The sequence below is a fragment of the Burkholderia sp. Ac-20365 genome (genome assembly GCF_017104715.1).
Taxonomy (GTDB): Bacteria; Pseudomonadota; Gammaproteobacteria; order Burkholderiales; family Burkholderiaceae; genus Paraburkholderia.
The window spans coordinates 1-109,244 of the sequence record NZ_JAAGPI010000031.1; the positions used below are offsets into that span (position 1 = coordinate 1).

The window sequence follows — 109,244 nt, forward strand, 5'->3', positions numbered from 1 at the left end:
TCGCCAGCAGCGCCCGCGCTTGCGCTCGCGCCGCCGCTCCCGCGGCCGCCGTTGGGCGCGCAGTTGCCGGCGTTACCTATGCATGTCCTGAGGAGAAAGACGGATGCCGCATCGTCGGCGGCTGTCGTCGTCGCGCCCGATGCCGCGCCCGTCGACGCTGCGTCGTCCGTTGCGAGCTGCGTCGCTGCCGACGCGCCGCTGGCAGGCAGCGGTGCATCGGCTGTGACGATCCACTTCGGAATTACATCGTCCGTGGACGCGGCCTGAACGAGCTGGGCCGCCATCAAACTCCCCGCGCCAACCATCAAGGTTGCCGTACCCCGTATTACTTTGTAGTAGTACGTATTAAATTTTCTGGTTTTCATCGCACCTCTCCCGAGGAAACGACGACCCCCGCAAGCCGTCATTCCTTTTTCAATGCTTCCCGACTGTGTGCCGTTGTTCGTTATGGCACGCGCTGAGCCGTTGGGCGGCGAGTCGAGCGGTTTCGCTCTTCAGGATCGCGACGCGTGCCGTTATCGCCGACATGTCGCGCGACCGTCCCTGCCTGCCATCCCGCTGCCTGCGGCTTCTGGTTTGTGCCAGGCGCCTGTTGTAATTGCCTGTCGGCGCCGGGCCGCGTGCGAGCCCCACATGGCCGGGCGAATGCGATGCTGCTTCATCCGTCCGATAAGGGATCGACTGTCCTTTCTGCGCGCCGTTGCGTCGTTCGTGATGACGGCGCGAAGCAGCGTTGCCCGAGGATTTGCCGATCCCGACGCAACCCCATGCGTGACTGTCATTTAGCGATAACCATGCCATTGCGCGCAGACGCCCGTCGCGCGTGGCATTCGCGTGACGGCTCCGTTGTGCGCGCATCGAAACGCATGAAAAACGTTTCGCACCTGAAACGCAGGCCTCGAATCGTGCAGTTTTTCGTTTCAGCGCACGGCGGCGCGGTGTGGAAGACGATCAGTTGCGCCGCTGAAGCACGCGCAATTCGTCGACGGGAATATGGCACCGGATGCGATGACCGTCGCCGGCATCGGACCACGACGGATCTTGCTGCTCGCAGATCGCGCCCAGTTTGCGTGGACAGCGCGTTTGAAACACGCAGCCGGAAGGCGGCGCGGCGGGGCTCGGCAGTTCGCCGTCAAGACGGATGCGCTGGCGTTTCGCGTCGCCGCTCTGTTCGCTGTCGTGCAGGTCGAGCGCGGGCACGGACGACAGCAGCGCTTCCGTATAAGGATGATGCGGGCCGTCGAACACGGCCGCAGCAGGCCCGATCTCGAGCAGGCGGCCCACGTACAGCACCGCGATGCGATCGGACAGATAGCGCACGACGTTCAGATCGTGCGAGATGAACACATAGCTCACGCCGCGATCGCGCTGCAGATCGGCGAGCAGATTGAGGATCGCGGCCTGCACGGAGACGTCGAGCGCCGAAGTCGGCTCATCGCACACGACGATGCGCGGATCGCCCGCGAACGCGCGCGCAATCGCGACGCGCTGCTTCAGGCCGCCTGAGAGTTGCCGCGTACGCGAAGTCAGATAGCGGTCGGGCAGACGCACAGCTTGTGCAAGCGACGCGAGCCGTGCCTCGCGCGCGTCGCCGTGCAGCGCGGACAGTCGCGACAGCGCGCGCCCGATCAGCCGCCTCACCGAATGCGCGCGATTGAGCGCCGAGTCCGGGTTCTGAAAGACGATCTGCAGCGACTTCACCTGATCGTCGTTGCGGCTGGTGACGCGCGGCGGCAGTGGCGTGCCATCGAGTTCGATCACGCTGCCCGCATCGGGCGACACGAGGCCGAGCAGCAGCTTTGCGAGCGTGGTCTTGCCGCTGCCCGATTCGCCGACGAGGCCGAGCGTCTCGCCCGTCGCGAGTTCGAGCGATACATCGTCCACGGCACGCAGCGCAGCGCCCGCAACGTGAAATGTCTTCGATACGTTTTCCGCGCGCAGCACGGGTGAGGTGTCGCGTGCGTTGTCGTAAGCGTGTACGACGGGCGCATCGACGGGCGCATCGACGGGCGTCGCGCGCGGCAGTTCCATGGCGCGCTCGTGATAATGGCAGCGCGCCATTTGATCGCCATGCCGCGAACTCACGCGATAAGGCGGCGGCGCTTCGCGCCGGCAGCGTTCGTCGGCGAGACGGCAGCGCTCCGCATAGATGCAGCCCTGCGTGATGGAACCCGGCTGCGGCAGGCTGCCTGCAATCGTGTCGAGCCGGTCGGTGTCCTTGCTGCGTCCGATCGTGGGCAGACAGCGCAGCAGGCCGACCGTGTACGGATGGCGCGGTCGCGCAAACACGTCCTGCGTCGCGCCTTCTTCGACGAGCTTGCCCGCGTACAGCACGCCGACGCGCTCGCACATCCTGCCGATCACCGCGAGGTTGTGGCTGATGAACAGCACCGCCGTGTGAAACTCCTCGCGCAATTGCGAGACGAGATCGAGCACTTCGGCTTCGACGGTGGCGTCGAGACCCGTGGTCGGTTCATCGAGTATCAGCAACGCGGGCTTTGAAGCGAGCGCCATCGCGATCACTACGCGCTGCTGCATGCCGCCCGACAACTGATGCGGATAACTCTCCATCACACGTTCAGGCTCGGCGATACGCACCTTGCGCAGCATGTCGGCCGTCTGCTTCAGCGCGTCTTCATACGTCGCGCCCGATGCCTCGAACGCTTCGGCGACCTGACGCGCGATCGTCAGCGACGGATTGAGTGCGCGCGACGGATCCTGATAGACCATCGATATCCTGTTCGCGCGCAACTCACGCAACGCGGCGGCATCGAGCGAATGCACTTCCTTGCCGGCAATCGAAATCCGGCCTGCTTTTACGCGTCCGTTGCGCGCGAGATAGCGCAGCGTCGCCATCGCCACCGTCGACTTGCCGCAGCCCGATTCGCCGACGAGACCATACGACTCGCCACGCCGGATGCGAAACGATACGTCCTGCAACACCTCGCGCTCGCGTCCGCGCGTGCGGTACGCAACAGTGAGGCCGACGATCGTGAGCGCGTCGGACTGCTCGCTCTTCGACACATCGAAGGCGGGAAACGACGCGGGCGGCGGCGGAGGAGAGGGGCCGTTCATGCGTCGACGGCTCCTTGCACGGCATCGGCGATCAGGTTCACGCCGACCACCAGCGACGCGATCGCGGCCGCGTCGAACACGACCGTCCACCACGCGCCGCCTGCCATCAACGTGTACGACTCGGAGAGCGCGAGGCCCCAGTCGGCCGAAGGCGGCTGGATGCCGAAGCCGAGGAACGACAGGGTGGCGACGGTGAAGATCGCGTAGCCCAGGCGCACCGTCGCTTCGACGATGATAGGCGGCAGCACGTTCGGCAGGATCTCCGCGAACATGATGTAGAACGCGTTCTCACCGCGCAGCTGGGCCGCGGAAACATAGTCGAGATGCCGTTCGGCGAACACGGCGGCACGCACCGTGCGGGCGGTGATCGGTGTGAACGTGATGCCGATCACGAGTATCACCGTGAGATTCGACGCGCCCACGGCAGCGAGCGCAAGCAGGGCGACGATGACGAGCGGCAGGGCGAGCACGGCATCGATGGCGCGGCCGATCACGTTGTCGACCCAGCCGTCGAAGTACCCGACCACGAGGCCGAGCGCCGTGCCTGCGAGCGTGCCGAGCAGCGTCGCGAGCGGCGCGATGGTGAGGATGTCGCGTGCGCCGACGATCACGCGCGACAGCACGTCGCGGCCCAGTTGATCGGTGCCGAACCAGTGGCCGTGTGCGGGCGGCGTGAGCGAGTTGAGCGGATCGGATGCGTACGGATCGAGCGGCGCGATCCACGTGCCGGCAATCGCGCACACGACCCACCACAGCAGGATCACCGCGCCGACGATGAAAGTCGGCGAGCGCAGCAGGATGTGCAACGTGTCGTAGCGATGCGTGCGCGGCGCGGCCGTGGCCGGTGGCGTGACAGGCGAGGTTGCGCTCATTCGGCGCTCCTCACGCGCAGACGCGGATTGAGCAGCACGTACAGCGCATCGGCGACGAGATTGGCAACGGTGTAGATCACGCCGATGGTCAGCACGCCCGCTTCGAGCATCGGAAAGTCTTTGGCCTTCGCTGCGTTGTAGATCAGCGAGCCGATGCCCTGATAGTGGAACAGCGTCTCGACGACGACGAGGCCGCCGATCATGTAGCCGAGCTGCGTCGCGGCGACGGTGATGGTCGGCAGCAAGGCGTTGCGAAGCACGTGCCGGAAGATCACGATATGCGGCGGCAAGCCCTTGAGAATCGCGGTGCGTGTGTAATCGGCATCGAGCGCTTCGACGGTGCCGGCGCGCGCCATCCGCGCGATATAGCCGAAGAACACGAGTACGAGCGGCAGCACGGGCAAGACGAGATGCTTCAGTTGCGTGAAGACACCGGCGTCGGGCGGATACGTGGCATCGATGGGCAGCCATTGCAGCCACACGCCGAACACGAGTATCAGCACGATCGACGACACGAACTCGGGCACCACCGTCGCCGAGAGACCGGCGATGCTGATCGTGCGATCGAGCCAGCGTCCCGCGTGCATCGCGGCCCACACGCCGCCTGCAATACCGAGCGGCACGACGATGATGAACGCGAGAAAACCGAGCTTCGCCGAATTCGCCAACGCACTGCCGACGAACTGCACAACCGGTTCACGATACGTGTACGACAGGCCCATGTCGCCTCGCACGAAGTGCGTGATCCACTGCGTGTACTGCGTGAGAAGCGGCCGGTCCGCGCCAAGCTGATGATTGAGCGCGGCGACCGCACGCGCATCGGCGAGCGGGCCGAGAATCGCGCGGCCGATATCACCAGGCAGCAACTGCCCGCCCGCGAACACGATCACCGACAGCAGCCACAACGTGATCAGCGACAGACCGACACGCGTGCCGACGAATCGCACGACGCGCATCGCACTGCCGCGCGGGCCGCGAGCGACGGAAGCGGAAACCGTGGTCGACATCTGTATCCCTTGCTCGCAGCGTCGCGTGCAATCAGGCCGCGAGCGTCGCGCGATCGAAATACAGCTGCGCGATCGCCGTGAAGCGCACGCCGTTCAACTGCTTGCGCGCGGCGATCAGCTGATCGTAGAAGAACGGGAAGACCACGGGCGTTTCGTCGAGCAGCAGCGTCTGGATCTGCGCGGAGACTTTCTTCTGCGCGGCGATATCGAGTGCGGCGACGTAGTCGGCCACCAGCTTGTCGTACTGCGGGTTCTTGAAGTGCGCGGCGTTCCAGGTGCCCGTGCTCGTCAACGGCGCGTTGAGGAACACGTTCGGCACGCCGCGGCTGCCGTAATCGGTGATGCCGAGCGGCGAATCGAGCCAGTCCGATTTGCCCGGCGTGCCCGAGCCGTAGTACTGCGACTGGCTCTCCACTTTCAGGTTGATGCGGATGCCCACCGCCTTCGCATAGTTCTGCACGACGACGGCGAGGTCGGGAATCTCCATGAACTTTTCGGTCGTGAGCGTCACGTCGAAACCGTTCGGCACGCCGGCTTGCGCAAGCAGTTGCTTCGCCTTCGCGACATCGATCCTGCGCTGCGGCACGCCCGCATCCGACGACGGAAACACCGGCGCGAACGGGCTGTCGTTGCCGACCTGCGCGCGGCCCTTGAAGAGACCCTTGACGATCACCTCGCGATCGAGTGACAACGCGAGCGCCTGACGCACGCGTTTGTCCTTGAACTGCGGGCTGTCGACGCGCATGTGAATCTGCCGGTGCGCGCTCGATTTCACGCCGACGACCTTGAACTCGGGGTTGTTCAGCAAACCCTGGCCGCCCTGGATGGTGAAGGTCGGCATCACGTCGGCCTGATGACCTTGCAGCGCGAGAATCTGCGCCTGCTGGTCCGCGTAGAACGTGAACTGCACGCGCTGCGGCAGCGCTTTCTCGCCCCAGTAGTCGGGATTGCGCACGAACGACACGCCCACTTTTGCCTGGTACTTTTCGAGCTTGAACGGGCCCGTGCCGATGAAGGTCTTCTCGTAGTTGCCGGCGTAGTTCGCAGGCAGGATCACCGCGTTGTAGTTGTCGGATGAAACGTAGTACGGGAAGTTGCCGTTGGGTGCGTCGAGATGAAACGCGACGGTGTGATCGTCGATGACTTTCGTGCCGCCCTTCGATAGCACGCCCTTGAGCGTCGAGAGCGCGGCCGAGCCGGCGGCGGGATCGGAGAGACGGTCGAAGGTCGCCGCGACGTCTTTCGCCGTGAACGGCTGGCCGTCATGGAACTTGACGTTCTCGCGCAGCTTGAAGGTCCACACGTCGCCCTTGTCGTTCGGCTTCCACGAGAGTGCGAGCACCGGTTTGAGCGTCTGCTTCTCGCCGTCGTCGTCGATCAGGAATTCGCCCGTCTGATTGAGCAGGCAGAGGCTGGCGGAATCGGTGACCGTCATGGGATCGACGGCGCCCGTGGGCGTGAGGTGCGCGACGCGGATCGTTGCATTCGCGCCGGCTGCGGCCTGTGCGCGGGCGCTGCGCGGCATCATCAAACCGCCGCCTGCGAGCGACATGCCGATCACGCTTGCATAGCGAAGCAGTTCACGGCGCGTGAGGCGGCCGGCGAGAAATTCGTCGATGGCGTGATTGCCGTGGGCGTCGGCGCTGCGGCGCGTCGCCTCCAGATCGAGTGCTTCGGCTGGGCGAGGCGCAAAACGCGGGCCCGCGGAATTCTTCATCGATGGTGGTCCGATCCGTTCTGTTGGGACGCCGCGCGTGGGGTCGCGGGGCGCTGCGGTGGTACTGCGGCAAAGATGCGGGTTCAGTGTAAGCGATTGCCTCCGGATTGGGAGCATTCGCTGCCGCGTGGCGTTCCCTTCAGACGAATCAGCGCGGGAGGTGTGTCGTATGCACAACGGCGCGCCGCCCACGCGGCGACTGGCGGCGTGCTGCGGCGGCCGATCCGGCGCTTCGGCGGCGCGCGCTTTTGCGCTCGCGGCGAGACGTTATCGGGCGAGCGGCGCGGGCTTGCGCCAGCGATGAAAGAGGATCGAGCCGATCCAGCACAGCATGAAGACACTGACGATGCCATAGCCGAGCACGCCGAAGTGCTCGTTGACGGACGCCACCGCATCCCATGCGCCGCCGCTCAAGCCCAGTTTGTCCGAGAGCAAGCCGAGTGCCTCGATGCCGCCGATCGCAATCGCAACGATGGCCGATACGAATGTGATGCTCGCGTTGTAGTAGAGCTTGCGCTTCGGATCGTCCATGGCCCAGCTGTAGGCGTGAACCATCAGGACGTTGTCGGTGGAATCGACGAGCGTCATGCCCGCTGTGAAGAGCGCGGGGAACACGAGGATCGAGTAGAGCGGCAGGCCTTTGCCTGCTTCCGCGGCGGCGATGGCGAGCAGGCCGATTTCGGTTGCGGTATCGAAGCCGAGGCCGAACAGCACGCCGACGGGGTACATGTGCCAGCTTTTCGTCACGAGGCGGAACAGCGGCTTGAGTGCTCGCGACAGCAGACCGGCGGGCGCACCGCGAGCGGCGTCTTCATGCGTGAGTTGACCGCCTTGCTGCACATGCCGGTAACGGCGCCACACATCGCGCAGGATCATGAGATTCACGCCCGCGAGCACCAGCAGAAAGACCGACGACACCATCGTGCCGATCGTGCCGCCGACGGCATGAAATTCTTCGAAGCGCCCGTGCAGCGAGAGCGCCGTCAACGCGATGCCGACCGTCGCGGCGACCACGATTGTCGAATGTCCGAGGGAGAACGCCAGTCCGACACCGAGTGGCCGTTTGCCTTCCTGCATCAGCTTGCGCGTGACGGCGTCGATCGCGGCGATGTGATCGGCGTCGACCGCGTGGCGCAGACCGAAGCCATAGGCGAGCAATGCGGTGCCGAGCAGGAGCGGGTAATGACGAAACGCGATCAGCGCCCACGCCCACGCGGCGAGATTGGCGGCGATCAGTCCGACGTATAGCGTGACGAGGCGAGGGCGCAGGGAGCGGGTGGGCGTCATACCTGGATTGGCGAACGGGTCAGTGGTCATGCGGGTGCTTGTGAATCGGATCGACCCAGTAGACGGTTTCGGGCTGCTCGACGGCGTCGATGTTGAGGTTCACGACGACGGCTTCGTTATCGCTGCGCACGAGCACGCATTCGAGGGGATCGTCGGTGCTTGCGTTGATTTCCTGATGCGGGACATAGGGCGGCACGAAGATGAAGTCACCGGGGCCGGCTTCAGCGGTGAATTCCAGGTGTTCGCCCCAGCGCATGCGGGCGTGGCCTCTTACCACGTAGATCACGCTTTCCAGCGCGCCGTGGTGGTGGGCGCCTGTTTTTGCATTGGGATGGATCGTTACCGTGCCGGCCCAGATTTTTTGCGCGCCAACGCGCGCGGCGTTGATTGCGGCTGCGCGGTTCATGCCTGGGGTTTGTGGTGTGTTGGTGTCGAGCTGGTCGCCTTTGATGACTTTTACGCCGTTGTCACGCCAGTCTTTTGTTGGTGCCTCCGGCGGGGTTTTGGGGTCATGGGTCATGAGGGGTCTCCTTTTGCCTGCGGCTCGGTTTTTGTATTTTGGCATGGTCAAAAAGGGTTTTGGTTTTGGTTTTGGTTTTGGGGTTTGGGTTTGGGTTTGGGTTTGGTCGGCGCTGGCATCCGCGTGATGTTTTGCCCAGTTCATGCGTTGCCCCTGTGCGGGGCGGCACTTACTTTCTTTGCCGCCGCAAAGAAAGTAAGCAAAGAAAGCGGGCTAACACCGCCCGTTCTTGACCTCCGCCTGAGGGCCCCCAACGGGTCTTCCACTTCAAACGGCGTTCTGCCATTCAATGCCCGTTGCCAACGCTTCGGCAAAGCGCCTAACCCACTTCAATCACCCGTAGCGCAGCCAGCCGCAACGAATGGTTACGGCCGCCCAGGTGGCAAACTGTGTGTAGGTCGTAGTACTGCACACGTTGGCGCTCTTACGACACCGATCGTGTTTTACAGTCCGAAGTGATGCCTGTACGCCGCGAAAGCCTACACACAGTTTGCCGCTATAGAACATGGGCGATGTGATTGCGCATGTGACGACGCGGGAGCGTGAAGCGGGTGAGGCGCCGTTTCAAGGCGCTGGCAACGGGCATTGAAAAGCAGATTGCCGTTTGAAGCGGAGGACCCGTTGGGGGCCCTCAGGCGGGAACAAGAACTGGCGGTGTTCAGCGGCTTTCTTTTGCCTACTTTTCTTTGCCGCGGCAAAGAAAAGTAGGTGCTGCCCCGCACAGGGGCGACGCGTGAAGGGGTACATCACATCGCGGATGCCAGAGAAAAGCCAGGCAAACCAAACCAAAGCAAATCAAACCAAACCAAACCGACCAACAAAAAAGGCCTGTCCAAAAAGAACAGGCCTTTCGCGCCGAGCAAAAAAACTACTTCGACTTCGAATTAATAATCGCCTCGGAAACATTATTCGGCGTCTCAGCGTAATGCTTGAACTCCATCGTATAAGTAGCACGCCCCTGCGTGAGAGACCGCAATGAAGTCGAATACCCAAACATCTCCGCTAGCGGCACTTCAGCCCGCACAAGCTTGCCGCCACCGCCGGCAATATCCTCCATGCCTTGCACAATCCCGCGCCGGCCGGAAAGATCGCCCATCACGTTACCCATGAAGTCTTCTGGCGTCTCCACCTCGACAGCCATCATCGGCTCGAGCAGCACAGGCTTGGCCTTGCGCATGCCCTCCTTGAACGCCATCGACCCAGCCATACGGAACGCGTTTTCGTTCGAGTCAACATCGTGGTACGAACCAAACGTCAACGTGACCTTCACATCGACAACGGGATAACCCGCCAGCACACCGGCCTTGAGCGTTTCCTGAATGCCTTTGTCGACAGCCGGAATGAATTCGCGTGGAATCACGCCGCCCTTGATTGCATCGACGAACTCGTAGCCCTTGCCCGGATCCGGCTCCACCGTAAGCACGGCATGGCCATACTGACCACGTCCGCCCGACTGCTTGACGAACTTGCCTTCCACGCCTTCGACCTTCGTGCGCACCGTCTCGCGATACGCAACCTGCGGCTTGCCCACCGTAGCCTCGACGCCGAACTCGCGCTTCATCCGGTCGACCAGAATCTCCAGGTGCAGCTCGCCCATGCCCGAGATGATCGTCTGGCCAGACTCTTCATCCGTCGCGACGCGGAACGACGGGTCTTCCTGCGCCAGACGGTTCAGCGCAATGCCCATCTTTTCCTGGTCGGCCTTCGTCTTCGGCTCGACAGCCTGCGAGATCACCGGCTCAGGGAAGATCATCCGTTCGAGGATGATGATGTTGTTCGGATCACATAGCGTGTCGCCCGTCGTTGCTTCCTTCAGGCCGACCGCAGCCGCGATGTCGCCCGCGCGCACTTCCTTGATTTCCTTGCGCTCGTTCGCGTGCATCTGAAGAATACGGCCGAGACGTTCCTTCTTTTCCTTCACCGGGTTGTAGACGGTGTCGCCCGAATTCACCACGCCCGAATACACGCGGAAGAAGATCAGCTGACCGACGAACGGGTCCGTCATGATCTTGAACGCGAGCGCCGAGAACGGCTCGTCGTCGCTCGGATGACGCTCCGCTTCCTTGTCGTCTTCCGTGTGGCCGAGAATCGCGGGCACGTCGACAGGCGAGGGCAGATAGTCGATCACAGCGTCGAGCATCGCCTGCACGCCCTTGTTCTTGAACGCGCTGCCGCACAGCATCGGCACGATTTCGTTGGCAATCGTGCGCTTGCGCAGACCCGTCTTGATCTCGTCTTCCGTCAGGCTCTCGTGATCGGTCAGGTACTTCTCGAGCAGCTCTTCGCTCGATTCCGCCGCTGCCTCGACCATCTTTTCGCGCCACTCGTGCGCGAGTTCCTTGAGGTTGTCGGGGATCTCTTCGTACGTGAATTTGATGCCCTGGCTCTCGTCATCCCACACGATCGCCTTCATCTTCACGAGATCGACCACGCCCTGGAAATGATCTTCCGCGCCAATTGGAATCTGGATGGGCACGGCCACGCCCTTCAGGCGATCGCCAATCTGCTTCTGCACGCGGAAGAAGTCCGCGCCGACACGGTCCATCTTGTTGACGAACGCAATGCGCGGCACCTTGTACTTATTCGCCTGACGCCACACGGTTTCGGACTGCGGCTGCACGCCGCCAACCGAGTCATAAACCATGCACGCACCGTCGAGCACGCGCATCGAGCGCTCGACTTCGATCGTGAAGTCGACGTGCCCCGGCGTGTCGATGATGTTGATGCGGTGCTCGGGATAATTGCCCGCCATGCCTTTCCAGAAGGCCGTCGTAGCTGCCGAGGTAATCGTGATGCCGCGCTCCTGCTCCTGTTCCATCCAGTCCATCGTGGCCGCGCCGTCGTGAACCTCGCCGATCTTGTGAGTCACGCCGGTGTAGAAAAGAATGCGTTCGGTGGTGGTGGTCTTGCCGGCATCGATGTGAGCACTGATACCGATGTTCCGATATCGCTCGATAGGAGTCTTGCGGGGCACGTGAACCTCCATGGAGTAGGCGCGCCGGTGAATGGCGCCGGGCTTGTGTGCTGCGGCCCGGCCGATCTCGGTGCTGCTGGTGAGACTATAAGAATAGCGTGTCGCCCCGGCTTTTGCAGGAATCCTGCCAGAAGCCGTCAGAGCAGGCGCCAGCCCTACGTTGCGGCGCGACGCAAAAAAAACAAGCCGGCGCGCCTTTCGGCTGCGCCGGCTTGTATCCGGTTCGTATGCGTTGCGGGCGGCGAGCGCGCTTATTGCTGCTTACTGCGGCGCCGGCAAGCCCTGAATCTTCATACCGGGCTTGATGCCCTTCGACGTGAACCAGCCCTTGCTCATTTCCAGCGCATAGACGCCGTTGTTCTTCGGGCAATGGTTGTTGGTGGTTTCTGCCTGCATCTCATCGATGTCGGTGATCGTGCCGTCGGCGCGCATGAATGCGATCGACAGCGGGATCAACGTGTTCTTCATCCAGAAGCAGTGCACGGCATTCTCGCCGAACACGAAGAGCATGCCTTCGTTCGGCTGGAGTTGCGTGCGGTACATCAAACCCTGTTCGCGATCGGCATCGTTCGCGGCAACGGCGGCGTCGATGACGAACATGCCTGCCGTGAGTTTGGCGCGCGGAAAATCGCCGGGCTGCTTTGCGCCCTGAGGCATCTGCTGCGCATGCGCATCTCGCACGGATATCGTCGTCATGAACGACAACACCGCGAGGGCGGCAACAGGGAATGCAATGGCAATCGCGAGACGCGCGATTAACGGGCGCAATGAAAATCGCACGAGGTAGCTCCTTGCTGAATATGAACCGCGAATGTTACGCGAGCGCGTCAAAAACAAAAAGGCAGAGAGCCTTGCGGCCATCTGCCTTTCAACGCCGTAAGAACGGCAAATCTGCTAGTTCTTGACTGCGTTATTGCAACAAACTTATTCCGATGCTGCCGAAGCTGCTGCCGGAGCTGCTGCCTTCTTGTGCGACTTCTTGTGCGAAACCTTCTTCGTTGCCTTGTGCGACGAAGCTGCTGCTGCCGGAGCTGCCGAAGCTGCTTCCGGTGCCGAAGCTTGTGCGAATGCTGCCGTTGCGAAGAGGCCAGCGACCAGAGCGGCGATCAGTTTGTTCATTTTGTGAATCCTCAGCTTTAGTTAATTAACCCAATGACCCGATCAGGTTGAGTCATGTCGTTAAACGTGCCGTCGACCTTTCGGTTGACATCCGCATTGAAGAAATTTTCGTTGCGGGTGCGAGCGTTCAGACACCTTCATACACGTCGTTGGAGCGGCTTGCATCAAGGCTCTTGAGGCTGAATGCCGGACAGCTTTAGCGGCATCTGCGTCGAGTAACGCATGAACTCGCGACGCGGTTGACGAAAATTTTCAGGAAATTTTTCGAATGTGATAACGCGTCGCAGGAGCAGACTTTCTAGCGCTTTTTGCGCGCATTTTTCTAATTGCGGATTCGAATGAAAACAACTGTCGATACAACGGCTTAGCGGAGATATCGGCATCTATTGCGGGTGCGCGATGCTCAACGTGCAAAACCTTCCCATGGTGCGCGAGCGGGCAATTCGATGCTGTCACCAGGCTGCAGACCGAGCGAAAAAATATCGAGCGCACCGACGCCGACACGCACGAGACGCAACGTCGGAAAGCCGACGGCCGCTGTCATGCGACGCACCTGCCGGTTCTTTCCTTCGGTGATCGACAGTTCGATCCACGTGGTGGGAATTGCCGCGCGATAGCGGATAGGCGGCGTGCGTGCCCAAAGCGATTCGCCTGGATCGACGAAGTTCGCGTGACAGGGCCGCGTCACGTAGTCGCCGAGATCGACGCCGCGTGCGAGCGCTTTCAGGTCTTTATCTGAAGGCGCGCCTTCCACTTGCGCCCAGTAGCGCTTCACCAGTTTGTGCCGGGGTTCGGCGATACGCGCCTGCAACGCGCCGTCGTCGGTGAGAAGAAGCAGACCTTCGCTGTCGGAGTCGAGTCGTCCCGCGGGATAGACGCCGGGCACTTTCACCCAGTCGCCCAGCGACGCGCGCGTTTCATGCGCGGAAAACTGGCAGATCGTGCCGAAGGGCTTGTTGAGTGCGAGCAGTGTCATGCGAGAACGAGGCGAAGCGGGGGCGCGCCGGATAGCAGATTAGTAAATGGCGAGATCTTAATGCATATCGCCGGACGGTCAGTCTTATGTCTTATACAAGATATAAGACATTGTCTATAACCGGGCAGCGCGCATCGGGCGTGATCGGTCTACGTGCACGTCCCGAGCGCGGTCCGGCCCCGGTGTGGGCTAGAATAACCGCCTGGCCGCTTGCTGTATCGGTTTCTGGCATCAGCACCTGCATCGGCGCGGCACCGCATCGCGCGCAAGGGGAGCGCCCCGTTTTCGCATTTCCAACCTGTTCTCACAGACCAGCTATCACTGGAGTCCGATCATGGCGTATCAGCACATCACGGTTCCGGCTGACGGTGACAAGATCACCGTCAACCCGGATTTCTCGCTCAACGTTTCCGACAAGCCGATCATCCCGTACATCGAGGGCGACGGCACGGGCGTCGACATTACGCCCGTGATGATCAAGGTCGTCGATGCCGCTGTCGAAAAAGCGTACGGCGGCAAGAAGAAGATCCACTGGATGGAAATCTTCGCCGGCGAGAAGGCGACCCGGGTCTATGGTCCCGACGTGTGGCTGCCGGAAGAAACGCTGCAGGTGGTGAAGGACTACATCGTGTCGATCAAGGGGCCGCTCACGACGCCTGTCGGCGGCGGCATCCGTTCGCTGAACGTCGCGCTGCGCCAGGAGCTGGATCTCTACGTGTGTCTGCGTCCTGTGCAGTACTTCAAGGGCGTGCCGTCGCCGCTGCGCGAACCGGAGAAGGTCAACATGGTGATCTTCCGCGAGAACTCGGAAGACATCTACGCGGGCATCGAATGGCCGGCTGGCTCGCCCGAAGCGAAGAAGGTCATCCAGTTCCTGCGCGACGAAATGGGCGTGAAGAAGATCCGCTTCCCGGACTCGTCGGGTATCGGCGTGAAGCCGGTCTCGCGCGAAGGCACAGAACGTCTGGTGCGCAAGGCGATTCAATACGCGCTCGACCACGACCGCCGCACCGTGACGCTGGTACACAAGGGCAACATCATGAAGTACACGGAAGGCGCTTTCCGTGACTATGGCTATGCGCTCGCGCAGAAAGAGTTCGGCGCGGAATTGATCGATGGCGGCCCGTGGATGAAGGTGAAGAATCCGAAGACGGGCAACGATGTCGTCGTGAAGGACGTGATCGCCGATGCGTTCCTGCAGCAGATCCTGTTGCGTCCCGCCGAGTACGACGTGATCGCGACGCTGAACCTGAACGGCGACTACATCTCCGATGCGCTGGCTGCGCAGGTCGGCGGTATCGGTATCGCGCCGGGCGCGAACATGTCGGATTCCGTCGCGATGTTCGAAGCTACGCACGGCACCGCACCGAAGTATGCGGGCAAGGATTATGTGAATCCGGGCTCGGAAATTCTGTCGGCAGAGATGATGTTGCGTCATATCGGCTGGACGGAAGCGGCGGATACGATTCTGAAGTCGATGGAAAAATCGATTCTGTCCAAGCGCGTTACGTACGACTTCGCGCGTCTGATGGAAGGCGCGACGCAGGTGTCGTGCTCGGGCTTCGGTCAGGTGATGATCGACAATATGTGAGCGCGGTTCTAGCGCCTGCTTTCTGAACAAAACCCCGGCGCGCCGGGGTTTTGTTTTGAGCTTCCGTCATCTTCACTGCAGTCCTGCTGCGTTATGATCGACGCACTTCTGTTGCCTATTGCTTTACGTGCACGCATGAAATCGTTGTGGCGCATCCTCGTCGTGTTGACGTTCGTCCTGCTCGGCATGCAGGGCGCGTCGGCGTGCGAGCATCATCACGATGCGGCGTCGCAAGCGGCGAGTGTGCATCAGTCGATGCACGCGGGCGCGGTCCATTGCGATACCAGCGATCCTTCCTGCCATCGCACGCATTCGCTTTGCTGCATGACCGCGTGCGGTGCGCATTGCAGCGCGTTGCTGTCGGGCGTTGGTGTTGCGTTGCGTATCGCTTCGTCGCAGCTGCTCGACGCCGATAGCGATCCGGCGCGCGCGAGCGTCACACGCGCACCGCCTGTGCGCCCGCCGATCGTGTGACCGTTCGATGTCAGCGCGCGTGAACTGCACGTGCGCCCGAAACCGATGCGCGTGTGAGCCCGTCATACCCGCATCCGTCACACGATCCATGCGTCGCGCGCAACCGGGTTGCCGCGCCGCATCAGCAAGGAATTGATCCATGATTCGCAGGGATTTTCTCGTACGCACGTTGAGCGCGGCCGTCGCGTCGCTGTTCACGCGCAACGTCTTCGCGCAGCATTCGATGCACGACATGAAAGGCATGTCCGGCATGAGCGATATGGACGACATGCCGGGCATGTCGTCGTCGCATGCGTCTCACGCGCACGCCACGCAGGCATCCACGAAACTCGCGCCGGAAACCGCGCTGCCCGCAGGCGCGCCGCTCGCTGCATTGCGCAAGCTTGCGAACGAAAGCAGCGAGCCGGGCATCTTCCGCGCGACGCTCGTTGCGCAACCGGTGCGCCGCCAGTTGATGCCGGGCCATTCGACGGCGCTCTGGCTGTATGGCGACGCCGCGCAGGGGCCGATCGTCGGGCCGCTGATCGACGTGAAGGAAGGTGACACCGTCGAGATCCGCTTCGTCAACCATCTGCCGCAACCGTCGACGATTCACTGGCACGGATTGCCCGTTCCGCCCGATCAGGACGGCAATCCCACGAACCCCGTCGCGCCGGGTGCGTCGCACGTGTATCGCTTCACGCTGCCGCCGGGCAGCGCTGGCACGTACTGGTATCACCCGCATCCGCACATGATGTCGGCGGAACAGGTGTTTCGCGGGCTGGCCGGGCCGATTGTCGTGCGCGCCGCCGACGATCCGCTCGCCGCGTTCCCCGAGCGTCATCTGTTCTTCTCGGACCTGAAGCTGGCTAGCGACGGGTCCGTCGCGCCGAACGACATGATGGACTGGATGAACGGCCGGGAAGGCCAGTTCGTGCTGGTGAACGGCGCGCGCCGTCCGCGCATCGATGTCGCGCAGGATGAGCGCTGGCGTCTGTGGAATGGTTGTAATGCACGCTATCTGAGCGTGTCGTTGGGCGGTAAGACTTTTACGCAGGTCGGCACGGACGGCGGCCTGCTCGACAAGCCGCGCGACGGACTCACGGTGTTGCTGCTCGCGCCGGGCGAGCGGGCGGAGATTATCGTGCGTGGCGGTGCGCAAGCGTCGACGGCAATTCTCACCGCTGCCGCGTACGACCGCCGCAAGATGACGATGACGGAAGGCCAGAGCCTGCCCGCCGATCCCGCCAAACCGCTCGCCGATGTCCATTTCGCGCCGAACGCTACGGCGCGTGCGGTGCCGCCTGCGTTGCGGCCCAACACGCCGCTGCTCGCAGCAGCGGACTCAGCCGACAAAGCACCGCACAAATCCGTCGTTTTCACGGAGGCGATGGACATGACGGCGATGCATCGTCCCGGTGCAATGATGTCGGCGCTGCCGCCCGGCATGCAGTTCATGATCAACGGCGCGAGCTTCGATCCGAAGCGCATTGCACTGACCAGCAAGCGCGGCGAAGTCGAAGTCTGGTCGATAGAAAACCGCACCGATATGGATCATCCGTTCCATCTGCACGGCACGCAGTTTCAGGTGATCGGACGGGAGCGGGGCGGCGTCAGTACGCCAGAGCCGTATCTCGCATGGCGGGATACCGTGAACGTGCAGCCGGGCGAGACGGTGCGCATCGCCACGGTGCAGCATGACGCGGGCGAGCGGATGTTCCATTGCCACATACTGGAACACGAGGATCTCGGCATGATGGCAACCCTCAAGGTTGTCTGATTGTTGCCGTAGTTATCGATAGAGACATCGCCGACGCCAGAAACGAAAAAACCCGGCATGAAGCCGGGTTTTCAAGGCTTTGGGCCCAAACGTTCAGGCTGCGGACTGAATGTTCGATGCCTGCTTGCCCTTCGGGCCTTGAACGACCTCGAAGCTAACTTTCTGGCCTTCCTTGAGGGTCTTGAAACCGTTCATCTGGATAGCCGAAAAGTGTGCAAACAGATCCTCACCGCCTTCGTCGGGCGTAATGAATCCGAAACCTTTCGCGTCGTTGAACCACTTGACCGTACCAGTTGCCATACCAACTTCCCCTGTAACTCAAAAGCTGCCACGAGCCCTCGAAAAGCTCAACGACCACGGGATGCAGTCGTCCCTCCTCACAAGCTCACCAACGGCATTTTTTCGTATAGACCGCTTATTGAAAAAAGTGCCAGCTTGATTGTTGAGTCTCTTTATTCGAGTGTCAAGAAAATTTTGAGACGCCCATTTCTTCGTTGTAAAGACCCAATTTCCAGGGTTTCTCCCGCTTTTCTTATGTGCGGTGGCGCAAGCGGCGCGTCTTGAAAAGTCGCATAATCGACTCACATGCAGTTCAACGGTGAAGCGGCCGATGGCGAGGTTGGCGTGTCATCAGCTTGCTGGCCCGGGTTGTGCGATACTCGATCCGACTGCAGTCATCAAGCTGCAATGCAGAATTACCGGAGGGCCGCCACCGCACGCGGCCCGGCGCAGAGCGCACCCGCGAGAGGCTGCTCCACAGGGCCGGAGGGAACCGATGTCCGGCCAGCCGGTCGGGTTTTGACAGGATTGCGGGCCTGTCCGAGTTGTTTAGAATGGGTGTATGGCGATTATCCCGGACAAGCAGGACAACACCGTACTGGAGCGGCAGGAACAAAAGCTGAAACCGCCTGCCATGTTCAAGGTGGTGTTGTTGAATGACGATTTCACGCCGATGGAATTCGTCGTGATGGTCGTGCAGGAATATTTCAATAAGGATCGTGAGACCGCAACGCAGATTATGTTGAAGGTCCATCGCGAAGGCAGGGGAGTTTGTGGGGTCTACACGCGGGACATCGCGTCGACCAAAGTCGAGCAAGTCGTTACCCACGCGCGGCAGGCAGGGCATCCGCTGCAGTGCGTGATGGAGGAAGCATGATTGCCCAGGAACTGGAAGTCAGTCTGCACATGGCGTTCATGGAAGCACGCCAGGCACGGCATGAGTTCATCACGGTCGAACATCTTTTGCTGGCGCTGTTGGACAACCCGACTGCGGCGGAAGTGCTACGCGCATGCGCGGCCAACATCGAAGACCTGCGTCAGAACCTGCGCAACTTCATTCACGACAACACGCCGACCGTTCCGGGCACCGACGACGTCGACACGCAGCCCACGCTGGGTTTCCAGCGTGTGATCCAGCGCGCGATCATGCACGTCCAGTCCACCTCGAACGGCAAGAAGGAAGTGACGGGCGCGAACGTGCTCGTGGCGATCTTCGGCGAGAAGGATTCGCACGCGGTCTACTACCTGCAGCAGCAGGGCGTGACGCGTCTGGACGTCGTCAATTTCATTTCGCACGGCATCGCGAAGACGAACAGCTCGGAAGCTGCGAAGTCGACGGATGCGAACGCGGAATCGGACGAAGCCGCCGCGCAGAAGGAAACGCCGCTTGCGCAGTTCACGCAGAACCTGAACCAGATGGCCAAGGACGGCCGCATCGATCCGTTGATCGGACGCGAAGCGGAAGTCGAGCGCGTCGTGCAGGTGCTGTGCCGTCGTCGCAAGAACAATCCGCTACTGGTTGGCGAGGCGGGCGTCGGCAAGACGGCCATCGCCGAAGGTCTCGCATGGCGCATCACGCGCGGCGAAGTGCCGGATATCCTGGTCGATGCGCAAGTGTTCTCGCTCGATATGGGCGCGTTGCTCGCGGGCACCAAGTATCGCGGTGATTTCGAACAGCGCCTCAAGACGGTTCTGAAGGAACTGAAAGAACGTCCGAACGCGATCCTGTTCATCGACGAAATTCATACGCTGATCGGCGCGGGCGCCGCATCGGGAGGCACGCTGGACGCATCGAATCTGCTGAAGCCGGCGCTGTCGTCGGGCACGCTCAAGTGCATCGGCGCGACGACGTTCACGGAATTCCGCGGCATCTTCGAAAAAGACGCGGCATTGTCGCGTCGTTTCCAGAAGATCGACGTGACTGAGCCGACCGTCGAGCAGACGGTGGCGATCCTGCGCGGCCTGAAGTCGCGCTTCGAAGAGCACCACGGCGTGAAGTATTCGTCGGGTGCGCTGTCGGCGGCGGCTGAGCTGTCGGCACGCTTCATCACGGATCGTCATCTGCCCGACAAGGCGATCGACGTGATCGACGAAGCGGGCGCGGCGCAACGCATCCTGCCGAAGTCGAAGCAGAAGAAGACCATCGGCAAGAGCGAGATCGAAGAGATCATCTCGAAGATTGCGCGCGTGCCGGCGCAAAGCGTCTCGCAAGACGACCGCAGCAAGCTGCAAACGCTCGACCGCGATCTGAAGGCTGTCGTGTTCGGTCAGGATCCGGCAATCGATGCGCTGTCGGCATCGATCAAGATGGCGCGCGCGGGTCTCGGCAAGACGGACAAGCCGATCGGCGCGTTCCTGTTCTCCGGTCCGACGGGCGTCGGCAAGACGGAAGTGGCGCGACAACTGGCGTTCACGCTGGGCATCGAGCTGATCCGTTTCGACATGTCGGAATACATGGAACGTCACGCGGTGAGCCGCTTGATCGGCGCGCCGCCGGGATATGTCGGTTTCGATCAGGGCGGTCTGCTGACGGAAGCCGTGACGAAGAAGCCGCATTGCGTGCTGCTGCTCGACGAAATCGAGAAGGCGCATCCGGATATCTACAACGTGCTGCTGCAGGTGATGGACCACGGCACGCTGACGGACAACAACGGACGCAAGGCGGATTTCCGCAACGTCATCATCATCATGACGACGAATGCGGGCGCCGAGTCGATGCAGAAGTCGACGATCGGTTTCACGACGCGCCGCGAAACCGGCGACGAAATGGCCGATATCAAGCGCATGTTCACGCCTGAGTTCCGCAACCGTCTGGACGCGACGATCAGCTTCCGCTCGCTCGATGAAGAAATCATCATGCGCGTGGTCGACAAGTTCCTGATGCAACTGGAAGATCAGCTGCACGAGAAGAAGGTCGACGCGCTCTTCACGGATGCGCTGCGCAAGCATCTGGCGAAGCACGGTTTCGATCCGCTGATGGGCGCACGTCCGATGCAGCGTCTGATCCAGGACACGATCCGTCGCGCACTGGCCGACGAACTGCTGTTCGGCAAGCTGATGAGCGGTGGCCGCGTGACGGTCGACGTCGATGCGGACGACAAGGTCCTGCTGACCTTCGACGAAAACTCGGCGCCGCCGCGCAATCCGAATCCGGAAGCGGTGGAAGTCGACTAAGCGTCGATCGCTCCGAAGCGAACAAAAAAACGGCGTGGGTTTCACAACCCACGCCGTTTTTATTTGCTACGCGCTGAAAGCTTCAACGAGCTTCAACGCGCGAAGCTGAGCAATGTCTCAGTGTTTGCCGGTGCTGCCGAAGCCGCCTTCGCCGCGATCGCTCGTCTCGAACTCATCGACGATATTGAACTCGGCCTGCACGACGGGCACGATCACCAGTTGCGCGAGACGCTCCATCGGATTCAGCGTGAACGTGGTCGTACCGCGATTCCACGTCGAGATCATCAACTGGCCTTGGTAATCCGAGTCGATCAGGCCGACCAGATTGCCCAGCACGATACCGTGCTTGTGACCAAGACCCGAGCGCGGCAGGATCAGCGCCGCGTAGCCGGGATCGGCCAGATGGATCGCGAGGCCCGTTGGCACGAGCGCGGTCTGGCCGGGTTCGAGCGTCATCGGCGCGTCGAGGCACGCGCGCAGATCGAGGCCCGCGCTGCCCGTCGTGGCGTAGGCGGGAAGTTGTTCGCGCATGCGCGGGTCGAGAATCTTCAGGTCGAGTTTCATGCAGTTCGGTGAGAGGTTGAAGAAGTTGTGGCGTCCACCATCGCGATGGACCGCCGTGATCGATTCATGACTTGCCGAGATCAAACGCTTCGGCAAGCAGCTGATACGAGCGCAACCGCGCGCGATAACTGCCCGCGACGGTCAGCACGATCAGTTCGTCGGCGTCGAACTGTTCCTGCAACGCGTGCAGCCGTTCCGTGACGGATTCCGGCGTGCCGATGATGCTACGCGGCTTCTCGCGGTCGATGATCAGTTGCTCGCGTTCGCCATATTCCTGTGCGAGTCCTTGCGCGACGGACGGAACGGGCGCGTTCAATCCGTAGGCCATTTGTACGCGCCGCAGATCGACGGCTTTTTCAAGCTCGATTGCTTCCTGCTCCGTGTCCGCGCAGATCACGAACACGGCAGCCGCGAGATACGGCTTCTGTTCGTTGCCAGCCTTGAAGCGCTCGCGATAAGCCTGCGCGACGGCATGCCCGAAATGCGCATTGATGAAGTGCGCGAATGAAAAACGGATGCCAAGTTGCGCCGCCAGCATGCCGCCGAAATCGCTGGAACCGAGCACCCACAATTGCGGACGCGTGTCGATCTGCGGCTGCAGCAGCACGCCGTGCGCAAGATGATCCGAAGGCAGCGTGCCGTTCATCAGCGCGACGAGATCGGCGACCTGCTGCGGGAACAGTTCGCCGCGATTGTAGGCGCCGGCGGCAACCGCCTGTGCCGTGCGCATGTCGCCGCCCGGTGCGCGCCCGACGCCCAGATCGACGCGGTTCGGAAACAGCGCCTCGAGCATCAGGAACTGCTCGGCGACCTTGAACGGGCTGTAGTACGGCAGCATGATGCCGCCCGAGCCGATGCGAATGCGCTTCGTCACACTGCCGAGCCGCGCGAGCATCACTTCCGGGCACGGGTTCGATACGCCGTAGAGCCCGTGATGTTCGGCGCACCAGTAGCGCGTATAGCCGAGGTCGTCGGCGAGTTGCGCGAGTTCGACCGTCGCGGCGATCGCGTCGGCCACCATATGCCCGTCGATAACGGGCGTCTGGTCGAGCACGGAGAGCAGGGTCATGACAGCACCTTGGCGTTAGCTGATGGATTGCGTTGGAGCGTGACGATTCGTGATGACGCGACGAGCGCGACCGCGCTCAACCGATCACGCTCGCATCCGGCAGGCGCTTCGCGATTTCCGCGATCAAGGCGCGCGCGAGCGTCTGCTTGTCCGCGCGCGGAAGCCGCGTCGAGCCAGCGGCTTCGAACAGCACGACTTCGTTGTCGTCGAGCCCGAACGTCTGCGGGCCGAGATTGCCGATCAGGAGCGGCACGTTCTTGCGTTTGCGCTTCTCTTCGCCGTGCACATCGAGATCGCCGCTTTCCGCGGCGAAGCCGACGCAGAACGGCGGATGCGGCAGCTTCGCCACGGAAGCGAGGATATCCGGATTCTCGACGAACGCGAACGAAGGAATCACGTGATCGGCGGTTTTCTTGATCTTGTGGTCGGCGACGTGATCGACGCGCCAGTCCGCGACGGCCGCGACGCCGATGAAGATGTCGTAGTCGGGCACGGCGCGCATCACGGCGTCGTGCATCTGCTGCGCGGTCTGCACATCTTCGCGGTAGACGCCCCAAGGCGTTTCCAGTCCGACAGGGCCGGCCACGAGATGCACGTCAGCGCCTGCCTGCTGCGCGGCGCGCGCGAGCGCGAAACCCATCTTGCCGCTCGAACGGTTGGTAATGCCGCGCACGGGATCGAGCGGCTCGAAGGTCGGGCCCGCCGTCAGCAGCACGCGGCGGCCGGACAGCAGCTTCGGCGTGAAGAACGCCGCGATAGCCTCGTAGACGGCTTCGGGTTCGAGCATGCGCCCGTCACCGACTTCACCGCACGCCTGCGCGCCCGAATCCGGCCCGAGCAGTTCGATGCCGTCTGCACGCAACTGCGCGACATTGCGCTGCGTCGCCGGATTCATCCACATCTGACGGTTCATCGCGGGCACGACGAGCAGCGGGCAATCGCGCGCGATGCACAGCGTCGACAGCAGGTCGTCGCACAGACCGTGCGCGAGTTTGGCGAGGAAGTCGGTGGAGGCGGGAGCGATCACGATCGCGTCGGCTTCGCGCGACAGATCGATATGCGGCATGTTGTTGTCGATGCGCGCGTCCCACTGGCTCGTGTAGACAGGGCGGCCGGAGAGCGCCTGCATCGTGACGGGCGTGATGAACTGCGTGGCCGCTTCCGTCATCGCGATCTGCACGGTGGCGCCTGCCTTGACCAGCAGACGCGTGAGTTCAGCGATCTTGTAGCAGGCGATCCCGCCTGTCATGCCGAGGACGATGTGCTTTCCGGCGAGTTCTGTGGCCAACTGATGCCTCCGACAAGACGTGATGGCCGGCGCATCGGTGAAGCGCGCCGGCTTCGTACTGCAAGACTGCCTGAGCGCGGGCAGGGCGGCTCGTGGCCGCAATCCCCGCGCGAAATGTGCGGGCCGCGAAGCGCCGCACACCGCTTGTAGTTATATCTGCGCTCAGCGCGCGCCGCGCACGCGCCGCAGCTCGTCGAAAATGAGCAGCGCCGCGCCGACGGTGATCGCGCTGTCGGCGAGATTGAACGCCGGCCAGTGCCACGTGCCGACGTGGAAATCGAGGAAGTCGATCACATGGCCGTACAGCAGACGGTCGATCACGTTGCCGATCGCGCCGCCCATGATCAGCGAGAGCGCAGCGCAGAACAGCTTCTGATTGCCATGTCGCTTGAGCAGATAGCAGATCAGCAGCGCCGCGCCGACGCCCAGCGCGGTGAACGCCCAGCGCTGCCAGCCGCCCGCCATCGCCAGAAAGCTGAACGCCGCGCCGCGGTTGTACACCAGCACGAGGTTGAAGAACGGCGTGAGGGCATGCGACGAGCCGTACGCGAACACCTTCGCGATTGCGATCTTGGTCAACTGGTCGAACAGGATCACGACGACGGCAACGCCCAGCCACGGCGCGAGCGAGCCACCCGCCGGTTTCGACATCGTTCTGGACATTATGCCGCGCTCCTCGTTTCGCCGTTGCCGAACAGATTGCTGATGCAGCGGCCGCACAGCGTGGGATGTTCAGCGTCTTCGCCGACTTCCTTGCGGTAGTGCCAGCAGCGCTCGCACTTGAGGTACTTCGACGTGATCACGTCGACGCCTTCCTCTTCGACGCTCTCCACCTTCAGGACCGTTGCGCCCGACGTGATCAGCACGAACTTGAGGTCGGCGCCGAGGCTGGCGAGCGCTTCATGACGCGCGCCGCTGGCACGGATCTCGACTTCCGCCTGCAGCGACGAGCCGATCTGGTTCGCGACACGTGCTTCTTCCAGCGCCTTCGTCACGTCGCTGCGCACCGCGCGCAGCAGCGTCCACTTGTCGAGCAGCGCGCCGGCGTCGGCGACTTCCGGATACGCGTGATACGTCTCGGTGTAGATCGTTTCGCTATTCGGCTGGAAAATCTTCCACGCTTCTTCGGCCGTGAACGACAGGAACGGCGCCATCAGACGCAGCAGACCATGCGCGATGTGATACAGCGCGGTCTGTGCCGAGCGGCGTGCGTTCGAATCGGGTGCCGTGGTGTACAGGCGGTCCTTCAGCACGTCGAGATAGAAGCCGCCGAGATCTTCCGAGCAGAACGTCTGCAGCTTCGCGACGACCGGGTGGAACTCGTACTTGTCGTAATGCGAGAGGATGTCGGCTTGCAGGTTGGCCGTCAGCGCCACAGCATAACGATCGATTTCCAGCCACTCGCCGACCGGGCGCGCGTGCTTCTCGAAGTCGAAGTCCGACAGGTTCGCGAGGAGGAAGCGCAGCGTATTGCGGATGCGTCGATAGCTTTCCGTCACGCGCTTGAGAATTTCTTCGGAGATCGCGAGTTCGCCCGAGTAATCGGTCGATGCGATCCACAGACGGATGATTTCCGCGCCAAGACGGTTCGACACTTCATGCGGATCGATACCGTTGCCGAGCGACTTCGACATCTTGCGGCCTTCGCCGTCGACGGTGAAGCCGTGCGTGAGCAGCGCGTTGTAGGGCGGGCGGCCATCGAGCATCGACGCCGTCAGCAGCGACGAGTGGAACCAGCCGCGATGCTGGTCCGAGCCTTCCAGATACAGATCGGCCGGGAACTGCAGTTCGTCCTTGTGCGAGCCGCGCAGCACGTGCCAGTGCGTCGTGCCCGAATCGAACCACACGTCGAGCGTGTCGCGGTTCTTTTCGTACATGTTCGCGTCGTCGCCGATCAGTTCGCGCGGATCGAGCGTTTGCCACGCTTCGATACCAGAGACTTCGACGCGCTTCGCGACTTCTTCGAGCAGTTCCGGCGTGCGCGGATGCAGATCGCCCGTTTCCTTGTGCACGAAGAACGCCATCGGCACGCCCCATTGACGCTGACGCGACAGCGTCCAGTCGGGACGGTTCGCGATCATCGAGAACAGGCGCTGCTTGCCCCACGACGGATAGAACGCCGTCGCTTCGATACCTTCCAGTGCCGTTTCACGCAGCGTCTTGTCGCTGTCGTTCGGCTTGATGTCCATGCCGGCGAACCACTGCGACGTCGCGCGATAGATGATCGGCGTCTTGTGGCGCCAGCAGTGCATGTAGCTATGCAGATACTTCTCGGTGCGCAGCAGCGAGCCGGCTTCGTCGAGCGCGTCGACGATCTTCGGGTTCGCGTCCCAGATCGACAGGCCGCCGAACAGCGCGAGCGACTCGATATAGCGGCCATCGCCCATCACCGGGTTGATGATGTCCGAATCGGGCATGTCGTGCGCCTTGCACGAGATAAAGTCTTCGACGCCGTATGCGGGCGCCGAGTGCACGATGCCCGTACCCGTTTCGGTCGTCACGTAATCGCCGAGATACACGGGCGACGTGCGCTTGTACGACGGATGCGCGGCCGCGAGCGGATGCGTGAAGCGCACATTCGAGAGCTTGGCGCCCGGCGCCGTTGCGATGACCGTGCCGTCGATGCCGTACGACTTCAGGCAGTCTTCGACGCGCTCTTCAGCGAAGATCAGCAGACCGCGCGGCGTATCGACGAGCGCGTACACGATCTCCGGGTGCACGTTGAGGGCCTGGTTCGCGGGGATCGTCCACGGCGTGGTCGTCCAGATCACGATACCGCCTTCGTTGCGCGGCAGCGAAGCCAGCCCGAACGCTTGCGCGGTCTTTTCCGGCTCGGCGAACGGGAAGAGGACATCGATAGTCGGATCGGTCTTGTCCTTGTACTCGACTTCCGCCTCAGCCAGCGCCGAACCGCAGTCGAAACACCAGTTCACCGGCTTCAGGCCGCGGTACACGTAGCCCTTTTCCATGATCTTTGCGAGCGCGCGGATTTCGCCGGCTTCATTCGCGAAGTTCATCGTCTTGTACGGGTTGTCCCAGTCGCCGAGCACGCCCAGACGGCGGAAGCCCACCTTCTGCTTTTCGATCTGCTCGGTCGCGTAGGCGCGCGCCTTCTGCATCACTTCGGCAGCGGGCAGCGACTTGCCGAACTGCTTTTCGATCTGGATTTCGATCGGCATGCCGTGGCAGTCCCAGCCCGGCACATAGACGGCGTCGAAGCCCGCGAGGTTGCGCGCCTTGACGATCATGTCCTTCAGGATCTTGTTCACCGCGTGGCCGAGGTGGATGTCGCCGTTCGCGTACGGCGGGCCATCGTGCAGGATGAATTTCTTGCGGCCCTTCGAGGCGGCGCGGATCTTCTCGTAGATCTTGCGTTCCTGCCAGTCCTTGACCCATTGCGGCTCGCGCTTGGGCAGGTCGCCGCGCATCGGGAACGGCGTGTCGAGCAGGTTGACGGGGTAGCGGGCCTGCGGTTTCGAATCGGCTTTCTTGTTGCTCATGGTGAGGTAGCGGTGAATACGATGTTAGGGCGCGGCTTGCGCGAAGACCTGAAGGCGCCGCGCATGATGCGGGCCGTTTGCCTATGCATCCGGCGCCCGTCGATGCGCGACGACGGGTGCGTGCTTCGCTCGAGCGATCTGCACACACCGCCAGGGGTCATCTAATTCGGTCGGTGGCCGATGTGGCAAAGCCGGTGGAACGGCTGCCCGGCACGTCGCCAACAGCTTCGAACCAGGCGCGGGCATTCGTGACGTCGCGCGCGATCGCGGCCGTCAACGTTTCGAGATCGACGAACTTTTCTTCGTCGCGCAGCTTCTTCAGAAACTCGACGCGCACGAGCTTGCCATACGCGTCGCCATGCCAGTCGAGCAGATGCACTTCGAGCAGCACGCGGCCGGAGTCGTCGACGGTAGGCCGCAAGCCGAGGCTCGCGACGCCCGGCAGCGGCTGGTCGGCGATGCCATGCACGCGCACGATGAAAATGCCCGACAGCGCGGGACGCTTGTGCGCGATGGGCAGATTCAGTGTGGGAAAACCGAGATCGCGGCCGAGCTTCAGACCATGCACGACGTGACCGCTGATCAGATAGTCGCGGCCGAGCGCGGCGCGGGCTGCGTCGAGATCACCGGCGATCAGCGAGGTACGCACGCCGGAGCTGGAAATACGCGCGCCGGACGGATCCGCGACGGTCGCCATCTGTTCGACTTCGAAGCCGTATTCCTGACCCGCCGCCTTCAGCGAATTGAAGTCGCCCGCGCGCTTCGCGCCATAGCGGAAGTCGTCGCCGATCATCACCCAGCGCGCATGCAGCCCATTGACGATGATCCGTTCGACGAACGTATCTGGCGACTGGCTGGCAAACGTATGGTTGAAATGCTCGACGACCACGCGGTCGACGCCGTTCATGCGCAGCGCTTCGAGCTTGTCGCGCAGCATCGCGATGCGCGGCGGCGCGCTGGCGGGATTGAAGAACTCGCGCGGGTGCGGTTCGAAGGTCATCACGCAGACGGGCAGGCCGCGCGCGTCTGCGGCGGCGCGGACACGGGCGAGCAACGCCTGATGCCCGCGGTGGACACCGTCGAAGTTGCCGATGGTCAGCGCGCAGGGCGCACGGCTCTCGGCATTGGGAAGACCGCGGAAGACTCTCACGATAGAGGCGAAGGATTTGAGCGGGCCAGATGCCGCAAAACAATCGATTATAAACGCACAGGGCGCCACCCGGCGCCGGTGCGCGGATCGGGCATGGCCGAATGATAAAATCCGCGGATGAAAAATCTCGTCATTCTGATTTCCGGACGGGGCAGCAACATGGAAGCCATCGTACGCGCCTGCGCAGCCGAAGGCTGGCAGGCGCGCATCGCCGCCGTGATTGCCAACCGTCCTGACGCCGCCGGGCTTGAGTTCGCGGCGTCGCAAGGCATTGCCACCGCTGTTGTCGACCACCGCCAGTTTCCTGACCGCGAAAGCTTCGACGCCGCGCTCGCGCGCGAGATCGACGGCTTCGCGCCCGATCTCGTCGTGCTCGCCGGCTTCATGCGCGTGCTGACCGACGCTTTCGTCAATTGCTATGCGGGACGCATGATCAACGTGCATCCGTCGCTGCTGCCGAGCTTTCCGGGGCTCAAGACGCATCAGCAGGCGCTCGACGCGGGCGTGCGGCTGCACGGCGCGTCGGTGCATTTCGTCACGCCGACGCTCGATCATGGGCCGATCGTGCTGCAATCGGCGGTACCTGTATTACCCGGCGACGACGCCGCGGCGCTTGCCGCGCGCGTGCTCGACACCGAACATGTGATTTACCCGCGCGCCGTACGCTGGTTCGTCGAAGGGCGGATTGCCGTCGACGGCCTGCGCGTCACCGTGACACCACCCGAGCCGCAGTGGCTCTTCCTTGACACACAAGGCCAAAACGCAAGCCAGAACGCCAAGGAGGGCGCATGAGACTGCATGGATTTTTGATCGGACAAACCGAGACATTGCTCGCCGATGTTCTTAAATTCACCGGGCCCGCGGATGCGGCGACCAGCCGCTTTTTCCGCGCCCATCCGAAGCTCGGTCATGGCGAGCGCGGCGTGATCGCGGAAGCGGTGTTCGCCGTGCTGCGTCGTAAGATGGAGTTCGCGCATCTGGCAGAAAGCGGCAGCGGTAATCCTAATCGCCGCATGGCGCTGCTCGGACTGATGCAGACGGCGGGCCGTACGGCGCTGAAGCCGTTCGTGTCGGAGGCGGAAGGCGCGTGGCTCGAACATGTGTCGAAGGTCGATCCGCAGAGCTTGCCGCTGCGCACGCGTCTGAACCTGCCCGAATGGATCTATACGGCGCTCAGCCAGCGTTTCGACGCGGAAGAACTCGCCCGTCTGGCCGCAGCGCTCAACTATCCGGCGCCGCTGGATCTGCGCGCGAACCCGATCAAGGCGAGCCGCGACGATGTGCTGGGCGTGCTGTCGAAGGTGGGCATCGAGGCAGGCGCGACGCCGTATGCGCCGTTCGGCATCCGTGTGAATGGCAAGCCGCCGCTCACCAAGCTCGACGCGTTCCAGGAAGGCTGGCTCGAAGTGCAGGACGAGGGCAGCCAGCTGCTGTGCTCGCTGGTCGCGCCCAAGCGCGGCGAAATGATCGTCGATTTCTGCGCGGGCGCGGGCGGCAAGACGCTGGCGCTCGGCGCGATGATGCGTTCGACGGGCCGTCTGTACGCGTTCGATATCTCGGATCGCCGCCTTGCGAAGCTCAAGCCGCGTCTCGCGCGCAGCGGGCTGTCGAACGTGAACCCGGTGCTGATCGACAGCGAACACGACGCGAAGATCAAGCGGCTGGCGGGCAAGATCGACCGCGTGCTGGTCGACGCGCCGTGCAGCGGCCTCGGCACGCTGCGCCGCAATCCTGATCTGAAATGGCGCCAGTCGCCGGAATCGATCGCGGAACTGACGCCGAAACAGCTGTCGATTCTCACGAGCGCCGCGCGTCTCGTGAAGAAGGGCGGCCGGCTCGTGTACGCGACCTGCAGTATTCTCGATGCCGAAAACGAAGGCGTCGTGCAGCAGTTCCTCGCCGATCATCCGGATTTCGTGCTCGTGCCCGCGCGCGACGTGCTCGCCGAGCAGCGCATCGACCTGGAAATGGGCGATTACCTGTCGCTCTGGCCGCATCGTCACGCGACGGACGGCTTCTTCGCGGCCGTGCTGGAACGCCGCGGCTAAGCTTCGCGCGCTCATGGCTGGGATTCACCCAGCCTGGCCGGCGCACGCGTCGTGAGCGCCGCGCCGGCTGCTGGAGACGCCAGCTGCTGGAAACATCATGGAAAACCATCTCTTCTTCCACACGCTGGGCGACGTCGCGCGCGACTTCGGCCAGCCCGCCAGCCTGTGGCAGGTCGGCGTGCTGCTCGGCACGCTCGCGCTCGCGTGGGTGATTGCGCGCATCGCGCGCCGCGCCCTCGATGCGCAGCGCGAAACCCGCTATGGCGCGCTGCGCTTCGGCGCCGAGGCGCTCAACCGCGCGCTCTTTCCGCTGCTGGGCGGCGTGCTCGTCTGGATCGCGCGGGCGATCGCCGGGCAGTTCATTCATACCTCGCTGCTCGATCTCGCGCTCGTGCCGCTGTTCGGCATCGGGCTGATCTACATCGTCTTCTATCTCGCGCGACGCGTGTTCGGGCGGGACGGCACCGCGCACACGTGGCTGTCGCTGGTCGAAAAGCTCGTGTCGCTGATCGTCTGGGTCGGCATGGTGCTCACCGTGCTCGGCATCCAGAACGACGTGCTCAAGTGGATGGCGAGCGTGCAGTTCCGCATCGCCAACACGCATCTGACGCTGTTGTCGCTGCTGTCCGGGCTGCTCTGGGTGTGCGTGACGATGATCGTCGCGATGTGGCTCGGCGCGGCGCTCGAAGACCGGCTGATGCGCTCGGGCTCGCTCGACGCGAATCTGAAGGTCGTACTGTCGCGCGTCGGCCGGGCGCTGCTGATTCTGGCGGCGATCCTGATCAGTCTGTCGCTGGTGGGTATCGACATTACGGTGCTCGGCGTGTTCGGCGGAGCGCTTGGTGTGGGGCTCGGTTTCGGCTTGCAGAAGATCGCGAGCAACTATGTATCGGGCTTCATCATCCTGATCGACCGGTCGCTGCGCATCGGCGACACGATCAACGTGAGCGGGCTGCAAGGCATGGTCACGCAGATCCGCACCCGTTATACGGTGGTGCGCGGGCTGGACGGCATCGAAACGCTGATTCCGAACGAAAAACTGATCACCGACGTCGTGCAGAACCAGTCGTCGTATCTGACGCGCGGCAACGCGAAGGCGGCGGTCCAGATCTCGTATTCGACCGACGTCGACAAGGCGATGGCGCTGCTCGTCGAGGCGACGCAGGGCGTCGACCGCGTATTGCAGGATCCGGCGCCGACGCCTTATCTGGCCGGCTTCGGCCCGGACGGCATCAATCTGGAGCTCGGCTACTGGATTCAGGATGCGGCGACGGGCACCTCGGGCGTGCGCTCGAACGTCAACCGTAATATCTGGCGGCTATTCTCAGAGAACGGCATCGCAATTCCGTATGCGCAGCGGGAAGTGCGGATTGTCGCGGGCAGCAGCGACATCATGTCGCAGGCGGTAACGATGACCGAACGGGCGGCCGGTGAATCCGGCAGCGCCGCCTGAAGCGGGCTTTTGCGGGCGACGCGGATTGTATTTCGACCCTTAATCGGCGGCATCGGGTTGACCCTGAACAACAAATTCCTCATTTGTTACAGATACTTGGAACCGTTCGCGTAAAATATCGTCGAAATTGTCCGCTTGCTTTCACTTTCTTGACATCCGCCGTTGTATCCTTGCGCGAATGTCTTTCCGTTCTAGGTAAATGGCCTTGTTGAATTCCCTGCTTGATTTTCTTGCCCACGGCGCACTGCGTTTCTCGTGGTGGCAAATCGTGTTGTGGGCGCTCGCCGTCACGCACGTGACCATCATCGGCGTGACCGTGTATCTGCATCGCTGCCAGGCGCATCGTGCGCTGGACCTGCATCCCATCGCGAGCCACTTCTTCCGCTTCTGGCTGTGGATGACGACGGGCATGTTGACGGGCCAATGGGCCGCGATTCACCGCAAGCACCACGCGAAGTGCGAGACCGAAGAAGATCCGCATAGCCCGCAGACGCGCGGCATCTGGAAAGTGCTGCTCGAAGGCGCCGAGCTGTATCGCACGGAAGCGAAGAACGAAGAAACGATGCGCAAGTTCAGCCACGGCACGCCGAATGACTGGATCGAGCGCAACGTCTACACGAAGTACCCGATCCTCGGCGTGAGCATCATGATGGTGATCGACGTCGCGCTGTTCGGCATCGTCGGTCTGAGCGTGTGGGCCGTACAGATGATCTGGATTCCGTTCTGGGCGGCTGGCGTCGTGAACGGTCTCGGACACTTCTGGGGTTATCGCAACTTCAACTCCGCTGATGCGAGCACGAATCTGTTCCCGTGGGGCATCATCATCGGCGGTGAAGAGCTGCACAACAATCACCACACGTACGCGACGTCCGCGAAGCTGTCGAACAAGTGGTACGAGTTCGATATCGGCTGGATGTACATCCGCATCATGTCGGCGTTCCGTCTGGCCAAGGTGAAGAAGATCGCACCGACGCCGCGTCTGACCACCGGCAAGCTGGTACTCGATCAGGACACGCTGCAAGCCGTGCTCGCGAACCGCTATGAAGTGATGGCGAGCTACGCGAAGGCGATCAAGCGTGCGTACCGTCAGGAACTCGCGCATCTGAAGGAAGTAGGCGCACGCGAGAAGTATCAGTTGATGCGCGGCGCGCGTAGCTGGTTCCACAAGGAAGAGGCGGGTCTCGACGAGCCGCAACGTCTCCAGTTGCCGCAGATTTTCGCCAACAGCCAGAAATTGCGTACTTATATCGAACTGCGCAACGAACTCGCTGCGATGTGGGAGCGTTCGAACGCATCGCGCGAACAACTGCTGGTGCAATTGCAAGATTGGTGTCACCGCGCTGAACAAAGCGGCATCAAGGCTCTGCAGGAATTTGCGATGCGCCTTCGCCGCTACGCCTGATACGCGACGAAATCTATTAAACTTTCGTTACGTCACAAAACCCCGCGTTGGCGGGGTTTTTCTTTTTGGGCCGCCGAAAAGGCAGTCGGCGGCGGAATCAGAAGGGCAGAGGAGATGATGAATCAGGCGATCAGGAGCGTCGAGTACGACCGTCCGCAAGGCGCGGCCTGCAGTGTCGGCCAGGCTTGGGCGAAAGTGCCGGACGCGCCGTCCGCGCAGGAACGGCTTGCGTTGAAAGAGCGTATTCGCGGCTTGCTCAAGCGCGAGAAGGCGGTGCTCGTCGCGCATTATTACGTCGACCCGGAGTTGCAGGAACTGGCCGACGAGACGGGCGGTTGCGTGGCCGATTCGCTTGAAATGGCGCGCTTCGGACGCGATCGCGAAGAGCAGACGCTGGTGGTTGCCGGCGTGCGCTTCATGGGCGAGACCGCAAAGATTCTTAGTCCGAACAAGCGTATTCTGATGCCGGATCTGGACGCGACGTGTTCGCTCGATCTCGGCTGTCCTGTCGACGAATTTTCTGCTTTCTGCGATCAACATCCGGACCGTACAGTCGTCGTGTACGCGAATACGAGCGCAGCGGTGAAGGCGCGTGCCGACTGGATGGTGACGTCGTCGATCGGGCTGGAAATCGTCGCGGATCTGCACGCGCGCGGCGAGAAGATCATCTGGGCGCCGGATCGTCATCTGGGTGGTTATATCCAGAAGAAAACGGGCGCCGACATGCTGTTGTGGCAGGGCTCGTGTCTCGTTCACGACGAGTTCAAAGGCGTCGAGCTCGATCTGGTGCGCGCCGAATATCCGGACGCAAAAGTGCTCGTGCATCCCGAGTCGCCGGAAAGTGTCGTTGCGCAGGCGGACGTAGTCGGTTCGACGACGCAACTGATCGACGCGGCAAAGAACAGCAGCGCAACGCACTTCATCGTCGCGACGGACCTCGGTATCCTGCACAAGATGCGGCTTGCTGCGCCAGGCAAGATCTTCATCGAAGCACCCACTGCCGGCAACAGCGCGACGTGCAAGAGCTGCGCGCATTGCCCGTGGATGGCGATGAACGGCCTGCGTAATCTTGCCGAAGTGCTTGAACGCGGCCACAACGAAATTTTCGTCGACCCGTCGATCGGCGAGCGTGCGCGTCTGCCGATCGACCGGATGCTCGATTTCGCTGCGCGTCACAAGAAGCGCGTGCAGGCGAGCGGCGATCTCGCACGCGATACGGCGCTGTTCTCGAATGTGGGAGCGGCTTGATGGGCGCGAGTGAGCAACTGGAATTGAAGGACGCCGTGTCGCCGCTGTTCGCGGAAATCGCAACCCAGTATGGCGAGGCATTTGCTGCCGCGATCGCGCGCAATGTCAGCGATGCGCTCGCGGAAGACGTCGGCAGCGGCGATTTGACGGGCCTGCTGGTTCCCGCCGATGAAATGCGCGACGCGCGCATCATCGTGCGTGAAGAAGCGGTGCTGTGCGGTGTGCCGTGGTTCAACGAGGTGATGGGTCGCGTCGATCCGCGTATCGAAGTGCAGTGGCGCTATCGCGAAGGCGACAGGATGACGGCCGACTCGGTGGTGTGTACGCTGCGTGGCCCGGCTCGCTCGCTGCTGACCGCCGAACGCAACGGTCTCAACTTCCTGCAGATGTTGTCAGGCGTCGCAAGCGCGACGCGCAAATTCGCGGACGCAATTGCGCATACGCGCGCTCGCGTGCTCGACACACGCAAGACGTTGCCCGGTTTGCGGCTCGCGCAGAAGTACGCAGTGCGCGTCGGTGGCGGTGCGAATCAGCGCCTTGCGCTCTATGACGGCATCCTGATCAAGGAGAACCACATCGCGGCAGCTGGCGGCGTCGGGCCGGCGATGCAGGCTGCGCTCGCGTTGAACGCTGGCGTGTCGATCCAGATCGAAGTCGAAACGCTCGAGCAACTGGAGTCGGCGCTGGTGCACGGCGCGAAGTCGGTGCTGCTCGACAACTTTACGTTCGACATGATGCGCGACGCTGTGCGCATCACGGCAGGGCGCGCGGTGCTCGAAGTGTCGGGCGGCGTGAATTTCGACACGATCCGGCAGATCGCGGAGACGGGTGTCGATCGCGTATCGGTCGGTTCGCTGACGAAGGACGTGCGCGCGACGGATTTTTCGATGCGCATCGTTTGATAGCGCTCCAGCGGTACACAAGCAAAAGGCCATCGCCAGTCAGACTGGCGATGGCCTTTTTTCAATGCGCAGCGCTCAACCGTTATACGTTGCGGTTCGGCACGCGCTCAGGTGAAAGCACGGTCGGCAGCGCCTTGGGCAGTGCGTTCGGCCAGTCGCGGCTATAGTGCAGCCCGCGGCTCTCACGCCGCGAACGCGCACCTTCGACGATCAGCGACGCGACATCGACCAGATTGCGCAGTTCGAGCAGATCGCGGTTCACCTTGAAGTTCGCGTAGTACTCGTGGATTTCGTCGCGCAGCAGCGTCAGCCGATGCTTCGCGCGCGCGAGACGTTTGTCCGTTCGCACGATGCCGACGTAATTCCACATCAAGCGGCGCAGCTCGTCCCAGTTGTGCGCGACGACCACTTCCTCGTCGGGATCGGAGACGCGGCTTTCGTCCCAATCCGGTAGTGGCGCATGCACGGCCGCGCCGAAGCCTTCGTCCTCGATGGCTTGCGCGGCAGAGCGGCCGATCACGAGACATTCGAGCAGCGAGTTGCTCGCCAGCCGATTCGCGCCATGCAAACCCGTGCACGACGTTTCGCCTACGGCATACAGTCCAGCCAGATCCGTGCGCCCGGCGAGATCCGTGACCACGCCGCCGCACGTGTAATGCGCCGCGGGCACGACGGGAATCGGCTCTTTCGTGATGTCGATGCCGAATTCGAGACAGCGCGCGAGGATGGTCGGGAAGTGCTCGCGCAAAAATTCAGGCGATTGATGGCTGATATCGAGATACACGCAGTCGATGCCGCGCTTCTTGATCTCGAAGTCGATCGCGCGCGCGACGATGTCGCGCGGCGCGAGTTCGGCGCGTTCATCGTGCGCCGGCATGAAGCGCGTGCCGTCAGGCAGCTTAAGAATGCCGCCTTCTCCTCGGACCGCTTCCGAGATCAGGAAGGACTTGGCGTAAGGGTGAAACAGACACGTCGGATGGAACTGGATGAACTCCATGTTCGCGACTCGGCAGCCCGCGCGCCACGCCATCGCGATGCCGTCGCCTGTCGCGGTATCCGGGTTCGTGGTGTAGAGATAGACCTTGCCTGCGCCGCCCGTTGCGAGCACGGTGTGCGGCGCCTCGATCGTGACGGTGCGGCCGCTCGCCAGATCGAGCGCGTACAGACCGTGACAGCGCCGTCCGGGCAGGCCGAGGCGGTCCGACGTGATGAGATCGATCGCGTAGTGATCTTCGAGCAGCGTGATGTTTGGATGCTGGCGCACGCGCTCGCTCAACGTGGCGACAACGGCGTGGCCCGTGGCGTCGGCCGCGTGGATGATGCGCCGATGGCTGTGCCCGCCTTCGCGCGTCAGGTGAAAGCCGAGTTCTGCCGCGTCGTCTTTCGTGAACGGCACACCCTGGTCGATCAGCCATTGGATCGCCTCACGGCCATGCTCGACGATGAAGCGCGTCGCGGCCTCATCGCACAAGCCGCCGCCGGCGACCAGCGTATCGTCGACGTGATTCTCGACGCTATCGGCCGAATCGAGCACGGCGGCGATGCCGCCTTGCGCCCAGTCGCTCGCGCCCTCGGTCAGCGAGCGCTTGGCGATCACGGCGACGCGCCGCGTCTGCGCGAGATTCAGCGCGACACTTAAACCTGCCAGCCCGCTGCCGACAATCGCTACATCGAAATTCATCTCCTCTCTCCGTCGTATTGCGCGGCCGGTGCGGCGAGCGCCGCCACAGCCGTTCGTTTGGGAAACCGAAGAGCATACGCGTTGAAACGATCGAGGAAAAGCTGACTGGACGGCGGAGTGTGTTGCGTGCGCGGTAAGAAGCGGGGAAGGCCGAGGGATGCTGGATGGCAGGCGGCCCGAAAAACAAAAAGCCCCGCATGAAGCGGGGCTTTTCGTCGTCAAACAGGCTCGGAAACCAGATTACTTGATCTTCGTTTCCTTGTACGCCACATGCTTGCGAGCGACGGGATCGAACTTCATGATCTCCATCTTTTCCGGCATGTTGCGCTTGTTCTTCGTGGTCGTGTAGAAGTGACCCGTACCAGCGGTCGATTCCAGCTTGATCTTGTCGCGTGCGCCCTTGGCCATGATTTACTCCTTAGGCTTCGCCACGTGCGCGCAGGTCTGCGAGCACGGAGTCGATACCGTTCTTGTCGATCAGGCGCAGACCGGCGTTCGAAACGCGCAGACGCACCCAACGGTTTTCGCTTTCAACCCAGAAACGGCGGTTTTGCAGATTCGGGAGAAAACGACGCTTGGTCTTGTTGTTCGCGTGGGAAACGTTGTTGCCGCTCATCGGCGCTTTCCCAGTTACTTGGCATACGCGTGCCATGAGAGCACTCCTAATACGCTAATTCTGAGTTCGGAACGCCGTGAAGTTTCCCGGGAAAAACATTAGGACCGAGCCGTAGCCGACTTGAATCACTTGCTTTCCGGAAAGGCCTTAATGGCTTCGGAACAGGGGTTGGAAAGAGGCAAACCGAAATATTAGCAGAAAAAGAGCCCAAAAATCAAACCTTATTTGCGACGGGTAGGCGGGCCCGCGACGCCGGCGGCGTTCAAGGCCAGCCGGCGCGCGCAAAAGAGAACGTGTCGTTCGCGCCAATAACCAGATGATCGATCAGCTGCACGTCGATCAGGGCGAGCGTGTCGCGCAGTACGCGTGTGAGCTGGCGGTCGCTGGCGCTCGGCTTGACGGCGCCCGACGGGTGATTGTGCGCGACGATCAGGCTCGCCGCATTGACCGACAGCGCGCGCCGCACGATCTCGCGCGGGTACACGGCCATGCGCGTCAGCGAGCCGCGCGAATTCTCCTCCGAGCGGATCAGCCGGTGCCGCGTGTCCAGAAAGAGACAAATGAACACTTCATATGGCCGCGAGCCGATGAGCAGCCGCAGATAGTCCTCGACGGCTTCGGGCGAATCGATCAACGGGCGCTCGCGCATTTTCTCCGCGAGCGCGCGCCGCGCCATCTCCATGATCGCCAGCAGTTGCGCGCGTTTTGCGGGCCCGACGCCGCGCACGCCGTCGAAGTCTTCCGGCGTGGCGTCGAGCATGGCGCGCAGCGAGCCGAAGCGCGCCAGCAGCGAGCGCGCGACATCGAAGACGTTATGGCCTGGCAGTCCCGAGCCGAGCACGAGCGCAACCAGTTCGGTGTCGGAGAGCGCCGCCGGACCGGCGTCGAGCAGCCGCTCGCGCGGCATGTCGCGCGTCGGCCAGGTGGGCGCACAGCGGCGGATTGGGGATTTTTCCGCGTCGTTTAGCGGTATCACTAACGTGTCGTTCATGGCAGCGTCCTTCGGATTTCAGATGAAGCGGCGACCACGCGCCGCGCAGCAACGTTCCAGCCGGGTCGGCATATGTGGCTTACAATAGCTCCTTTGCGCACGGCGCCCCCGGCCTCGCACGGGCCTGCCATGCGCGCGACCCGCGCCGCCGCGCTCCCGCGTGGCGCGCCACGACCGAACGAGTACCGCATGAGCATCATCGACATCTCCGAAGTGAAACCCGGTTCGCACGTCACGCTTCATTACCGGCTTTCGCTCGCCGATGGCGCCGAGATCGTCAGCACCTTCAACGACACTCCCGCTACGCTGCTGCTGGGCGCGGGCCAGTTGGCGCCGCCGCTGGAAGACATTCTGCTGGGATTGAAGGTGGGTCACCATTCGACCTTTCAGCTAGAGCCGGGTCAGGCATTCGGCCCGCGCAATCCGGAACTAGTCCAGCGCGTGTCGCTGGCCACGCTCCGTGAAAACAGCATGATCGGCGAGGATTTTTCTCCCGGCGATCTCGTCGAATTCAATGCGCCGGGCGGTGGACGCTATGCTGGCGTGCTGAAAGAGGTCGGTGAAACCTCGGCTCTCTTCGATTTCAACCATCCGCTCGCCGGCCAGGCGCTGACGTTCGAAGTCAAAATCATCGGGATCCTGTAAACATGAGCATCACGGACACGACTCTCGCCGAAACGGAAATCCTGCTCGCGCAGCCGCGCGGATTCTGCGCCGGCGTCGATCGGGCGATCGAGATCGTCGAGCGCGCCATCAAGCTGTACGGTTCGCCGATCTACGTGCGTCACGAAATCGTTCATAACGCCTACGTTGTCGAGGATTTGCGCAAGAAGGGCGCGATCTTCATCGAACAGCTGGAAGAAGTGCCCTCGGGCAGCACGGTGATCTTCAGCGCGCATGGTGTATCGAAGGCAGTGCGCGCGGAGGCCGACGAGCGCGGCCTGCGCGTGTACGACGCAACGTGTCCGCTCGTCACCAAAGTGCACATCGAAGTCGCGAAGATGCGCGCGGAAGGCTTCGACATCGTGATGATTGGCCACAAGGGTCACCCCGAAGTGGAAGGCACGATGGGCCAGACGGCCGAGGGCATGTATCTCGTCGAAGATATCGACGACGTACAGGCGCTGCAGCTCGCCGATCCCGACCGCATCGCGTACGTGACGCAGACGACGCTGTCGGTCGACGACGCCGCACAGATCATCGGTGCGCTCAAGGCGAAGTATCCGAACGTCAAGGAACCGAAGAAGCAGGACATCTGCTACGCGACGCAAAACCGCCAGGACGCCGTCAAATTCATGGCGCCGCAGTGCGACGTAGTGATCGTGGTGGGCAGCCCGAACAGCTCGAATTCGAACCGGCTGCGTGAGCTGGCCGAAAAGCTCGGCGTGCCTTCCTATATGGTCGACTCGCCGGATCAGATCAATCCCGCATGGGTTGCCGACAAGCGCCGCATCGGCGTGACGGCCGGCGCATCGGCGCCGGAAGCGCTGGCGCAGGCTGTGATCGGCCGTCTGCGTGAACTGGGCGTGCGCAACGTGCGCGCGCTCGAAGGCATCGAGGAAAACATCGCGTTTCCGCTGCCTCGCGGGCTCGGTTTGCCTGCCTGACGAACTGTCCCCGTCCGAAAAAGCGCGCTTCGAGCGCGCTTTTTTTATGCCCGCGCGCATCGCGCATCGCCGTAAAAACGGTGCCAGATCATAGAAAAACAATAAAGTGACGGTGTCGAGGCGAACATTCTTTTTGTTTTTCGGGGCGTAATTTGGGTGCATGACATCGATCGCGCCCCGTTTTTCGTCTGATGATCGACAAGATATCCAGACATGTGCACAAATACAGTGCATTCGTCGACTAACATAATATTGAGAAACATAGATGTGCTGAAGTCCGCACCATCGGGCTCGCAGCGGAAAGGCTGCAACAACTGATGTGGCAAGGCGTCAGCGTTGGTGCAACTGATGCACGGAAAACTGGCGCAACCGGGTTGCGCCATATGCTCGAAAAAGGCCTCTGGAGGCGGTTGCAATGCAGGAAAACCCTGCGCATCCAACAATATTGCCCGTCGCAAAATTGGAGTTACAATGCGCGCGTTCTCAGGGCTAAAGGCCCCGGAACGCCAGATTTTGCAAGGCGCAGGAGACCTATTTAATGCGAGTCAAGTTTGCTTGTGCCGTGTCCATCGCGGCCGCGGTTGCGATGTTGACCGCGTGCAGCAAAAAGAATGATGGCGAGGCGGGCATGGGTGCGTCGGCTGCAGTGGCAGCGTCGGCGGCGAGCGCAAGCGAAGTGACCGTCGTGAAGATCGGTCATGCGGCCCCTTTGACGGGCGGCATTGCACATCTGGGCAAGGACAATGAAAACGGGGCGCGTCTCGCTGTTGAAGAGATCAACGCGCAGGGGTTGACCATCGACGGTCGCAAGATCCAGCTGCAACTCGATGCGCAGGACGATGCGGGCGATCCGAAAACGGGCACGCAGGTCGCGCAGAAACTGGTGGACGATCACGTGGTGGCTGTTGTCGGGCACCTGAATTCGGGTGTATCGATTCCGGCCTCGAAGATATATAGCGACGCGGGCATTGTGCAGATCTCGCCATCCTCGACGAATCCGGCCTTTACGCAGCAGGGCTTCAAGACGACCTACCGGGTCGTCGCGACCGATGCGCAGCAGGGACCGGCGCTGGCGAACTACGCGACGAAGGCACTCGGCGCGAAACGGATCGCAGTCGTGGACGACGCAACTGCATATGGCAAGGGTCTTGCTGACGAATTCGCGAAGACGGCGGAAGCGGGCGGCGCAAAGATCGTTGCGCGCGAGGCGACCAATGACCGGGCCACGGATTTCCGGGCCATCCTCACAAAGATAAAGAGTGCCCAGCCGGACGCCATCATGTTCGGCGGCATGGATGCAACGGGCGGGCCGTTTACGAAACAGGCAGCGGCGCTCGGAATCAGGGCAAAAATCCTTGGCGGCGACGGCGTGTGCACCGACAAGGTAGGGGAACTGGCGGGAAGTGCCGTTCAGAACCTCGTATGTTCGGAAGCAGGTCTTGCGCTTTCGAAGATGGACAGGGGAGCGGACTTCGAAAAGAAGTACGACGCACGCTTCCACACGCCGGTGCAGATTTACGCGCCGTTCACGTATGACGCTGTGTACGTGATCGTCGATGCAATGAAGCGCGCCAATTCGATCGAGCCGCCCAAGGTGCTCGCTGCGATGCCTTCGACCGATTACACGGGTGTCATCGGTCACATCGCATTCGACGACAAGGGCGACCTGAAAGAAGGCGCGATTACGCTTTACGACTTCAAGGACGGCAAGAAAGCGGTCCTCGACGTCGTGAAGATGTAATGACGGGACGTACAGCCTGACGGCACCGGACCATCCGACGGTGCCGTTTTTGCATCCGCGTCGGACGCGCGGGCCGCTGCAACCCAGCGGCATCGGGCGGCCGATGAAGATAACCCTTACCGGTCTTTTATATCAGTACCCGCAGTGCCGTTGCGATTTGCGTAAGGCATCAACGCCAACCGGCAGATGAAGAGCGCGAATCCAGTCGCACGGGCTAAGGAGCATTAAATGGATATTTTCATCCAGCAGGTGATCAACGGACTGGTGCTTGGCAGCGTCTACGCCATCATCGCACTGGGCTACACGATGGTGTACGGCATTCTCGGCATCATCAACTTCGCGCACGGCGACGTGCTGATGGTGGGCGCGATGGTCGCGCTCTCGGCCATCGGTGTGTTGCAGAACCACTTCCCCGGTCTCGGCAATGTGCCGACGCTGTGCATCGCGCTGGTCATAGCAGCCATCGTGTGCGCGGTGGTGGGCTACACGATCGAGCGGGTGGCGTACCGGCCGCTGCGCAAGGCGCCGCGTCTCGCCCCGCTGATCACCGCGATCGGCGTGTCGATCCTGCTGCAGACGCTCGCGATGATGATCTGGTCGCGCAACCCGCTGCCGTTCCCGCAGCTGCTGCCGACCGATCCTCTGAACGTGATCAAGGCCACCGATACGACGCCTGGCGCCGTGATCTCGATGACTGAAATCGTGATCATCGTCGTTGCGTTCCTCGTGATGGCAGGCCTGCTGCTCCTCGTGCACAAGACCAAGCTTGGCCGCGCGATGCGCGCAATCGCCGAGAACCCGGGCGTCGCCTCGCTGATGGGCGTGAACCCGAACTTCGTGATCTCGGCGACCTTCATGATCGGCTCGGCGCTCGCCGCGCTGGCGGGCGTGATGATCGCGTCGGAATACGGCAACGCGCACTTCTACATGGGCTTCATCCCCGGCCTGAAGGCGTTCACGGCGGCGGTGCTGGGCGGTATCGGCAATCTCGGCGGCGCGATGGTCGGTGGCGTGATTCTCGGTCTGATCGAACAGCTGGGCGCTGGTTACATCGGCAACCTCACGGGTGGCGTGTTCGGCAGTAACTATCAGGACGTGTTCGCATTCATCGTGCTGATCATCGTGCTGGTGTTCCGTCCGTCGGGCCTGCTGGGCGAACGTGTCGCGGATCGCGCGTAAGGGAAAGGAGCAAACATAATGACCTCAATTCAACCGATCGAGCCGTCCACGACGCTCATCCCCGAACGCAACCTGACGAAGACGCTGACGGTGGGCATCATCACCGCCGTGTTCGTGATCGCAGCGCCGTTTGTCATCGGCACTGCCGGCGGCAATTACTGGGTCCGCGTGCTCGACTTCGCGATGCTGTACGTGATGCTCGCGCTGGGTCTTAACGTGGTGGTCGGCTTTGCCGGCCTGCTGGATTTGGGCTACATAGCGTTCTACGCGGTCGGCGCCTACACGGCGGCACTGCTGTCGTCGCCGCACCTGTCGTCGCAATTCGAATGGATCGCGCATCTCGCGCCGGGCGGCCTGCATGTGCCGTTCCTGATCATCATCCCGTGCGCGATGGCGATTGCGGCGCTGTGCGGCGTGATTCTCGGTGCACCGACGCTGCGTCTGCGCGGCGACTACCTCGCGATCGTGACGTTGGGCTTTGGGGAAATCGTCCGGATTTTCCTGAACAACCTCGACCGTCCGGTGAACATCACGAACGGCCCGAAGGGCATCACGGGTATCGATCCGATTCACGTCGGTGACTTCAGCCTCGCGCAGACGCACTCGTTTTTCGGTCTGTCGATTCCGTCGGTGTACTCGTACTACTACGTGTTCGTGCTGTGCGCGCTGTTCGTGATCTGGGTGTGTACGCGTCTGCAGCACTCGCGTATCGGCCGTGCATGGGCCGCGATCCGCGAAGACGAAATTGCTGCGAAGGCAATGGGCATCAACACGCGTGACGTGAAGCTGCTGGCGTTCGCGATGGGCGCGTCGTTCGGCGGCCTGTCGGGCGCGATGTTCGGCGCGTTCCAGGGCTTCGTGTCGCCGGAATCGTTCACGCTGCCGGAATCGATCGTCGTGCTGGCGTGCGTGGTGCTGGGCGGCATGGGTCACATCCCGGGCGTGATTCTCGGCGCGGTGCTGCTCGCCGTGCTGCCCGAATTCCTGCGTTCGACGATGGGTCCGCTGCAACACATGCTGTTCGGCCATGAAATCGTCGATACGGAAGTGATCCGTCAGCTCGTGTACGCACTCGCGATGGTGCTGATCATGCTTTACCGCTCGGAAGGCCTGTGGCCGTCGCCGAAGCACGAAGACAAGATCGCGAAGATTGCGAAGCGCAACGGCAAGAAGCCGGTGCGTGCCTAATCGGACAGGGGAGTATCAGATATGAGCGACAAGAAAATCCGTCTGTCCGTGAAGGGCGTGAACAAGCGCTTTGGTGGCTTGCAGGCGCTGTCGGACGTGGGCCTTCAGATCGAAGAGGGCACGATTTACGGTCTGATCGGCCCGAACGGCGCCGGCAAGACCACGTTCTTCAACGTGATCACGGGTCTGTACACGCCGGATTCGGGCGAGTTCAAGCTCGACGGCACGCCGTACACGCCGACGGCTGTGTATCAGGTGGCGAAGGCCGGTATCGCGCGTACGTTCCAGAACATTCGTCTGTTCGGCGGCATGACTGCGCTGGAAAACGTGATGGTCGGCCGTCACGTGCGGACCAAGCATGGTCTGCTGGGCGCAGTGTTCCAGACGCCGGCTGAGCGTCAGGAAGAGCGCGAGATCAAGGAACGCGCGCTGGAACTGCTCGAATACGTCGGCGTGCTGCAGTACGCCGACTACACGTCGCGCAACCTGTCGTATGGTCACCAGCGCCGTCTGGAGATTGCACGTGCACTGGCGACCGATCCGAAGCTGCTCGCACTCGACGAACCGGCTGCCGGCATGAACGCAACCGAGAAGGTCGAACTGACGAAGCTGCTCGACAAGATCCGCGCGGACGGCAAGACGATCCTGCTGATCGAGCACGACGTGAAACTGGTGATGGGCCTGTGCAATCGCATGACAGTGCTCGACTATGGCAAGGTGATCGCTGAAGGTCTGCCGCATGACGTGCAGAAGGACCCGAAGGTGATCGAGGCTTATCTGGGTGCGGGGGTCCACTGATGGCTACGGCAATGTTGAAAATCAAGGGCCTTCAGGTCAACTACGGCGGCATTCAGGCCGTCAAGGGTGTTGACCTCGAGATCGCGCAGGGCGAACTGGTCACGCTGATCGGCGCCAATGGCGCGGGCAAGACGACCACGATGAAGGCGATCACGGGCCTCAAGCCGTACTCGGCTGGCGATATCGAGTACATGGGGCAGTCGATCAAGGGCGTGCCGCCGCATGAGTTGCTCAAGCGCGGTCTGGCGATGGTGCCGGAAGGTCGCGGGATCTTTGCTCGCATGTCGATTGTCGAGAACATGCAGATGGGTGCTTATCTGCGTAGCGATACGGAAGGCATCAAGAAGGACGTCGATCGCATGTTCGGCTTCTTCCCGCGTCTGAAGGAACGTGCTACGCAGTTGGCCGGTACGCTCTCCGGCGGTGAACAGCAGATGCTCGCGATGGCGCGCGCTGTTATCTCGAAGCCGAAGCTGTTGCTGCTCGATGAGCCGTCGATGGGTCTGTCGCCGATCATGGTCGAGAAGATCTTCGAAGTGGTGCGCGAGATTTCCAAGGAAGGCATTACTGTGATGCTGGTTGAGCAGAATGCTCGACTTGCCTTGCAGGCGGCTGATCGTGGCTATGTGATGGATTCGGGTACTGTCACTATGTCTGGCGACGCCAAGCAGATGCTTGATGATCCTAAGGTGCGGGCAGCGTATCTGGGCGAGTGATACTCGCGGTTCGGTTTTTTTGTTTTTTTGTTGTTTCGTTGTTTGTTTTGACTGGAAAGGCTGCACGTTTAGGCGTGCGGCCTTTTTTGTTGCTGGTTTTGGTTTGGTGTCTGCGACGCTGGGTCGGTTTGCTTTTGTTGTCGCTGGCATCCGCGGTTTGTTATTGGTTCTTCAAGCGTTGCCCCTGTGCGGGGCGGCACTTACTTTCTTTGCCGCCGCAAAGAAAGTAAGCAAAGAAAGCGGGCTAACACCGCTAATTCTTGACCACCGCCTGAGGGCCCCAACAGTTCCTCCGCTTCAAACGGCGTTCTGCCCTTCACTGCCCGTTGCCAGCGCTTCGGCTAAGCGCCTCACCCACTTCAAGCACCCGTACAACTGCCAGCGGCCGCGAACGGTCACGGCCGCCCAGGTGGCAAACTGTGTGTAGGTCGTAGTACTTCGCACGTCAGCGTTCCTACGACACCGATCGTGTTTTCAGGCCGGAGTGGTGCGTGTATGGCGCGAAAGCCGACACACAGTTTGCCGCTATGGAACATGGGCGATGCGATCGCGCATGTGGCGACGCGGGAGTGTGAAGCAGGTGAGGCGCTCAATAAGAGCGTTGGCAGCGGGCATCGAGAAGGGAGATGTCGCGGACAGGACGGGGCCGTTGGGGGCCCGTGGGCAGGAAGAAAAGTTGGCGGTGTGAGCGGCTTTCTTTTGCCTACTTTTCTTTGCCGCGGCAAAGAAAAGTAGGTGCCGCCCCGCACAGGGGCAACACTAGCAGACCAGAGGCAAATCGCGGATGCCAGCGAAAACCAAACGCAAGCACCCAGCTACGCTACAGCCCCAACCGCTTCCCAAGACTAACAACCTCATCAACCCGATACCCGAGGGACTCATAAAAACCCCTCACATCAGCCTTGGCACTCAGCACCTGCAAATTAACCTTAGGGCACCCCCGCGCGGTGAGCGCCCCTTCAGCATGTTGCATCAACCGCGTACCGATCCCGAGCCGCCGTTCCCGCGAGCAAACCGCGAGCGAATACACCCATCCCCGATGCCCGTCATACCCAGCCATCACGGTGCCGACAATACAACCATCCTTGACGGCAACGAAAAACAACTCAGGCTGAGTAGCAAGCTTATTGGCAATGGACAGATGCGGATTACGCTGCGGCCTTGAAGCGTCCCGATACTCAGGAAACGCCTCGAGCCACAACGCAATCACCTCATCCGTATCGCCCGCGGCGAACACGCGGATCGACAGAGACGAAGAAGCCTCAATCACAGCGAATCCAGAATCGACCGCAGCATTGCCATCATCTGATCGATCTCCTCAGTGGTGACGTTCAGCGCAGGCATGAAGCGCAGCAGATTCGGACGCGCAGCATTGAGCAGCAGACCGTCAGGTCCCATCAGGCGAGCCTTCTCGACGATCTGATTGCCGATATCCTTGCCCAGCAGCAGCGCACGCAGTAGACCCTCACCACGCTCGCCGAGGAACCCGCGCTCTTCTGACAGTTCGAGCAGCTTCGCGCGCAGATACTCGCCGCGCGCCTTCACGCCATCGAGAAAGCCCGGCGCCGTCAGTTGCGAAATCACCGAATAGCCAGCAGCCGTCATCAACGGATTGCCGTTGTACGTGCCGCCCTGATCGCCCGCTTCGAACACTTCGACGTGCTTCTTGCACAGCAACGCGCCCAACGGCACGCCACTGCCGATACCCTTCGCCAGCGTCATCACGTCCGGCTCGATACCCGACAGCTCATATGCGAACAACGTACCCGCACGGCCGCAGCCGCTCTGCACTTCATCGACGATCAACAGCAAGCCGTGCTTCGTCGTCAGCTCGCGCAGTTGCTGCATGAATTCACGCGATGCCGGAATCACGCCGCCTTCGCCCTGGATCGGCTCGAGCATCACGGCGATGGTTTTGTCGGTGATCAGCTTCTCGACGGATGCGATGTCGTTAAGTTCGGCCTTCGGGAAGCCTGGCACCTGCGGTGCATAAATCGTGTCCCAGCCCGGCTTGCCGCTTGCCGACATCGTCGCGAGCGTGCGGCCGTGGAAGCTGTGATCGAACGTGATGATCTCGTACGCGCCGTTCTTGAACTTCTTGCCGTACTTGCGCGCGAGCTTGATCGCGCCTTCGTTCGCTTCCGCGCCGCTGTTCGTGAAGAACACCTTGTCGAAGCAGCTGTGTTGCGTGAGCAGGGCGGCGAGCTTCGCCATCGGCTCGTTGTAAAACGCCGGCGACGGGTTGATCAGCGTCTTCGCCTGTTGCGTCAGCGCTTCGACCACACCGTCGTTGCAATGGCCGAGGCTGTTGACGGCCCAGCCCTGAATGAAATCCAGATATCGCTTGCCGGTGTTGTCATAGAGCCACGAGCCCTTGCCGTGCGTGAAAACGATTTCGGGCCGGTTCGTGATGTACATCAGCGAATCGATCGGATACTCATTGAAGTTCATGGCTACAGGCTCCAGGCAAACAGGGATGAAAAACCGCCTCGGACAGAATGGCCCAGCAACGGAAAGAAAAAAGGACTGCGCAAATACAAAAAGCCACGGCATGCCGTGGCTTTCATGATTCGAACTGCAAGCGCGTTGTTCGCGCGAATCCGTGACGAAGCCAGCGGCGCCCCTAAGGGAGCAGCGAGCGGCGACGTCGAAGTTCGGACAGGATGCGGTTCATGCGCGAAAGAATACGACAATGCCGGCGCCCGTGTAAACCTGCAATTTGCATGTTTTCACGCAGTGCCGGCCGGTGTTGCTTACGAAGCGTGACTGCGCAACGATCAGACGGGGTTCGCGAGATCGGCCGCGCTCGTGAACGAATCCGCATAGAACTCGTCTTCCGGCAGGCGATGATGCTGCGTGAAATCGCGTTGCGCCGACTCGACCATCACGGGCGCACCGCACGCGTACACCTGATACGCCGACAAGTCTGGCAGATCTTCGATGACGGCCCGATGAACGAAGCCGACACGACCCGTCCACGCGTCGTCCGCGTCCGGTTCCGACAGCACCGGCACGAACTTGAAGTTCGGAATCTCGCGCGCCCATTGCTCGGCGAGTTCCATCATGTACAGATCTTTCTTGCGACGCGCGCCCCAGTAGAGCGTCATCGGGCGCGTGATGTTCTTGAACACCGCGTGCTCGACGATCGCCTTCAGCGGCGCGAAGCCCGTGCCCGATGCGAGCAGCACGATCGGCTTGTCCGATTCTTCGCGCAGGAAGAACGTGCCGAGCGGCGCTTCGAAGCGCAGGATGTCGCGCTCTTTCATCGTGTTGAAGACGTGATCCGTGAACGCGCCACCCGGCATATGACGGATATGCAGCTCGACCGGGCCTTCTGCGCTCGGCGCGCTCGCCATCGAATAGCTGCGGCGCTTGCCGTCCTTCAGGATGAACTCTAGGTACTGGCCGGCCATGTACTGCAGGCGCTCGTTCGCGGGCAACTGCAGCTTGAGCACGACGACGTCGTCGGCCTTGCGCTCGATCGCGTTCACGCGGCATGGCAGCTTCTTGATCTGCACGTCGCCGATGCCCGTCACTTCGCGGATATCGACTTCGAGATCGGTGCAAGCCGTCGCGCAGCACAGGAGAGCCATGCCGCGCGTCTTTTCGTCGTTCGACAGCGCCGACGACGAATGCGCGCGCTGCTCGACTTCACCCGCGACGACCGTGCCCTTGCACGAACCGCATGCGCCGTTCTTGCAGCCGTACGGCAGGCCGATGCCCTGGCGAAGGGCGGCTGTCAGCACGGGTTCGTCGGGTTCTACCTGAAACTGCCGGCCGCTTTGCCGGAGCGTTACGTTGAATGCCATATGTCGTTCAATCTTCGAATGCAGGGAATCAGTAACCAATGCGTGTCGTGGATCGCAGATACAATGCGTCCACGATGAAAGCGACACGAAAATTGCGCAGGCCGCGCGTGCTGATCGTCGGTTGCGGCGATGTCGGCATGCGCTGCGTACGGCAACTGCAAGGACGCGCGCGTCTCTATGCGCTCACGAGCCACGCGGAGCGCCGCGACGAACTGCGCGCGGCGGGCGTCACGCCGATCGTCGGCGATCTGGACGTGCGCGCGAGCCTCTCGCGTCTTGCCCGTCTCGCGCCAACCGTGCTGCATCTCGCGCCGCCGCAAAAAGCCGGCGACATCGACACCCGCACGCGGGCGTTGCTGGCCACGCTGGCTGCGCCGCGTAAGCGTCGCGCCCGCCATGTGGCGACCGCGCGTTTGCGGCGCGCGCAGCACGGTCTTCGTGCACGCAAAACATCCAGTATTGTACCCGACGGGGGGTATCCGGCTCCGCGGGCCGGGTATCGGCCGAACTGGCGTTTGCGGCTCGTCTATGCGAGTACGACGGGCGTCTACGGCGACTGCGGCGGCGCGTGGCTCGACGAAACGCGTCCCGTCGCGCCGGCCAACGAACGCGCGAAACGCCGTGTATCGGCGGAAACGCAATTGCGGCGCGCGGCCGCGCGGCATGCGATCACGGCGAGCATCGCGCGCATTCCGGGCATTTATGCGGGCAACCGGCTGCCGCTCGCGCGGCTGGAAAAGCGCACGCCCGCGCTCGTCGATGCCGACGACGTCTACACGAATCACATCCACGCCGACGATCTCGCCGCGATCCTGCTGCGCATGACGACGCACGGCCGCCCGTCGCGCGTGATCCACGCGTCCGACGATACAACGCTGAAAATGGGCGAGTACTTCGACGAGGTTGCGGACGCATTCGGCATCGAGCGCGCGCCACGCGTCACGCGCGCCGAAGCGGAGCAGCAGTTGGGCGAGATGATGCTGTCGTTCATGCGCGAATCGCGGCGGCTCGTGAATACGCGTCTGAAGCGCGAGTTGCGCTTCAGGCTGCGCTATCCGAGCGTCGCCGATTTTCTGCGCACAGTGAGTTCAGATAAGAGCAGGTAGCGCTTCCAGCAACAGGAAGCAGCAGAACGCGCCGATCAGCGCGGCGATCAGGTTCGGCTCGTACCGGTGCCGAAGATGCATGATCGCCAGTACGCCGCCAATCAGCAGCATCGCGAGTCCGATGAACGCGACCATTCCGTATGAAACCGCCAGGTTGCCGTAGATGACCATGGCGCCTCCTTGCCTGCTTTGTAATCTTTGTTGATCCGAGTATAGGACGGGCGTTCGGAGCAAGCATGCTGCATCGCAGCGTTCTGCAAGGTTTTTGTAGCGCTTTTGTTCGGAATCCAACGTAGTTTCAGTGACTTGAAACGGCGTGCACGCGGCCTTAGTCGTTTACCCGCTCCGTAATGCACCGAGGTCGGCGGCATCGAGCCATTGCCATGCGCCTTCGGCGAGTGTTGCTGGTAGCGCCAGCCCGCCGACCCGCTCGCGATGCAGCGCTTCAACGCGATTGCCGGACGCTGCGACCATCCGCTTCACCTGATGGTATTTGCCTTCCAGCACGGTCAGTTCCAGCTGATGCTCGCTGCGCGCATGCGCCGCGACCGCTGCGATGGGTTTCGCTTCGCCGTGCAGCAGTACGCCGTCGCGCAACGCGGCGAGTTGTGTGTCGTCAAGCGGGTGGCGCGTGGTCGCGAGATAGACCTTCGGCACCTTGCGCTTGGGCGACGTGTACGCGTGGACGAACTGGCCGTCGTCGGAGAGGAGCAGCAGGCCCGTCGTGTCCTGATCGAGGCGGCCGACGCACTGCACGTTGCGTGTTGCGAACTGCGCGGGCAGCAGATTGAACACGCTCAGATGATGCTGCGGATCGCGCGAACATTCATAGCCCGCGGGCTTGTTGAGCAGGATGTACGCGCGTTCGTGATAAGGCCACGCGGTGCCGTCGACTTCGAACACAAGCGCGTTCGTATCGACATCGGCATCAGGATCGGTGACTGGCGCACTGCCGATCGACACGCGGCGGTCCGCGATCATCGCGCGGCACTGGCGGCGCGAACCGAAGCCTTGAGAAAAGAGAACGCTTTCGAGATTCATGGGAGCGGGCAGAAAGGCAAACGCACACAGCGTTGCATCAAAACGTCGACGGCGTCCTTCGTGATGAAGGACACCGTCATCGCCTGCATTTTACCCGCCGTCTTGCGATGCTCCGCTCACCTCGGCGTTCAATGCGCGCCCGAACGCCGCTCGACGAAGCGCGCGACGTAATCGTCGGAGGGTTTCGTGAGGATCTCGTTCGGCGTGCCTTCCTGCACCAGCGTGCCGTCCCGCAGAATTGCGATACGGTTGCCGATGCGCAGCGCTTCGTCGAGATCATGCGTGATGAACACGATCGTCTTGTTGAGCGTCGCCTGCAATTGCAACAACTGGTCCTGCATTTCCGTGCGGATCAGCGGATCGAGCGCGGAGAAGGCTTCGTCCATCAGCAGCACGTCGGTATCGGCGGCGAGTGCACGGGCGAGGCCCACGCGCTGACGCATGCCGCCCGACAGTTCGTCCGGATAGTGATCGGCGTAACCGTCGAGCCCAACCTTGCCGAGCCACATGCGCGCTTTCTCGTTCGCTTCCGCCTTGCCTTCGCCGCGCGTGCGCAGCGCATAGGCGGTGTTGTCGAGCACCGTCTGATGCGGCAGCAGGCCGAAGTTCTGGAACACCATGCTGACCTTGTAGCGGCGCAGTTCGCGCAAGCCGTGCGGGTCGAGCTTGATGACATCCGATCCGTCGATCACGATCTCGCCCGCCGTCGGCTCGATCAGCCGGTTGAAGTGACGCACGAGCGTCGACTTGCCCGAGCCCGACAAACCCATGATCACGTAAATCTCGCCCGAGCCGATATGCAGGCTCACGTTGTTCAGGCCGACGTTGCAGCCCGTTTGCGCGAGTACTTCAGCCTTGGTCTTGCCGCTCTTCAACAGGTCGAGCACGCGCCGATGACCGGCTTCCGGGCCGAAGAGCTTGTACACGTTCTTGACTTCGATCGATGACATGTCCGTGCCCTCCGTCAATCCGCGGTGCGGGTTTCGAGTCCGCTTTGCGTTGCATTCTGGTTGCCTGTTGCCGCAGCTTCTTCATCGCGCGGCGCGCCAGCATTGCGATACGGCACGCGCGATGCCGCCTTCGCCTTGCGGCGCTGCGCGACGAGCCGTCGCGTGCGGCGATCCTGCCCATAACCCTGACTGATCCGGTCGATCACGATAGCGAGAATCACAATCGCGATACCCGCCTGCATGCCCTTGCCGATATCGAGCGTCTGGATGCCGGCGAGCACGTCTTCGCCAAGCCCGCGCGAGCCGATCATCGACGCGATCACGACCATCGACAGCGCCATCATCGTCGTCTGGTTGATACCGGCCATGATGCTGGGACGCGCGAGCGGCAACTGCACGTTCATCAGCAACTGCCAGCGCGTCGTGCCGAAGGCGCGCGCCGCTTCGACGACATCGGCATCGACGTGACGGATGCCCAGATCGGTCAAACGGATCAGCGGCGGCAGCGCGTAGATGATCGTCGCGAGAATCGCGGGCACCTTGCCGAGGCCGAACAGCATCAGCACGGGGATCAGATACACGAAGCTCGGCAGCGTCTGCATGATGTCGAGCACGGGCAGCAGCATGCGGCGCATCCACGGACTGCGCGACGCCCAGATGCCGAGCGGCACGCCGAGCGCGACGGACAGCACGGTCGCCACCAGCATCAGCGCGAGCGTTTGCATCAGCTTGTCCCACAGGCCGAAGCAGCCGATCACATACAGCAGCAGCACGAAAAAGCCCGCAATGCCGATGCGCCGCGTCGCGTTCAGCGTCAGCAGCCCGACGGCGATCAGGATCGCGAGCGGCGGCGTCGCGCGCAGCACGCCCTCGAGCGGCACCAGTACGTAGCGCAGCAGCGCCGTGCTGAAGTCATGGAAACTGTCGCCGTACGCGGCGACGAACGATTGCACATGGTCGTTCACCCAGTCGGCGATCGACAGATGCAGAAAGATCGAATTCATGTTGAAACCCTCCGGTGCGTCATCACGCGTCGCTGCCGTATCAGCTGGCGAGCGCGGCTTGAACTTTCTGCGCGACGTCGGTGGGCACCCACGCCTTCCACATGTCCGGATGCTCGCGCAGGAACTGCTTCGCCATCGTCGGGCCGTCGATCTTCTTGCTCGTCATGTCGAGGATCGTCTTGTTGAGGAAGTCCATCGGGAAGCTGACTTTCGAGTAGGTGTCCATCAGCTGCGGCTCGGCCTGATAGAACGGCGTCGACACGCCGACCTTCAGATGCGAAACCAGATACGACGACGCGCATTGCGACGTGCTGTTATCCGCGCGCAGCGTGTCCCAGCACTTCTGGTTGAACGCGGGCATCTTCAGCTGGACGAACTTGTACTTCGCCATCAGCGCAGCGGGTTCCCAGTAGTAGAAGAGGATAGGCTTGCCGCGCTGATACGCGGATTCGATCGCGGCGTCGAGCGCTGCGCCCGTGCCGGGGCGGAAGTCGGTGTACGAATCGTCGAGATTCAAGGTCTTCAGGAGACGCCGGTTCACGCGTTCGCAATCCCAGCCCGACGGACAGTTGAGGAAGCGGCCTTTGCCCGGTTCTTCGTCGTCTTCGAACACGCCTTTGTACTTCGGCAGATCGGTCACTGAAACGAGGTTCGGCGCGACCGGTTTGATGTTGCGCTTTGCGTCGCCCTTCACGACATACTCGGGTACGAACCAGCCTTCGTTGGTGCCGCCCGGCAGCGTGTCGCCGAGCAGTTTCACGTGGCCGTCGGCGACCGCTTTCGCGATGATTTCCGAGCGACCCGTCCACTGTTCGGACCACACTTGCAGATCGTCGCGCGACAAAGCCGTTTCGGTGGCAGCCGTGTTGCCGGGGATCGTGTCCGTCTTGCAGCCGTAGCCTTTCTCGGTGATGAAGCGCAGCACTTCCGACGTGAACGAACCGCTTTCCCACGTGACGCCCGCAAAGCGCACGGGTTTGCCCGCCGAGCACCACGTGCCGGCGTGAGCCGCGGCGGGCCATAAGGCGCCGGCGGCGAGCGCGACCGTGACGGTGCGCATCAGGGATCTGATCTGCATGGTGTGTCTCCGATTGTGATTGGATGTATGGCGCTGTCGTCGAGCGCCTTTCGTTGCGTCTGGTTATTACGGCGTCAGCCGTAGGTGCTGCTGGAACTGAGCGTCGCGGCGAGGACGTCTTCGTCGATCGAAAGACCGAGGCCCGGCGCATCGGACAGCGTGATCCAGCCTTCGCTGTCGATATCGATCGGGTTCTTCAGCATGAAGTCGCGGCGCTCGATCGACCATTCGGGCGGGTCGTACGGAAATTCGATGAATGGCGCGCTCGCGGCGCCCGCCGTCACGTGCAGATTGGCGGCAACGCCGATACCGTTGCCCCACGTGTGCGGCGTGAAAACCTTGCCACGCGCCTCGACGGCTTGCGCGAGCTTGCGCAGCCCTTCCATGCCGAGCGAGCACGCGACGTCCGGCTGATACACGTCGAGACAATCGCGCGCGAGCATCTGATCGAACTCGTAGCGCTCGCGCGTCATCTCGCCGCCAGCGATACGCAACTGCGGCGTCACCGCCTGACGCAGCCGCGCCATGCCGTCGTAATCGCCGCGGTGCAGCGGTTCTTCCATCCAGTAGACGCGATGTTTTTCCAGTTCACGCGCGACGGCGAGCGCTTCGTCGAAGGTCCACGGCGCCGCGGTGTCCCACGGCATGCGCCAGCCCTGATTGCAGTCGACCATCAGTTCGAGCCGGTCGCCGACGGCTTCGCGCACGGCGGCCAGCACAGAGAAATCGTCCTTCAGTTGCGGACGGCCGAAACGGATTTTCAGCGCTGGAAAGCCGCGTTCGGCGACATGCAGCGCCATACGCGCCATCTCGTCGGGACGGCGATGCACGCCGCTCGACGCATATGCGCGAATCCGGTTGCTGCGGCCACCCGCCATCTGCCAGCACGCTTGCCCGCGGATTTTCCCGGCGAGATCCCACAGCGCGATATCGAGCGGCCATGGTCGGCCTGCGTGGAAGCCGATGTTGTCGAGCACGGCGCTATGGCGCGCGAGGTCGAGCGGATCGGTGCCGATGAACAGATGCTGGTAGTCGGCGAAACCGTACATCGCATCGCCGGAGCCAATGCCGACGCGGCCGGCGTCGTCGTGGACGCGCACGATGGTCGCGGGAAATTTGCGGCGCGGCTGGCTATCCCACGAGGCGGGGAAGGGCGGATCGAGCTCCAGCTGGTGATGTGTTATCTCGATGCGGGTGATGCGGGCGGTTTGCGCGGTCCGGCTCACGGCCTCGTTTGCTTCACGATCCATCAGGCGTCTCCTCCTGAATTGACGCGGTGCCGCATGCAATGCGGTCACAATGCGTATCGAATGGGATAGGAATGACGCAATGCTATGAAGCAGAGGCGGGCAACTCAATCGGTTCAATAAAAGTAAATGACTGCATCCAATTCTGGGATATGCGTTGCGTATCATTCGAATGACACAGAACTCAACGAATTGACGGAGACCGTCGCAACATGGCGATGAATGCCTGGCTGCCGAGAATCGAGGCGGGCAGCGAACCGAAATATCAGGTCATTGCGCGTGCGTTCGCGCAGGCCATTCTCAACGGGCAACTGCCCGCCGGCGAGAAGCTGCCGCCACACCGGTCGCTCGCGAGCGAACTGAAGGTGACAACCGGCACGATCAGCCGCGCGTACGCCGAACTGGAACGACAGGGACTCGCGAATGCGCGCGTCGGCGACGGCACATACGTCGCGCAGGCGCGCTCGCGTGAGTTGCCGCCTGCGGCCAATGGCTATGCGGCGCTGCGTCCCGGCGCGCCTAGCGCGCCGCCGCTGATCGACCTCGGCCAGAACGTGCCGCAATCGACGGAAGAAGCGGCCGCGCTGTCGGCCACGCTCGCCGAGATCGCCACCGACCAGCGCCTCACGGCCGAACTGCTGCAATACGCGCCGGAAGCAGGCTCGATGCGGCACAGGCTGGCGGGCGCGGCGTGGCTCGGCCGCGCGGGCAGTCCGGCGAGCGCCGCGCGCGTGCTCGTCACGCAGGGCGCGCAGCATGCACTTGCCTCGGTGCTGCGCGCCGTCACACGCCCGGGCGATACGGTGCTCGCCGAAGTGGTCAGCTATCCAGGCATCATCGCGCTCGCGCGGCAGTTGCGGCTGCATCTCGTGGGCGTCGAAATCGACCAGGAAGGGCTCGTGCCTGCCGCGCTGGAACTGGCGTGCAAGTCGCTGCATCCGCGCGCGATCTTCTGCGTGCCGACCATCCACAATCCGACCACGGCGACGATGTCCGAGGCGCGGCGCGACGCCGTTGCCGAGATTCTGCAGCGGCACAGCGTGCTGCTGATCGAGGACATTGTTCCCGCGATGCTGCTCGAAACGCCGCCCGAGCCGCTCGCGGTACGCATGCCGGAACAGGCGTTTCTGATCGCAGGACTGTCGAAGTCAGTGGCGCCAGGCTTGCGCGTCGGTTATCTGCAGGCGCCGAGCGCGTGGTGCTCGAAGATCGCCGCCGTGATCCGCAGCGACTGCTGGATGACGGCGCCGCTGATGGCGGAAATCGTGTCGCGCTGGATCGAAAGCGGCGAGATGGATCGGCTTAACGCGTTGCAGCGCGTGCGTATCGATGCCGAGCATGAGATCGCGAACCAGGCGCTCGAGGGCGTCACTTACCGGCAGGCGCCGACGAGTTCACACTTGTGGCTGCCGCTGCCCGAGCCGTGGCGTGCCGCGGAATTCGCGGCGGCGCTGCGCCACGAAGGCGTGCTCGTGAAGACGGCCGACAGCTTCGTGATCGGCCGCAACGCCGCGCCGCACGCGATCCGCGTGTGCATGAGCGGCGCGACGTCGCTCGATGCGCTTTCACGCGGCCTCGCGCTGATCCGCACGACGCTCGATCACGGGCTGGAAAGCGGGATGGCTGCGTCGTACGCGCCTTGAAGCGCGTTGGCCGCAAGCGCCGCGCGCCGCCCAGCCGTTATTCCTTGCCGAACTCCCTGGCCGCCCGTTCGATCGCATCAGCCGTCGCGCCTGCATGCGCCACGGGCACCAGATGGCTCGACGGCGTCTCGATGATCGTCGCGCCGATCCGATGCGCCATCCACCGCTGGATTTCCGGCGACACGGCGCGGTCGCGCGAGGTCACGAGATAAAACGACGGCTTGTAGCGCCACGCGGCCTGTGTGGCGCGTTCCTCAAAGGATTTGGCGGCGATCGGCTGCTGCGCGGCGACGAGTACACGGGTCAGGTTTTCGGGCACATCGGCGGCGAAGACGTCGTGATACTGCGCCGGGTCGAGCCACAGAAAGCCGGTGCTGTCCTTCTTCATCGCCGAGCCTGCGGGCATTTGCGGAGCGCGCTTGAGAATATCGACCGCCGATTCGCCGACATCCGGCGCGATCGCCGATACATAGACGAGACCGACTACCTTCGACGCGTCCGGTCCCGAACCTGCCTCGCCGATCACGACGCCGCCCCACGAATGGCCGACCAGCACCGTCGGTCCGGATAGTTGAGCGAGCACGCGTTTGGTCGCGGCGACATCGTCGGCGAGCGACGTCAGCGGAATCTGCACCGACGCAACGCGATAGCCCTTCTTCTGCAGACGGGCAATCACGCCGTTCCAGCTCGATCCATCGACGAACGCGCCATGCACGAGCACGATGTTCTGCACCGGACCGCTCGGCGGCGCGGCAGCGGCAGCTGGGCGCGGCGCCGGAGCCGGTGCTGCTGCGGGCGGCGGAGCGGGCTCGTCGGCGGAAGGCGCGGGAGGCGCAGGAGGAGGCGGCGCATCCGGCGCGGGCGCAGTGACAGCGGGCGGGGCCGCCGGCGCAGGTTGCCCCGTCTGCGCGAACACGCCGGTAGTGGCGACGCAGACACCAAGGAGGACGGCATAGAGCAGACGATTCGGCAACATGACGACTCCATCGGCTGGACGGGATTCTGGGAACATACCGAACGCAAGCCAGGGTGACAACCGCTATCCCACGGAGTTTTCGGACACGTTGCGCAACGGTTTGGCGGTTGCGTGGAAATCTGTCGCGGCGGCGTGCATGCGGGTGCGGTGTGCTTCGGTGCTCAGCGCGCCTGCGCTGCCCAATAGGTGGGCAGTGAGTCGAAGGGTACAATTTACGGTTTTTCCGGACGGTTTCGGTCCGGGCAGTGCGTATTCAATGCAGTGGAGTGAGACATCTTGAGCAACGAACAGCAGCATGACGGCCTGAAGCGCGGGCTGAAGAACCGGCATATCCAGCTGATCGCGCTGGGCGGCGCGATCGGCACGGGCCTTTTTCTTGGCTCAGCGGGCGTGTTGAAGGCAGCGGGGCCGTCAATGATTCTCGGCTACGCGATCGGCGGCTTCATCGCGTTCCTCATCATGCGGCAACTCGGCGAGATGGTCGCGCAGGAGCCCGTTGCGGGTTCGTTCAGCCACTTCGCGTACAAGTACTGGGGCGATTTTCCCGGCTTCCTGTCGGGCTGGAACTACTGGGTGCTGTACGTGCTCGTCAGTATGGCCGAACTGACGGCCGTCGGCACTTATGTGCATTTCTGGTGGCCGGCCGTGCCGGCGTGGGTGTCGGCGCTCGTGTGCTTCGTCATCATCAACGCGATCAATCTCGCGAACGTGAAGGCCTACGGCGAAACCGAGTTCTGGTTCGCGATCATCAAGGTCGTGGCCGTGATCGGCATGATCCTGTTCGGCGGCTATCTGCTGATCAGCGGACACGGCGGTCCGCAGGCCTCGTTCTCGAATCTGTGGGCCAACGGGGGCTTCTTCCCGCACGGCTTCAATGGTCTCTTCATGATGCTTGCCGTGATCATGTTCTCGTTCGGCGGGCTGGAACTGATCGGCATCACGGCCGCCGAAGCCGCCGAGCCGCAGAAGAGCATTCCGAAAGCCGTGAATCAGGTGATCTACCGGATCCTGATTTTCTACATCTGCTCGCTGGTCGTGCTGCTGTCGCTGTATCCGTGGAACCAGGTGGCCGAAGGCGGCAGCCCGTTCGTGATGATCTTCTCGCAGATCGGCGCGGGCTTGACCGCGAACGTGCTGAACGTGGTCGTGCTGACGGCGGCCTTGTCCGTGTACAACAGCGGCGTGTATGCGAACAGCCGCATGCTGTACGGGCTCGCCGAGCAGGGCAATGCGCCGCGCGCGCTGCTCAAGGTCGACCGCCGCGGCGTGCCGTATCTGGCGATCGGTCTGTCGGCCGTGGCGACGTTCGCTTGCGTGATCATCAATTACCTGATTCCGGCCAAGGCGCTCGATGTGCTGATGGCGCTCGTCGTCGCCGCGCTGGTGCTGAACTGGTCGCTGATCAGCCTGACGCATCTGAAGTCGCGTCGCGCGATGCTTGCGCAGGGCGAGACGCTGGTCTTCAGGTCGCTGTGGTTTCCGGTGGGCAACTGGATCTGTCTGGCGTTCATGGCGATGATTCTCGTGATTCTCGCGATGACGCCCGGACTCAATGTGTCCGTGCTGCTGGTGCCTGTGTGGCTGGTGGTGATGTGGGTCGGCTATATCGTGAAGCGTCGGCGTGCGGCTGCGCATCAACTGGCGGGTGCGCGCTGAGTTTCTGTTCCTGACGCGTTCGTGGGTGAGAAGCCGGATTGGCCGAGAGGCGATCCGGCTTTTTTATTGCGCGTGCAAGCGCGACACATGACCAGAAAACACAAAACCCGCGGCATCGGACGATGAACGCGGGTTCTTTGTTTGAAGCAAATTTCTGGTGCCCAGGGCCGGACTCGAACCGGCACGCCTTGCGGCGGGGGATTTTGAGTCCCCTGCGTCTACCTGTTTCACCACCTGGGCATGTGTTGCTCACTACAGCTTGCACGGCGTTGCCGCCGGGCGAAGACGCAGATTATGGCCGAAAACCCGTCGGCGGGCAAGCCGACCCGTATCCGGCCTCAGACCGTGCGCGAAAAACGCTGCATCGTCTGCTGGCCGAGATAGCGGTCGAACACCATCGCGATGTTGCGCACGAGCATCCGCCCGGCCAGTTGCACGTCGAGCCGCCTCGCGCCGATCTTCACGAGCCCGTCGTCTTCGAACGCGCGCAGCCGCTCCAGTTCGGGCGCGAACATGTCATGAAAGCGGATGCCGTACGCGGCCTCGAACTCGTCGAAGCGCAGTTCGAGATTGCACATCAGCTGGGTGATGATGTCGCGGCGCAAGCGGTCGTCGGCGGACAGGCGCACGCCGCGCTGGATCGCCAGTTCGCCTTTGTCGATCGCCGCCGCGTAGCCCGTCAGGTCTTTCGCATTCTGCGCATAGACATCGCCGACCTTGCCGATCGACGACGCGCCGAAGCCGATCAGATCGCATTCGGCGCGCGTGCTGTAGCCCTGGAAATTTCGATGCAGCGTACGCTTTGCCTGAGCACGCGCGAGTTCGTCGGTGGGCAGCGCGAAGTGATCCATGCCGATATAGACGTAGCCCGCGCCCGTCAGCCGCTCGACCACGAGCCGCAGCAGCGCAAGCCGTTCCTCGGGCGAGGGCAGCGTGGACGCATCCATCTGCCGCTGCATCTTGAAGAGCTGCGGCATGTGCGCGTAACCGAATACGGAGAGCCGGTCGGGCGCGAGCGCGAGCATCGTGTCGAGCGTGTTGCTGAAGCTGCGAACGGTCTGATACGGCAGCCCGTAGATCAGATCGACGCCGATCGAATGAAAACCCGTCGTGCGCGCGGCGCGGATCACGTTCGCTGTCATTTCGAGCGGCTGGATACGGTTGATCGCGCGCTGCACGACGGGATCGAAGTCCTGCACACCGAGACTCAGCCGGTTGAAGCCGAGGTTGCGCAAATGCACGATGGTCTGCGGTGATGCCTCACGCGGATCGATTTCGATCGAGAACTCGCCTTCGGCGTCGCTGCGCAACAGAAAGTGCTCGCGCGTGATTGCCATCAGCTCCGTCATTTCGTCGTGCGACAGAAACGTCGGCGTGCCGCCGCCCCAATGCAATTGCGATACGGGACGCGCGGTGTCGAACAGCGGCGCCTGCAATTCGATCTCGCGCTTGAGCCGCGCGAGATACGGCGCCGAGCGCGCGCGGTTTTTCGTCACGACCTTGTTGCAGCCGCAGTAGAAGCACACCGTGTCGCAAAACGGAATGTGGAAGTACAGCGACAGGTCGGTTTCCGTTGCGCCTTTGTCGGCGGCGGCGCGGCGATAGTCGTCGAGCGGGAAGTCGTCGCGGAACTGGAGCGCAGTCGGGTAGGACGTGTAGCGAGGACCGTTTGCGCTGTACTTCGCGAGCAGGTCGGGGCGAAACAGCGAATCTGCCGAAGGGAAGGACGGACCGGTAGGCGGGATGTTCATGGGATCGATCTCCAGACGCCCGCCTGATGATGCGCGAGCGTGGGTGTGAGCTCGAACGAGTGTACGGGCGCAAGGGCGCGCGGCGTTGAGTAAAAAGGTCGCAACGCGGCCAATGGCACAATATCGTTTGATGTGTATCAAGGTTTGGGCGATTTGCCCGCCGTCTCGAGTATTCGTGTTTCAGGAAGCGCAGTGTCCGTCCATTTGTCTTCACCATCGTCCGCGACCGCGGATCACGCGTGCCGCCCCGATTGCGGCGCGTGCTGCATCGCGCCGTCGATCACCAGCCCGATTCCCGGCATGCCGGATGGCAAGCCCGCGGGCGTGCGCTGCGTGCAGCTGGGGGACGATCTGCGCTGCGCGATTTTCGGCCAGCCGGAACGTCCGGCATGCTGTTCGGGTCTACAGCCGCAGGCGGAAATGTGCGGCAACTCGCGCGATGACGCGCTCGTCTGGCTGACGCGTCTGGAAGTCGACACGCGTCCCTGAGCGCGCCGAACGCATGCGCCGGAAGACCATCAAACGAATCCTTGGAGAACCTGCATGACCCAACCCGCTGCGCCCGCACGGCGCCGCTTTCTGTTTTCCGCGCTGTCCGTCTGTGCAGCGGCGAGCGTCACGGCGCCGCTCGCTGCGTGCGCGACAGCCACGTTCCCGTTTATTCCGGACCACTACACGTTTTCGCAAAAGCAGGTTCAGGAGGCCGTCCAGCGCAAATTCCCGTATCAGCGCACGGTGTCGCAGGTGTTCGATGTCGCGTTGAGCAATCCCGTGGTCGGCTTGCTGCCCGATACTAACCGCGTGTCGGTGCGGCTCGATGCGCGGCTTGCGAGCCCGTTTCTGCAGCAACCCGTGAACGGCGTGTTCACGCTGTCGAGCCAGCTCGAATACGATCCGCAAAGCCGTTCGGTCGTGCTGCGCGCGCCGAACGTCGACAATGTGAGCGTGGACGGCAACGCGCAGGCCTACGCGCAGCAGATCAACGCGGCCGCCGCGCTGATCGCCACCCAGCTGCTGACCAACTATCCCGTCTACACATTCAAGCCGGAACAGCTGCAATTTGCCGGTGTGAATTACGAACCCGGTACAATCACGGTCCTTACAAACGGCATACGCGTGCAGATCGTCGAAAAGTGACGCACGCGCGGCCGTGCGGCCGCGCCATCCATGCTGACGCGGCCCGAATCGCCACCAACTCCAAGCGAAAAGGCCACGGATGGACTGGATAATCACATTGAAGGCGCTGATTCTGGGCGTCGTGGAAGGCTTGACCGAATTCTTGCCGGTGTCGAGCACGGGGCACCTGATCGTCGCGGGCAGTGTGCTGAACTTCGACGTGCCGCAGGAAAAGACTTTCGACGTCGTCATCCAGCTCGGCGCGATTCTCGCCGTGTGCTGGGAATACCGTCAGCGCATCACCAGTGTGGTGTCGGGACTGGCGACGCGGCCCGACGCGCGCCGCTTCACGCTCAATGTGATCATCGCGACGATTCCGGCCATCGTGCTGGGCCTGCTGTTCGAGAAATCGATCAAGGCGGTGCTGTTTTCGCCCGTGCCCGTCGCGTTTGCGCTGGTGGTGGGCGGCGTGGTGATCCTGTGGGTCGAGTCACGGCAGCGCAACCGGCCGGATGTCCAGGCGCGCGTGCATTCGGTAGACGACATGAGTCCGCTCGATGCGCTCAAAGTTGGCCTCGCGCAATGCTTCGCGCTGATTCCGGGCATGTCGCGCTCGGGTTCGACGATCATCGGCGGAATGCTGTTCGGGCTGGACCGGCGCGTCGCGACCGAGTTCTCGTTCTTCCTCGCGATTCCGATCATTTTCGGCGCGACCGTGTACGAGCTGCATAAAGGCTGGCACGAACTGTCGACGGATGCGCTCGGGCTCTTTTCGATTGGCTTCATCGCCGCGTTCGTCAGCGCGTTCGCGTGCGTGCGCTGGCTGCTGCGCTACATTGCGGCCCACGATTTCAGCGCGTTTGCGTGGTATCGGATCGGCTTCGGTTTGCTGATCCTGCTGATCGGCTACAGCGGCGGGTTGAGCTGGGCGGATTGAGATTCGGAGCGCTTTTCTGATTTGCCGGTAGATGTGAAAACGGCCTGCGGTTCTTCAACCGCAGGCCGTTTTTTTTACGCTAACAACGCGCCGCTTCAGATGCTCGGACGACGTTTGTAAATCAGATCCCACACGCCATGGCCGAGACGCAGGCCGCGTTTCTCGAACTTCGTCACGGGACGATAGTCCGGGCGCGGTGCGTAGTCATCGGCAGTGTTCTCGAGGGCGGGTTCAGCGCCGAGCACTTCGAGCATCTGTTCCGCATAGTTCTGCCAGTCGGTCGCGCAATGGATATACGCGCCGGGCTTCAGGCGCGACACCAGCAGCGCGACGAACTTCGGCTGGATCAGGCGGCGCTTGTGATGGCGCGCCTTGTGCCACGGATCGGGGAAGAAAATGTGTACGCCGTCGAGACTGTCCGGTGCGATCATGTTTTCAAGCACCTCGACGGCATCGTGCTGGATGATGCGGATGTTCGACAGATTCTGCTCGCCCATCAGCTTCAGCAGCGCGCCCACACCCGGCTCGTGCACTTCGACGCCAAGAAAGTCGTCGCCCTGACGATGCGCGGCGATTTCGGCCGTTGTCGCGCCCATGCCGAAGCCGATCTCCAGAATGCGCGGCGCGTGGCGGCCAAAGACGGCTTCCCAGTCAGGCTGTTCAGGCGAGTAGGACACGACGAAGCGCGGACCCAGTTCGTCCATCGCGCGGCGCTGTCCCGTCGACACGCGGCCGGCGCGCGTCACGAAACTGCGGATGCGGCGCAGATGCAGCGGGTTGTCGGTCGCAGCGGCGTCGGCGTGACCGGTTTCGTTCGATTCGGGCAGTTCGTCGGCGGAGAGCGCGGAAGGATCGCGCGGCAGACCGGCTTCGTTCGGATCGTGAATCATCGTGATGAAGACAAGAGTGGCGGCGGGAAACGGCTGGGCGTGAGGCGCGTCGTTCGAGCGTTCTTTGATGCTCGCGGCAGGACGCACGCTATAAAAAAGCCGCCTTCAGGGAGGCGGCTCTCACGCTGGATTCTCCGCCTGATTTCCCCATCCGCATGCGATGCGGCAAAGGGAGCGGCTGAAAGTGGAGCGGGCGATGGGAATCGAACCCACGGCTCTAGCTTGGGAAGCTAGGGTATTACCATTATACGACGCCCGCAGAGCGCGCTATTTTACGCGGATTCGGCGGCTTTGGGCAAATCGCCTTCAGATACCGAACAGCGTCAGCGACACGGCGGCGCGCGTCACGACCATCAGCAGCACCTGGACGATCACGAACAGCAGGATCGGCGAAAGATCGAGGCCGCCGAGGCGCGGCATGATCTTGCGCAGCGGATCGAGAAACGGCGCCGTCAGCTGAAACAGGATCGGCATGGCGGGCGAGCGCGGGTTGAGCCACGACAGCAGCGCCATCAGGATGGTCAGCCAGATCAGCAGGTTTAGCGCCCATTTGATCACCGTCAGCAGCGCGACGATCAGCAGCGACGGCATCAGCCCGAGCGGATCGACGCCGACGATCGCGACCATCAGCACCACATAGACGATCGACGTGATCAGCGCGGCGACGATGCTCGCCCAGTCGATTCCGCGTGTGCCGGGAATGATCTTGCGCAGCGGCAGCACGATCCAGTTGGTCACCTGCATCACCGCGCTCGACACCGGGTTGTACGGCTGCATGCGGATGAACTGGAGCCAGGCGCGCAGCAGCAGCGCCGCGCCGAACAGCGTGAAGACGGTATTGAGCAGAAAACGGGCGATATCGCCGAACATCGTGGGTCCTTTCCTTCAGAAGACGTCCGTTTGACGGAACGCGGCGCCGGCAGGCCGGCGGACGGCTGACAACATCGGGCGCGCGCCGCTTTCGCTTGTGCGGCGGCGTCGCGCGGGTGGCCGCGCTAGTGCGCGACCTTGACTTCGCTAATCAGGATCTTGCCGTTGCCGCCGTCCGTGTAGTTGGGAATGTCGGCGAGCAATGTGTCGCTGGCGGGTTTGAAGACTTCATAAAACGCGTCGAGGGAATCGAACAGGAAGTGCCCGGCCGCGACGAACGGCGGCGGCGAGCCCGGCGGCCCGGCATTGATGCCGATATCGACCGACCAGCCCTTGAGCGCCGCGCCGAACAGCTTCGCGGCGAGCGGCATATGCGTGCCGCAGTAATAGTCGACGTCGAAACGTCCGCCTTCTCGATACGGATACAGGATGCTGACCTTGATCATTGTGCGTTCTCGTCGGTTGGTCGCGATGCGCGGGAAGGCATCGTGCGCCTTCCGCGTATCTGCCCGCGTGGTGGTCCCGGCATGGTCGCTGGCCCGTTCTGGTCGCCGCGCCGCGCGAGCGACGGCAGCCATGATGCCCCGTTCATGCCGGACGTCACATTATCACGGCTTACTCGGCGCTTGCACCTTTCGCCGCGCCTTTGAGCGTGCGGCTCAGCGAGCGCTCGACGGCCGCGCCGATGGCGTCGACGGCGGCGGGCGGCGTCGTACGCTCACGCGCGAGCGCGACCGCCCGCCGCGACATCAGCCCGAACAGCGCGCCGTGATCGCCGCCGAGTCCTTCCATCAGCGACAGTTGCTTTTCCACCACGCCCAGATCGCCGCGCGATATCGGGCCGGCGAGCGCGTTGGCCAGGCCGCGGTCGCGCGCGGTTTCGAGCGTGCGCGCCATCATCGGCAGCAGCGCGCGCAGCGCGTCCTGTTCGTCGAAGCCAAGCTTGCGCCACAGGTTCACGTTCTCAGCCAGATTGCATAAGGCAAAGCCCGCCGCGTAGTGGGCCGCCGCGTGATACAGCAGCCGCTCGCCGGCCGGAATCGACAGCGGGTGGCAGTTCAACGCCGCGGCGAGCGCCATCAGCGCGCCCTTGAGCGCGCCGTCGGCCTCGATCGTCACCGAGCAGCCGGCGATGCGTTCGACATCTGTCAAATCGCCGCTGAACAGGTAAAGTGGATGAAAACCGCCGATCGACGCGCCCTGGTCCCGAGCCGGGGCAAGCAGTTCAACGGGCGACGCGCCGCTGCAATGCACGACGGCCCAGGCTTTCTCGCCGGGCGCCGCGTGGCCGGGAAAGGCGAGTGTGTTCGCTGTCGTACCGATGCTGTCATCGGGGACGGTTAAAAAGAGTATGTCCGCCGACTCGACGACCCGCTGAGGGTCGTCATACGCGGCGCAGAATTCGATCTGACTGGCGAGCTGCCGCGCCGATTGCGGCGAGCGGCTCGCAATAGCCGTGACGGGATATCCGGCGCGTGCGAAGCCGGGCGCAAGGCAGCGCGCAATCCGGCCCGCGCCGACGAAACCCAGGCGCGGCAAGGAGGGCTGGGACATGGTTCCTGCTCCTGACGGGACTGAAGTAGGAAGCTGGAGTATCGCGCTCCAATAAATCCACGACGCGAACTGGCGGCTTTAGCAGGTGGTTTGGGCGCATGCAGGCGCGCGTTTCGCGGTCAACTGATGCTTTTGGCATCGTTCGCGGTCGCGTGCGGCCTGGAACAGGCAAACGGGCGCGAAAACTGCTTCAGGGTTTCCGTAGGAGTGGATTGGCAGTCACCGTGGTTTTCAATGTCTCGCAGTCAGATTCGGGAGGTTACGATGAGCATCTTTGCTTACCGGAAGCACTTGCGGTTTCTCACGCATTCCCAACGCCGGCGCTGGTGGGATCAGAAGAAGCGGCTCACCCCACGGGTCAAGATCAGCGGCGCCTATGTACCGCCTAACGTCACGCGCGAGTTCACCTATGTGAAGGTCGGTTGACGGTCTTACCGGATCACGAAAAATGCCCAGCCTTCGTGCTGGGCATTTTTCATTTGTGCGCCGTTGATGCGTGGCCGCAACGTCTGCCCGTGAATTTGTAATCAAACATTACCGAAGCGCGTCAGGCGGGCCATGCGTGGGCAGTCAGGGCACCCGATCCGCCCATCATCAGCGGCCAAACCCTTGTTTTTTACAGCCGTCAGCATCATCTGACGAATGTATGGAAAGTTCTGACTGACGAAGCGCTTTCCCGCAATTGCAATTTGCAACAAATGCAGACAACGGCATGCAGGCTTTTTCGATACATTGAAATCACAGCATGTCCGTCATGCGACCCGGTCATAGGGGCCGAGCCGCCAGGAGAAATACAAGTGAAGAAGATCGTTCCGTTTATCGCTGCTGCCGCACTCGGGGTGGGTATGACCACTGCAGCACAGGCTCATGTGTCCGTTGGTATAGGTATTGGCATTCCTGTCGCGCCGGCCTATCCGGTTTACGCCGCGCCGCCGCCCGCTTATTACGCGCCGCCGCCTCCGCCCGTGGTGTACGCACCGCCGCCGCCCGTGGTGTACGCGCCGCCTGCTGTCGTAGTGGGCGGTGGGTACTACGGCTATCACCGGCCCTATTACCACCACGGCTACTATGGCCGTCCGTACTATCGCTATTGATATTTGGGCTGCGTAGCGCTTCGGCGCTGCGCATCAGTCGAATGGAAAAACGGCGCAACGCCGGCTGATCGCCGGGTTGCGCCGTTTGTATTTCGGAGACCGACGAGCAGGTTCAATGAGTCGCCGCCTGCGCCGTCGGCACGATCAGATCGTGGTATCCGTTCACGATCACGCTGTACGAAAAATAAGCGAATAGCAGCGCCGACAGCACGTGGCAGATGCGCAGCAGTCGCGTGCCCGCGCGTTTGCGTCCGTGGCTCGCGAGGCCGCAGATAAACAGCGTCCAGCACAACCCACCGAGAAAGAAGCCGCCGAGAAAGACAGGCGCAGTCGTCACTGTCGTCGCGCCAGCCTTCGCGATCAGCGCGCCGCCGACAGCCGCAAACCACAGGATCGCGCTCGGCGACGAGACCGCAAGCAGCACGCCGCGCAAGAAGCCGCGCTTCGGATCGAGATGCGGCGTCGATGCATCCGCTTCGCCTTCGACGGGCGGCGCCGAGGCTGGAATCAGCGCTTCACGCGCCATCTTCCATGTGAGGAACAGCAGGATCGTCGCACCGCCTATCCACACGACCCAGCGCACCGATTCGAACTGCAGCAGCGCTGCCATCCCAGCGAGCGCGAGCGCCGCGTAAATGAGATCGCCGAAACAGGAACCGAGACCGAGCCAGAAGCCCGGCCTGAAGCCGTGCGACAACGTCAGCGAAATGATCGCGACGTTGACGAGACCGATATCCAGACACAACGACAACGACAGAAAAAACCCATCCGACAACATCGACAAGCTATGCATCCGGCCAACCGCTTCAATGATTGTTGTTGTTCAAAACTGCGCCTGCGTACTTACAGTCCGAGTTCGTTCCACAGATTGTCGATGCGTGCCTTCACGGCATCGTCCATGACGATCGGCACGCCCCATTCGCGATCGGTTTCGCCCGGCCATTTGTTGGTTGCGTCGAGGCCCATCTTCGAGCCGAGACCCGCGACGGGCGACGCAAAATCCAGGTAGTCGATCGGCGTACGATCGACCAGCACGGTATCGCGCGTCGGGTCGATACGCGTCGTGATCGCCCAGATCACTTCCTTCCAGTCGCGGATGTTCACGTCTTCGTCGACGACCACGATGAACTTCGTATACATGAACTGCCGCAGGAAGCTCCACACGCCGAACATCACGCGCTTGGCGTGACCCGGATAGCTCTTCTTCATCTGCACGATGGCCATCCGGTAGCTGCAGCCCTCGGGCGGCAGATAGAAGTCGGTGATCTCGGTGAACTGCTTCTGCAGTAGCGGCACGAACACTTCGTTCAGCGCGACTCCGAGCACGGCGGGTTCGTCGGGCGGCTTGCCCGTGTAGGTGGAGTGATAGATCGCGTCGCGACGCATCGTGATGCGCTCGATCGTGAAGACGGGAAACCACTCCTGCTCGTTGTAGTAGCCGGTGTGATCGCCATAGGGGCCTTCGAGCGCATGCTCGTACGAGGCGCTCGCACCTTTCGACGGACGCGGCGGCGCGCCTTCGGGCGCGGGCGCCGGTTCGCCATCCTGAGGATAGATAAAGCCTTCCAGCACGATTTCGGCACGCGCGGGCACCTGCAGCGTGTCGACGCCGGGCGTGATGCACTTCGCCAGTTCAGTCCGGCCGCCGCGCAGCAGGCCTGCGAACTGGTATTCGGACAGCGTGTCGGGCACGGGCGTCACGGCGCCCAGGATCGTCGCGGGATCGGCGCCTAGCACGACCGCGACGGGATACGGCTTGCCCGGGTTCTTCAGCGCGAACTCGCGGAAGTCGAGCGCACCGCCGCGATGCGCGAGCCAGCGCATGATGACCTTGTTGCGCCCGATCACCTGCTGCCGGTAAATGCCGAGGTTCTGCCGCGTCTTGTTCGGCCCGCGCGTGACGGTGAGACCCCAGGTGATCAGCGGACCGGCGTCGCCGGGCCAGCAGGTCTGGATGGGCAGCTTCGCGAGATCGACGTCATTGCCTTCCCACACGATTTCCTGGCAGGGCGGGGCGCTGACCGTTTTCGGCGCCATGTCCCACACGGCCTTCGCCAGCGACAGCAGTTTGCCCGCATCCTTGAGTCCCTTGGGCGGCTCCGGCTCCTTCAGCGCGGACAGCAGCCGCCCGACATCGCGCAACGACTCAAGCGCTTCATGGTCGCTATCGGCGGCGCCTTGCGTGGCGGCATCGATGCCCATGCCCAGGGCGACACGCCGCGGCGTGCCGAACAGGTTGCCGAGTACCGGGAACGCATGTGTCTCTTTCGACTCGAATAGCAGCGCGGGGCCGCCTGCACGCAGCACGCGATCGCACAGCTCGGTCATTTCCAGGACAGGCGACACCTTTTGCGAGATACGGCGCAGTTCGCCGAGCGATTCGAGACGGCTCGCGAAGTCACGCAGGTCTTTGTATTTCATCGGTCCGGTTGGCAGCCGCAGAGCGGCCAGTGTAGGGCTGAAAACGGTGGCGAAGCGGGCGGCGCGATGACTAACGTATGACGAACAAGCCGCCCGAACGGATTGTCGATTTTACCTGCGTTAGCAAGCGCACGTTGAATACGGAAAATGTCAATCGGCTGGAAAGGCCCATGCGCAGCGGGATTGGAGGCGCTGAACACCGTTCATTATTACAATTGGTTATAGTTTCAATGGTTTATAGTGTTGACGATCTATAAAACCCTGATAAAATCCGGTCACATTGGTTGCAGGGATTGATAGTTTTTACCACCGTCCCCCGGTCCTTCAGACGCAACGCGTCGCTCTTACCGCCCCTGCTCGGTATTGACGGTCATATGTAGTCTCCACCAGCGCATTTCGACGCTGGTTTTTTCGCGTGGGAGCCACCGAATGCGTGCTTTTTTGCATGCAGGAGGCCCTTTTCAAGATTTTGGCTCCCCAACGGTACTTTTTGCCGTTTTCCCGACGTCGCTGTCGCCTTAACCAGAGCAGGCGGCGTCTTGGCTCTTCCGAACAGCAGTCCAGCCGGTCGTTTTTACGGCGTTCGCGAAAGCCAGCAACATGGGAGATCTGAATGAACGCCTGGTTATCGTGGCGTCCCAACGAGCGGCTCGCGCAGGTCATGCGCGGCGCGCTGCGACAAGGGACGCGTGTGAGTCATCACCTTTTCAGCGTGGTCGGCGGATTTGCTGTCCTGTTCGCACTGACGCTGTGGCTGATGCCGAGCTGGCGCCTGACGCTGGCAACGCGGCTGATGCCCTTCATCACGGCTGCCGTGCAGGCTGGCCCCGCCCGTCTGCTGCAGGGCAACCCGTTGCCGTCGTTCGCGCCTCAACAGCGCAATACGGCGCCGCAAGACGACACGCTGTCGACGTCGTCGAACACGCCGGCCCCGGCCGATCACTCCAACACCGCGGCTGCTGCTGCGGACGCCGGCTACACCGTGGCCAGCGACACCACCAGTTTCACCGCTCCGTCGGGTTCCGGCGTGAGCACAGGCCTTTCGTCGGCGGCACTCAACGGGCTTGATCCGCGCACGCTGCCGAGCGTCGGCACGATCGCTTCGATGATTCCGTCGCAACGCGTGTCACCTGACGCGCGTGACGACCGCGTGCTGGTTTCCACGCGCGAGCAGGACCTCGTCGCGACGTTCATCGCGCGTCGCTACCGCGTCGCTCAAGAGCCCGTCAGTGAGCTCGTGAAGGCCGCGTTCGACACCGGCCGCGAAGTCGGTCTCGACCCGCTGCTGCTGCTCGCCGTGATGGCGATCGAGTCGGGCTTCAATCCGTACGCGGAAAGCGGCGTCGGCGCGAAGGGCCTGATGCAGGTGATGTCGACCGTCCATTCGGACAAGTTCCGCTACTTCGGTGGCCAGAGCGCGGCGCTCGAGCCGCTCGCGAACATCAAGGTCGGCGCGATCGTGCTGAAGGATTGCATCGCGCGCGGTGGTTCGCTGCCGGGCGGTCTGCGCCTGTACGTTGGCTCGACGTCGCAGGACGACGGCGGTTACGGCGCGAAGGTGATGGCCGAGCGTACCCGTCTGCGCGATGTCGCGCGCGGCCGCAAGGTGCCGATCAACTCGCCGCAGTCGCCGACGACGGTGACGGCTTCGACGCCTGCTCCCGCAGCGGCTTCGAACGGTTCGAACAAGCGCGTTCAGATGACGCTCGACGGCCACCCGCTGAGCGCGGCGACGCCGGTGAAGGGCGCTGAGCAGGATGACGCGAGCGCGAATGCGACGAAGCACGTCGCGCAGCAGCCTGAACTGGGCGCCTGATTACGGTTCGGATGCGCTGATTGCACAAAAGAAAAAGGGCACCTTCGGGTGCCCTTTTTTCGTTGGGAGGTAGGTCTTGCTGCGCCCGGCGTCTGCCGGACGCGAGGCGCTTACCCGCCGAACAGCTTGCGCAGGCGCGCGACGGCCTCTTCGAGCTTCGAGTAAGCCGTCGCATACGACAGCCGGATGTACTCGCGCGGCTGATACGAGCCGAAATCCATACCCGGCACGAGCACGACGCCCGCATCGTGCAGCATCGCACTGGTCAGCGCCGCGCTGTTGCCGGCGGCGGGATGGGCGACGCTGCGGCAATCCGCGTACACGTAGAACGCGCCGTCCGGCATCACAGGCACCGAAAAGCCCAGCGATTGCAGCGCAGGCGCGATGAAATCGCGGCGTCGCTTGAATTCCAGCCGGCGCGCTTCGTAGATGGCAAGCGTATCCGGCTCGAAGCAGGCGAGGGCAGCGTGCTGCGCCAGCGCCGACGCACAGATGAACAGATTCTGCGCAAGCTTCTCGAACGCGCCGACGAGCGAAGGCGGAACCACGAGCCAGCCGAGACGCCATCCCGTCATGTTGAAATACTTCGAGAAGCTGTTGACGGTAACCACGTCCTCGCCGAACGACAGCGCCGACACGGGCGGCGCGTCATAGCTCAAACCCTGATAGATCTCGTCGACGATCGTGAAGCCGCCGCGTTTGCGGACGGCTTCGACGATACGCTTCAGTTCGGCCGGTTCGATCGACGTGCCCGTCGGGTTCGACGGCGAAGCGAGCAGCACGCCGCGCGTGCGGTCGTTCCACAGGCGCTCGACGTCGGCGGCGGTCAGCTGGAAGCGCTCGGCCGGGCCGCTTGGCACCAGCACCGGCTTGCCCTCGGCGGCAGCGACGAAGTGGCGGTTGCACGGATAGCTGGGGTCGGGCATCAGTACTTCGTCGTCGCGATCGACGAGCGCGGCGCATGCCAGCAGCAACGCTGCCGACGCGCCCGCCGTCACCACGATCCGCGCCGGATCGATGTCCAGACCATACGCAAGCTTGTAGTGACCGGCGATCGCCTCGCGTAGCGCATGAATACCGAGCGCGTTGGTGTACTGCGTGACGCCACTGCGCAGCGCCCGCGTGGCGGCCTCGATCACAGGTTCCGGCGCCGTGAAATCGGGTTCGCCGATGCCCATATGGATGATGTCACGCCCGGCGCGCTCCAGCACTGCAGCTTGCTTCGCCAGTTCCATCACGTAGAACGGCTGGATGGCGTCGACGCGGGCGGCCAGTTTCACGAGGGGTTCGGTCACGCTGTTCATTCGATGAGTCCAGTTCAATACCAACGCGCGCACAGGGTCGCGCAAAAAACAAAGGCGGGCCCGCGTAACGCTGGACCCGCCTGCATCGCCAACTACTGCAGCCAGCTAGCTAATGAAGCCAACCAGGCGCGTGACGCGCGCTTACTGCTTGCGGCCGGCCGCCTGCGTTTCCGCTTCGCGCAGTTTCACCGACAGCTTGTCCAGCACGCCGTTGACGTACTTGTAGCCGTCGGCGCCGCCGAAGGTCTTCGCCAGTTCGACTGCCTCGTTGATGACGACGCGATACGGAATGTCGACGTGATTCTTCAGCTCGTATGCGGCGACCAGCAGCACCGCGCGCTCGACGGGCGACAACTGGTCGATCGGACGGTCGAGGCAGGGCGTGAGGTCGGCGGACAAAGCCTCCGAATCGCGGATCACGCCATGCAGGATCGCGTCCAGATGCTCGTGGTCAGCCTTGTCGTAGCCTTGGGCACCACGCAGCTGCGCGTCGATTTCACCTGCCGGCGAACCCGACAGCAGCCACTGATAAAGCCCCTGCGTGGCCAGTTCGCGGGAGCGTCGGCGTGCGCTCTTCATGCCCGTTCCTCTTCGTCGTCCTCGTCTTCGTCTTCCTCATCGTCGTCGCCGCCGTCGAGTTGCTCCAGCGCGACCGCGAGGTTCGCCATTTCGACTGCCGTGCGCGCCGCGTCGCGACCCTTTTCGGTCATGCGGGCGACAGCCTGCTCGTCATTTTCGGTGGTCAGCACGGCGTTCGCGACGGGAATGCCGAAGTCCAGCGCGATGCGCGAGATGCCCGAGCCGCTTTCGTTCGACACGAGTTCGAAGTGATACGTCTCGCCGCGGATAACCGCGCCGAGCGCGATCAGGGCGTCGAACTGGCCGCTTTCGGCAAGCTTTTGCAGCGCCAGCGGGATTTCCAGCGCACCCGGCACGGTGACGAGCAGCACGTCTTCGCCCGTCACGCCGAGGCGTTCAAGTTCTTCGATACATGCATCGGCGAGGCCGTTGCAGACGGGTTCGTTAAAGCGCGATTGGACGATGCCGATGCGCAGGCCGTCGCCGTCGAGATTCGGTTGGTATTGTCCGATTTCCATATGAGGTCCGTAGTGTGTTGGTTGAGCGCAGGTTAGCGTGAACTAAGCAGGATCCAGGCGAAAACTGGTCGTGAAAGCAGTTGATGCATTCAGCAGTTTTGCGGCTTTTCGGCCGCGCTGCCTGGCATCGGCACGAAGCCGGTCACTTCGAGCCCGTAGCCGGACATGCTGCCCAGCTTGCGCGGGTTCGACAGCACCTGCATCTTGCCGACACCGAGTTCGCGCAAAATCTGCGCGCCGATGCCATACGTCTTGAAGTCCACCGGACGGCGCTTGAGCGCCTCGGCCCGGCTTTTTTCGTCGAATGCCTTGAACACGTCGATCATGTGTTCTTTCGAGTCGCCGCAGTTCAGCAGCACGATCACGCCGTGATCGCGCGCGGCGATTTCCTTCATGGCGGCGTCGAGCGTCCACGAGTGCGTCGACGTGCCGACTTCCAGCAGATCCAGCACCGACAAAGGCTCGTGCACGCGCACCATGGTTTCGCGATCCGGCGTGGGTGTGCCGCGAACCAGCGCCATATGCGGCTGGCCGCTCGGCTGGTCCAGATACATCACGGCGCGGAACGGCCCGTGCACGGTTTGCATGGTGCGTTCGCACACGCGCTCCACGATCGATTCCGTGCGGCTGCGATAGTGGATCAGATCGGCGATCGTGCCGATCTTCAGGCCGTGTTCTTCCGCGAACGTCATCAGATCGGGCAGGCGCGCCATCGTGCCGTCGTCCTTGATGATTTCGCAGATCACAGCCGCCGGCGTCAGGCCTGCAAGCGCCGTGAAATCGCAGCCGGCTTCCGTATGACCCGCGCGAACGAGCACGCCGCCCGGCTGCGCCATGATCGGGAACACGTGGCCCGGCTGGACGATATCTTCGACGCGCGCGTTCGCCGCGACGGCCGTCGCGATGGTATGCGCGCGATCCGCCGCCGAAATGCCCGTGGTGACGCCTTCCGCCGCCTCGATGCTGACGGTGAAGGCCGTGCCGTACTGCGTGCCGTTGCGGTGCGTCATCAACGGCAGGTTCAGCAGCTTGCAGCGTTCCTGCGTGAGCGTCAGACAGATCAGGCCACGGCCGTAGCGCGCCATGAAGTTGATCGCTTCCGGCGTGATGAATTCCGCTGCGATGACGAGGTCGCCCTCGTTTTCGCGGTCTTCTTCGTCGACAAGAATCACCATCCGGCCAGCTTTGAGCTCGGCGATGATTTCAAGGGTGGAGGCGAGGGTCATGTTGGCGAGAAGTTTGGGAAAGCGCGTATTTTACGCCACGCCGCCCGGCAAGTCGCCCGTCCGAACGGCATATGCCGTCCGGACGAATATTCAGCCGTCTGAAGCCGCGCGAGACTACTTCGGCGCGTTGAGCATCCGCTCGACGTAACGCGCGATCAGGTCGATCTCCAGATTCACCTGCGCGCCTTCCTTCAGGGCCTTGAGCGTGGTCACTTCAACCGTGTGCGGAATCAGATTGATCGAAAACTCGCAGCCGTCGGCGCGGTCCTCGACCGAATTGACGGTCAGGCTCACGCCGTTCACGGTGATTGAGCCTTTGTACGCGAGGTACTTGCCGATTTCACGCGGTGCGAGCACGCGCAGTTCGTGCGATTCGCCTACGCGCGCGAAGCGCGTGACCGTGCCGAGGCCGTCCACGTGGCCCGAAACGATATGGCCGCCCAGCCGGTCATGCGAGCGCAGCGCCTTTTCCAGGTTCACTTCGCCCGTGTCGCCGAGACCCACCGTACGGTTCAGGCTTTCGCGCGAGACTTCCACGTCGAACGATGCCGGCGTCTTTTCGATCACCGTCATGCACGCGCCCTGGATCGCGATGCTGTCGCCCAGTTGCACGTCTTCCATATCGAGGCCGCCTGCCTCGACGCTCAGGCGCACGCCCGCGTCCGGCTCGCTGCCGAGCGGCTTGATCGATGCAATGCGGCCGACAGCCGCGACGATTCCCGTAAACATCGTGTCGTGTCCTCTATCTAATCGGTCAATGCGTGGGTTGCTTCGGCAACAGGCGCGCGAGGATGCGCACGTCGCTGCCGATCCGGTCCACGGCATGAAATTCCAGTTCGGTGCGCGCGTCCAGCGAGCCGGGCGCGGCGAGATTGAACATGCTCATCGAATCGTTGCCAAGCAGGCTCGGCGCGAGATAGACGAGCAGTTCGTCGACGCAGCCTTCGCGCAGCAGCGATCCATTCAGCTTGTAGCCCGCTTCGACATGCAGTTCATTGACCTCGCGCTTGCCGAGTTCTTCGAGCATACGCGGCAGGTCGACCTTGCCTTGTTCGTTCGCGAGCGGCACGATTTCGGCGCCCCGGTCGTGCAGCGCAACGGCGCGTTCTTCGAGAAGCGGCGTGAGCGTGCTGCAAAAAATCAGCGTCGGCGCGCCGGCCAGAATCTGCGCCTCAGGCGGCACTTCGAGCTGGCTGTCGATCAACACGCGATGCGGCTGGCGCGGCGTATCGACGGCGCGCACGGTCATGCGCGGATTGTCTTCCTTCACCGTGCCGATGCCCGTCAGGATTGCCGACGCGCGGGCGCGCCATGCGTGGCCGTCGTTTCGCGCCGCATCGCCCGTGATCCACTGGCTTTCGCCCGACGGCAAGCCGGTGCGGCCATCCAGCGAGGCGGCCACTTTCATCCGCACCCAGGGCCGGCCGCGCGTCATCCGCGAGACGAAACCGATGTTCAGTTCGCGGGCCTCGTTTTCGAGCAGGCCGCAGCGCACTTCGATGCCCGCATCGCGCAGCATCGACAGGCCGCGCCCGGACACACGCGGGTTCGGGTCTTCCATTGCCGCCACTACGCGCGCGAGCTTCGCTTCGATCAGCGCGTTCGCGCACGGCGGCGTGCGGCCGAAATGGCTGCAGGGTTCGAGTGTGACGTAAGCGGTCGCGCCTTGAATGTCGTGGCCGCGCTTGCGCGCGTCCTTGAGCGCCTGGATTTCCGCGTGATCGTGACCGGCGGGCTGCGTAAAGCCTTCGCCGATCACCTCGCCGTTTTTCACCAGTACGCAACCGACGCGCGGATTCGGGTCGGTCGTGTACAGGCCGCGCCAGGCGAGGGCCAGCGCGCGTTCCATGTGGACGAAATCGGTCTGCGAGAACATCGGCTTCGGGTTATCCGTTCAGTGTTTCGTCAGCGTGAATCAAACGAGCGACTTGAATGCGCCGCGCGCGGCTTCGACGGTGGCGTCGATGATCGCGTCGTCGTGGGCGCTGGACACGAAGCCAGCTTCGTACGCCGACGGCGCGAAGTACACGCCCGCATCCAGCATCTTGTGGAAGAACACGTTGAAGCGCGGCACGTCGCAACGCGAAATTTCCGCGAAGCTGCCCGGCACCGAGTCCGAGAAATACAGGCCGAACATGCCGCCGACGGAATCCGCCGCGAACGGCAGTTTCGCTTCGCGCGCGGCTTGCGTGAGGCCTTGCACGAGGCGCGTGGTTTGACGCGACAGCGCGTCGTAGAAGCCCGGCGCCTGGATAAGTTGCAGCGTTTTCAGACCGGCCGCGACGGCGATCGGGTTGCCCGACAGCGTGCCCGCCTGATACACGCCGCCAAGCGGCGCGAGATGAGCCATGATGTCGCGCCGACCGCCGAAGGCTGCCGCCGGCATGCCGCCGCCGATCACCTTGCCCAGACACGTGAGATCCGGCGTGATGCCGTACAACTGCTGCGCGCCGCCGAGCGCGACGCGGAAGCCGCACATCACTTCGTCGAAAATCAGGACCGCGCCGTACTCGGTGCACAGGCGACGCAGCGCGCCGAGGAATTCGGGCGTCGCGCGCACCAGGTTCATGTTGCCTGCCACCGGCTCGACGATCACCGATGCAATCTCGTTGCCGAACGCCTTGAACGCTTCTTCGAGCGCGGCGACGTTGTTGTATTCGAGCACGGTGGTGTGCTTCGCGATATCGACGGGCACGCCCGCCGACGTCGGGTTGCCGAAGGTCAGCAGGCCCGAGCCCGCTTTGACGAGCAGGCTGTCCGCGTGGCCGTGATAGCAGCCTTCGAACTTGACGATGCGGCTGCGGTTCGTGAAGCCGCGTGCGAGGCGCAGCGCGCTCATCGTGGCTTCCGTGCCGCTCGACACCATCCGCACCTGTTCCATCGAAGGCACCAGCTTGCAGATTTCCTCTGCAATCTCGATCTCGGCTTCAGTCGGCGCACCGAACGAGAAACCGTTGGCCAGCACGCGCTGCACGGCTTCGAGCACTTCGGGATGCACGTGGCCGACGATCATCGGCCCCCACGAGCCAATGTAGTCGATATAGCGCTTGCCCTCGGCGTCCCAGAAGTACGCGCCTTGCGCGCGCTCGATGAAACGCGGCGTGCCGCCGACCGAACGGAAGGCGCGCACGGGCGAATTGACGCCGCCCGGAATGGTTTTCTGGGCGCGGTCGAAGAGTTCTTGATTGCTGGACATGAGCGTTGGACCTGCTTGGGTTGGGCTCGCGCGTCGAATGGCTGTGACGTGTGCGAGTGCAGTACACGGGCGGTGCGGATGCGGTGCGAGCGCGCGCTTCGAAGCGCGCAAAGAACGCATGATCCGGGAAGTGACCTCACGAAATTGTACCGGAGTCGTGTGGAATCGGCGGTGAGCAGCGCGGGGCGGGGCGCGTCCCTGTCAGCTTTCGCCGCTGTTGCCGTCGCCGTCGCTGGGCGTGCCGTTCGGGCGTTTGGGCGAACTGAAGTACATCGCGACTCGCGCCGCGCGCTTGCCTGCCGCGACCTTGTTCGCGGCGCTCCATGCTTCCGTGGCCTGTTGCTTGGTCGACTTCGCGGGTTCATCCACCTGCGGCGCGACAACGGGCGGCGCGCGTTTGCCCGTGCGTTCGATCCACAGTTTCTCGAACGCACCTTCAGCCATCGGCTTTATCGAGATGCCGGAGGTTTGCGCGTCCCACGTCTGCACGGAGAACGGATGCTTGCGCAGTTCGTCGCGAGTCACGACGACTTCATGATGCGCATCGACCAGATAGTCGTAGACGAAATCGACGCACAGGCGGTAGCCGCGTTTCTTGGTCGCGTCGGGCATCTCGTACGGCGCACGCGTCACGTAGCCGGACGCGAACACGCCTTTCGGCTCTAGCGTGACGCGGTGGATGAACACGCGGTCGCCGGGCAGGATGCTGCGCGAGTGGCCGCAGCCCCAGACATCGGTGACGGCTTCGCCTGCCGAGACGCGTTTCGCCACGTCGGGCAACTCGGGCCACGGCCACTTCTTCGGGCTCCAGATCAGCAGAAAGGCGGTCATCTGGTTCGGATACCGGTATCGACAGAACGGACGGCCAGCTTAACCGAAAAGGCGAAGAAAGCCCGTTCAGGGCCGCTGCCGGGCGGGGCTAATGCAGGTGTCGGGTACAATCAGGGGCCGTATCCTGCAGCGCTGCATGGCCCGCTGGGTCCAGCATCGGCCCGTCTTCGCGCGCTGCTTCTCACTGGAATCCCATGTCTCACGACGTCAGATCCCGGCCGGATGCCCGGCTGATTCTGCTGCTCGGCGCGCTGGCCGCGTGCGGGCCGATTTCGATCGATATGTACCTGCCCAGCCTGCCGTCCATCACGCAGGCATTCAGCGTCAGCGCGGGCGCCGCGCAGGGCACGCTGACGAGCTTCATGCTTGGCTTCTCGGTCGGCATGTTGCTGTATGGACCGATGTCGGATGCGTATGGGCGCCGCCCCGTGCTGCTCGGCGGCATCATCATGTATACCCTGGCGACGATTGCGTGCGCGGTGTCGCTGTCGATTGGCGCTCTGGTCACGTTCCGCTTTTTGCAGGCGCTCGGTGCGGGCGCGGCATCGGTGCTGGCGCGCGCAATCGCCCGAGACGCGCATGGACCGTCGGACGCTGCCCGCGTGCTGTCGATGCTCGCAATTGTGACGTCGATCGGGCCGTTGCTCGCGCCGCTGATCGGCGGGCAGTTGCTGCTGCTCGGCGGCTGGCGCGTCGTGTTCATCGCGCTGACGATCTTTGGCGCGATCTGCGCTGTTACTGCTTTTTTGCGAGTGCCGGAAACCTGGCCGCGCGAGAAGCGCGCGCACGGTGCGGTGCTGCAGTCGTTCGCTGCGTATGGCACCTTGCTCAGGGATCCCGTTACCTGGGGGCACATGCTGTGTGGGGGTATGGCGTTCGCGTCGATGTTCGCGTACATCACGGCGACGCCGTTCGTTTATATCGAATATTTTCATGTGTCCGCGCAGCACTATGGATTTCTGTTCGGGCTGAACATCGTCGGCATCATGCTCGGCAATTTCATCAACACGCGGGTTGTTGGGCGTACGGGGCCGCTGCCCATTATCTCGGCGGCTGCGATGATCAGTTTTGTCGCATCGCTGTTCGTGGCGGTGATGTGTCTGACGGGGTGGGGCGGGCTGTGGTCGATCGTTGCCGGTCTGTTTTTTGTCGTGGGCGTGGTTGGGCTGTTGTCGGCGAATTGCACGACTGATCTGATGCATCGCTATCCGCGGAATGCGGGCGCGGCGGCGGCTGTGTTTGGCGCGATGCAGCTTGCGCTTGGGGCGTTGTCGAGTTTTGCTGTTGGCCTGTGGCACGACGGCTCGCCGCGTGGGATGGGGGTGACGATTGCTGTGGCTGGGTCGTTGTGTTTTGTGGGGAGAGGGTTGGTGGTGCGGTGGCATTCGAGGGCGGCGGTTGGCGCCGCTCGCAGTTAAGGTTTTGTTTTTGTGTCTGCGACGCTGGTTTAGTTTGCTTGTGTTTTGCGCTGGCATCCGCGATGCGCCTACGCGGCGCAGGCGTTGCCCCTGTGCGGGGCGGCACTTACTTTCTTTGCCGCCGCAAAGAAAGTAAGCAAAGAAAGCGGGCTAACACCGCCCGTTCTTGACCACCGCCTGAGGGCCCCCAACGGTTCCTCCGCTTCATACGGCAACCTCTCAGTCACCGCCCGTTGCCAACGCTCAGAACGTGCGCCTCACCCACTTCAATCACCCGTAGCGCAGCAACCGGCAGCGACTGGTTACGGCCGCCCAGGTGGCAAACTGTGTGTAGGTCGTAGTACTTCACGCCTCAGCGCTCCTACGACACCGATCGTGCTTCCGAGCCGCGATCTTGGTTTTTAGTCCGGAGTGAAGCGCATACGCCGCGACAGCCGACACACAGTTTGCCGCTATAGAACGTGGGAGATTTGATCGCGCACGCGGCGACGCAGGCGTGCGAAGCGGGTGAGGCGCTCAATAAGAGCGTTGGCAGCGGGCATCGAGAAGGGAGATGCCTCGAACGGGACGGGGCCGTTGGGGGCCCGTGGGCAAAGAGAAGAACTAGCGGTGTTCAGCGGCTTTCTTTTGCCTACTTTTCTTTGCCGCGGCAAAGAAAAGTAGGTGCCGCCCCGCACAGGGGCAACGCGTGAAGCACGATGGCAAATCGCGGATGCCAGCGCAACGACAAAAACACCACCCCAGCACCGCAAAAACAAACCAAAACAAACCAAAAAACCTTAATCCTTCGGCGACGCCGCAGCCCCATGACTAAGCCAATCAAGCACAGCCGACGTATCCTCATCGGCACCCTTGCGTGCCTTGGTCACAGCAGTGCTGACCTCCGACGAAGTCGGCGCAGCCCGTCGAATGGCCACGCCGACGGCCAGGATATCGATCATCAACAGATGCAAAACCCGCGAAATCATCGACAACTGCGACTCGCGAATCTCGATGTGATCGGTTTCCAGCGCAACCGTCGCGCGCTTGGCCAGCGGCGTATTGCTCGACGTGATTGCAATCACCTTCGCGCCAGCCTGCATCGCTACTTCAAGCACACGCAGCAGTTCAGGCGCACGACCTGACTTCGACACGGCAACAATCACATCACCCTTGCCCAGCAAAGCAGCCGAAGCCGCCTGCATATACAGATCGCCGTAGGCAATAGTCGGAATGCCAAAGCGGAAGAACTTGTAATGCGCGTCCTGCGCGACGATGTTCGAATTGCCGAGACCATAGAACTCGATGCGCCGAGCGCTGTTCAACAGATCGATCGCCGCTTCGACATGCTCGAAATTCAGGTGCTCGCGCAGCTGCAGAATCGCTGAGACAGTGTTATCCAGCACCTTCGCGCCGAAGTCCGTCGCGGTATCGCCGAGATGAACCTGGCTGTGCGACACGGGAATCGTGCCCGTCAAGCCCGTCGCCAGCTTCAGCTTGAAATCGGACAGACCCTGACAGCCGAGCGAACGGCAGAAGCGGATCACCGTCGGCTGGCTCACGTCGGCCTTGCGCGCGATATCGACGATCGGATCGTTGATGATCGAACGCGGATGATTCAGCGCGAGATCGGCGACGCGTCGCTCAGCAGGCGTCAGCGCATCGCGCATCTGCCGGATGCGCTCGAACACCGCCGACGAACTGCCGCCCGCGCGATTCGACAACTGCTCCGCGAGAATCGCCGACACGCCGAGAAACGCCGGATACTCCGCCGTGATCACGTAAGTCGGCACGTTCTTCAGATACGCCTCGAAGCGCCCCTTTGCCTCGAAACGCTGACGGAACGACGAGCGCGCGAACACTTCGCCCAGACGCGGCACCACGCCGCCGCCGATATAAATACCGCCCAGCGAACCCAGCGTCACTGCGATATTGCCGGCGAACGTGCCGAGAATGCCGCAGAACACATCGATGGTTTCAGCCGCCAGCGGATCGCCGTCGAGTCCCTTCTTCACGATCTCCGAGACTTCGATCGTCGCCGGCACGCGCTTCTTGTCACGTTGCGCCAGCGCGCGATAGATCACTTCGATCCCCGGACCCGCCGCCACGCGTTCGAACGACACGTGCGACCACTTCTTGCGCGCGTACTGCAGCACGAGGTCTTCGCGCTCGTCCATCGGTGCGAACGTCGCGTGGCCGCCTTCGCTGCCGAGTGCAATCCAGCGGTCGTCGGCGGGAATCAGGCCCGACACGCCCATGCCCGTGCCCGGACCGAGCAGGCCGATCACGCTGTTCTGACGACGCGTGCCGCCACCGACCTGCACGCGCTGCGCATCCGTCAGACCCGGTAGGGCCATTGCCAGTGCGGTGAAGTCGTTCACGACGAGCAGCGTATCGAAGCCCAGCGCGCGGCGCGTGCCTTCGATCGAGAAGGTCCAGTCGTGATTGGTCATGCTGACCTGATCTCCATCGACCGGGTTTGCAATCGCAATCGCCGCATGATTCACGCGGCCGATCTTGGTGTCCTTCAGATACTTCTTGATGACTTCCGCAACGCCCGGATACTCCGCGCACGGATAGACGAGAACCTGCGTGATTTCGCCGGGACCGGTTTCAAGCGCGAAGCGCGCATTGGTGCCGCCGATGTCGGCGAGCAGCCTCGGTCCGTCGGCGTGCTGTCCCGCGCCGGGCACAGTCTTAGTTTGCACACCAGTAGACATCGAGTCTCACTCCCTTGTCGTTCGCCAGCGTCGAGATGGCATTTTTTTGTGGGGCGGCTGCGGCGGCATTGAGCACGTCGAGCTTTTTCTGACCGGCGATCAGCAGGAACAGCCGGTCGACTTTCTTCAAGGCGGACATCGACCAGCTCACGCGCGCATGCGGCGCGGCGCCGGGATGCACGGCGACGAACGGCTCGGCTGTCGAGATCGCGTGCTCCCATTCGGGCGCGTCCGCAAAAATCGATGCCGTGTGGCCGTCTTCGCCCATGCCGAGCACGGCGACGTCGGGCAGATGACGATCGCCGCTCGCGATTTCGCCGTTCAATGCGGCGACGTACGCATCGAGCGATTGCGCCGTGTCCACCAGCGGCAGGAAGGCGGCGTCACGCGCGGCATGCTGCAACAGCGTTTCGCGCGCGAGGCGGGCGTTGCTGGCGCTATCCGTATCGGGCACCCAGCGGTCGTCGACGAGCGTCACGGCAATGCGCTTCCAGTCGAACGGCTGCGTGGACAGGGTTTGCAGAAACGGACGCGGACTCGTGCCGCCGGACACTGCAAGCGTCGTCGGGCGGGCGCGGGTCGCGCTCGCACCGGCGGCGAGCGACGCATGTAACGCGTCGCCGACCGCCTTCGCCAGCGCGTCGGATTGGGCGCGCGGGTCGTCGAAAGCGTGAAGCTCGATCACTTCTCCTCCATGCTGCTTTCTTTGTTTGATCTGAAGTGCGGCGGGGCGACGGCGGTTATCGGCTGGAGCCGCTGTCGACGTGTCCCGCTGCTGTCGTGACCTGCACGTTGCCCGGTCCGACGGTTCATGCTGTGTTCAACGCAGTGTTCAATACTTGCTGCAAAGGCGCGCTGCGAGCCAAAAGAGAATGATCGCAGGACAAAACAAAACGCGCCTCTCAAACGTCACTCGCGTCGCGTCAATTCACATCAATTCTCTTCTTCGAGCCAGCAGGTGCCGTGCTGCGCAAGCATCGCGCTCGACGCGGCCGGTCCCCACGTGCCCGCTGCGTATGGCTTCGGTTTGCCCGACGCGGCCCATTCGTTGAGGATCGGTTCGACCCACTTCCATGCCGCTTCCTGTTCGTCGCGACGCACGAAGAGGGCAAGACGTCCGTTGATCACGTCGAGCAGCAGACGTTGATACGCCTCCATCTGGCCTTCCTTGAAGAACTGGTCGAAGGCGAGATCGAGGTGGACGCTCGACAGATTCATCCCTTCGCCCGGCTTCTTCGCGAGGCAATAGAGGCGAATCGTTTCGTTCGGTTGCAGGCGGATCACCAGGCGGTTCGCGCCCGCGCGCAACGCGGAAGCACCGAGCGCCGAATGCGGCACTGCACGAAAGTTCACGACGATTTCCGCGACGCGGTCAGCCAACCGCTTGCCCGTGCGCAGGAAGAAGGGGACACCCGCCCAGCGCCAGTTTTCGATCTCGACCTTCAGCGCGACGAAGGTTTCTGTCGCGCTGTCGGGCTTCACGCCGTGTTCGGTTGCATACGCGGGCACCGAAGTACCGCGAATCACACCCGCGTGATACTGGCCGCGCACGGCGACCTTGCTGATGTCGCGCGGATCGATCGGCTTCAGGGCGCGCAGCACGCGCAGCTTTTCATCGCGAACAGAGTCGGAATCCATCGAATGCGGCGGTTCCATTGCGACGATCGAAAGCAGTTGCAGCAAATGGTTTTGAACCATGTCGCGCAACGCGCCCGTGTTGTCGTAGAAGTCGCCGCGTGCTTCGACGCCGAGTTCTTCCGCAATCGTGATCTGGATGCTCTCGACCCACTCGCGACGCCACAGCGGCTCAAACAATGCATTGCCGAAGCGCAGCGCCAGCAGGTTCTGCACGGGCTCTTTGCCGAGATAGTGGTCGATACGATAGATCTGCTCTTCGGCGAAGATCTCGCCGACCGCATCGTTGATCGCATTCGACGAACGCAGATCGTAGCCAAGCGGCTTCTCGAGCACGATGCGCGCATTCTCGTTCAACCCGACGGATGCGAGCGCGCGGCAGATCGGCACGAACAGCGACGGACCCGTCGCCAGATAGAACACGCGTGTGCCCGAATGATCTTGCAGTGCATCACGCAGCTTCACGAAGTCTTCGGCCTTGCCGAGATCGAGCTTCACATACTCGATGCGATCGATAAAGCTCGCCCACGCGCTTTCATCGAGACCGCTCTTCGCGACGTGCGCCTTCACATGTTCATTGACCCATTGCAGATAGCTCGCGCGGTCGTCTTCATGACGCGCGACAGCGACGATCTTGCCGCTCGCTGCGAGCATGCCCGCACGGTGCGCTTCATACAGAGCCGGGAGGATCTTGCGCATCGACAGATCGCCGGTTCCGCCGAAGAGAACGAAGGTGAAGCTAGAGTCGGTTTGCATGCGTCTCCGGGGGTATCTGATGGGCCTTGTAAGGCGCCCGTAGTCCGATAAAATTTTTTTTGACACTGAATTGTAGTTTAACTACAATCCAAATCAAGAGGTAACGTGAATTCGATGAAAAAAGCGTGCGGGGCTTGTGAACAAGCGCCTTTTCGCGGGTGCACGTAGCTTCCCCGCATGTTAATGGACAACGCGTTCCGGCATGCGCCAGCGTGCCTTTGAGCGCGGCGCAGCATCACGGAGACAGTCGTTTTCAGCGAATGACGTGCGCGGACACCTCGAGTCTGCAACGCGCCGCAGTCAGAAGGCGGAGCAGGCAAAAATCAAAAGAGGAGACAGTTCTTGCATCGCAAACCACTCATCTCTTGAGCGTCACGCGGCCGAACCTCGGCACGCTGGCACATCCACATCATCGTGTGCCTGTCCGACGCTCGACCGTCCTTCGCATTGCCTGTTTGACCAACCATCACACCCTGGTGACATCAGGGGCCACTCGTTTTTAGTTCAGGTGTCTGGAGGAGATAAGCAATGAAATTCCGTGCGATCATGGGCGCCCTGTGCGCCGCAGGTCTGATGTGTGGCGTCGCCACGGCACAGGCGGCCGAATCGGTTGAAGTGCTGCACTGGTGGACGTCGGGCGGCGAATCGAAGGCCGTCGGCGTGCTGAAGGACGACCTGCAGAAGCAGGGTTACACGTGGAAGGACTTCGCGGTGGCAGGCGGCGCGGGCGCAGCGGCCATGACGGCACTGAAGACCCAGGTCATCTCGGGCAACGCGCCGAGCGCGGCTCAGATCAAGGGCCCGCTGATTCAGGACTGGGCATCGCAAGGCGTGCTGGTGAACATCGACTCCGTCGCTGGCGACTGGAAGAAGAACCTGCCGCCCGAAATCGACAAGATCATGCACGCAGACGGCCACTACGTCGCGGCGCCGTTCTCGGTGCACCGCGTCAACTGGCTGTACATCAACAAGGCAGCGCTCGACAAGGCAGGCGGCAAGGTGCCGACCACGTGGCCTGAGTTCTTCGCTGTCGCCGACAAGATGAAGGCAGCCGGCATCCAGCCGATCGCAATGGGCGGCCAGCCGTGGCAGGACCTGACGCTGTGGGAAGACGTCGTGCTGTCGCAAGGCGCGGACTTCTACAAGAAGGCGCTGGTCGACCTCGACGAGAAGACGCTGACGTCGGACAAGATGCTTGGCGTGTTCGACACGGTCCGCAAGATCCAGGGTTACTTCGACAGCGGCCGCACGGGCCGTGACTGGAACCTGGCAACGGCGATGGTCATCAATGGCAAGGCCGGCATGCAGTTCATGGGTGACTGGGCGAAGGGCGAGTTCGCGAACGCGAACAAGAAGTCCGGCTCGGACTACATCTGCGCCGCTGTGCCGGGCACGGAAAAGTCGTACACGTTCAACGTCGACTCGTTCGTGTTCTTCCAGCAGAAGGGCCAGAAGGCTGCAACGCCGGGTCAGCTCGCGCTCGCGAAGACCATCATGAGCCCGGAATTCCAGGAGCAGTTCAGCCTGTACAAGGGTTCCATCCCGGTCCGTCTGGGCGTCTCGATGGATAAATTCGACGACTGCGCGAAGAAGTCCTACGCTGATGAACAGGTGGCCATCAAGTCGGGCGGCTATGTGCCGTCGCTGGCTCACGGCATGGCTCAGCCGGACGCAGCTGCTGGCGCAATCTCGGACGTCGTGACGAAGTTCATGAACTCGAATCAGGACTCCAAGAGCGCAGTTGCTGCACTCGCGAAGGCTGCGAAGACCAAGTAAGGCAGTCGTAGCACAGTTGTAGCAGAACGGCCGGCGCGCATGATCTTTAATGACCTCATGAAAGACCCGTGCGCGCCGGACGACGATGGTGCGATGCATGGTGCAATGCATCACCGCGCCTCTGCCGGTCCGGTGTCTGTCGATGCCGACGGTACAGTTCCAGGAGTCTCGTTGTGACTGCTTCTATTAGCGGAAACGCAAAAGGCACGGCGTCCGCAGCACGCCGCGTGTCGCCGATGGCGGCCATGGCCGACCGCTGGATTCCGAAGCTGGTGTTGTCTCCCAGCATCGTAATCAGCCTTGTCTTTGTCTACGGTTTCATTCTCATCACGGGTTATCTGTCGCTGTCGACATCGCGACTGATGCCTCGCTACGATTTCTCCGGTTTCGACCGGTACGCCGAACTGTTCGATAACGATGTCTGGTGGACGTCGGCGAAGAACCTCGGCTGGTTCGGCATTCCGTTCATCGCGATCTGCGTCGGTCTGGGTCTGTTCCTCGCGATCCTGCTCGATCAGAAGATCCGCAATGAAGGCGCATTGCGCGCAGTGTTCCTGTACCCGATGGCGCTGTCGTTCATCGTGACAGGCACGGCGTGGCAGTGGATTCTGAATCCGGATCTCGGCTTCCAGAAAGTGCTGAACGACTGGGGCTGGACGAGCTTCTCGTTTGGCTGGCTGGGCGACCCCGACAAGGCGATTTTCTGCGTCGTGATCGCGGCGGTGTGGCAGTCCACCGGCTTCGTGATGGCGCTATTCCTCGCCGGTTTGCGCGGCGTGGATAGCGAAATCTTCAAGGCTGCGCAGGTGGACGGCGCGACGCTGCCGACCATCTATCGCAAGATCGTGATTCCGAGTATGCGCCCGGTGTTCTTCTCCGTGCTGCTGATTCTCTGCCACATCACGATCAAGACCTTCGACCTCGTCGTCGCATTGACGGCGGGTGGTCCGGGCACGTCGTCGTCGCTGCCCGCGATGTTCATGTACACGTTTTCGTTCAACCGTGGGCAGCTCGGTGTCGGCGCAGCGTCGTCGATGATGATGCTCGCGACCGTCGTGGCCGTGCTCGTGCCGCTGATGTACCTGGAATCGAGGAGCACGCGCAATGCAGCCTAAGATGAACTTCAGCCGCGCGGTCATCTACGCGGCGCTGATCCTGTTTGCGTTGTACTTCCTGTTTCCGCTGTACGTGATGCTGTCGACGTCGTTCAAGGACATCGACCAGCTGCGCACGGGCAACCTGCTGACGCCGCCGACGCACTGGACGTTCGCGCCGTGGGTGAAGGCGTGGAGCGAAGCCTGTACGGGCGTGCGCTGCGACGGCATGCAGCCGTTCTTCTTCAATTCGGTGAAGATGGTGATCCCGGCCGTGCTGATCTCGTCGATCATCGGCGCGTTCAACGGTTATGTGCTGACGCACTGGCGCTTCCGCGGCGCGGATGCGCTGTTCACGATGCTGCTGGTCGGCTGCTTCATTCCGTTCCAGGCAATCCTGCTGCCGATGGCACGCGTACAAGGTTACTTCGGTCTGTCGAACACGATCGGCGGCCTGGTGCTGGTGCACGTGGTCTACGGTATCGCGTTCACGACGATGTTCTTCCGCAACTTCTACGTGAGCGTGCCGGCGGAACTCGTGAAGGCGGCGCGTATCGACGGTGCGGGTTTCTTCATGATCTTCACGAAGATCATGATGCCGATCTCGCTGCCCATCTTCATGGTGTGCCTGATCTGGCAATTCACGCAGATCTGGAATGACTTCCTGTTCGGTATCGTGTTCTCCGGTGTCGATTCGATGCCGATCACCGTGGCGCTGAACAACCTCGTGAATACGTCGACGGGCGTGAAGGAATACAACGTCGACATGGCGGGCGCGATCATCGCGGCACTGCCGACGCTGCTCGTCTATGTGATCGCAGGCCGCTATTTCGTGCGCGGTCTGACGGCGGGCGCGGTGAAGGGTTAATTCATTTTCAGTGCGCCCGCCTGATGGCGGTGCGCAACGGTATTCGGCTCGCGTCGCCAGCTAGCGACGCATCAGCAGTACAGAGACAAGAGGATTCACAGCATGGCAAGCCTTTCCATCCGTGACGTGTACAAGACCTACCCGAACGGGGTGCCCGTCCTCAAGGGTGTCAACATCGACATCGAAGACGGTCAGTTCCTGATTCTCGTCGGCGGCTCGGGCTGCGGTAAGTCGACGCTGCTCAACATGATCGCCGGTCTCGAGACCGTGACGAAGGGTGATATTCAGATCGGCGGCAAGACGGTGAACAACCTGTCGCCGAAAGATCGCGATATCGCGATGGTGTTTCAGTCGTATGCGCTTTATCCGTCCATGACTGTGCGGGATAACATTTCCTTCGGTCTGAACATCCGCAAGGTGCCGAAGGGCGAGCAGGATCAGATCGTGGCGCGCGTTTCCAAGCTGCTGCAGATCGAGCATTTGCTGGATCGCAAGCCTGGTCAACTGTCGGGCGGTCAGCGTCAGCGTGTGGCGATGGGCCGTGCATTGGCGCGTGATCCGGCGATGTTCCTGTTCGACGAACCGCTGTCGAACCTCGATGCGAAACTTCGGATTGAGATGCGCTCGGAAATCAAGCTTCTGCATCAACGCCTTGGCACGACGATCGTTTATGTGACGCACGATCAGATCGAAGCTATGACGCTTGGCGATCGCATCGCGGTTATGAAGGACGGTGTCGTTCAGCAATTCGGCGCGCCGCAAGAGATTTATGATTCGCCTTCGAATCTGTTCGTGGCCGGCTTCATTGGCGCGCCGCCGATGAACTTCATTCAGGGTAAGGTGGTCGAGCAAGGTTCAGGCGTTGGGCTGGAGCTTGATACCGGCGTCAAGCGCTCGGTGCTGAATCTGCCTTTCGATGGCGCGGTGAAGGGGCATGTCGGGAAGGAAGTGATTCTGGGTCTGCGTCCTGAGCGAATTACCGATACGCGTAATGCGCACAACGTCGAAGACGGGAAGCTGCAGCCGATCGAAGTGAAGGTCGATGTGATCGAGCCGACCGGACCGGATACGCTGGTGTTTGCGCAGGTGAATGGCAAGCGCATCGTTAGCCGTGTGCACCCGGGGGCTAATCCGCAGCCTGATCAGAACATGTCGCTGATGTTTGATGTTTCTAAGGCGGTTCTGTTTGATCCTAAGACGGAAGAGCGGATTGCTTAAGGGTTAAGCACTGTCGTTGAGTCGTTTTAAGGGAAGCCCCGAGCGCTTAAGATGCGCTCGGGGCTTTTTCGTGTTTGGGCGCGGAATTGGCTCGGGCGGGGAGGGGCGCGCGGGTAGCGGCCCATATCAGTTCAGTGCGGCAACCGGACATCCAGCTTAAACGTCACCAGCCGCGCCACCAGAATAAATCCCGTAGCAAGCAGCACGCTGTAGACGGTATCGAAGTTGATGTAATCCAGCAGCAGATAGAACCAGCACCCGACCAACGCACAAGTCGCATAAGGCCGCGAGTCCCGCAAAATCAGCGGCACCTCATTACAGATCACGTCCCGGATAATCCCGCCGAACACACCGGTCGCCACACCCATCATCGAAGCGACGAACCACGGCATCTGCGCATCGAGCGCCCGCGATGTGCCCGAGATACTGAACAGCCCAAGCCCGATCGCATCCGTGACCAGCAGCACCCGCTCATTGACCACGCGATCGAAAGTCCGCAGCACGAGCGGCGCAAAGCAGCACAGCACGAAGATCACGATCGGATACCACTGATGCTCGACCCACGAGAACGGTCTGCGATCAAGCAAGATATCTCTTACGGTCCCGCCACCAAAAGCGGTCGCCATAGCGACAAGAAAAGTCCCAACCCCATCCAGCCTTTTCGTACGCGCTTCGACCAGACCCGAGATGGCGTACGAGAGGATAGCGATCGCTTCCATGATGGCAAGCGCGAGAGTGAGACGAGGATGCATCGTTGAAAAGCCTTATCAGACTTTGCCGGACGAGGACGAAGAAGCAGCCGAAGACCCGGACGACCCAACCGATCCAGGCTGCAACAAGACAAGCACAGCACCCGCGCCGCCATCATGTGCACGAGCCTGAGAAAACGCGATTACTTCCTCCTTCTGCACGAGCCACGCGCGAACCTTGCCTTTCAGCACGGGTTCTTTCCCAATCGATCCAAGCCCTTTCCCATGAATCACCCGCAGGCACCGAAGACCTTTCTTACTAGCCTCGCGAATAAATTCGGATAAAGCCTCACGCGCTTCCTCGCGACGCATCCCATGCAGATCCAGCTGCGCCTGCACGATCCAGGCACCGCGTCGGAGCTTCTTAACGATTTCCTGGCTCACACCCGGCCGACAGTAAGAAAGCGACTCATCGGTATCGAGCAGCACTTCGGGATCGAACTCATCGGAGATCGCTTCGTGCAGCACGGCTTCCTCGTCGAGTTTCGTTTGAACGGGAAGGGGCGCGGGCGGCGTACGCGCGATCGATGCGCGAGGTTTCGCGCCCAGCGGCGCGACTTCTCCGATTTCACGGCGGAACATGTCAGCATCGGCGGCGGCTTCACGCGAGGCCTGCACCGCCGCAGCCTTTTCACGCTGAACGCGCTGAGACGCGCCTTTCAACGCGTCGCGCAATCCACTCAGTCCGGCCAATCCGGCGCCAGTCTCAACCAGCGGTTTCTTCGACGAAGCAGGGGAACCAGCAGACGCATCAGCGTCAGAAGCAGGACGGGAAGCCGCATTACGCGGCCGTTTCGGTTCGCTCGGATGGGGAAGATTCTTAGGCATGGCGATCGAAGCAGGAAACAAAAAGGGCCGCTGGCAAACCGCCGCGGCCCTTTGAACATCGAGACTTGAAACTAGCGCGGCAAGCATGCTGCATGCCGCCATTTTACCGATCCGCGCCCAAACCCGGCGACGCGATCAGCCGGCCACAATCAAATCAACGCTCGGCTTCAGCGCTCATCGCGCGCTCGCCGATCGACTCATGGATGCTTTCGAGGTAACGCTGCGCATCCAGCGCGGCCATACAGCCCGTGCCCGCGCTCGTGATCGCCTGACGGTACACGTGATCCTGCACGTCGCCGGCCGCGAACACGCCCGGCACGCTCGTGCCCGTTGCGTTGCCAGTCAGGCCGCCGTTCGTGATGATGTAGCCGTTCTTCATCTCCAGCTGGCCTTCGAAGATGTCCGTGTTCGGCTTGTGGCCGATCGCGACGAACAGACCTTGCAGGTCGAGATCGGTGGTCGCGCCCGTCTTCACGTCCTTGATGCGCAGGCCGTTCACGCCGCCTTCATTGCCCTTCACTTCGTCGAGCACGTGGTTCCACTTGATCTCAACGACGCCTTCCTTTTCCTTCTCCAGCAGACGGTCGATCAGGATCGGCTCGGCGCGGAACTTGTCACGGCGGTGGATCACCGTCACCTTCTTCGCGATTCCCGCGAGATACAGCGCTTCTTCAACCGCCGTATTGCCGCCACCGACCACTGCGACGTGCTGGTTCTTGTAGAAGAAGCCGTCGCAGGTCGCGCATGCCGACACGCCACGGCCCATGTACAGCTCTTCCGACGGCATACCGAGATACTGCGCAGACGCGCCCGTCGCGATGATCAGCGAATCACACGTGTACTCGCCCGAATCCCCGATCAGGCGGATCGGCTTCTCGTCCAGCTTCGCCGTATGGATGTGGTCGAAGAGGATTTCGGTGTTGAAGCGCTCGGCGTGCTCGAGGAAGCGCGCCATCAGTTCCGGACCTTGCACGCCCTTGGCGTCGGCGGGCCAGTTTTCGACGTCCGTCGTGGTCATCAGCTGGCCGCCCTGCGCGAGGCCCGTGACGAGCACCGGCGACAGGTTGGCGCGAGCCGCGTAGACGGCCGCCGTGTAACCGGCAGGGCCGGAACCGAGAATCAGAACCTTCGCGTGTTTGGTCGGGGAAGCTGGCATGATCGAAATCCGTTAAAAGCGTCGGCTGGCGGCGGAAACGTTGGCTGCCATGACCGGCGGTACTGGCGTCGAGCCGGGAAACCTGCTTGACACGTTAGATGGGTATCAGCCCGACATTATAAAGGTCAGGGCTGGCCGCTGCTTCATGAAGCTTTACGATCAACCCGATAGCCGCTGCCAAATGCGAATGCCCCATTTTGCTGCCAAAAGCGGCCAAAATCGGCCGTGTTTGGCCCAAAAACGTATGGGAATTACGACATTCCTGGCCGTTCGGCCACCGTTACTGTCATTTACAGCCTTGCACGCAACAGTGCGTTTACAATAGTCGCCAACGAACGACAGGCGGCTTGCCGGTAGCAAACGGGGCACCCCGCCGGCATTCTGGATCGGTCCCGGCGGCGAATCGAAGGGCAACTGAAATGATGCCGGGGACCGGACTCGAACCGGCAACCGAAACCGCTGCAGGCCGTCACACGCAACAGGCTCAATGGCAAAAGCACCATACTCCGCGAACGCGCAGGCGTTGCCTCACCGCATGTCGCGCCTTTTCACCGAAATCCGCTGGATTCTCCAGGTGGCGCTCGGCGTTTTCCTCGTGATGGCGCTGATCAGCTACAGCCGCCGCGACCCAAGCTGGACGCATGCGGCGCAGGTCGATCACATCTCGAACTGGGCAGGCCGTGTCGGCGCCTGGACTTCAGACATCCTTCTTCTTCTGTTCGGCCTGTCCGCCTGGTGGTGGATCGTGCTGCTCGCGCGCCGCATCTCGGCGAACTACAAGCGCATCACGCGCCACGAAGAACCCGCCGAAGACGCGCCGCGCGACAACAGCTGGCTCGCCGACGTGTTCGCGTTCGTGCTGGTGCTGCTCGCGTGCGACGGCATCGAGGCGCTGCGCATGTGGTCGCTGAAAGTGCAGTTGCCGCGCGCGCCGGGCGGCGTACTTGGCGAGGCGGTCGCGAAGGGCGTGTCGCATGCGCTCGGCTTCACCGGCGGCACGCTCGCTTTGCTGATTGCGCTCGGCATCGGTCTGTCGCTGTACTTCCGTTTCTCGTGGCTGTCGGTGTGCGAGAAGGTCGGCGACTCGATCATCAATGGCGTCACGCTCGCCAAATTGCGCCGCGAAGCCGGCCGCGACCGCAAGCTGGGTGAAGCGGCTGCCGTGAAGCGCGAAGGCAAGGTCGTACAGAGCCGCGTGAAGATCGAAGAGCACGAGCCGGTGATGATCGTCCCGCCGGTGACGAAGCCGGAGAAGTCGGAGCGCGTCGAGAAAGAACGTCAGGTGCCGCTGTTCGAAAGCCTGCCCGGCGATTCCACGTTGCCCGCCATCTCGCTGCTCGACCCGGCGCCCGCCACGCAGGAAACCATTTCCGCCGATACGCTCGAATTCACCTCGCGACTCATTGAGAAGAAGCTGAAAGATTTCGGCGTCGATGTGAGCGTGGTTGCGGCTTATCCTGGCCCGGTGGTGACGCGTTACGAAATCGAACCGGCTGTCGGCGTGAAGGGCAGCCAGATCGTCAATCTGGCGAAGGACCTTGCGCGCTCGCTGTCGCTGACGTCGATCCGCGTCGTCGAAACGATTCCGGGCAAGAACTACATGGCGCTCGAACTGCCGAACCAGCGTCGTCAGACGGTGCGGCTGTCGGAGATTCTCGGCTCGGCCGTCTACGCCGACGCCGGTTCGCCGCTGACCATGGGTCTCGGCAAGGACATCGGCGGCAAGCCGGTGTGCGCGGACCTCGCGAAGATGCCGCACTTGCTGGTCGCGGGTACGACGGGTTCGGGCAAGTCGGTCGGGATCAACGCGATGATTCTCTCGCTGCTCTATAAGGCGAGCGCGGATCAGGTGCGAATGATCCTGATCGATCCGAAGATGCTCGAAATGAGCGTCTACGAAGGCATTCCGCATCTGCTGTGTCCGGTCGTCACGGACATGCGCCAGGCTGGTCACGCGCTGAACTGGACCGTCGCCGAAATGGAGCGCCGCTACAAGCTGATGAGCAAGCTCGGCGTGCGTAATCTCGCAGGCTTCAACAACAAGATCGATGAAGCGGCGAAGCGCGAAGATAAGATTCCGAATCCGTTCAGCCTGACACCGGACGAACCTGAACCGTTATCGCGTCTTCCGAATATCGTCGTCGTGATCGACGAACTGGCCGACCTGATGATGGTGGTCGGCAAGAAGGTTGAAGAACTGATCGCGCGTATCGCGCAGAAGGCGCGTGCGGCGGGTATCCATCTGATTCTCGCGACGCAGCGTCCGTCCGTCGACGTCATCACCGGTCTGATCAAGGCCAACGTGCCGACGCGGATGGCGTTCCAGGTGTCGTCGAAGATCGACTCGCGCACAATTCTCGATCAGCAGGGCGCGGAGTCGCTGCTCGGTATGGGCGACATGCTGTATCTGCCGCCGGGCTCGGGTCTGCCGGTTCGTGTGCACGGCGCGTTCGTGTCCGACGAAGAAGTGCATCGCGTGGTCGACAAGCTCAAGGAGCAGGGCGAGCCGAACTATATCGAAGGGCTGCTGGAAGGCGGCGTATCGGGCGAAGGCGACGAAGGCTCGGCCGACGGCGCGGGAACCGGAGCGGGCGGCGGCGAGTCCGATCCTCTGTACGATCAGGCGGTCGAAATCGTCATCAAGAATCGCCGCGCGTCGATCTCGCTGGTGCAGCGGCATTTGCGCATCGGCTATAACCGCGCTGCGCGTCTGCTCGAGCAGATGGAGCAGTCGGGGCTGGTGTCAGCGATGTCGTCGAACGGCAACCGCGAAATTCTGGCGCCCGCGCGCGAGACGGAGTGACGCGCGGCGCTTCATTCATGCGACTGATGGCGGAGAGCGGCACGCGTTAAGCGGCGCCGCTTTTTTGATTCACGTCCCGCTTGTGTCCGAATCGCCGGCAACGCTTTTATTGACCGGATTAGTCGCTAAAACGCTGATCCAGTCGACACAGGGAGAAAACTATATGCTGCAAATCGTTGGTTCTAAGACCCGTCTTGGGAATCTGATGCGCACGCTGGCTTTCGGTGCATCGATGCTCGTCGCGTCGCATGCATTCGCAGGCGGCACCGATCAACTGAAGCAGTTCGTGTCGCAAGTCCATTCGGCGCGCGGCGAGTTCGTGCAGACGGAAGTGCGCGCGCCGAGCAACGCGCAGCAACAGGCGAGCGGCGTGCTGTCGACGCAAAACGCGACGCAGAACAAGGTGTCGAGCGGCACGTTCACGTTCGCGCGTCCCGGCAAGTTCATCTGGGCATATGAAAAGCCGTACGCGCAGTTGCTGCAGGCCGACGGCGACAAGCTCTACGTCTACGACAAGGACCTGAACCAGGTCACAGTGCGCAAGCTAGGCGGCGCGCTCGGCGCGAGCCCGGCTGCCATCCTGTTCGGCAGCAACGATCTCGACAAGAACTTCACGTTGAAAGATGCGGGCGTGAAGGCGGGCATCGACTGGCTCGAACTGATTCCGAAGTCGAAGGACACGCAGTTTCAGCGCGTCGGCATCGGCTTTCGCGACGGCAACCTTGAAGCGATGGAACTGCACGACGTGTTCGGCAACGTGACGCTGCTGAAATTCTCGAACATCCAGAAGAACCCGTCGCTGCCCGCCGACGCGTTCAAGTTCACGGTGCCCAAGGGCGCCGACGTGATCAACGGCTAAGCGAACTGCTTACGCCTGAAGGCCGGGCGACGGATGCGCGGCCTTCATATCGTCGATAAACGCATCGACGATTTCCGTCCGATGCTGCCGTGTGCGCGTGACCATGTGAAACGCGACGCGGTAGCCCATCTGCTGCGGGTTCACTGCGGCAAGCAAACCTTCCTTTACATACGGCGCGGCGAAGTGCCCCGGCAGATAGCCGAGGTGATGGCCCGACAGCACAAGCATGGCTACGGCTTCCATGTTGTCGGCGACAGCCGTGACATTGTGCGGCGTCGCCGACGCTTCGGCTTCGGGCAGCGGATAGCTGCGCCACGCCCACTCATGCTGCGCCGCTTCCACGGGTGAGACGTTGCCCGCCTGATCGAACAGCGGATGTCCCTTCGCGCAATACGCAAACTGTTCCTCGGAGAAAATCTCCGTGTACTCAAGCGACGGCACGCGATGCCAGAAATATCCGATGCCAATCTGAATGCGTCCGCTCAGCAGTAATTCCTCGAGTTCGCCCGGCGATCGGACGAGAATTGAGAAACGCACAGATTCGTCCCGGGCGCGGAAGCGGGCAATTGCATCGCTGATTCGCGCACTTTCCGACACCGGCGTATGGCCGATCATGCCGATGCCGAGCGTGCCGACCAGCTTTCGTCCGACGTTTCGCGCCTGCGCGCCGAATGCATCGACGGCGGAAAGCAGTGCGCGCGCGGCTTCGACGAACTGTTCGCCTCGCGCGGTCAGGCTAAATCCGCTGCGGCCGCGTTCGCACAGACGGTAGCCCAGACGGGTCTCGAGCGTCGATAGCTGGGTGCTGATCGTCGATTGGCCTACATTTAATGTAGCCTGGGCGGGCGAAACGCCGCCCGCGTCCACGATAGCGAGGAACACGCGGATCAGGCGCAGGTCTAGATCGGTGAGTTGAGAAAACATACGGCAGGATACATCGGTGGAGATCGATGTGAAGTTTTTTCTGTTGGCATTTTATATTGGCCAGAACTGCACAAAAATAAGAAATGCCCCGGCGTCGCGCGCTTTGCGGCGGCTGGATTCAACGCTTTTATAAGACGATGTGCCTTTCATTTGCGAACCACGATGAATACTTCCTCGAATTTCGTTTCTCCAGACCTGACGGAACGGCCGCAGCCGCTGTCGGGCAACGCCATGCCGCGCTCGGGCGGGATCGCCACGATGATGCGCCTTCCGAACGTCGGCTCGGCGGAAGGGCTCGACGTGTGTTTCGTCGGCGTGCCGTTCGATCTGGGCACGTCGAACCGCACGGGCGCGCGCTTCGGCCCGCGCCAGATCCGCGCTGAATCGGTGCTGCTGCGCCCGTACAACATGGCGACGCGCGCTGCGCCGTTCGACTCGCTGCGTATCGCCGATATCGGCGACGTGGCGATCAATCCGTACAACCTGCTGGATTCGATCGACCGTATCGAGCGCGCGTACGACGAAATCCTGCAACACGGCACGAAGCCGATCACGCTGGGCGGCGATCACACGATCGCGTTGCCGATCCTGCGCGCGATTCATCGAAAATACGGCAAGGTCGGCCTGATTCACGTCGACGCGCACGCCGACGTCAACGACACGATGATGGGCGAGAAAATCGCCCACGGCACGCCGTTCCGCCGCGCGGTCGAAGAGGGCCTGCTGGATACGGACCGCGTCGTGCAGATCGGTCTGCGCGGCACGGGTTACGCAGCGGAAGACTTCGACTGGTGCCGCGATCAGGGCTTCCAGGTGGTGCAGGCCGAGGCCTGCTGGAACCAGTCGCTGGTGCCGCTGATGTCGCGCGTGCGCGAGCAGATGGGCGACGGTCCCGTCTACATCACGTTCGATATCGACGGTATCGATCCCGCTTTCGCGCCGGGTACGGGCACGCCGGAAATCGCCGGTCTGACGGTGCCGCAGGCGCTCGAAATCATTCGCGGCGCGCGCGGGCTGAATATCGTCGGTTGCGATCTGGTGGAAGTCGCGCCGCCGTACGATCCGTTCGGCACGACCGCGTTGCTCGGCGCGAATCTGGCGTTCGAGTTGCTGTGTGTGCTGCCGGGTGTCGAGTATCGGCCGGCGGGACGCTAAACCCCTAGGCTCAATGAAAAACGCCCCGTGACGCAGGTCACGGGGCGTTTTTTTGCACGCTGTGTACGTTACGCGTAAGCCTGCTTGCGCGTCGACACCAGCGCCAGATAACAGACCGCGCCAATCACCAGCGCCGGCAACGTTGCGCCGAGATTCGGCAGCCACTGGTTGATCGCCTGATAAGACGCAATGCCGATCGCCCACGCGATGAACGCGCTCACATGCCAGCCGCCCGAAAAGCCGTAGCGGCCTTGCGTATCGGCGAGTGCGGCGGCGTCGATACGACGCTTGCGAACGATAAAGTGATCGACCAGCACCACGCCGAACAGCGGCGCGAACACCGAACCGATCAGCAGCAGGAAGTTCTGGTATTTCGCCATCGGCACGACCAGCGCGATCAGCGTGCACAGCGCGCCGAACGCGGCGGACAGCATCGGTACGCTGGCACGCGTCCAGAACGTTCCCGTCGAAACCGCCGCCGAGTGCACGTCGGCGAACGCGTTGTCGATTTCATCGATCAGCACCAGCAGCAGCGCGAGGCCGCCGCCAGCCTGCGCGAGCGCCGTGGTCAGCAGCGCGTCGCCGCCGCCAGCCGCGAGGCCGTAGACTGCGCCGAGCGCGTAGAACCAGATGTTCGCAATACCGTAGCCGAGAAGCGTGCCGCGGAACGTCTCGCCCGCTTTCCGGCCGAAGCGCGTGTAATCGGCGATCAGAGGCAGCCACGACAGCGGCATCGCGACCACGAGATCGATTGCGCCGCCGAACGACATCTCGCCATTGCCCGGACGATGCATCAGCGCGCCAAGATCGTGCTGTGCAAGAACGGCGTAGGTCAGCCACGCGGCGCCCGCGAGCAGCAGCCAGATGCCCCACGAGCGCAGAAAGCGCCGCACGAACGACAGCGGTCCGCTGATCGCGAGCAGTGTCGCCAGCACACCGAAAATCAGCGTCCAGACGAGCGGCGCCGAGATGCCGAAGGCCTGTTTCGAGAGCGCATCGGCGGAATCGCGCATCACGATCACTTCGAACGCGCCCCAGCCGACCAGCTGGATCATGTTCAGCACGGCGGGAATCGACGCGCCGCGCACGCCGAGCGTCGGACGCAGCGACGACATCGCGGCCAGCCCCGTGTCCGTGCCGATCACGCCCGCGAGCGCGAGCAGCACGACGCCGATCACGCTGCCGATCAGAATCGCCAGCAACGCGTGCGGCAGCGACAGGCCCGGCACGAGCAGCGCGCCCGCCTGCGCGACTAGCAGCCCGATGCCGAGCGAAAACCACAGCGCGAATGCGTCGCCTGTCTTGAACGCGCGGCGCGAGTCCGGTACGGGCTTGAGCGGCGCGTAGGTCGAACCGGTCTCGCCGGCGATTGGATCCTGAGCCATCGAATCTGTTTCCTGTCTGTCGTTGTCATTGTCGGCCGTGATAGCGGCCGTGTTGTTGTCGTACGGTGCGCGTTTTGCGGACCGCGCCATCAGAAAGCGCTTATGACGTTTGCCGCGGGCCTCGCCGCGCGGCGGCTGTCATAATGCACAACTCTGCATGCGCCGCTGCCGCCGGATGACGGTTTCGCGCGGTTGCATGCCGTTCAGGGCCAGGCCGTCGCGCGCCGCGTGCTGCATGCTGTGCATCGTGACGGTTTATACCCGAAAAGCCGAGATTATCCCCAAAACGCCATGTTTGAAGAAACCCGCGCCAATGTACCCCTCGCCGAGCGCCTGCGGCCACGCACCATCGACGAAGTGATCGGGCAAAAGCATCTGCTCGGCCCGAACAAGCCGCTGCGCGTCGCGTTCGAGTCGGGCGAAGCGCATTCGATGATCCTCTGGGGCCCGCCCGGCGTCGGCAAGACCACGCTCGCGCGGCTCATGGCCGACGCGTTCGATGCGCAGTTCATCGCGCTGTCGGCGGTGCTGTCGGGCGTGAAGGATATCCGCGAGGCCGTCGAAACCGCGCAGATCCATCGCGCGAACGGGCATCAGACGCTCGTGTTCGTCGATGAGGTGCATCGCTTCAACAAGAGCCAGCAAGACGCATTCTTGCCGCACGTCGAGTCGGGGCTGTTCGTGTTCGTCGGCGCGACGACGGAGAATCCGTCGTTCGAAGTGAATAGCGCGTTGCTGTCGCGGGCGGCCGTATATGTGCTCAAGAGCCTCGATGCGGACGAACAGAAAGAGTTGCTGGAACGCGCGTGCGCGGAGCTTGGCGGTCTCACGTTCACGGAAGAAGCGCGCGACGCCCTGATCGGTTCCGCCGACGGCGACGGACGCAAGCTGCTGAACAATCTGGAAATCGTCGCGCGCGCGGCGGCCCAGCAGAAGAAGACGGAGATCGACGGCGAACTGCTGGCCAGCGCGCTGTCGGAAAATCTGCGCCGCTTCGACAAGGGCGGCGACGCGTTCTACGACCAGATCAGCGCGCTGCACAAGTCCGTGCGGGGCAGCAATCCGGACGGCGCGCTGTACTGGTTCTGCCGGATGCTCGACGGCGGCGCGGACGCGCGCTATCTGTCGCGGCGCCTCGTGCGGATGGCGTGGGAAGACATCGGGCTCGCGGATCCGCGCGCTGCGCGCATCGCGCTCGACGCCGCCGAAACCTACGAGCGCCTCGGCACGCCCGAAGGCGAACTGGCGCTCGCGCAGGCGGTGATCTATCTGGCCGTCGCGCCGAAGTCGAACGCTGGCTACAACGCGTACAACGCGGCACGCGCGTTCGTCGGCAAGGACCAGTCGCGCGCGGTGCCGATCCATCTGCGCAACGCGCCGACCAAGCTGATGAAGGAACTCGGCTACGGCCACGAGTACCGCTATGCGCACGACGAGCCCGACGCGTATGCTGCGGGCGAAACCTATCTGCCCGACGGCATGCGCGATCCGCGCTGGTATCAGCCGACGCCGCGCGGGCTCGAAGGCAAGATTGGCGAGAAGCTGTCGCGGCTCGCCGATCTCGATGCGCAGTGGCGCAGCGAGAATCGCAAGAAAAGCTGAGGCGCGCGTTGCGCCTGACCCGAGAATGCCGCCGGCCAGCCGTGCCGGTGCGCTAAAATCGCCCATTCATACAACGAACTGTCGTCCCGACCCATGCTTGACATCCAGCTGCTGCGCAAAGACATCGACGGCGTCGCGAAACGCCTCGCCGATCGCGGCTATACGCTCGACGTCGCGGCTTTCTCCGCGCTCGAGGCAGAACGCCGTGCCATCCAGACCCGTACCGAAGAGCTGCAGGCCAAGCGCAACAGTCTGTCGAAGCAGATCGGCGCGATGAAAGGGCGGGGCGAGGACACCTCGGCGGTAATGGCCGAAGTGGGCGGTCTCGGCGACGAGATGAAGGCGTCGGCAGTGCAGCTCGAAGACATCCAGAAGCGTCTGTCCGATCTGCTGCTCGGCGTGCCGAACTTGCCGCACGAGAGCGTTCCCGTTGGCCGCGACGAAGCGGACAACGTCGAAGTGCGCCGTTGGGGCACGCCGCGCCAGTTCGACTTCGAGGTGAAGGATCACGTCGATGTCGGCACGCCGCTCGGCCTCGATTTCGAGACGGGCGCAAAGCTGTCGGGCGCGCGCTTCACGATGCTGCGCGGACAGATTGCGCGTCTGCATCGCGCGCTCGCGCAGTTCATGATTGACACGCACACGCAGCATCACGGCTATACCGAAATCTATACGCCGTACATCGTCAATCCTGAAATCCTGTTCGGCACGGGCCAACTGCCCAAGTTCGCCGACGACATGTTCCGTGTCGAAAAGGGCGGCGGCGAAAACACGGTCACGCAATACCTGATCTCGACGTCGGAAATCTCGCTGACGAACACGGTGCGCGAAAGCATCGTCGATGCAAACGAACTGCCGATCAAGCTGACTGCACACTCGCCATGCTTCCGCTCGGAAGCGGGTTCGTACGGTCGCGATACGCGCGGCATGATCCGTCAGCATCAGTTCGACAAGGTCGAAATGGTGCAGGTCGTTGCGCCCGACACCTCGTACGATGCACTCGAGCAGATGGTCACGCACGCGGAAACGATCCTGCAGAAGCTCGAACTGCCGTATCGCGTGATCACGCTGTGCACGGGCGACATGGGCTTTTCGGCGACGAAGACCTATGACCTCGAAGTGTGGCTGCCTGCGCAGAACACCTATCGCGAAATCTCCAGTTGCTCGAATACGGAAACGTTCCAGGCTCGGCGGATGCAGGCGCGCTTCCGCAACGCGCAGGGCAAACCCGAGCTCGTGCACACGCTCAACGGTTCAGGGCTGGCCGTGGGCCGTACGCTCGTCGCAGTACTGGAGAACTTCCAGAACGCGGATGGCTCGGTGACGGTGCCGGCTGCGCTGCGTCCGTATCTGGGTGGCGTCGAACGTCTGGAAGTGGCGAAGGCAAGCTGAACAAGTTGAACGCCTCGGATCGATCCAAGTCCTCTTCAATTTTCTGCGAAAAGGGCTTGGAAATCGAAAACAGGTGTTCTATAATCTTCGTCTCACGCAAGCAGCGACCCGCTTAGTGTGAAGCGACAAGACCACTTCGTTGGTAAGTCAAAGAATCTGGAAAGGTGGCAGAGTGGTCGAATGCGCCGGACTCGAAATCCGGTGTACAGTTATGCTGTACCGTGGGTTCGAATCCCACCCTTTCCGCCAGATGCAAAGCGAAACAGGCCCTTCGGGGCCTGTTTTCGTTTCTGCCGCGTCTTTATGCGCTCGCCAAGACGTGGCTCGCAGCCGCGCGATATCGGGCTGCGTAATTTACAACGCGTTTGCCTGACACACCCAACTCCCTGCATTCGCCGGTTTCGCGATTTGCGCGATCAAAATCGGCGTATGTTCATCTGCACATCCTGCGCGACGCTTATATCGCGGGACTCTCGCTGCTCGACCAACGCGACTGCACAAAATGCATTGGTACGCCGGTTGCGTATCCAAAGGTGTCTGCCCAACCACAATTGGAGTCCACCATGACGAACCCCAATCGCGAGGAAAGCACACAGCCGAGAGATCCGGCCGAGATCCCGCCGAACGAGCTGAACAAGCCAATCGGCGATGCGATTCCAACGCCCGTCGAGCCGGGCCTCGATCAACCCTTGCCCGAAAAGCCCAAGACGGACGATAAAAATTCAGCCGAGCCAATAGGAGACGACGATCCGCCTCCAGGCGTACCGGCGCCGGGGCCGTCCGACTTCGCGTAGCCGCAGTGTCGAGTTTTCTGATTTTCTCTGCAACGCAACCCGAAATATTCAGGATCATTTCGGGTTGCGCATCAAACACCTTCATTAAAACGCTTGCGTGAATAAGCGCTCGCGCCTCCTTCATGATTATCAAAATGACGCGGCCATCAGATTTTCATCGATGACCGCGTGATGCTTTACTAAGCCTGACTTTCTGCATAGGATGAAGTTGCACTTTTTTCCGCTCGTTATGAAGCGGGTGAGAAAAAGTCGACTGCGATTATTCAACAAATGAGTTATTGACTATTCGCAGTCCATATGAAGATAGGCTCATCGATCGATTAGATGCATAACGATAAGACAAGACGTTGTCATGCTTTCAGGCGAAGAGGCGGAGGCGTTGCGCGGCCGGTTTCTGCAGCATCGTCCCGTTGCGTTGCTAACAACGACGAAGGCGTGCGCACGCGGTCGCAGCAGTTCGAGTGCGAGCGTCTCGAGGAACGGTAAGCCATGCACATCGCTATCTCTGCTTTGACAGTCGCGGTGGCTGCAATCGTGGTCTGGTGGTCGCTGCATTCGCGCCGCATCGCGCCGGAACGCGTCGGGGATTTCACATCGATGCAACGTCGCGAGCCTGTTTCACCAGCACTTCAGCGCGTCGCGAATTCGATTGCGCACAGTCGGACCATGCAGGGCGCAAGTGCATTCTTCGGCTTCATGCATCGACGGTCCGGGGCTATGAACGGGCTTGCCGATGTATTCGAATGCTTGCCCGTCGCTTCCGTGGTGTTCGACGAACACGGGGTGATCGTCCTCGCAAACGCGCAAGCCGAGCGTCTGTTCGATTACCAGCGCGGCGTGCTGGCGGGCGCATGCGTGGGGCTCGTTGCGCCGACGCTTTCGCAGGAGCCTGCTGCAGCCGCAAACACCGGTGCCGCCCACGCGAGCCGGTCCCCGGGCACCCGCACACGCAGCCTGCGTGCGCGTCGTCGCGATGGCAGCGAGTTTTCCGTCGAAATCGCGACGAGCGCGATCCGTTACGAAGGACGCATGGCGACTGTCGCGTTTATCACCGACATGACAGAGCGCTTTGAGCTCGAACGCAATCGCCGGGAGCTGGCGCACCTGACGCGCGTGTCGACGATGGGGGAGCTGGCCGCGTCGCTCGCCCACGAACTCAATCAGCCGCTGACGGCGATTCTCAGCAACGGGCAGGCCGCGCAGCGCTTCATGGATCAGGAACCGATCGATCTCGCCGAAGTGCGCGACATCCTCAAAGACATCGTCGACGACAGTGGCCGCGCGAGCGAGGTGATTCGCCGGATGCGCGCCTTCGTCAAGAAAGAAGAGCAGCAGCAACTGACCAGCCTCGACGTCGGCGGCTTGCTGCGCGATGTCGCGCTGCTCGTGCATGGCGATGCGGTTGCGCGCGGTATTCATGTGTCGCATGTGATCGACGACGGCTTGCCGCCCGTACGCGGCGACAAGGTGCAACTGCAGCAGGTGCTACTCAATCTGCTGCTCAACGCATTCGATGCGGTGAGCGAATGCGCCGCGCCCGATCGCGTGGTGGCGCTCTTTGCGCAACCCGATCGCGAAGGCAGGGTGCGCATGGCGGTGCGCGATCGTGGCCATGGTCTGACGCCCGACAAGCTGGAATGTATTTTCAAGCCGTTCGTGACGTCGAAGCCGCAAGGTCTGGGCCTCGGGCTGTCGATCAGCCGCTCGATCGTGCAGATGCATGGCGGACGGTTGTGGGCCGAGAACAATCCGGACCACGGCATGACGTTCTATGTCGCGTTGCCCGCATCGCACGATGCCGTCAATGCGAGCGTTGCACAGGCGGCATCATGAGTGAAGAGTCCGTGCTCGTCTTTGTCGTCGACGACGATCCGTCCGTGCGCCGCGCGCTCACACGGCTCATCAGGTTGGCGGGACACGAGGTCGAGGCGTACGGTTCGGCTCGCGAGTTTCTCGAGCATGCGCGCGCCGGGCACGCACCGGCGTGCGTCGTGCTCGACGTGCAATTGCCCGATCTGAGCGGACTCGAGTTGCAGCGCGAACTCGATGCACGTCTGCCCATCATCTTTCTGACAGGGCACGGCGACATCGCGATGACCGTCGGCGCGATCAAGGCCGGCGCGTCCGATTTCCTCACCAAGCCCGTGCGCGACGACGACCTGTTGCGCGCGATCGATCAGGCACTCGCGCGCTCCGTCGAAATATCGAAGTCGATGCACGAACTCGAAGAATTGCGCAGCCGCGTCGGACGCCTGACGGTACGAGAGCGGGAAGTGATGAATCTCGTCGTGCTCGGCCGCCTGAACAAACAGGTGGCCTGCGAACTCGGCACGGTCGAGAAAACCGTCAAGGCACATCGCGCGCGCGTGATGCAGAAGATGGAAGTCAGCTCGCTTGCCGAACTGGTGCGCATCGCCGACAAGGTGGCCGGCGCGAAGGGCGAAAGCCATGCCGCGGAGCCACCGCACGCCGTCCCGTCCGTGCTCGTGCGCAACGCCGACTAAACGGATACGGGACCAAGGTCCAATACCACCGGAGCCCACAGTCTCATAGTCTATTGCTGAGACGCCCACGCACGGCTTGCGTGGACGTAGCGGCTCAATGGGCTAATCAGAATGGGCACAGATAAACCATTCGTCGTCGTGGTCGACGACGATGCGTCGGTGGGCAGGGCGATCAGGCGTCTGCTGCGCTCCGTCGGGATCGCGGCCGACACGTACACGAGCGGCGACGAATTTCTCGACGTGCTGTCGGCGACGCCTTCCTATCGTCCCGACTGCGCGATCCTCGACGTGCAGATGCCCGGCTCCAATGGAATCGAGGTGCAGCGCCGGTTGGCCGGCACTTCCGTGCCCGTCATTTTCATCACGGCCCACGACGACGCGGGCGTGCGCGAAGCCGCGCTCGCGGCCGGCGCGCGGGCCTATCTGCGAAAGCCATTCAACGATGTGCTCTTCATCCGGACAGTGTGCTCGGTGCTGGGCATCGTTGCGCCGTTATGACGCGGCTGGCAATCCCTGTGAGCTGGGCCGGAGCAAGGCGGTGCAGGTGATGTTGCGCAAGATCATTGTCGACAGGAGGGGTATTGGACCAAGGTCCAATTGTTTTCGACCTGCCCCGATTCCACACTTGACTGCATCGGACTCGCCGGGCCGGCTGGCGCGCATCTGGAATCGTCCGCCGCGCAATGCGCGCGCAACGAGCACGACGGACACCACTATCGCTTGGGGAGCTTCATCATGAGACGTACTTTTCGAAACGCGCCGTTGTGCACCGCGCTGCTGCTGATGGCAGGCGCGGTATCGGCGCAGCAACCTATCTTCTATCCCGCCAAAGGCCAAAGCCAGCAGACGCAGTCGAACGACACTGCGCAGTGCCACAACTGGGCGACGCAGAACACGGGCGTGAACCCTGCCGCGCTTGCGCAGAACTCCGCGAATCAGCCGCCTCCGCCCGGACCGTCGGGGCAGCGTCTTGGCGGCGCGGCGCGCGGTGCGGCCGGGGGCGCTGCGATCGGCGCAATTGCAGGCGATGCCGGCAAGGGCGCGGCGGCGG

The 109,244-nt window shown here is 62.5% G+C and carries 96 protein-coding genes, 3 tRNA genes and 1 pseudogene; 43 read left to right on the forward strand and 57 right to left on the reverse strand.

The features are described from left to right. The 11 genes and pseudogenes from G3O01_RS34205 to G3O01_RS34255 all read right to left on the reverse strand — a co-directional run. Positions 1-365 (reverse strand): annotated as a pseudogene (locus G3O01_RS34205) (hypothetical protein); the annotation flags it as partial. Between the two features lie 586 nt (positions 366-951). Next, the gene (locus tag G3O01_RS34210; RefSeq protein WP_205811419.1) at positions 952-3,075 is read right to left on the reverse strand and encodes an ABC transporter ATP-binding protein; all 2,124 of its coding nucleotides are present in this window, start codon (positions 3,073-3,075) and stop codon (positions 952-954) included. Next, positions 3,072-3,947, reverse strand: coding sequence for an ABC transporter permease (locus G3O01_RS34215; RefSeq protein ID WP_205811420.1), 876 nt, complete (start codon positions 3,945-3,947; stop codon positions 3,072-3,074). The genes G3O01_RS34210 and G3O01_RS34215 overlap by 4 nt, the downstream gene beginning before the upstream one ends. Next, on the reverse strand, positions 3,944-4,954 hold the full coding sequence (locus G3O01_RS34220) for an ABC transporter permease (protein WP_205811433.1): 1,011 nt from the start codon (positions 4,952-4,954) through the stop codon (positions 3,944-3,946). Before G3O01_RS34220 ends, G3O01_RS34215 begins: the two co-directional genes overlap by 4 nt. Before the next feature lie 31 nt (positions 4,955-4,985). Next, a complete protein-coding gene (locus tag G3O01_RS34225) occupies positions 4,986-6,671 on the reverse strand; it encodes an ABC transporter substrate-binding protein (RefSeq protein WP_205811434.1) in 1,686 nt (561 codons plus the stop codon). A 267-nt stretch (positions 6,672-6,938) separates the two neighbouring features. Further along, positions 6,939-7,958 carry a HoxN/HupN/NixA family nickel/cobalt transporter gene (locus G3O01_RS34230; RefSeq protein ID WP_205811514.1) on the reverse strand — a complete coding sequence of 340 codons (1,020 nt, stop codon included), beginning with the start codon at positions 7,956-7,958 and terminating at the stop codon, positions 6,939-6,941. 19 nt (positions 7,959-7,977) lie between these two features. Next, complete coding sequence (locus tag G3O01_RS34235; RefSeq protein WP_205811435.1) at positions 7,978-8,478, reverse strand: cupin domain-containing protein; 501 nt, start codon at positions 8,476-8,478, stop codon at positions 7,978-7,980. Between the two features lie 868 nt (positions 8,479-9,346). After that, the gene (gene fusA / locus G3O01_RS34240) at positions 9,347-11,452 is read right to left on the reverse strand and encodes an elongation factor G (protein ID WP_205811436.1); all 2,106 of its coding nucleotides are present in this window, start codon (positions 11,450-11,452) and stop codon (positions 9,347-9,349) included. A 261-nt stretch (positions 11,453-11,713) separates the two neighbouring features. Next, a complete protein-coding gene (locus G3O01_RS34245) occupies positions 11,714-12,232 on the reverse strand; it encodes a DUF192 domain-containing protein (protein WP_205811437.1) in 519 nt (172 codons plus the stop codon). Between the two features lie 144 nt (positions 12,233-12,376). Beyond that, positions 12,377-12,571 (reverse strand): hypothetical protein, encoded by a 195-nt coding sequence (locus G3O01_RS34250; RefSeq protein ID WP_042310425.1) that lies wholly within the window; start codon positions 12,569-12,571, stop codon positions 12,377-12,379. Positions 12,572-12,974: 403 nt separating this feature from the next. Then, entirely contained in the window at positions 12,975-13,547 is a 573-nt protein-coding gene (locus G3O01_RS34255; RefSeq protein WP_205811438.1) for a pseudouridine synthase, read from the reverse strand. Between the two features lie 334 nt (positions 13,548-13,881). Between G3O01_RS34255 and icd the strand changes: the two genes are divergently transcribed. The 3 genes from icd to G3O01_RS34270 all read left to right on the forward strand — a co-directional run bounded on the left by icd (position 13,882) and on the right by G3O01_RS34270 (position 17,371). Continuing rightward, positions 13,882-15,138 carry an NADP-dependent isocitrate dehydrogenase gene (gene icd / locus G3O01_RS34260; protein WP_205811439.1) on the forward strand — a complete coding sequence of 419 codons (1,257 nt, stop codon included), beginning with the start codon at positions 13,882-13,884 and terminating at the stop codon, positions 15,136-15,138. A gap of 135 nt (positions 15,139-15,273) precedes the next feature. Further along, entirely contained in the window at positions 15,274-15,612 is a 339-nt protein-coding gene (locus tag G3O01_RS34265) for a hypothetical protein (protein ID WP_205811440.1), read from the forward strand. Positions 15,613-15,751: 139 nt separating this feature from the next. Next, the gene (locus G3O01_RS34270) at positions 15,752-17,371 is read left to right on the forward strand and encodes a multicopper oxidase family protein (RefSeq protein ID WP_205811441.1); all 1,620 of its coding nucleotides are present in this window, start codon (positions 15,752-15,754) and stop codon (positions 17,369-17,371) included. A gap of 93 nt (positions 17,372-17,464) precedes the next feature. Here G3O01_RS34270 and cspD read toward each other — a convergent pair whose 3' ends face one another. Beyond that, a complete protein-coding gene (cspD, locus tag G3O01_RS34275; RefSeq protein WP_007586257.1) occupies positions 17,465-17,671 on the reverse strand; it encodes a cold shock domain-containing protein CspD in 207 nt (68 codons plus the stop codon). A gap of 541 nt (positions 17,672-18,212) precedes the next feature. Between cspD and clpS the strand changes: the two genes are divergently transcribed. Both clpS and clpA read left to right on the forward strand, forming a co-directional pair. Then, entirely contained in the window at positions 18,213-18,527 is a 315-nt protein-coding gene (gene clpS, locus G3O01_RS34280) for an ATP-dependent Clp protease adapter ClpS (RefSeq protein ID WP_028368427.1), read from the forward strand. Further along, positions 18,524-20,824: an ATP-dependent Clp protease ATP-binding subunit ClpA gene (gene clpA, locus G3O01_RS34285; protein WP_205811442.1), complete on the forward strand. Its 2,301-nt coding sequence runs from the start codon at positions 18,524-18,526 to the stop codon at positions 20,822-20,824. Before clpS ends, clpA begins: the two co-directional genes overlap by 4 nt. A gap of 117 nt (positions 20,825-20,941) precedes the next feature. Here the strand turns inward: clpA and dut are convergent, their stop codons facing one another. From dut to G3O01_RS34315, 6 genes are all read right to left on the reverse strand, one after another. Further along, entirely contained in the window at positions 20,942-21,388 is a 447-nt protein-coding gene (gene dut / locus G3O01_RS34290) for a dUTP diphosphatase (protein ID WP_205811443.1), read from the reverse strand. Between the two features lie 64 nt (positions 21,389-21,452). Beyond that, positions 21,453-22,457, reverse strand: a complete 1,005-nt coding sequence (locus G3O01_RS34295; RefSeq protein ID WP_205811444.1) for an LLM class flavin-dependent oxidoreductase — start codon at positions 22,455-22,457, stop codon at positions 21,453-21,455. A gap of 76 nt (positions 22,458-22,533) precedes the next feature. Continuing rightward, positions 22,534-23,745 carry a bifunctional phosphopantothenoylcysteine decarboxylase/phosphopantothenate--cysteine ligase CoaBC gene (coaBC, locus tag G3O01_RS34300; protein WP_205811445.1) on the reverse strand — a complete coding sequence of 404 codons (1,212 nt, stop codon included), beginning with the start codon at positions 23,743-23,745 and terminating at the stop codon, positions 22,534-22,536. Between the two features lie 162 nt (positions 23,746-23,907). Continuing rightward, entirely contained in the window at positions 23,908-24,408 is a 501-nt protein-coding gene (gene lspA, locus G3O01_RS34305) for a signal peptidase II (protein ID WP_205811446.1), read from the reverse strand. Further along, positions 24,408-27,245, reverse strand: a complete 2,838-nt coding sequence (ileS, locus tag G3O01_RS34310; protein ID WP_205811447.1) for an isoleucine--tRNA ligase — start codon at positions 27,243-27,245, stop codon at positions 24,408-24,410. The genes lspA and ileS overlap by 1 nt, the downstream gene beginning before the upstream one ends. 157 nt (positions 27,246-27,402) lie before the next feature. Then, the gene (locus tag G3O01_RS34315) at positions 27,403-28,395 is read right to left on the reverse strand and encodes a bifunctional riboflavin kinase/FAD synthetase (protein ID WP_205811448.1); all 993 of its coding nucleotides are present in this window, start codon (positions 28,393-28,395) and stop codon (positions 27,403-27,405) included. A 117-nt stretch (positions 28,396-28,512) separates the two neighbouring features. On the opposite strand from G3O01_RS34315, the gene purN reads away from it, so the two are divergent. From purN to nadC, 6 genes are all read left to right on the forward strand, one after another. Next, positions 28,513-29,187: a phosphoribosylglycinamide formyltransferase gene (gene purN, locus G3O01_RS34320; protein ID WP_205811449.1), complete on the forward strand. Its 675-nt coding sequence runs from the start codon at positions 28,513-28,515 to the stop codon at positions 29,185-29,187. After that, the gene (locus G3O01_RS34325; protein WP_205811450.1) at positions 29,184-30,443 is read left to right on the forward strand and encodes an RsmB/NOP family class I SAM-dependent RNA methyltransferase; all 1,260 of its coding nucleotides are present in this window, start codon (positions 29,184-29,186) and stop codon (positions 30,441-30,443) included. Before purN ends, G3O01_RS34325 begins: the two co-directional genes overlap by 4 nt. 97 nt (positions 30,444-30,540) lie before the next feature. After that, positions 30,541-31,896 (forward strand): mechanosensitive ion channel domain-containing protein, encoded by a 1,356-nt coding sequence (locus tag G3O01_RS34330; protein WP_205811451.1) that lies wholly within the window; start codon positions 30,541-30,543, stop codon positions 31,894-31,896. A 205-nt stretch (positions 31,897-32,101) separates the two neighbouring features. Then, the gene (locus G3O01_RS34335) at positions 32,102-33,298 is read left to right on the forward strand and encodes an acyl-CoA desaturase (RefSeq protein ID WP_205811452.1); all 1,197 of its coding nucleotides are present in this window, start codon (positions 32,102-32,104) and stop codon (positions 33,296-33,298) included. A gap of 117 nt (positions 33,299-33,415) precedes the next feature. Continuing rightward, on the forward strand, positions 33,416-34,546 hold the full coding sequence (gene nadA / locus G3O01_RS34340; protein WP_205811515.1) for a quinolinate synthase NadA: 1,131 nt from the start codon (positions 33,416-33,418) through the stop codon (positions 34,544-34,546). Further along, positions 34,546-35,448 carry a carboxylating nicotinate-nucleotide diphosphorylase gene (gene nadC, locus G3O01_RS34345; protein ID WP_205811453.1) on the forward strand — a complete coding sequence of 301 codons (903 nt, stop codon included), beginning with the start codon at positions 34,546-34,548 and terminating at the stop codon, positions 35,446-35,448. The genes nadA and nadC overlap by 1 nt, the downstream gene beginning before the upstream one ends. Positions 35,449-35,530: 82 nt before the next feature. On the opposite strand, the gene nadB is transcribed toward nadC, so the two are convergent. The 4 genes from nadB to radC all read right to left on the reverse strand — a co-directional run bounded on the left by nadB (position 35,531) and on the right by radC (position 38,736). Next, entirely contained in the window at positions 35,531-37,129 is a 1,599-nt protein-coding gene (nadB, locus tag G3O01_RS34350) for an L-aspartate oxidase (protein WP_205811454.1), read from the reverse strand. Positions 37,130-37,369: 240 nt separating this feature from the next. Beyond that, a complete protein-coding gene (gene rpmG, locus G3O01_RS34355) occupies positions 37,370-37,537 on the reverse strand; it encodes a 50S ribosomal protein L33 (RefSeq protein WP_004185395.1) in 168 nt (55 codons plus the stop codon). Between the two features lie 10 nt (positions 37,538-37,547). After that, positions 37,548-37,781 carry a 50S ribosomal protein L28 gene (gene rpmB / locus G3O01_RS34360; protein WP_004186391.1) on the reverse strand — a complete coding sequence of 78 codons (234 nt, stop codon included), beginning with the start codon at positions 37,779-37,781 and terminating at the stop codon, positions 37,548-37,550. Between the two features lie 226 nt (positions 37,782-38,007). After that, positions 38,008-38,736: a DNA repair protein RadC gene (gene radC / locus G3O01_RS34365; protein WP_205811455.1), complete on the reverse strand. Its 729-nt coding sequence runs from the start codon at positions 38,734-38,736 to the stop codon at positions 38,008-38,010. Between the two features lie 189 nt (positions 38,737-38,925). Between radC and G3O01_RS34370 the strand changes: the two genes are divergently transcribed. The 7 genes from G3O01_RS34370 (at position 38,926) to G3O01_RS34400 (ending at position 45,965) form a co-directional block, all read left to right on the forward strand. Beyond that, positions 38,926-39,381, forward strand: coding sequence for a peptidylprolyl isomerase (locus tag G3O01_RS34370; protein WP_205811456.1), 456 nt, complete (start codon positions 38,926-38,928; stop codon positions 39,379-39,381). A gap of 2 nt (positions 39,382-39,383) precedes the next feature. Beyond that, complete coding sequence (gene ispH, locus G3O01_RS34375) at positions 39,384-40,343, forward strand: 4-hydroxy-3-methylbut-2-enyl diphosphate reductase (RefSeq protein WP_205811457.1); 960 nt, start codon at positions 39,384-39,386, stop codon at positions 40,341-40,343. Between the two features lie 538 nt (positions 40,344-40,881). Then, a complete protein-coding gene (locus G3O01_RS34380) occupies positions 40,882-42,084 on the forward strand; it encodes a branched-chain amino acid ABC transporter substrate-binding protein (protein ID WP_205811458.1) in 1,203 nt (400 codons plus the stop codon). A 228-nt stretch (positions 42,085-42,312) separates the two neighbouring features. Then, entirely contained in the window at positions 42,313-43,263 is a 951-nt protein-coding gene (locus tag G3O01_RS34385) for a branched-chain amino acid ABC transporter permease (RefSeq protein ID WP_012400001.1), read from the forward strand. A gap of 18 nt (positions 43,264-43,281) precedes the next feature. Beyond that, the gene (locus G3O01_RS34390; RefSeq protein ID WP_205811459.1) at positions 43,282-44,451 is read left to right on the forward strand and encodes an ABC transporter ATP-binding protein; all 1,170 of its coding nucleotides are present in this window, start codon (positions 43,282-43,284) and stop codon (positions 44,449-44,451) included. 21 nt (positions 44,452-44,472) lie between these two features. Further along, positions 44,473-45,249 (forward strand): ABC transporter ATP-binding protein, encoded by a 777-nt coding sequence (locus G3O01_RS34395; RefSeq protein ID WP_205811460.1) that lies wholly within the window; start codon positions 44,473-44,475, stop codon positions 45,247-45,249. Continuing rightward, positions 45,249-45,965, forward strand: coding sequence for an ABC transporter ATP-binding protein (locus G3O01_RS34400; protein WP_180736119.1), 717 nt, complete (start codon positions 45,249-45,251; stop codon positions 45,963-45,965). Before G3O01_RS34395 ends, G3O01_RS34400 begins: the two co-directional genes overlap by 1 nt. Before the next feature lie 820 nt (positions 45,966-46,785). Here G3O01_RS34400 and G3O01_RS34405 read toward each other — a convergent pair. The 3 genes from G3O01_RS34405 to G3O01_RS34415 form a co-directional block, all read right to left on the reverse strand. Then, positions 46,786-47,232: a GNAT family acetyltransferase gene (locus G3O01_RS34405; protein WP_205811516.1), complete on the reverse strand. Its 447-nt coding sequence runs from the start codon at positions 47,230-47,232 to the stop codon at positions 46,786-46,788. Next, a complete protein-coding gene (locus tag G3O01_RS34410; RefSeq protein WP_205811461.1) occupies positions 47,232-48,416 on the reverse strand; it encodes an acetylornithine transaminase in 1,185 nt (394 codons plus the stop codon). The genes G3O01_RS34405 and G3O01_RS34410 overlap by 1 nt, the downstream gene beginning before the upstream one ends. A 326-nt stretch (positions 48,417-48,742) precedes the next feature. After that, positions 48,743-49,774 (reverse strand): CDP-6-deoxy-delta-3,4-glucoseen reductase, encoded by a 1,032-nt coding sequence (locus tag G3O01_RS34415; RefSeq protein WP_205811462.1) that lies wholly within the window; start codon positions 49,772-49,774, stop codon positions 48,743-48,745. 74 nt (positions 49,775-49,848) lie between these two features. Here G3O01_RS34415 and G3O01_RS34420 point away from each other — a divergent pair, with 74 nt between their 5' ends. Continuing rightward, positions 49,849-50,880, forward strand: a complete 1,032-nt coding sequence (locus G3O01_RS34420; protein ID WP_205811463.1) for an NAD-dependent epimerase/dehydratase family protein — start codon at positions 49,849-49,851, stop codon at positions 50,878-50,880. On the opposite strand, the gene G3O01_RS34425 is transcribed toward G3O01_RS34420, so the two are convergent. The 6 genes from G3O01_RS34425 to G3O01_RS34450 all read right to left on the reverse strand — a co-directional run bounded on the left by G3O01_RS34425 (position 50,863) and on the right by G3O01_RS34450 (position 56,203). Beyond that, positions 50,863-51,051 (reverse strand): hypothetical protein, encoded by a 189-nt coding sequence (locus G3O01_RS34425; protein ID WP_205811464.1) that lies wholly within the window; start codon positions 51,049-51,051, stop codon positions 50,863-50,865. The two genes, G3O01_RS34420 and G3O01_RS34425, sit on opposite strands and share 18 nt — an antisense overlap. A 165-nt stretch (positions 51,052-51,216) precedes the next feature. Further along, positions 51,217-51,921 (reverse strand): 16S rRNA pseudouridine(516) synthase, encoded by a 705-nt coding sequence (locus tag G3O01_RS34430; RefSeq protein ID WP_205811465.1) that lies wholly within the window; start codon positions 51,919-51,921, stop codon positions 51,217-51,219. A 128-nt stretch (positions 51,922-52,049) separates the two neighbouring features. After that, complete coding sequence (locus G3O01_RS34435) at positions 52,050-52,871, reverse strand: glycine betaine/L-proline ABC transporter ATP-binding protein (RefSeq protein WP_205811466.1); 822 nt, start codon at positions 52,869-52,871, stop codon at positions 52,050-52,052. A gap of 14 nt (positions 52,872-52,885) precedes the next feature. Then, positions 52,886-53,875 carry a proline/glycine betaine ABC transporter permease gene (locus tag G3O01_RS34440; RefSeq protein WP_205811467.1) on the reverse strand — a complete coding sequence of 330 codons (990 nt, stop codon included), beginning with the start codon at positions 53,873-53,875 and terminating at the stop codon, positions 52,886-52,888. 40 nt (positions 53,876-53,915) lie between these two features. Continuing rightward, positions 53,916-54,953, reverse strand: coding sequence for an ABC transporter substrate-binding protein (locus G3O01_RS34445; protein WP_205811468.1), 1,038 nt, complete (start codon positions 54,951-54,953; stop codon positions 53,916-53,918). 74 nt (positions 54,954-55,027) lie between these two features. Next, positions 55,028-56,203, reverse strand: a complete 1,176-nt coding sequence (locus tag G3O01_RS34450; protein WP_205811469.1) for a mandelate racemase/muconate lactonizing enzyme family protein — start codon at positions 56,201-56,203, stop codon at positions 55,028-55,030. A gap of 209 nt (positions 56,204-56,412) precedes the next feature. Here G3O01_RS34450 and G3O01_RS34455 point away from each other — a divergent pair, with 209 nt between their 5' ends. Continuing rightward, on the forward strand, positions 56,413-57,843 hold the full coding sequence (locus G3O01_RS34455; RefSeq protein ID WP_205811470.1) for a PLP-dependent aminotransferase family protein: 1,431 nt from the start codon (positions 56,413-56,415) through the stop codon (positions 57,841-57,843). 37 nt (positions 57,844-57,880) lie between these two features. On the opposite strand, the gene G3O01_RS34460 is transcribed toward G3O01_RS34455, so the two are convergent. Then, a complete protein-coding gene (locus G3O01_RS34460; RefSeq protein WP_205811471.1) occupies positions 57,881-58,819 on the reverse strand; it encodes an alpha/beta hydrolase in 939 nt (312 codons plus the stop codon). 276 nt (positions 58,820-59,095) lie between these two features. On the opposite strand from G3O01_RS34460, the gene G3O01_RS34465 reads away from it, so the two are divergent. Next, positions 59,096-60,475 (forward strand): amino acid permease, encoded by a 1,380-nt coding sequence (locus G3O01_RS34465; protein WP_205811472.1) that lies wholly within the window; start codon positions 59,096-59,098, stop codon positions 60,473-60,475. A 155-nt stretch (positions 60,476-60,630) separates the two neighbouring features. Here G3O01_RS34465 and G3O01_RS34470 read toward each other — a convergent pair. Both G3O01_RS34470 and hemN read right to left on the reverse strand, forming a co-directional pair. Beyond that, positions 60,631-60,715: transfer RNA gene (locus G3O01_RS34470), tRNA-Leu, on the reverse strand. Positions 60,716-60,813: 98 nt separating this feature from the next. Continuing rightward, positions 60,814-62,226 carry an oxygen-independent coproporphyrinogen III oxidase gene (gene hemN / locus G3O01_RS34475; protein ID WP_205811473.1) on the reverse strand — a complete coding sequence of 471 codons (1,413 nt, stop codon included), beginning with the start codon at positions 62,224-62,226 and terminating at the stop codon, positions 60,814-60,816. A gap of 192 nt (positions 62,227-62,418) precedes the next feature. Between hemN and G3O01_RS34480 the strand changes: the two genes are divergently transcribed. The 3 genes from G3O01_RS34480 (at position 62,419) to G3O01_RS34490 (ending at position 64,279) form a co-directional block, all read left to right on the forward strand. Continuing rightward, positions 62,419-62,715 (forward strand): YkgJ family cysteine cluster protein, encoded by a 297-nt coding sequence (locus tag G3O01_RS34480; RefSeq protein ID WP_205811474.1) that lies wholly within the window; start codon positions 62,419-62,421, stop codon positions 62,713-62,715. A gap of 54 nt (positions 62,716-62,769) precedes the next feature. Then, entirely contained in the window at positions 62,770-63,363 is a 594-nt protein-coding gene (locus G3O01_RS34485; protein ID WP_205811475.1) for a DUF1439 domain-containing protein, read from the forward strand. Positions 63,364-63,442: 79 nt separating this feature from the next. Then, positions 63,443-64,279, forward strand: coding sequence for an undecaprenyl-diphosphate phosphatase (locus tag G3O01_RS34490; RefSeq protein ID WP_205811476.1), 837 nt, complete (start codon positions 63,443-63,445; stop codon positions 64,277-64,279). A 95-nt stretch (positions 64,280-64,374) separates the two neighbouring features. Here the strand turns inward: G3O01_RS34490 and trmB are convergent, their stop codons facing one another. The 5 genes from trmB to G3O01_RS34515 form a co-directional block, all read right to left on the reverse strand. After that, entirely contained in the window at positions 64,375-65,169 is a 795-nt protein-coding gene (trmB, locus tag G3O01_RS34495) for a tRNA (guanosine(46)-N7)-methyltransferase TrmB (RefSeq protein ID WP_205811517.1), read from the reverse strand. 185 nt (positions 65,170-65,354) lie between these two features. Beyond that, a tRNA-Gly gene (locus G3O01_RS34500) sits at positions 65,355-65,428 on the reverse strand. Between the two features lie 47 nt (positions 65,429-65,475). Beyond that, positions 65,476-66,039, reverse strand: coding sequence for a YggT family protein (locus tag G3O01_RS34505; RefSeq protein WP_205811477.1), 564 nt, complete (start codon positions 66,037-66,039; stop codon positions 65,476-65,478). A gap of 125 nt (positions 66,040-66,164) precedes the next feature. Beyond that, positions 66,165-66,485 carry an EthD family reductase gene (locus tag G3O01_RS34510; RefSeq protein WP_205811478.1) on the reverse strand — a complete coding sequence of 107 codons (321 nt, stop codon included), beginning with the start codon at positions 66,483-66,485 and terminating at the stop codon, positions 66,165-66,167. A gap of 169 nt (positions 66,486-66,654) precedes the next feature. Next, positions 66,655-67,593: a DUF2520 domain-containing protein gene (locus tag G3O01_RS34515; RefSeq protein ID WP_205811479.1), complete on the reverse strand. Its 939-nt coding sequence runs from the start codon at positions 67,591-67,593 to the stop codon at positions 66,655-66,657. A 264-nt stretch (positions 67,594-67,857) separates the two neighbouring features. Between G3O01_RS34515 and G3O01_RS34520 the strand changes: the two genes are divergently transcribed. Continuing rightward, on the forward strand, positions 67,858-68,019 hold the full coding sequence (locus tag G3O01_RS34520) for a hypothetical protein (protein ID WP_007735200.1): 162 nt from the start codon (positions 67,858-67,860) through the stop codon (positions 68,017-68,019). 371 nt (positions 68,020-68,390) lie between these two features. Beyond that, positions 68,391-68,687, forward strand: a complete 297-nt coding sequence (locus tag G3O01_RS34525; RefSeq protein ID WP_205811480.1) for a hypothetical protein — start codon at positions 68,391-68,393, stop codon at positions 68,685-68,687. Between the two features lie 112 nt (positions 68,688-68,799). On the opposite strand, the gene G3O01_RS34530 is transcribed toward G3O01_RS34525, so the two are convergent. Together G3O01_RS34530 and G3O01_RS34535 are read right to left on the reverse strand one after the other, a co-directional pair. Beyond that, on the reverse strand, positions 68,800-69,480 hold the full coding sequence (locus G3O01_RS34530) for a LysE family transporter (protein ID WP_205811481.1): 681 nt from the start codon (positions 69,478-69,480) through the stop codon (positions 68,800-68,802). Between the two features lie 50 nt (positions 69,481-69,530). Further along, entirely contained in the window at positions 69,531-71,108 is a 1,578-nt protein-coding gene (locus tag G3O01_RS34535) for a UbiD family decarboxylase (protein ID WP_205811482.1), read from the reverse strand. Positions 71,109-71,721: 613 nt separating this feature from the next. Between G3O01_RS34535 and G3O01_RS34540 the strand changes: the two genes are divergently transcribed. Next, positions 71,722-72,924 carry a transglycosylase SLT domain-containing protein gene (locus G3O01_RS34540; RefSeq protein WP_205811483.1) on the forward strand — a complete coding sequence of 401 codons (1,203 nt, stop codon included), beginning with the start codon at positions 71,722-71,724 and terminating at the stop codon, positions 72,922-72,924. 110 nt (positions 72,925-73,034) lie between these two features. Here the strand turns inward: G3O01_RS34540 and G3O01_RS34545 are convergent, their stop codons facing one another. The 8 genes from G3O01_RS34545 to G3O01_RS34580 all read right to left on the reverse strand — a co-directional run bounded on the left by G3O01_RS34545 (position 73,035) and on the right by G3O01_RS34580 (position 80,578). Beyond that, complete coding sequence (locus tag G3O01_RS34545; RefSeq protein ID WP_205811484.1) at positions 73,035-74,228, reverse strand: pyridoxal phosphate-dependent aminotransferase; 1,194 nt, start codon at positions 74,226-74,228, stop codon at positions 73,035-73,037. A 141-nt stretch (positions 74,229-74,369) separates the two neighbouring features. Further along, positions 74,370-74,807, reverse strand: a complete 438-nt coding sequence (nusB, locus tag G3O01_RS34550) for a transcription antitermination factor NusB (RefSeq protein ID WP_205811485.1) — start codon at positions 74,805-74,807, stop codon at positions 74,370-74,372. After that, entirely contained in the window at positions 74,804-75,325 is a 522-nt protein-coding gene (gene ribH / locus G3O01_RS34555; RefSeq protein ID WP_205811486.1) for a 6,7-dimethyl-8-ribityllumazine synthase, read from the reverse strand. The genes nusB and ribH overlap by 4 nt, the downstream gene beginning before the upstream one ends. An 89-nt stretch (positions 75,326-75,414) precedes the next feature. After that, complete coding sequence (gene ribBA / locus G3O01_RS34560; protein WP_205811487.1) at positions 75,415-76,551, reverse strand: bifunctional 3,4-dihydroxy-2-butanone-4-phosphate synthase/GTP cyclohydrolase II; 1,137 nt, start codon at positions 76,549-76,551, stop codon at positions 75,415-75,417. 114 nt (positions 76,552-76,665) lie between these two features. Beyond that, positions 76,666-77,280, reverse strand: coding sequence for a riboflavin synthase (locus tag G3O01_RS34565; RefSeq protein ID WP_205811488.1), 615 nt, complete (start codon positions 77,278-77,280; stop codon positions 76,666-76,668). 25 nt (positions 77,281-77,305) lie between these two features. Further along, on the reverse strand, positions 77,306-78,427 hold the full coding sequence (gene ribD / locus G3O01_RS34570) for a bifunctional diaminohydroxyphosphoribosylaminopyrimidine deaminase/5-amino-6-(5-phosphoribosylamino)uracil reductase RibD (RefSeq protein WP_205811489.1): 1,122 nt from the start codon (positions 78,425-78,427) through the stop codon (positions 77,306-77,308). A gap of 39 nt (positions 78,428-78,466) precedes the next feature. Then, positions 78,467-79,747: a glutamate-1-semialdehyde 2,1-aminomutase gene (hemL, locus tag G3O01_RS34575; protein ID WP_205811490.1), complete on the reverse strand. Its 1,281-nt coding sequence runs from the start codon at positions 79,745-79,747 to the stop codon at positions 78,467-78,469. Between the two features lie 201 nt (positions 79,748-79,948). After that, on the reverse strand, positions 79,949-80,578 hold the full coding sequence (locus G3O01_RS34580; protein ID WP_205811491.1) for a hypothetical protein: 630 nt from the start codon (positions 80,576-80,578) through the stop codon (positions 79,949-79,951). A 194-nt stretch (positions 80,579-80,772) separates the two neighbouring features. Between G3O01_RS34580 and G3O01_RS34585 the strand changes: the two genes are divergently transcribed. Next, complete coding sequence (locus tag G3O01_RS34585) at positions 80,773-81,996, forward strand: Bcr/CflA family multidrug efflux MFS transporter (RefSeq protein WP_205811492.1); 1,224 nt, start codon at positions 80,773-80,775, stop codon at positions 81,994-81,996. 779 nt (positions 81,997-82,775) lie between these two features. Here the strand turns inward: G3O01_RS34585 and G3O01_RS34590 are convergent. From G3O01_RS34590 to zwf, 3 genes are all read right to left on the reverse strand, one after another. Continuing rightward, on the reverse strand, positions 82,776-84,695 hold the full coding sequence (locus G3O01_RS34590) for a bifunctional transcriptional regulator/glucokinase (RefSeq protein WP_205811493.1): 1,920 nt from the start codon (positions 84,693-84,695) through the stop codon (positions 82,776-82,778). Continuing rightward, positions 84,673-85,380 carry a 6-phosphogluconolactonase gene (gene pgl, locus G3O01_RS34595; protein ID WP_205811494.1) on the reverse strand — a complete coding sequence of 236 codons (708 nt, stop codon included), beginning with the start codon at positions 85,378-85,380 and terminating at the stop codon, positions 84,673-84,675. The genes G3O01_RS34590 and pgl overlap by 23 nt, the downstream gene beginning before the upstream one ends. Positions 85,381-85,628: 248 nt before the next feature. Further along, positions 85,629-87,086 carry a glucose-6-phosphate dehydrogenase gene (zwf, locus tag G3O01_RS34600; RefSeq protein ID WP_205811495.1) on the reverse strand — a complete coding sequence of 486 codons (1,458 nt, stop codon included), beginning with the start codon at positions 87,084-87,086 and terminating at the stop codon, positions 85,629-85,631. 528 nt (positions 87,087-87,614) lie between these two features. Between zwf and G3O01_RS34605 the strand changes: the two genes are divergently transcribed. The 4 genes from G3O01_RS34605 (at position 87,615) to ugpC (ending at position 92,042) form a co-directional block, all read left to right on the forward strand. Then, positions 87,615-88,862, forward strand: coding sequence for an ABC transporter substrate-binding protein (locus G3O01_RS34605; RefSeq protein WP_205811496.1), 1,248 nt, complete (start codon positions 87,615-87,617; stop codon positions 88,860-88,862). A 173-nt stretch (positions 88,863-89,035) separates the two neighbouring features. After that, on the forward strand, positions 89,036-89,977 hold the full coding sequence (locus tag G3O01_RS34610; protein ID WP_205811497.1) for a sugar ABC transporter permease: 942 nt from the start codon (positions 89,036-89,038) through the stop codon (positions 89,975-89,977). Beyond that, positions 89,967-90,824, forward strand: a complete 858-nt coding sequence (locus tag G3O01_RS34615) for a carbohydrate ABC transporter permease (RefSeq protein WP_205811498.1) — start codon at positions 89,967-89,969, stop codon at positions 90,822-90,824. The genes G3O01_RS34610 and G3O01_RS34615 overlap by 11 nt, the downstream gene beginning before the upstream one ends. Positions 90,825-90,926: 102 nt before the next feature. Continuing rightward, positions 90,927-92,042 carry a sn-glycerol-3-phosphate ABC transporter ATP-binding protein UgpC gene (gene ugpC / locus G3O01_RS34620; RefSeq protein ID WP_205811499.1) on the forward strand — a complete coding sequence of 372 codons (1,116 nt, stop codon included), beginning with the start codon at positions 90,927-90,929 and terminating at the stop codon, positions 92,040-92,042. Positions 92,043-92,173: 131 nt separating this feature from the next. Here ugpC and G3O01_RS34625 read toward each other — a convergent pair whose 3' ends face one another. From G3O01_RS34625 to trxB, 3 genes are all read right to left on the reverse strand, one after another. Next, positions 92,174-92,794, reverse strand: a complete 621-nt coding sequence (locus G3O01_RS34625) for a trimeric intracellular cation channel family protein (protein WP_205811500.1) — start codon at positions 92,792-92,794, stop codon at positions 92,174-92,176. A gap of 15 nt (positions 92,795-92,809) precedes the next feature. After that, positions 92,810-93,619 carry a Smr/MutS family protein gene (locus G3O01_RS34630; protein WP_205811518.1) on the reverse strand — a complete coding sequence of 270 codons (810 nt, stop codon included), beginning with the start codon at positions 93,617-93,619 and terminating at the stop codon, positions 92,810-92,812. A gap of 154 nt (positions 93,620-93,773) precedes the next feature. After that, positions 93,774-94,775, reverse strand: coding sequence for a thioredoxin-disulfide reductase (trxB, locus tag G3O01_RS34635; protein ID WP_205811501.1), 1,002 nt, complete (start codon positions 94,773-94,775; stop codon positions 93,774-93,776). Positions 94,776-95,262: 487 nt separating this feature from the next. Here trxB and G3O01_RS34640 point away from each other — a divergent pair, with 487 nt between their 5' ends. Both G3O01_RS34640 and lolA read left to right on the forward strand, forming a co-directional pair. Then, positions 95,263-97,578: a DNA translocase FtsK gene (locus G3O01_RS34640; RefSeq protein WP_205811502.1), complete on the forward strand. Its 2,316-nt coding sequence runs from the start codon at positions 95,263-95,265 to the stop codon at positions 97,576-97,578. 163 nt (positions 97,579-97,741) lie between these two features. After that, entirely contained in the window at positions 97,742-98,437 is a 696-nt protein-coding gene (gene lolA / locus G3O01_RS34645) for an outer membrane lipoprotein chaperone LolA (protein WP_205811503.1), read from the forward strand. Positions 98,438-98,446: 9 nt separating this feature from the next. Here lolA and G3O01_RS34650 read toward each other — a convergent pair whose 3' ends face one another. Then, on the reverse strand, positions 98,447-99,361 hold the full coding sequence (locus G3O01_RS34650; protein WP_205811504.1) for a LysR family transcriptional regulator: 915 nt from the start codon (positions 99,359-99,361) through the stop codon (positions 98,447-98,449). A gap of 162 nt (positions 99,362-99,523) precedes the next feature. On the opposite strand from G3O01_RS34650, the gene speB reads away from it, so the two are divergent. After that, positions 99,524-100,516 (forward strand): agmatinase, encoded by a 993-nt coding sequence (speB, locus tag G3O01_RS34655; protein WP_205811505.1) that lies wholly within the window; start codon positions 99,524-99,526, stop codon positions 100,514-100,516. 68 nt (positions 100,517-100,584) lie between these two features. Here the strand turns inward: speB and cytX are convergent, their stop codons facing one another. After that, positions 100,585-101,901, reverse strand: a complete 1,317-nt coding sequence (gene cytX / locus G3O01_RS34660; RefSeq protein ID WP_205811506.1) for a putative hydroxymethylpyrimidine transporter CytX — start codon at positions 101,899-101,901, stop codon at positions 100,585-100,587. 291 nt (positions 101,902-102,192) lie between these two features. On the opposite strand from cytX, the gene G3O01_RS34665 reads away from it, so the two are divergent. The 8 genes from G3O01_RS34665 to G3O01_RS34700 form a co-directional block, all read left to right on the forward strand. Continuing rightward, on the forward strand, positions 102,193-103,503 hold the full coding sequence (locus G3O01_RS34665) for a replication-associated recombination protein A (RefSeq protein WP_205811507.1): 1,311 nt from the start codon (positions 102,193-102,195) through the stop codon (positions 103,501-103,503). Positions 103,504-103,596: 93 nt separating this feature from the next. Beyond that, positions 103,597-104,895: a serine--tRNA ligase gene (serS, locus tag G3O01_RS34670; RefSeq protein ID WP_205811508.1), complete on the forward strand. Its 1,299-nt coding sequence runs from the start codon at positions 103,597-103,599 to the stop codon at positions 104,893-104,895. A gap of 158 nt (positions 104,896-105,053) precedes the next feature. Further along, positions 105,054-105,144 (forward strand) — tRNA-Ser (locus G3O01_RS34675). Between the two features lie 314 nt (positions 105,145-105,458). Next, complete coding sequence (locus tag G3O01_RS34680; protein ID WP_205811509.1) at positions 105,459-105,689, forward strand: hypothetical protein; 231 nt, start codon at positions 105,459-105,461, stop codon at positions 105,687-105,689. Positions 105,690-106,178: 489 nt separating this feature from the next. Next, on the forward strand, positions 106,179-107,522 hold the full coding sequence (locus G3O01_RS34685) for a PAS domain-containing sensor histidine kinase (RefSeq protein ID WP_205811510.1): 1,344 nt from the start codon (positions 106,179-106,181) through the stop codon (positions 107,520-107,522). Then, positions 107,519-108,193, forward strand: a complete 675-nt coding sequence (locus G3O01_RS34690; RefSeq protein WP_205811511.1) for a response regulator — start codon at positions 107,519-107,521, stop codon at positions 108,191-108,193. The genes G3O01_RS34685 and G3O01_RS34690 overlap by 4 nt, the downstream gene beginning before the upstream one ends. A gap of 111 nt (positions 108,194-108,304) precedes the next feature. Continuing rightward, a complete protein-coding gene (locus tag G3O01_RS34695) occupies positions 108,305-108,691 on the forward strand; it encodes a response regulator (RefSeq protein ID WP_205811512.1) in 387 nt (128 codons plus the stop codon). A 237-nt stretch (positions 108,692-108,928) separates the two neighbouring features. Beyond that, the coding region (locus tag G3O01_RS34700) for a glycine zipper family protein (RefSeq protein ID WP_205811513.1) at positions 108,929-109,244 on the forward strand (316 nt) is incomplete at its 3' end.

Coding starts and splice junctions, on each gene's coding strand:
- G3O01_RS34385 (WP_012400001.1), top strand. CDS start 42,313: ATGGATATTTTCATCCAGCAGGTGATCAACGGACTGGTGCTTGGCAGC.
- G3O01_RS34520 (WP_007735200.1), top strand. CDS start 67,858: ATGAGCATCTTTGCTTACCGGAAGCACTTGCGGTTTCTCACGCATTCC.
- hemN (WP_205811473.1), bottom strand. CDS start 62,226: ATGAACATCCCGCCTACCGGTCCGTCCTTCCCTTCGGCAGATTCGCTG.
- G3O01_RS34590 (WP_205811493.1), bottom strand. CDS start 84,695: ATGTCTACTGGTGTGCAAACTAAGACTGTGCCCGGCGCGGGACAGCAC.
- G3O01_RS34510 (WP_205811478.1), bottom strand. CDS start 66,485: ATGATCAAGGTCAGCATCCTGTATCCGTATCGAGAAGGCGGACGTTTC.
- G3O01_RS34445 (WP_205811468.1), bottom strand. CDS start 54,953: ATGCAGATCAGATCCCTGATGCGCACCGTCACGGTCGCGCTCGCCGCC.
- lolA (WP_205811503.1), top strand. CDS start 97,742: ATGCTGCAAATCGTTGGTTCTAAGACCCGTCTTGGGAATCTGATGCGC.
- G3O01_RS34615 (WP_205811498.1), top strand. CDS start 89,967: ATGCAGCCTAAGATGAACTTCAGCCGCGCGGTCATCTACGCGGCGCTG.
- G3O01_RS34390 (WP_205811459.1), top strand. CDS start 43,282: ATGACCTCAATTCAACCGATCGAGCCGTCCACGACGCTCATCCCCGAA.
- G3O01_RS34395 (WP_205811460.1), top strand. CDS start 44,473: ATGAGCGACAAGAAAATCCGTCTGTCCGTGAAGGGCGTGAACAAGCGC.
- G3O01_RS34415 (WP_205811462.1), bottom strand. CDS start 49,774: ATGGCATTCAACGTAACGCTCCGGCAAAGCGGCCGGCAGTTTCAGGTA.
- nadC (WP_205811453.1), top strand. CDS start 34,546: ATGGGCGCGAGTGAGCAACTGGAATTGAAGGACGCCGTGTCGCCGCTG.
- G3O01_RS34545 (WP_205811484.1), bottom strand. CDS start 74,228: ATGAACAGCGTGACCGAACCCCTCGTGAAACTGGCCGCCCGCGTCGAC.
- G3O01_RS34515 (WP_205811479.1), bottom strand. CDS start 67,593: ATGTCCCAGCCCTCCTTGCCGCGCCTGGGTTTCGTCGGCGCGGGCCGG.
- ribH (WP_205811486.1), bottom strand. CDS start 75,325: ATGGAAATCGGACAATACCAACCGAATCTCGACGGCGACGGCCTGCGC.
- purN (WP_205811449.1), top strand. CDS start 28,513: ATGAAAAATCTCGTCATTCTGATTTCCGGACGGGGCAGCAACATGGAA.
- hemL (WP_205811490.1), bottom strand. CDS start 79,747: ATGTCCAGCAATCAAGAACTCTTCGACCGCGCCCAGAAAACCATTCCG.
- G3O01_RS34665 (WP_205811507.1), top strand. CDS start 102,193: ATGTTTGAAGAAACCCGCGCCAATGTACCCCTCGCCGAGCGCCTGCGG.
- G3O01_RS34295 (WP_205811444.1), bottom strand. CDS start 22,457: ATGACCCTGCTCTCCGTGCTCGACCAGACGCCCGTTATCGACGGGCAT.
- G3O01_RS34685 (WP_205811510.1), top strand. CDS start 106,179: ATGCACATCGCTATCTCTGCTTTGACAGTCGCGGTGGCTGCAATCGTG.
- G3O01_RS34505 (WP_205811477.1), bottom strand. CDS start 66,039: ATGTTCGGCGATATCGCCCGTTTTCTGCTCAATACCGTCTTCACGCTG.
- ispH (WP_205811457.1), top strand. CDS start 39,384: ATGAGCATCACGGACACGACTCTCGCCGAAACGGAAATCCTGCTCGCG.
- G3O01_RS34640 (WP_205811502.1), top strand. CDS start 95,263: ATGGCAAAAGCACCATACTCCGCGAACGCGCAGGCGTTGCCTCACCGC.
- G3O01_RS34255 (WP_205811438.1), bottom strand. CDS start 13,547: ATGACACTGCTCGCACTCAACAAGCCCTTCGGCACGATCTGCCAGTTT.
- G3O01_RS34440 (WP_205811467.1), bottom strand. CDS start 53,875: ATGAATTCGATCTTTCTGCATCTGTCGATCGCCGACTGGGTGAACGAC.
- ribBA (WP_205811487.1), bottom strand. CDS start 76,551: ATGACCCTCGCCTCCACCCTTGAAATCATCGCCGAGCTCAAAGCTGGC.
- G3O01_RS34425 (WP_205811464.1), bottom strand. CDS start 51,051: ATGGTCATCTACGGCAACCTGGCGGTTTCATACGGAATGGTCGCGTTC.
- zwf (WP_205811495.1), bottom strand. CDS start 87,086: ATGCAAACCGACTCTAGCTTCACCTTCGTTCTCTTCGGCGGAACCGGC.
- G3O01_RS34605 (WP_205811496.1), top strand. CDS start 87,615: ATGAAATTCCGTGCGATCATGGGCGCCCTGTGCGCCGCAGGTCTGATG.
- G3O01_RS34540 (WP_205811483.1), top strand. CDS start 71,722: ATGAACGCCTGGTTATCGTGGCGTCCCAACGAGCGGCTCGCGCAGGTC.
- G3O01_RS34250 (WP_042310425.1), bottom strand. CDS start 12,571: ATGAACAAACTGATCGCCGCTCTGGTCGCTGGCCTCTTCGCAACGGCA.
- nusB (WP_205811485.1), bottom strand. CDS start 74,807: ATGAAGAGCGCACGCCGACGCTCCCGCGAACTGGCCACGCAGGGGCTT.
- clpA (WP_205811442.1), top strand. CDS start 18,524: ATGATTGCCCAGGAACTGGAAGTCAGTCTGCACATGGCGTTCATGGAA.
- nadB (WP_205811454.1), bottom strand. CDS start 37,129: ATGAATTTCGATGTAGCGATTGTCGGCAGCGGGCTGGCAGGTTTAAGT.
- trxB (WP_205811501.1), bottom strand. CDS start 94,775: ATGCCAGCTTCCCCGACCAAACACGCGAAGGTTCTGATTCTCGGTTCC.
- G3O01_RS34430 (WP_205811465.1), bottom strand. CDS start 51,921: ATGAATCTCGAAAGCGTTCTCTTTTCTCAAGGCTTCGGTTCGCGCCGC.
- G3O01_RS34220 (WP_205811433.1), bottom strand. CDS start 4,954: ATGTCGACCACGGTTTCCGCTTCCGTCGCTCGCGGCCCGCGCGGCAGT.
- G3O01_RS34410 (WP_205811461.1), bottom strand. CDS start 48,416: ATGAACTTCAATGAGTATCCGATCGATTCGCTGATGTACATCACGAAC.
- lspA (WP_205811446.1), bottom strand. CDS start 24,408: ATGTCCAGAACGATGTCGAAACCGGCGGGTGGCTCGCTCGCGCCGTGG.
- ribD (WP_205811489.1), bottom strand. CDS start 78,427: ATGTTCTCGCAGACCGATTTCGTCCACATGGAACGCGCGCTGGCCCTC.
- speB (WP_205811505.1), top strand. CDS start 99,524: ATGAATACTTCCTCGAATTTCGTTTCTCCAGACCTGACGGAACGGCCG.
- nadA (WP_205811515.1), top strand. CDS start 33,416: ATGAATCAGGCGATCAGGAGCGTCGAGTACGACCGTCCGCAAGGCGCG.
- cspD (WP_007586257.1), bottom strand. CDS start 17,671: ATGGCAACTGGTACGGTCAAGTGGTTCAACGACGCGAAAGGTTTCGGA.
- G3O01_RS34690 (WP_205811511.1), top strand. CDS start 107,519: ATGAGTGAAGAGTCCGTGCTCGTCTTTGTCGTCGACGACGATCCGTCC.
- G3O01_RS34625 (WP_205811500.1), bottom strand. CDS start 92,794: ATGCATCCTCGTCTCACTCTCGCGCTTGCCATCATGGAAGCGATCGCT.
- G3O01_RS34585 (WP_205811492.1), top strand. CDS start 80,773: ATGTCTCACGACGTCAGATCCCGGCCGGATGCCCGGCTGATTCTGCTG.
- G3O01_RS34215 (WP_205811420.1), bottom strand. CDS start 3,947: ATGAGCGCAACCTCGCCTGTCACGCCACCGGCCACGGCCGCGCCGCGC.
- serS (WP_205811508.1), top strand. CDS start 103,597: ATGCTTGACATCCAGCTGCTGCGCAAAGACATCGACGGCGTCGCGAAA.
- G3O01_RS34580 (WP_205811491.1), bottom strand. CDS start 80,578: ATGACCGCCTTTCTGCTGATCTGGAGCCCGAAGAAGTGGCCGTGGCCC.
- rpmG (WP_004185395.1), bottom strand. CDS start 37,537: ATGGCCAAGGGCGCACGCGACAAGATCAAGCTGGAATCGACCGCTGGT.
- G3O01_RS34270 (WP_205811441.1), top strand. CDS start 15,752: ATGATTCGCAGGGATTTTCTCGTACGCACGTTGAGCGCGGCCGTCGCG.
- G3O01_RS34210 (WP_205811419.1), bottom strand. CDS start 3,075: ATGAACGGCCCCTCTCCTCCGCCGCCGCCCGCGTCGTTTCCCGCCTTC.
- G3O01_RS34325 (WP_205811450.1), top strand. CDS start 29,184: ATGAGACTGCATGGATTTTTGATCGGACAAACCGAGACATTGCTCGCC.
- icd (WP_205811439.1), top strand. CDS start 13,882: ATGGCGTATCAGCACATCACGGTTCCGGCTGACGGTGACAAGATCACC.
- G3O01_RS34400 (WP_180736119.1), top strand. CDS start 45,249: ATGGCTACGGCAATGTTGAAAATCAAGGGCCTTCAGGTCAACTACGGC.
- G3O01_RS34535 (WP_205811482.1), bottom strand. CDS start 71,108: ATGAAATACAAAGACCTGCGTGACTTCGCGAGCCGTCTCGAATCGCTC.
- G3O01_RS34450 (WP_205811469.1), bottom strand. CDS start 56,203: ATGGATCGTGAAGCAAACGAGGCCGTGAGCCGGACCGCGCAAACCGCC.
- clpS (WP_028368427.1), top strand. CDS start 18,213: ATGGCGATTATCCCGGACAAGCAGGACAACACCGTACTGGAGCGGCAG.
- rpmB (WP_004186391.1), bottom strand. CDS start 37,781: ATGGCACGCGTATGCCAAGTAACTGGGAAAGCGCCGATGAGCGGCAAC.
- G3O01_RS34420 (WP_205811463.1), top strand. CDS start 49,849: ATGAAAGCGACACGAAAATTGCGCAGGCCGCGCGTGCTGATCGTCGGT.
- trmB (WP_205811517.1), bottom strand. CDS start 65,169: ATGATTCACGATCCGAACGAAGCCGGTCTGCCGCGCGATCCTTCCGCG.
- G3O01_RS34490 (WP_205811476.1), top strand. CDS start 63,443: ATGGACTGGATAATCACATTGAAGGCGCTGATTCTGGGCGTCGTGGAA.
- G3O01_RS34565 (WP_205811488.1), bottom strand. CDS start 77,280: ATGTTTACGGGAATCGTCGCGGCTGTCGGCCGCATTGCATCGATCAAG.
- G3O01_RS34650 (WP_205811504.1), bottom strand. CDS start 99,361: ATGTTTTCTCAACTCACCGATCTAGACCTGCGCCTGATCCGCGTGTTC.
- ileS (WP_205811447.1), bottom strand. CDS start 27,245: ATGAGCAACAAGAAAGCCGATTCGAAACCGCAGGCCCGCTACCCCGTC.
- radC (WP_205811455.1), bottom strand. CDS start 38,736: ATGAACGACACGTTAGTGATACCGCTAAACGACGCGGAAAAATCCCCA.
- G3O01_RS34695 (WP_205811512.1), top strand. CDS start 108,305: ATGGGCACAGATAAACCATTCGTCGTCGTGGTCGACGACGATGCGTCG.
- ugpC (WP_205811499.1), top strand. CDS start 90,927: ATGGCAAGCCTTTCCATCCGTGACGTGTACAAGACCTACCCGAACGGG.
- G3O01_RS34235 (WP_205811435.1), bottom strand. CDS start 8,478: ATGACCCATGACCCCAAAACCCCGCCGGAGGCACCAACAAAAGACTGG.
- G3O01_RS34330 (WP_205811451.1), top strand. CDS start 30,541: ATGGAAAACCATCTCTTCTTCCACACGCTGGGCGACGTCGCGCGCGAC.
- G3O01_RS34460 (WP_205811471.1), bottom strand. CDS start 58,819: ATGTTGCCGAATCGTCTGCTCTATGCCGTCCTCCTTGGTGTCTGCGTC.
- G3O01_RS34230 (WP_205811514.1), bottom strand. CDS start 7,958: ATGACGCCCACCCGCTCCCTGCGCCCTCGCCTCGTCACGCTATACGTC.
- G3O01_RS34225 (WP_205811434.1), bottom strand. CDS start 6,671: ATGAAGAATTCCGCGGGCCCGCGTTTTGCGCCTCGCCCAGCCGAAGCA.
- G3O01_RS34380 (WP_205811458.1), top strand. CDS start 40,882: ATGCGAGTCAAGTTTGCTTGTGCCGTGTCCATCGCGGCCGCGGTTGCG.
- cytX (WP_205811506.1), bottom strand. CDS start 101,901: ATGGCTCAGGATCCAATCGCCGGCGAGACCGGTTCGACCTACGCGCCG.
- G3O01_RS34530 (WP_205811481.1), bottom strand. CDS start 69,480: ATGCATAGCTTGTCGATGTTGTCGGATGGGTTTTTTCTGTCGTTGTCG.
- dut (WP_205811443.1), bottom strand. CDS start 21,388: ATGAAACTCGACCTGAAGATTCTCGACCCGCGCATGCGCGAACAACTT.
- G3O01_RS34435 (WP_205811466.1), bottom strand. CDS start 52,871: ATGTCATCGATCGAAGTCAAGAACGTGTACAAGCTCTTCGGCCCGGAA.
- G3O01_RS34630 (WP_205811518.1), bottom strand. CDS start 93,619: ATGCCTAAGAATCTTCCCCATCCGAGCGAACCGAAACGGCCGCGTAAT.
- G3O01_RS34680 (WP_205811509.1), top strand. CDS start 105,459: ATGACGAACCCCAATCGCGAGGAAAGCACACAGCCGAGAGATCCGGCC.
- G3O01_RS34485 (WP_205811475.1), top strand. CDS start 62,770: ATGACCCAACCCGCTGCGCCCGCACGGCGCCGCTTTCTGTTTTCCGCG.
- G3O01_RS34370 (WP_205811456.1), top strand. CDS start 38,926: ATGAGCATCATCGACATCTCCGAAGTGAAACCCGGTTCGCACGTCACG.
- G3O01_RS34455 (WP_205811470.1), top strand. CDS start 56,413: ATGGCGATGAATGCCTGGCTGCCGAGAATCGAGGCGGGCAGCGAACCG.
- G3O01_RS34265 (WP_205811440.1), top strand. CDS start 15,274: ATGAAATCGTTGTGGCGCATCCTCGTCGTGTTGACGTTCGTCCTGCTC.